Source organism: Acidovorax sp. (assembly GCF_034519795.1).
Classification (GTDB): domain Bacteria; phylum Pseudomonadota; class Gammaproteobacteria; order Burkholderiales; family Burkholderiaceae_C; genus Acidovorax.
Window position 1 is genome coordinate 58,158 of sequence record NZ_JAXHOB010000024.1, and the last position, 93,692, is coordinate 151,849.

Genomic DNA, 93,692 nt, shown 5'->3' on the forward strand with positions numbered 1-93,692 from the left:
CATGTGCCGGAGCCCGCCAACGCCCTTCCAAGGGATAGCAAGCCCCTCTACCAGGAGTAACAGATGACGATGAAAGCAAGCACAAGCCGCCTCGCGGCGGCCCTATTTCTCACTGCGATCAGCTTTGTGGCGGGCAGCAATGCCTGGGCCCAGAAGACGCCCCTTCTGGTCTACACGGCGCTGGAGACCGATGCCATGAAGCTCTACAAAGACGCCTTCGAGAAGGCCCACCCGGACATCGAAGTGAAGTGGGTGCGCGACTCCACCGGCATCGTCACTGCCAAGCTGCTGGCCGAAAAAGCCAACCCGCAGGCCGATGTCGTGGCCGGCCTGGCAGCCAGCAGCCTCGCCCTGCTGCAGCAGGAGGGCATGCTGCTGGCCTACGAGCCCAAGGGGTTCAAGGAGCTCAACCCCGCCTACTCCGATACCGCAAGGCCTCCTGCATGGGTCGGGATGGACGTGTGGGCGGCAACGATCTGCTTCAACCGGGTGGAGGCCCAGAAGCTCGGCCTGCCCAAGCCCGAAAGCTGGAAGGACCTGACCAAGCCGATCTACAAGGGGACCATCTCCATGCCCCATCCGGCTTCGAGCGGGACGGGCTACCTGGATGTGTCCTCCTGGCTGCAGATGTGGGGCGATGCAGAAGGCTGGAAGTTCATGGACGCCCTGCACCAGAACATCGCGCAGTACGTGCACTCAGGGTCCAAGCCCTGCAAGCAGGCCGGTGCCGGCGAGTTCCCGATCGGCATTTCCTTCGAGTTCCGGGCCCACCAGGTCAAGAAATCGGGCGCGCCGGTCGATCTCATCTTCCCCAAGGAAGGCCTGGGCTGGGACATCGAAGCCACCAGCCTGATGAAAACCAGTACCAAGCTGGAGCAGGGCAAGCGGTTCGCCGACTGGATGGCCAGCAAGGAGGCCAATCAGATCTCGGCGCGCTGGTGGGCCGTCGTGGCCTATCCCGGCCTGGTCTCAAAGCTGGAGGGCATCCCTGAGAACTACGAGAAGCTGCTTGCCAAGAACGACATCAACTGGGCTGCGAAGAACCGCGAACGCATCCTGGCCGAGTGGAGCAAGCGCTACGAAGGCAAGGCAGAGCCCAAGTAAGAAGCCCGGCAGCATCCCCTCAGAAGAACCCACGGGGGGCGCTGTCTGCAGCCCCACAACCACGAGTGCGAAACATGGACATGACCGATACCCGATTCATCGCCGGCCAGATACCGCCGGCCGCGCCCCCTGCCGCGCTCGAGATCGTGGGCGTTCGCAAGGATTTTGAAACCTTCAGCGCGCTGCGCGACGTGCACCTGCGTGTCAACAAGGGCGAGATGCTGTGCTTCCTGGGCCCCTCGGGCTGCGGCAAGACCACGCTGCTGCGCATCATCGCGGGCTTGGAAACGCAGACCTCCGGGCAAATCCTGCAGGACGGCAAGGACGTCTCCTGGCTGCCCCCGGATGGCCGGGACTATGGAATCGTCTTCCAGTCGTACGCCCTCTTTCCCAACCTTTCGATTGCCGAAAACGTGGGCTATGGCCTGGTCAACAGCCGCGCCAGGAAGGCGGAAATCAAGGCACGTGTCGAGGAGTTGCTGAAACTCGTGGGCCTGCCGACCTCTGGCCACAAGTACCCCAGCCAGCTCTCTGGCGGACAGCAGCAGCGCGTGGCGCTGGCCCGGGCCCTGGCCACGCGCCCCGGCCTGCTGTTGCTGGACGAGCCGCTGTCGGCACTTGACGCCCTGGAGCGCATCCGGCTGCGTGGAGAGATCCGCCGACTGCAAAAGCAGGTGGGCATCACCACCATCATGGTCACGCACGACCAGGAGGAAGCACTGTCCATGGCGGACCGCATCGTGGTCATGAACCATGGGGTGATCGAGCAGGTCGGCACACCGATGGACATCTACGAACGTCCCGCCACCCCCTTCGTGGCGGATTTCGTCGGCAAGGTCAACGTGTTGCGCTCCGTGGCGCTGGGGAACCAGCGTTTCCAGGTGGGGGACATGGAGCTGGAGTGCAGCGCCTGCGATGGCAGGTTCGAGCCGGGCGAAGACGTGAATCTCTATTTGCGCCCCGAGGACCGTGCGGTCGAGCACCTGGACCACACCACCGCCAACCGGCTGCAGGTGCTGGTCACCAAGGTCGAGTTCCTGGGTGGGCTGTGCATTGCCGAGGTCACGGCCGATGCGCTGCATGGGCAGACGCTGGGACTGCACTTTTCCCTCAACCAGCTCCATGACCTGGGCATCCGCGAAGGCAACACCATCGACATTGCCCTGCGTGCCAACCGCATCCGTGCCTTTTCTGCGCGCAGGCCCGGGCCATGACCGCACTGTCCCGCCCCTCCGCCGCCATGGCGGCACCCCACCGGCAGCCCCTGTTGCGCTGGAGCCGTGACGAGACCATCGCGCGGGCCGTCCTGCTGGCGGTGATGGCCATGCTGCTGGTCTTTCTGGTGGCCCCGCTGCTGACCATCCTGGCGCAGGCCGTGCAGGACAAGAGTGGCCGCTTCGTCGGCCTCGCCCACTTCATCACCTACTTCAAGACCCCCAGCCTTCTGAGCGCGGCGTGGAACTCGATCTGGGTGTCGGCCGCCGTGGTGGCGATCTCCGTGCCTCTGGCCTTCGTGTTCGCCTACGCGCTGACGCGCAGCAGCATCCCGGCGCCACTCAAGGCGGTCTTTCGGCTCATCGCGCTGATCCCTTTGCTGGCGCCTTCACTGCTCTCGGCCATATCGTTCGTGCAGTGGTTCGGAAACCAGGGCGCGCTCAAGTTCCTGCTCGGCGGCATGTCCATCTACGGAGCCCCGGGGATCATCCTCGCCGAGGTCTACAACACGTTTCCGCATGCCCTGATGATTCTGGTCACGGCCCTGTCGCTCGCCGATGGCCGGCTGTACGAGGCCGCCGCTGCGCTGCGTACCCGCCCCTTGCGCCAGTTCATGACCATCACCTTGCCCTCGTGCAAGTACGGTCTCATCAGTGCCGCCACCGTGGTCTTCACCTACGTGATCAGCGATTTCGGTGCGCCCAAGGTGATCGGTGGCAACTTCAACGTGCTGTCGGTGGACGTTTTCAAGCAGGTCGTGGGGCAGCACAACTTCTCCATCGGTGCGGTGGTCGGCATGCTGCTGCTGATTCCGTCGGTCATCTCCTTCGTCATCGACTACGTGGTGCGGCGCAAGCTCAAGGCGCAGCTCACGGCCCGCTCGGTGCCCTACAGCCCCAAGCGGCGCCGGCTGGCGGATGCGCTGCTGACCTTGTTCTGCACGGTAGTCTGCGTGCTGCTTCTGGCCACCATCGGCATGGCGATCTACACCTCGGTGATTTCGCTGTGGCCCTATGACCTTTCGTTCACGATGAAGCACTACCACTTCGTGCTGATCGAGAGCGACATGGCGGCCGCCTACGGCAACAGCCTGCTGGTTGCCATGGTCACCGCGGTGGCCGGCTCGCTGATCGTCTTCGTGGGCGCCTACCTGATCGAGAAGACGCGCGACCTCGGCCTGATGCGGCCCGCCATGCACCTGATGGCCGTGCTGTCCATGGCCGTGCCGGGCCTGGTGCTCGGGCTGGGCTATGTGATGTTCTTCAATCACCCCGCCAATCCGCTGAACTTTTTGTACCAGACGATGGCGATCCTGGTCATCTCGATGGTCGTCCACTACTACACCTCCAGCCACCTCACCGCCATCACGGCGCTCAAGCAGCTGGACAACGAGTTCGAGGCCGTGTCGGCGTCGCTCAAGGTCCCCTTCTTCAAGACCTTCATGCGCGTGACCGTGCCCGTGTGCCTGCCGGCCATTCTCGATATAGGGCGCTACTTCTTTGTGGTGTCGATGGCCAGCCTGTCGTGCGCGATCTTTCTCTACACGCCCGAGACCATCCTCGCCTCGGTGGCGATCATGCACCTGGACGATGCCGGCGACATCGGCCCCGCGTCGGCACTGGCCAGCCTGATCGTGATCACCTCGACGCTGGTGTGCATTGCCTATTCACTGCTCACGCGCGTGCTGTTGTCACGCACCCAGGCCTGGCGCAACCTGGCCCGCAGCTGACCCTCACCTCCCAACCCCGGTTCCCTTCCCCCGCCCTGGAGACAAACCATGAGCCCCACCACCGCCCCCATCCTGCTGACCCCCGGCCCTCTCACCACCTCTGACCGCACGCGCCAGGCCATGCTGCGCGACTGGGGGTCGTGGGATGCGGACTTCAACCAGATCACCGCGCGCATCCGCAAGAACGTTCTGGAGATCGTGCATGGCACGGGCACGCACGAGTGCGTGCCCTTGCAGGGAAGCGGAACCTTCTCCGTGGAGGCCGCTATCGGTACCGTCGTTCCGCGCGACGGCCATGTGCTCGTGCCGAACAACGGCGCGTACTGCCAGCGCCTGGCCAAGATCTGCAAGGTGATCGGCCGCAAGGTCAGCACCATCGACTACACGGAAGACAGGCAGGTATCCCCCGCCGATGTGGACCGTGCCCTGGCTGCCGACCCAAGCATCACCCACGTCGCCGTGGTGCATTGCGAAACCGGAACCGGCGTTCTCAACCCCCTGCATGAAATCGCCATGGTCGTGGCCAAGCATGGGCGTGGCTTGATCATCGATGCGATGAGCTCCTTTGGCGCACTGGAGATCGATGCCCGCCAGACGCCCTTCGACGCAGTCGTCGCCGCATCCGGCAAATGCCTCGAAGGCGTTCCCGGCATGGGCTTCGTCATCGTCAAGCGCAGTGTTCTGGAGCGATGCGAGGGCAACTGCCACTCCCTGAGCATGGACCTCTATGACCAATGGGTCTACATGGAAAAGACCACGCAATGGCGCTTTACGCCACCGACCCATGTCGTGGCCGCGCTGGACGCGGCGATCACCCAGTACCTGGAAGAGGGTGGGCTCTCGGCGCGCGGCGGACGCTACGCGCGCAACTGCAAGGCGCTGATCGATGGAATGGCGGAATTGGGTTTTCGCCCGTTTCTCGACCCGGCCATCCAGGCGCCGATCATCGTCACTTTCCATGCGCCGGCCGACCCGGCCTACGAGTTCAAGGCGTTCTACCAGGAGGTCAAAAAGCGTGGCTACATCCTCTATCCCGGCAAACTCACGCAGCTCGAGACGTTCCGCGTAGGCTGCATTGGTCACTTCGGCGAAGCTGGCATTCCCGGTGCCGTGGAGGCGGTGGCCGATGCCCTGGAATCCATGGGCGTGCGCCAGGTCGCTGTCCTGGAGAAAGCCTGAAATCCGGGCTGAATCTCCCCGCTGCCTGCATGGGGGCGAAGCCCATGCAGGCAACGCAAGCATCCGTCCATCCCGATGGCGAAGTGCGAAGCAATGTCCGGCAGCCGCTGCCCTTAGACCACCACCGGCCCGCTCGGTGAACGCGAAGCCATCGTTGTCGAACTCGACCCGCTTGCCTGCGCCGTCCCCTTGAGGGCCGGTGAGTGCTATTTTCGGGATCGCGCCGCCTTGCCTGGGGCTGGATGGCCGCTTGCCACGGCTGGCCGTCCCTCACCCCGGCGTTGAAATTCGCTGGGCCTTCTCAAGGGGGGATGTGCCGCCGTTCCATTGCGACAGTCCCTGGCGTCAATGCGGCGCCGCCAAGGTCGGCAGAAACTCCACCCCCGTCCGCTTTACCAACTCCTGGTAGCTGATGGGCGGGCCCGCGCGCTCGCCCTCGCGGTTGGCCTGCCAGTGCGCCCAGGCGCGCTGCGTGCTGGCGTCGTACACCAGCTTGAACAGGTAGGCCGGCACGCGCACCTTGTTGACCCCGATGGCGGGGCTGCCCTGCGTAAAGACCGGGCCGGTGATCACGTACACATCGCCCCGGGCGCGCAGCACGTAGCGCCGCGTGTCCTGCTCGATGCGGGCCCAGGGGCCGCCGTTCTGCCTGGGGTCCTGCGGCACCATGTTGGCCAGCGAGAAGCTTTGCGCCATGGCCGTGGGGGTGGACATGTCCGCCGCCGGTGCCATGTGCCCGCGGCTGTAGCCCGAGCGCTTGTAGTCGTCGAGCTCGGCGCGTTCGCCCCGGGGCAGGCGGGCATCGGCGAAGAACTTGTTCGAGCGCTTTTCGTCGGCGCCTTCCAGCACCTGGCGGTTCAGGCGCTGGGCCACGTAGACGGGGGTGCGCGTTTCGCCACTGTGCAGCACGGCAAAGGCCTCGTAGCACAGCTCGCGCTGCTGGGCGCGGCGCGGCACCGGCGGCGGCTTGCCGCCCACGAAGAACTGCGGGCAATGCACGAAGCCGCTGGGCTGCGCGCTGCGCAGGCCGGGGATGCTGTCGAGAAAGGTGGAGGGAGTGCGGGCGAGGGAGGGAGCGGCGGCGCCAAGGACCAGCGCCAGGGCCGTGGCCCCACGCGCGGCGCGGGGCCAGGAAGAAAGCAGATTCAAAACAGGGTGTCAAAGCAGCGAAAAGGGCGCTGATTGGACCACTGCGGCGGACCTGTTTTGGCCTTACGGGCCGTATTGCTGCAAGGTTTTTCCGGCGCTTGCAGCGCTTACGTTTGGAGGCAAGAACCAGGGTGCGTCAAAGCTCTTTCGCGTAGACGATGAACCCGTGGTGTCTGGCCACCTTGTCGTACAGCAAGCGACCTGCCGCATTGCCCTCATGCGTCTGCCAATACACGCGCGAGGAGCCGGCTGTGCGGGCCTGTTCGTACACCGCTTCGATCAGCAGGCGGCCGACGCCACGCCCGCGCGCGGCCTCGCGGGTGAACAGGTCGCTCAGGTAGCAGACGGGCTCGATGCGCGTCATGCTGCGGTGGTACACGCAGTGGGCCAGGCCCAGCAGCGCACCGCTGCCTTCCTCTTGCGCCACCAGGCAGTGCATCGGCTCGACGGGATCGAGGAAGCGCTGCCAGGTGCTCGCCGTGATGTGCTCGGGCAGGGCCGTGGCGCCAAAGCGCCCATAGAAGGCGTTGTAGCCGTCCCAGAGCGGGCGCCAGGCGGCGTAGTCGTCTTCCGTGACGGAGCGGACGGACGCCGGGGCAGCAGTCATGCGGGGCTCCTGCAAGGGGATGGGCACTCAGCGGTTGAGCACGCGCCCAGGGTTCATGATGCCCTGCGGATCGAGCGCCTGCTTGACGGCGCGCATCATCGACAGGGCCACGGGCGACTGGTACTTCTCGAGCTTGTCGGCCTTGAGCTCGCCGATGCCGTGCTCGGCCGAGAAGGATCCGCCGAACTCGGCCACCGCGTCGTACACCAGCTGGTGCACATGCTCCTCATGGTCGCGCAGGAAGGCCTTGGGGTCGCCTTCCACGGGGGCCTGCACGTTGTAGTGCAGGTTGCCGTCGCCCAGGTGGCCGAAGTTCACCAGGCGCACGCCGGGGATCTCGCGGCGCAGCACGGCGTCGGTGTGGGCCACGAAGGCGGGGATGCGCGAAATCTGGATGGAGATGTCGTGCTTGATGTTCAGCCCCTCTTCGGCCTGCGCCAGGGGAATGTTCTCGCGGATGTGCCACAGCTGCTGCGCCTGCGTGAGGTTCTCGGCGACCACTGCGTCGGTCACGCAGCTGGCCTCGAAGGCCGTCTCCAGCAGCGCCTCGAAGCGGCTGCGCGCGTGTTCTTCGGATTCGCTGTCGGAGTTTTCGAGCAGCACGCACCAGGGCGCGTTCTCGTCGCCCAGGAAGGGCACGCGCAGCTGCGGCATGTGCTTGCCCACCAGGCTCAGCGCGAACTGGCCCATGACCTCGAAGCCCGTGAGGCCTGCGCCCAGGTGCTTGTGCGCCAGGCCGAGCAGGGCCACGGCATGCTCCATGGAAGGCACGGCAGCCCAGGCCGTCAGGCGCGCCGCAGGCTCGGGGTAGAGCTTGAGCGTGGCGGCGGTGATGATGCCCAGCGTGCCTTCGCTGCCGATGAACAGGTCGCGCAGGTCGTAGCCGGTGTTGTCCTTGCGCAGGCCCTTGAGGCCGTCCCACACCTCGCCCTGCGCGGTGACGACTTCCAGGCCCAGGCACAGGTCGCGCGCATTGCCGTAGCGCACCACCTGCGTGCCACCGGCGTTGGTGCCCAGGTTGCCGCCGATGGTGCAGCTGCCCTCGGCTGCGAGCGACAGCGGGAACAGCACGCCCGCGTTCTGCGCCACGTCCTGCAGGTTCTGCAGGATGCAGCCGGCCTCCACCGTCATGGTCAGGTTGTCGGTGTCGATGCTGCGCACGGCGTTCATGCGCGTGAGGCTCAGCACCACCTGCGTGCCGCTGTCGTCGGGCGTGGAGCCCACCGCCAGGCCGGTGTTGCCACCCTGTGGCACGATGGCCGTGCCGGCCGCGGCGCAGGCCTTGACCACGGCGGCCACCTCCTGCGTGCTGGCGGGGCGCACCACCGCCAAGGCCTTGCCGCGCACGCGGCGGCGCCAGTCCTGCTCCCAGGCGGTCAGATCGCCATCGGTCAGCACGTGGGCCGGGCCGACGAGGGTGCGCAGGGTGTCGAGGAGGGGGGTGGTCATGTCGTTGGCCTTTCGTCTACGGCGGTCAGGGCTGCTGCCCGGCGCAGGCGCCAGGGCATTGCAGCGTGATGGGGGGATTGTCGGTTGGGGCTGGCATCGTGTCAGGCGGCGAGCGACGGCGCCTGCCCTTCCTGCAGTTCTTTGGCGGCCGCCATGGCCTTGGCATTGCGCTGGCGCAGCCGCACGTGCAGCGTGCAGGCCGTGAAGAGCACCAGGCACAGCAGCACCTCGGCCCAGGCCAGCCACTGCGACGGCGGCTGGTCGCCCCAGCCGCGCACCACGCCCTCGGTGAAGTACAGCCAGATCACCAGGCTCACCCAGCGGTAGGTGTACATGCGGTTCTTGAGCAGGCCGGCCAGCGGAATGCACAGCGGCAGCGCCTTCAGCGCGATCCACGAGCCGCCGGGGCGCAGGGGGGCCAGCACCAGCTCCCAGGCCAGGCACAGCGCGATCAGCGCCATCACGCTGCCGGTGGCCACCCAGCGGGTGGCGGCAATGGCGTGGTCGGAGACGGGGAGGGGAGCAGTCATCGGTGGCGGCGCAGCAGTTGGCAGTCGGTGGGTGGCGCAGAGGCCAAAAAATCGGTTGGGTCGGTTCGGTGCGGCGGGCGGGCTCGGTGGGCGTTCCATTGCCATTGTGCTTGCGGCCCGCCGCGCGCTTGGGCCCACAATGCGCGGTGTATGTCGCCTGCCCGCATTCATGCGGTGCAGCGTTTTCACACCCCCTGGGGTCCCTTGCCGGGCCTAGGATCATATCGGCCATGCCCTTGACCTTGCAGACTGTAGCCTCGCGCATCGAAGCGCTGATCACGCAGCTGTCGCATTTCCCCTGGAAAACGACGGCCCTGACCCTGCGCGAGCGCTTTCGCGAGGACCACCTGGGCCTGACGGCCAGCAGCCTGACCTTCACCACCACACTGGCGCTGGTGCCCTTCTTCGTGGTGGCGCTGGCGGTGTTCACCGCGTTTCCCATCTTCGGCAAGGTGCAGGACGTGCTGCAGCGCTGGCTAGTGGACAGCCTGGTGCCCGACAGCATCTCGCGCCAGGTGCTGGGCTACCTCACGCAGTTTGCCGCCAAGGCCAGCAGCCTGGGCGTGGCGGGCTTCAGCATTTTGCTGGCCACGGCGCTGGCCCTGATCCTCACCATGGACCGCACGCTCAACGACATCTGGCGCGTGCGCCGCCTGCGCCCCCTGGGCCAGCGGGTGCTGATCTACTGGGCCGTGATCACCCTGGGCCCGCTGCTGCTGGGTGTGAGCCTGGCGCTCACCTCGTACGTCATGTCGGCATCGGGCGGGCTGGTGAAGGCGCTGCCCAGCGGCGTGCAGTTGCTGTTCGATTCGATCCAGTTCTTCGTGCTCGCCGGCTGCATGGCGGCGCTGTACCACTACGTGCCCAACACCCCGGTCAAGTGGCGCCACGCCTGGGCCGGCGGGCTGTTCGTCGCCGTCTGCATCGAGCTGGCCAAGCGCGTGCTGGCGATCTACCTGAGCAATGTGCCGACCTACTCGGTGGTGTACGGCGCCTTCGCGACCTTGCCGATCCTGCTGGTGTGGATCTATGTGGCCTGGGTCATCGTGCTGCTGGGCGCGGTGGTCACGGCGTACCTGCCCAGCCTGCTGGCCGGGGTGGCCCGGCGCGGCACGGTGGCGGGGTGGACCTTCCAGCTGGCGGTGGAGGTGCTGCAGGAGCTGTACCTGGCGCGCCGCCATGTGCAGAAGGGGCTGCGCGCGAGCGAACTGGCACTGCTGCTGCGGCTTGATGTGCTGCAGCTTGAGCCGGTGCTCGATGCGCTGCTGTCTCTCGATTGGGTCGGGCAGATCAACGATGCCACGAGCGACCCCGATGCGGCGGATGTGGCCGAGCCGCGGTATTTGCTGCTGGTGGATCCTTTGGCTACTTCGGCTGAGCCGTTGGTGGAGAAGTTGCTGTTGGAGCGGGTGGAGAGTTTGGGGTCGTTTTGGAATAGTGCGGGGTTGGAGAGGATGAAGGTGGCGGATTTGTTGCGGGGTGCTGTGCGGGGGTGAGCTTGCTTCGTTGATTGTGTTTGCTGCGTGCTTTGGTTGAGGGCGGAGGCCGGGATGTGCGCCCGGCGGCGCAGTAACTTTCTCTTGAGTCGCCAAGAGAAAGTCACCAAAGAGAAGGCGACCCCGCTGCCCGTGTCCCCCTCGCCCGGTGGGCGAGGGGGGCAGCCTGCGATGCTCGGTCCTGGGGTGACGCCGAAGAACTCCCTGCGCTGCCTCTGCGAGGCAGCTGCGGTCAAACAGCTTCGGCGAGCCAGATGACGATGCGCGTGTCCTTCGGCACGCGCTCACCCCAGGCCCTGCGCTTCTCGGCACGGTCAGAAGGGGGTGGGAGCGGGCTCCATACGGGCCATTGCTTCGCTCGGCCCCAACTGCCTCGCTGCGCTTGGCCTGGGTGGAACGATCGCGCCAGTCTCGTCGGCAGCGCGCACCGCGCGCGTCCCCGACCCCAGGCGTAGCTGCGAAGCAGCAGCCGTGCGGACCCCGCTCCCCACCCCTTCTGGCTGCGCCGAGAAGCGCAGGGCCTGGGGTGGGTGCGTGTGCCGAAGGACACACGCACTTCGTGATCTGACTCGTCGCAGCTGTTTGAGCGGAGTTCGAAGAACGCAGCGAGTTCTGCGACGCCACCCCAGGAACGAGCATCGCAGGTTGCCCGCAGCGAAGCGAAGGGACGCAGACTGGGGGTCGCCTTTTCTTGGCCCACCTTCTTTTGGCGACGCAAAAGAAGGTGGGTGCGCCGCCGGGCGCACATCCCGGCCTCCGCCCTCAACACACGCCCGCAGCTGAAAAGAAACCTGAAACCTCAACGCGCGGGCGCAGCCACCGAAGCAGCCGGCGCCGACGCAGGTGCACCAGCCGGTGCATCCATCGGTGGCGTCACCGTCATCTGCGGCACCCACCGATCCAGCCAATGCGCCCGCCACGCCACAAACCCCACTACAACCACGGCAACCAACACGCCCAAAGCCACCCACACAGGGCTCTTGGACTCCGCAAACGGATCATCGAGCATGCGCCGTGCATTGGCCGGCACCCTGGCCACCTGCGACAGGGATCCCCCCAACCGGGTGTTCACCCGCATGCGCCCATTGATCGCCCAGCCACTGGCATCCAGGATCGGCCCCAGGCTGCGCTGGCGCAGCTTGAGCCACGCGATCAGCATGCTCGGCCCCGAGATCGCCAGCACGATGCCGATCAGGGCCAGCGGTATCCACACCCCCAGGTCCACGAACTTGCCGAAGATGCCCACCAGCACCGCGCTGATGCTCCCCAGCGCCACGCCGATGGCCGCCACCGTGCCCACGTCGGTGCGGCGCGGGGTGCCGGGCACGGTCACGCTGCTGGCGTTGGTGCCCACCGTCTTGAGATCGGTGCTGGCCAGGGTGCTGGCGGCCGTGCCCAATGACTTCTGTGCGCGCGCATCGCTGGCCGATGCGCGCTTGGCCACCTGTTCTTCGATCATGCGCACGAACTTCTTGTACGGTGAGAAGAAGGCCTGGCGGATGCTCGTGGGGTTCTCGATGGTGCGGGTGATGGTGGCATCCCAGTCGTTGCCGTCGCGGTCGTAGAACACGCCGTTGCGGCCCACGAAGAGGAAATCCACGTCGCCCGCGGTGAATGCCGCGACGATGCCCATCTTCTGGCCTTTGCGCGTGCAGTCGCAGTAGGCCAGGTAGGTCTTGGCCAAGCCGGCGAGCTTGGCGTGGCGCGCGGCGTCGGGCACCTGCACCACCAGGTCGCAGCTGCGCGCATCCAGGTACAGGGTGCCGGCCTGGAAGATGGCGCCCCGGCGCTGGTAGAAGGCCGAGAACGAGACGAAATTGTTGAGCAGCTCCAGCAGGTCGCGCTTGAAACGCAAGAGCTTCTCCAGCCCCTGTGCCTGCTCGTTGTGGGCCTGCTCGGCCTCGTCTTCGCCGATCAGGGCCATCACGCGCTGCTCGGCGTCGCCTGCCAGCAGGGCCTCGCGCACGTCTTCGTCCAGCGCATCGAGGCGCGTGGCGGGGCGGTCGGCCAACCACTGCTGGCAGGGCGCCAGCGACTTCTGGATCAACTGCCATTCGTCCTGCGTCAGGCTTTCGGCCTGGCTGCGCTCCAGCAGGGGCTCCACCGTGCGCTCGCGGAAGTTGCGCAGGGCCTTGGCCCAGGCCGGGTTCACGCCGTGCCGAAGGGGCAGGGCGCCGCCAGGGCTGATGGGGGCCAGGGGCAGCGTGGTGATGGCCGGCGAGGCCAGGCCCAGGTCCTGGCCGGCCATGGCGCTGTACCCGTCGAGCGAGGGGTTCAGTGCCGTGGCGGCGCGCGGGTCGTAGGCCGCCAGGCGGGTGCGGGCAAAGAAGTCCTCCACCTTGGCCGCCACGGCATTCATGGCCTCGGTGGCGGCCAGCGTGCGGTCCCCCAGGGCCAGGCCGGTGGTGGCATCGCGCGCCTGGGCGGCCCAGGCCCTGAGCTTGTTCAGCTCTGCAAAGAAGGCCTCGGCGCGTTGGCGGTCGATGCCGGGCAATTGCTTGTCGGTGGTGGGCGCGATGCTGCCGTGCGTGGTGATGATGTGCGCGATGGCCTCGCGCGCCACGCTGTCGTCCTTGCCTGCGGTGTCCACCGTGATGATGCCGTCGCCATTGAAGCGCAGGGCACTCAACTGCTGGCTGCGTTCGAGTACGTCGGCCAGCGCGATCTCCGTGGCCTCGGGCCGGCCGGCCATGGCCAGCAGGCGCCGGGCCTCTGCGGCCAGCGCGGCGCCTTCTTCGGTGCGGTCGTCGATGGCGCTGATCTCCAGCCTATCGCCGGGGCGGGCCAGCTCGTCCGGGCTGCGCAGCTGTGCGCAGGCCCAGGCGCAGGCGGCCAGCAGTTCGGGCGGGCGGATGCGGCCGTCCTTGTCGGTATCGATCAGGTCCAGCGTGCGCTCGTCGAACTCGATGCCGCGCGTGGGGCAGGCCAGGGCCACCCAGAGCTTCTGGTCGAGTTCTGCGAGGTGGGCGATGTCTGCGCCGCTCTGGATGATGACCTGGTCCACGCCGCCGGCACGAAAGAACTGCCAGGCGTGCTGGGGTGGGGGCTGCTCGGGCTGCAGCGGGGCGCGGTGGGTGGGAAGGGATGTGGCGACGGTCGGCTGCGGCTGCGGGTCCATGCCGCCATTGTCGGCAGCCCGGGCCTTTCGCCGCCACGGACCTGGGCGAACAGGCCTGTAGGCGATATCCTACGAGCGCGATCCGGCGCCCAGCCAGCGCAGCGGGTTGAACCCGGTCACCAGGCCCGTGGCCACCAGCACCAGCAGGCCGCCCCAGAGCATGCCCGGGCCCAGGGCTTCGCCCAGGAACAGATGGCCCCAGGCCACGCCGAACAGCGGGATCATGAAGGCGCTGCTCATGGCCGCCACGGGCGAGACCTGGCTGAGCACGCGCAGGTTGAGCCAGTAGGCCAGGCCCGAGGTGACGATGCCCATGACCGCCACGGCGGCCAGGGCCGTGGGTGTGAACCGCGCCTCCGGCAGGCTCCAGGCCGCGCCGGGCAGCAGCATGACCAGGGCCGTGCCGTGGATGCCGGCCGCAATCGCCAGGGGCGGCATGCGCGTGGTGGCGCGCTTCATCCACGGGGTGGAAACACCGTAGCAGGCCGATGCCGTCATGCACGCCAGCGCCGCGATGACCAGGGCCGGCGTGGGCGCCACAGGCCCGAGCTGCACGATGAGCGCCACGCCCGCGAAACCGCAGATGCAACCGATCCACTTGCGTGCGCTCAGCGTGTCTTCCTTGAGCCAGGCCGCAGCGATCACGCTGAAGGGCACGGCCATGGTGTTGAGCAGCGAGCTGTAGCCTGCAGGCAGGTACAGCGCCGCCCAGGAGTACAGCAGGAAGGGGATGGCGACCGTGAGGGCACCCAGCCCCACCAGCTCGCGCCAGTGGCGCCAGGGCCAGCGCTCGCCGGCCACGCGCATGATGAAGATCAGCGTGAGGGTGGCCAGGCCAATGCGCAAGGCGGCCATGACATTGGGTCCGAGCACGGGGCTCGCGACACGGATGAAAAGGAAGGAGGCGCCCCACAGGGCAGACAGCAGCACGAGCTGCAGGAAATGGCGGGTCTTCACCCGTGCATTGTCGGCCAGCCGCGCAAAGTCTGCTGGCGACCGAGCACCGCAGGTGCTACTTGCGCACCTCGTCGACCATGGCGCGAAAGTCGTCGATGTCCTCGAAGCTGCGGTAGACGCTTGCAAAGCGGATGTAGGCGATCTTGTCGAGTTTCTTGAGCTCGCGCATCACCAGTTCGCCGATGCGGCTGGAGAGCACTTCGCGCTGGCCCAGGTTGAGCAGCTTTTCCTCGATGCGCTCGATGGCGCTGTCGATCTGCGTGGTGCTCACGGGGCGCTTGCGCAGTGCCAGGTTGAAGGAGCCGAGCAGCTTGCCGCGTTCGTACTCGATGCGCCGGCCGTCCTTCTTGACGATGGCCGGGAAGTTCACTTCCGGCCGTTCGTAGGTGGTAAAGCGCTTGTCGCAGGCACCGCACTGGCGCCTGCGGCGGATGAAGTCCCCTTCTTCAGACACCCGGGTTTCGACGACCTGCGTTTCCTGGTGGCTGCAAAAAGGGCACTTCATGGCGGCGCCGGATCAGCCGTAGACCGGGAAGCGCGCGGTCAGCGCATTCACCTTGGCGCGCACGGCGGCGATGTTGGCCTCGTCGCGCGGGTTGTCCAGCACGTCGGCGATCAGGTTGGCGGTGATGCGCGCTTCTTCTTCCTTGAAGCCGCGCGTGGTCATCGCGGGGGTGCCGATGCGCACGCCGCTGGTCACCATCGGCTTTTCAGGGTCGTTGGGGATGGCGTTCTTGTTGATCGTCATGTGGGCGGCGCCCAGCACCGCCTCGGCTTCCTTGCCGGTGATGCCCTTGGCGCGCAGGTCGACCAGCATCACGTGGCTTTGCGTGCCGCCGGAGACGATGCGCAGGCCGCGCGCGGTCAGCGTTTCGGCCACGACCTGGGCGTTCTTGATCACCTGCTCCTGGTAGGCTTTGAAGCCGGGCTGCAGTGCTTCCTTGAAGGCCACGGCCTTGGCCGCGATGACGTGCATCAGCGGGCCGCCTTGCAGGCCGGGGAAGATGGCGCTGTTGATGGCCTTCTCGTGCTCGGCCTTCATCAGGATGATGCCGCCGCGCGGGCCGCGCAGGCTCTTGTGGGTAGTGCTGGTGACCACGTCGGCATGGGGCACGGGGTTGGGGTACACGCCCGCGGCGATCAGGCCGGCGTAGTGGGCCATGTCCACCATGAAGATCGCGCCCACGTCCTTGGCCACCTTGGCAAAGCGCGCGAAGTCGATGTGCAGGCTGTAGGCAGAAGCGCCGGCGATGATGAGCTTGGGGCGGGTCTCGTGCGCCTTCTTCTCCATGGCGTCGTAGTCCAGCACTTCGTTGGCGTCGAGGCCGTAGGAGACCACGTTGAACCACTTGCCCGACATGTTCAGCGGCATGCCGTGCGTCAGGTGGCCGCCTTCGGCCAAGCTCATGCCCATGATGGTGTCGCCGGGCTTGAGGAAGGCCAGGAACACGGCCTCGTTGGCGGAGGCGCCGCAGTGCGGCTGCACGTTGGCGGCGTCGGCGCCGAAGATCTTCTTGACGCGGTCGATGGCCAGTTGCTCGGCCACGTCCACGTGCTCGCAGCCACCGTAGTAGCGCTTGCCGGGGTAGCCTTCGGCGTACTTGTTGGTCAGCTGGGTGCCCTGGGCCCACATCACGGCGGGCGAGGCGTAGTTCTCGCTCGCGATCAGCTCGATGTGGTGTTCCTGGCGGGCGTTCTCGGCCGTGATGGCGGCAAACAACTCGGGGTCGGCTTGTTCGACAAGAATATTGCGGTCGTACATGTGTGGCAGTCCTATGAACTTGTGTCCCTTGAAACAAGGGCTGCCCAGGCGAACGGCTGAACGCGGCGGGCATGACACCCGTGCGGCACGCTCCCCAGTGGTTCACAAGAGGCAAGCCCTTGTCGGTTTCCACGTCAGCGGCAGCCCGGTTGCGGGGCTGCGCCTATCGCCAGTTGCGTACCTGCGTAGTGTATCCCAGGCAGCGCGGCCGCCCCACGAATGTCGATCTCAGGAGGCTTGAGAGAGCAAGGCCACCTTCTCGCTGCTGCCATTGGCAGGAGGCGAGGCGGGTTCCGGCAGCTTGACCGACGCGGGGACCGATTGCACCGGCGCCTGCGTGGACAGGGTGGCGGGCGGGTTGGTCGGCATGCCGCGGCCGCCGGCCACCTGGCGCAGGCGGAAATGCTCGGCCAGCACCTTGGCGGTGTAGCCGCCGTCGTCGGGCAGGTTGGCTGCGCCCACGTAGTAGCGCAGGCCGCCTTCGAGCGAGCCGGCGCGGGCGATGCATTCCTGCAGCACTTTCACGCCCACGCGCAGGTTGGTCACCGGGTCGAAGGCCGCGAAGTGCCCGCCGAAGTTCTGGTACTTCTCGGTGTGCACGGTGGTCATCACCTGCATCAGGCCCTGGGCACCCACGGAGCTTTGGGCAAAGGGGTTGAAGTTGGACTCGATGGCCATGATGGCCAGGATCAGGGTCGGGTCGAGCTTGTTGCGGGCGCCGAGCTCATAAGCCTCGGCCACCAGCACGCTCAGCGGCTCGGGGGCCACGCGGTACTTCTTGCTCAGCCAGAACGCCACGGCAGCCTGCTCCTTGGGCAGGTCCTTGGGGTTGCCGGCCGTGGCGCGCTCGCTCGCTTCGGGCTCGATGGGCATGCCCAGCACGGCGACCTGGCGCGCCTGCAGCCAGTTCATGAGCTTTTCTTCTCCGGCCTGGCGCAGGTCGGGCCGGGCGCTCAAGGCGATAACGACGAATGCAACGGTCAGCCCGATGAGGGCGAAGCTGCTGTGGGTGATTTCAAGAAAACCTTCGGTCACGTCGGCTGCGAAGGTTCGCACGCCGGAGACAATTTTTCCTGACGCTGTCATAGCTCTTCCTTTCTGGGGCGCTTCCCTGAGGCCCTGCCACCACGGGTGGTTGGCAGGATCAGGCGTATCACCTGGATTGGTACGCCATCAATTTCAGGGCCTGCAACAAGCAAGAGGGCCGTGAGTTGACTTAGCCGGGTTCGGCAGCGGGTTGGGGTTTTTACTAGCCATTTTTGAGGCTGGCGGATTCTAGGAGGTCACCAAATACCTAGTCAATACTAACAAATAGAATTGTTAGATTAAAAAAGCATGATAAATCTGGTAGAAAACACAGGGTTTTGCCCTTTTTCACCCGAAGCGGTTACCCGGCCGAGCACAGCCCGGTGACGGCCATGTGTCAAATTCAATCGGCTTTTACCGCACCATTGCAAAACCGGGTTGAGGTCGGCGGCCGACTTTGGTAAGGTTCGTCTGCCTGTTGATTTCAGGCATCGCCAGACGAAGCGAACTCTCCCGCCGATGGGCATTCAGTGCCGCGGTGCAGCAGATGAAACTTCCACGGCACCCCCTGGAGGCAATACCTTGCCTCCTCGCATGGTGGACCCTCATCTCCGCCTTGCGAAACGATGGCAAAGACCGTTGTGTCAGCCGTCAAGCCCGGGAGACTGTCCACTTCGGAAAGTCCCCCGGGCTTTCTTGTTTGTGGGCCGCGCCGCGGGGTCCTCGGCGGGTCTTCATGGGCCCCTGTCGAACTGCCTTGAGGCATTGAATGGGCCCTTGCCGCATATATATAGATAATGGGGGCAATTCCCAGAGCGGGCACAGGCCCCTCTGAGACACCGCAACCCTGCGAAGCAGGGTGCAGATGCCCGCACACCGGGTGGCCCTGGACAGGACATCCCCGAGGGATTCCTTGCCAGGACGGCTGGTGGCCCGCCTGCACGAACCCGGTGAAAATAGCCCGTTTTCTGCCATGTACCTGCTCTGGCTGGCGCAAGCCCTGGTGGCCTTGCGCACCCATCCAGAGCAGGGATGGCCGTTCGTAATCCATTGGATCCATGTTTCCATTTTTTTCCCGCAGCAAAATGTCCGACGCACCTGAAGTGAATCCGGCCCCGGCCAAAACCCAAGAGGCGCATCCCCTGGATGCGCTGACCGGCGGCGCCTTCTCTGCCGCTACCTCGGGCGAGCGCGCCTCCCGCATCCGCGACTGGCTGGCCACGCAGCCTGCGCAGGAGCAACTGCAGGAAGTGTTCAAGGAGCTGAGCGGCCGCGACAAGGGCGCTGCCCGTGCCGTGCGCGAGCGCCTCGACGAGATCCGCCGCGCCAAGGGCCAGGAAGTGATTGCCGCCGAATGGGCCGAGAAGGCCCAGGCGCTGCTGTCCGCGCCCAAGCTGAACATCGCCGATGCCCTGGCATGGCAGCGCGACGCGGCCAAGGCCGGCGCGCCGCTGTCGCGCGAACCGCTGTCCCTGCTCAAGGTGCAGGTGGCCGACCGCGTGAAGGTCATCGAAGACCTGCAGCACCGCGTGCAGGTGCAGCGCGAAGCTGCCGTGCTGCTCGCGCAGCGCATCGAAGTGCTGTCCACCAAGCCCTGGCGCGACGCGCATGGCGCGCTGGAGTTGCTGCGCGCCGACGTGGCCCGCTGGCAGGAGCAGGCCCAGGAACTGACGGGCGACGCCAGTTGGCCCAGCGTGGAAGCGCGCTTCCCTCCGCTGCTCGATGCCTCGCGGACCCAACTGCTGGTGGTGTGGGATGCCTTCCAGCCCGCCGTGGCCCAGGCGGCCGCTGCCGCTGAAGACGCCAGCGCCCCCCTGCCACCCGTGCCCGTGTGGGCCGATGAACTGCGCTCCGCCCGTGGTCTGCCCACCGAAGCCGCCGCGGCAGCGGCTGCCGCAGGCGCGGCTGCGGGCGCGGCCAAGCCTGCCCGCACGCCGAACAAACCCAAGGTCGATCCCGAAGTGCGCGACAAGGCTGTGCAGGCCGTGCGCGACGCCCTGGTGGTGCTCGAGAAGGAAACCGCCGAAGGCCATGGCAAGGCCAGTGCCGGCGCTGCCGCCGCACTGCGCGCCGTGCTCAAGAACCACGGCAAGCACATCGATGCCGCGCTGGAGCAGCAGGTGCACACCGCCCTGGTGGCTGCCGGCGAGCTCGAAGGCTGGCAGCGCTGGGGTGCCGACCAGGTGCGCGAAGACCTCGTGGCCAAGGCCGAAGGCCTGCTCAACCGCCCCGAGGGCCAGGCCCTGGGTGGCCGCAAGATGCAGGAAACCCTGCGCGCCCTGCGCGAGCAGTGGAAGCAGGCCGACCAGGGCGGTGCGCCCAACCACGGCCTGTGGAAGAAATTCGACGAGGCCTGCAACGCCGCGCACAAGGTCGTGGAAGCCTGGCTCGACAAGATCCGCGCCGATGCCGCCGAGCACAAGGCCCAGCGCCTGGCCCTGATCGAAGAGGTCAAGGCCTGGACGCAGGAACATGCCGCCTCGGGCGACTGGAAGGGCATCAACCGCGCGCTGTACCAGTTCGGTGACCGCTGGCGCGAAGGCGGCCACGTGGGCGAGAAGATCTTTGCCGAGCTGCAGCCGCTTTGGAAGCAGGCCATCGCCGGCGCCGCCGCGCCGCTGGAAGCCGCGCAAAAGGAAAGCCTGGCCCGCCGCCACGCCATGATCGACGAGGCCGTGGCCCTGGGTGCCGCGCCCATGCTGCGCATCGACGCCGTCAAGGCGCTGCAGCAGCGCTGGCAGGCCGAGGCACAGACCGTGCCGCTGGACCGCAAGCACGAGCAAAAGCTCTGGGATGCCTTCCGCAAGCCCATCGACGAAGCCTTCAACCGCAAGTCGGCCGACCGCGAAAAGGCCGTGACCGAACTGAGTGCGCGCGACCGCGTGGTGCTCGACGCCTCCAAGGCCCTGGAAGCCGCCAACGCCACGGGCGATGCGCAGCAGATCCGTGCTGCGGTGCAGGCCCTGGAGGCTGCACTGCGCGGCCAGGCACAGGCCGCCGAGGCAGCCGCTTCGGCCCAGAAGAGCGAGCAAAGCGCTGCCGCATCGGTGGCGCAGGCCGACGAAACCGCTGCTGCAGCCGGTGAGGGCGAAGCGCCTGCGGCCGAGGCGGGTGCTGACGGCGAAGCTGCGGCCCCGGCCGCCGCGCCCGTGGCGCCGCCCAAGCCCGCCCGCCCCGTGGTGGCCGTGCGTGGCGACGACCGCCCCGGCATGAAGAAGGACGCACCCGCAGCCCCTGGCCGCGGCGCGCGCCCTGGCGAGCGCCGCGATGGCGGCCGTGGCGACGCAGGCCGTGGCGGCCCGCGCGATGGCCGTCCTGGCGACCGGGGTGGTGACCGTGGTGGCCGCTTCGGCGACCGCCCGGCCTATGAAGACCGCGGCCCGCGCCTGGGCGACACGGCCTTCCGTGCCCAGCGCGACGCCATGGAGCACGCCCAGATGGCGTTGAAGAAGCTGGCCGCGCAGGCCCACGGCGAGGCGCTCACGCAGCTGCTCACCGCCTGGGAAAAGCGCGACGCGGCACAGGTGCCGAGCACGCAGGACCTGGGTGGTCGCGTGACCCCGGCCGTGCGCACGTCCTGGACGCAGGCCCTGTCGACCGCGCCCAAGGGCGATGCGGCCGAAGCGCTGCTGCGCCTGGAGATGGCGGCCGAGGTGCCCACGCCGGCCGAGCATATCTCCGCGCGCCGCCTGCTTCAGTTGCAGTTGCTCACGCGCCGCAACGACCCTGCGCCCGAGCAGACCTGGGGTCAGGATGCTGCCCGCGTGCTGGCCAGCCCGAGCGACGCCGCCACGGCCCGTCGCCTGCAGAACGTGCTCAAGAACCTGCTGCGCAAATAAGCAAGGGGTAAATGCAGGGCCTGTGGGGCCTGCACTGCCTTCGAAGCGCCTTCGTGTGCATGCCCTGGGGCATGGATGCGAAGGCGCTTTGTATTTGGTGAGATGGGAGGGTGGGTGTGGGCGCGTGCCGGGGCCCTGGGCGCATCGGCCATGCACCGGTGGGAACTGCGCTGCTGTGAGTGCAGCCGCAAAACAAAAAAGCCGTTGCGAATGCAACGGCTTTTTCTTTGTTTGGTGCCCAGGAGAGGACTCGAACCTCCACGATGTTACTCGCTAGTACCTGAAACTAGTGCGTCTACCAATTCCGCCACCTGGGCTTTCAGATCAGCTTTGAATTATAGAACGTTTTTTGGGGTCGCCAGCAAAGTTGCCCACTTTTTTGAAAATTGTTCGCCGCGTGCTGCTTTTTTGCGGCGTGCGAGCGACCGCGCACGGGGCATGTCCTCATGCGGCCGATGGCGTTCGGTCGTGCAGGCACGGGACCGTGCGCATTGCCCATCTTTTGGTCGTCGCCTGGCTTGTGCGTGGCGCGAGATGCATGGGTTGCGGAAAATAAAAAAGCCGCTGTGGGTACAGCGGCTTCGATATTTTGAAAACCATCACCGGTTCTCGTTAAACTTGGTGCCCAGGAGAGGACTCGAACCTCCACGATGTTACTCGCTAGTACCTGAAACTAGTGCGTCTACCAATTCCGCCACCTGGGCATTTCAGGAAAGACTCAGATTGTATATCAAAAAAACCACCCCCGGCGCGCAGTCCGCGCATTTGTCGGACGAAATCGAAGGAAGCGTACAGGGGCACCGTGATGGCCATGGTTTTGTCATCCGTGACGATGGCGAAGGCGACATCTACATCCCCCCCAATGAAATGCGCGCCGTGCTGCACAAGGACCGTGTGCGCGTGCGCATCGTGCGCCAGGACCGCCGCGGCCGTCCCGAAGGCCGCGTGGTCGAGATCATCGAACGCCCGCCCCAGCCCATCATCGGCCGCCTGCTGCAGGAGAGCGGCGTGTGGCTGGTGGCGCCCGAAGACAAGCGCTATGGCCAGGACGTACTGATCCCTAAGGGCGCCACCGGCGCCGCCAAGCCCGGCCAGGTGGTCGTGGTCGAACTCACCGAGCCGCCGGCCCTGTTTGGCCAGCCCGTGGGCCGCATCACCGAAGTGCTCGGCGAGGTGGATGACCCGGGCATGGAGATCGAGATCGCGGTGCGCAAGTACGGCGTGCCGCACGAGTTCTCGGCCGAGTGCCTGGCGCAGGCCAAGGAGCTGCCCGACAAGGTGCGCCCGCAGGACAAGAAGCGCCGCGTGGACCTGACCGACGTGCCCCTGGTCACCATCGACGGCGAAGACGCGCGCGACTTCGACGATGCCGTGTACTGCGAGCCCGCGCGCGTGGGCCGCGGCAAGGGCTGGCGCCTGCTGGTGGCCATCGCCGATGTGAGCAACTATGTGGAGACCGGCAGCGCCATCGACATCGATGCCTACGACCGCGCCACCAGCGTGTACTTCCCGCGCCGCGTGATCCCCATGCTGCCCGAGAAGCTGTCCAACGGCCTGTGCTCGCTCAACCCCGATGTCGAGCGCCTGTGCATGGTCTGCGACATGCTGGTCAACGCCAAGGGCGAGGTGCATGCCTACCAGTTCTACCCGGCGGTGATGCACAGCCATGCGCGCTTCACGTACACCGAGGTGGCGGCCATCCTGGCCAACACGCGCGGGCCCGAGGCCAGCAAGCGCAAGGAGCGCGTGCCCGATCTGCTCAACCTGCATGACGTGTACCGTGCGCTGCTGATTGCGCGGCGCCAGCGCGGCGCGGTGGACTTCGAGACCACCGAGACGCAGATCATCTGCGACGAGAACGGCCGCATCGAGAAGATCGTGCCGCGCACGCGCAACGACGCGCACAAGCTCATCGAGGAGGCCATGCTGGCCGCCAACGTCTGCAGCGCCGACTTCATCGCCCAGGGCGGCCAGCCCGGCCTGTTCCGCGTGCATGAAGGCCCCACGCCCGAGAAGCAGGAGATCCTGCGCAACTACCTCAAGGCCATGGCCGTGGGCATGACCATCGGGGACGATCCCAAGCCTTCGGAGTTCCAGGCCATCGCCGAAGCCACCAAGGACCGGCCCGACGCCCAGCAGATCCACACCATGCTGCTGCGCTCCATGCAGCAGGCGATCTATACGCCCGTCAACAGCGGCCACTTCGGCCTGGCGTTCGAGGCGTATACCCACTTCACCAGCCCCATCCGGCGCTACCCCGACCTGCTGGTGCACCGCGTGATCAAGGCCATCCTGGCCAAGACGCAGTACAAGCTGCCCTCGCTCCCCACGCCGGGCGAGGCCCATGCCAAGCTGGCCAAGCGCCTGGCCTCGCGCGTGGCGGCGCCCGGCACCAAGCCGCGCAAGGACGTCAAGCCGCCCAGCCGCGAGGTCCAGGCCTGGGAGGCCGCGGGCCTGCACTGCAGCGCCAACGAGCGCCGTGCCGACGAGGCCAGCCGCGACGTGGAAGCCTGGCTCAAGTGCAAGTACATGCGCGAGCACCTGGGCGAGGAGTACAGCGGCGTGGTCAGCGCGGCGACGAGCTTCGGCATCTTCGTGACGCTGGACGCGATGTACGTCGAGGGCCTGGTGCACATCACCGAGCTCGGTGGCGAGTACTTCAAGTTCGACGAGGCGCGCCAGGAACTGCGCGGCGAGCGCACCGGCATCCGCTACGCCATCGGCGCGCGCGTGCGCGTGCAGGTCAGCCGCGTGGACCTCGATGGCCGCAAGATCGATTTCCGCCTGGTGCGCGAAGGCGAGGAGCTGGTGGGCCGCGCGCTCAAGGACAAGGGCGTGTCGCAGGACGGGCCTGGCGGTTCCGGCAAGGGCCCGCGCAAAGGCGGCAGCGGCGGGCGCTCCAAGGCCAAGGCCGCCGATCCCTCGGCCACCGAGATGGCCTCGCTCACCCGTGAGCGTGCCGCGCGTTCACCGATCCAGGAGCTCAAGGCCTCGGTGAAGAAGGCGGCCGCCAAGGGCAAGCCCGGCAGCAAGGGGCGCAAGCCGCGCCGTGGCTGAATCTGGAGCATTCCGACGAACCGAACAGCCCGCGCTTGCGCGGGCTGTTTTTTTTCAGGGCATTGCTGAGCGCCGGTCCGGGCCCTGCGGTGTTGCCTGTTGCAGGAACGCGAGGTAGCGCTGCGCCGTTTCGCCCGGGGCTTCCATCATGGGCAGGTGGCCGATGCCCGGCAACGGCTCGATGCGCGCGCGGGGCAGCAATGCGGCCAGTGTCTGGGTGCCCGAAATGTCGAAAACCCGGTCCTGCTCGCCCCAGAGGGCCAGCGTGGGCTGCGGCAGGCCGGTCGCCAGCCGCTCGCCCAGCAAGTACCGGTCCTTGAGCTGTGCGTCCCACAGCCGTGTGTTGGATGCCGTGTTGCGCAGGGCATCCTGCTCGCTGGCGTGCAGGATGGGGTAGGGCAGGAACGGGCGCTTTTCGAACACCAGCGCCATCATGGCCTCGAACGCGGCGGCATCGGCGGCCACCAGCGGGCGCTGCCCGGCCTCGATGAGCTGGTCCATGCGGCTCGGTTGCGGCGAGCGCAGCCCGTGCGGTGCGCCGATGAAGGCCACGCTCGCCACGCGCTGCGGGTGCTCCATCGCCAGCAGCGCCGCAATGGTGCCGCCCATCGAGTTGCCGGCCAGGTGGGCCCGGTCGATGCCCCAGGCATCCATCAGCTCGCGCAGGCGCCTGGTGTGGGCCGCGTAGTCGTAGGGCAGGGCCTCGTCGCGCGTGCTCTGGCCAAAGCCTGGCAGGTCGGGGGCGATCACGCGGTGCGTGGCGGTGATGGGGCGCGCAAAATCCGCCCAGTGGTCCTTCTCTGCAAAAATGCCGTGCAGCAGGATGATGGGCAGGTCGCCATGGCCTTGCGGCGTGCCGGGCGGGGTCGGGCCGCTGTCCAGGTAGTGCACTTCGTGCCCTGCGATGCGGACGGTCTTGGCCGATAGGCCCGAAAGCTGGCGGTTGAGGTCCAGCAACGGTTGCTTGAACAGGCTGGGGGTGCCGTAATAGAGCGCGGTGGTGGCCAGTGCCAGTGCCGCTGCGGTAGAAATGAGGATGCGCTTCAAGAACAGGTCTCCGTGGTGGGGGATGGATTGCGCTTGAAGGCTACCGGGAGTGCCGTTTGAAAACTTGCATGTTTGGGCTATGCCAGCGCACAACACCTTGACCTTGGGCCCGGACCGGGCCCTGTATGTCGGCGACCTGCCGCCCACGGGTTGGCATTGCCATGCGGCGCCGGTGCTGCTGGTCGGCCTCTCGGGCCGCTTTGCGCTGCACCTGGGGCTCGGCGTTGTCGAGTCCTGCCACAGCGCGCTGGTCGATGCGGGGGTGGAGCATCTGCTGGACCCCTGCGGCGAGCAGGTGGCGCTGATGTACCTGGAGCCCGACTCGCGCGAGGCCCGTGGCCTGCGCCGCCAGTTCGAGGCAAGGGGTGGCGTGATTCCCGATGTCGCTGTTCCCGTTGGTGCGCGCAGCGCCATGGATGCCCATCTGCGCCACTTCGACCTGCATTCCCTGCTGCGGTTGCCGTGGGCGCCGGCGGCACCGCTCGATGCGCGCGTACGGCACAGCCTGCAGGCCCTGCGCACGCCGGGGGACGGCCGGCTCCTGCGCGATGGACTGGCGGCCGAAGTGCAGCTGTCGGCCTCGCGCTTCAACCACCTGTTCCGTGCCGAGATGGGCGTCAGCCTGCGCAGCTACCGGGTGTGGTCGCAGGTGCGCCTGGCCATGGCGGGCCTCGCGACCAGCCCGCGCCTGACCGATGCAGCCCTGCACGGCGCATTTTCCGACTCGGCGCATTTCAGCCGCATGTTCCGCCAGACCTTCGGCATGACGCCGTCGAGCGTGCTCAAGCCCCTGAAAGAGGTGCTGCTGGTGCCGTGACGCCCGGGGCGTGGTGGGAGGGGGCGGTCAGCGGCCGATCCGCCGGGCCAGTGCGCTGGCCGTCAAGGCCTGGCCCTCGGGCCAGAGGTCGGCCGCCAGGCCATGGGCGTAGACGGCTTCGCTGGCCGCGCGCAGCGCGCTCGCGCCCGCCGCCAGGCGTGCGCCCACCATGCCGGCCAGCACGTCGCCCGTGCCGGCGGTGGCCAGCCGGCCATTGCCGGTGGGGTTGATGGCGGGCACGCGGTCGGCCGCGCTCACCACCGTGCCCGAGCCCTTGAGCACGGCCACGCAGTTGAACTGCGCTGCCAGTTGCTGCGCCGCATCCAGCCGGTCGGCCTGCACCTCGGTGGTGGTCAGGCCCAGCAGGCGCGCGGCCTCCAGCGGGTGCGGGGTGAGCACGGTGGGCTGGCCATGCTGGCCGCGCGCCACCACCAGGGCATGCAGCGCTGCGTCGCGCGCGATGAGGTTCAGCGCATCGGCATCGAGCACCAGGCGTGCCGCATGTACGATCACCTCGCGCAGCACGCTGCCCACCGCCTCGCCACCGCCGCAGCCGCAGACCACGGTGAGCTGCTTCAGCTCCAGCGCGCTGAAGCGGCGCAGCATCAGCTCGGGCTGCTGAAGGTCAACCTCCTGGTGGCCCGCATCCAGCAGCGCCACCAGCACGCGGCCCGCGCCCTGGTGCAGGGCCGCCGATGCCGCCAGCAAGGCCGCGCCGGCCATGCCCATGCCGCGCTGGGCCAGGCCTTCGCCGCCCACCACGGCCACATCGCCATGGCTGCCCTTGTGGCTGGCATGCGCGCGGGGTTCGGGCAGCGGTGGGCCCGTGAGCCAGGCATTGGGAGGCTCGTGGCCGGGTGCCACGCCCAGGTCGTCGAGCCATACGCTGCCCGCTGCATCGCGCCCGGCAGCGGTGAACAGGCCTGGCTTGAGCGTGAGCAGGCTCAGCGTGTGGCGTGGCGAGGGGGCGTGGTGCAGGAGTGCTTCGGGCGCCAGGCCCGCGCCGAACTGGCCGGTGTCTGCAGCGAGGCCCGAGGGCAGGTCCACCGATAGCACGGGGGCCGGACTGGCCTGCAGTTGCCGCAGGCAGGCCAGCAGGCGCTCATGGGGTGGGCGGGGTGCGGCACCCGGTGCCGGCGCGGTGATGCCGATGCCCAGCAGGGCATCGATGCACAGGTCGGCCCCGGTCAGGTCGGTGGGGGATGCATCGGCCCATTCCACCCCGGCGGCCAGGGCCCGCTCCCAGGATTGGCGCGCGTCGGGCGGGGCGGTCTCGGGCGTGCCCAGCCAGGTCACCACCACCCGGCGCCCGGCCAGGCGCAGGTGCATGGCGGCCTCCAGTCCATCGCCGCCGTTGTTGCCCGCACCGCAGGCGATCCACACCGTGCGTGCATGGGGTGCCAGGGCCTGGGCGAGTTGCGCCACGGCCAGGCCAGCGCGCTGCATCAGCGTGTGGGGTGGCAAGCCGGCGGCGGCTGCGCGCTCGATGCGGCGCGTGGCAGCGGTGTGGTGCAGGGCATGGGGCTGGTGGGGGGTGATGCGGTGCATGGCAGGCGGGCAATGGGGCCGCTGCATTGTGCGCCGACCTGCTCCCTGCAGGCTCAAAACCGCCGCATGCCCAGTCCGTCGAGGTTGATCTCGGGGCTGCGCTGGGCCACCAGGTCGGCGATGGCGCGGGCGCTGCCGCTGGCCAGGGCAAAGCCGCCCGTGCCGTGGCCGGTGTTCAGCCACAGGCCGGGTATGCCGCTGGCGCCGATCACAGGGGCGCCGTCGGGCAGCATGGTGCGTGCGCCGCGCCAGGTCTGCACGCCCCCCGAGAGCTGTGCGCCGCCTGGGAACCAGTCGTTGAGCGCGCGGTACAGGCGCGCGACGGAGGGGGCGTGGTGCTCTGCGTCGGCGCTGCCCAGCTCGGCCCCTCCAGCCACGCGCACGCGCAACCCCAGGCGGGTAATGCTGATCTGCTGCTGCACGTCGACCACGCTGGCCTGCGGGGCGTGCGTGTCTTCACGCAGCGGCGCACTGACGGAGTAGCCGTACACGGGCGTCATCGGCAGTGGCAGGCCGAGCGCCGGCAGCAGGGCGGCCGAGGCCATGCCGGCGCACAGCACCACGGCGTCGAAGCGGCGCGGCGTGGCCTCGCCCTGCACCGCCACGCCCATGGGGTGGGTCGACAGGCGGTCCACGCGCGTGCCGAAGGCGAATTGCACGCCCCCAGCCTGCGTGCCCTGGCGCAGCAACTGGGCGAACAGCCGGCAGTTGCCTGCGGCGGCGCCGGGCAGCGAGATGGCGCCGGCCAGCGGTGTTTCGGGCGACAGGCCGGGTTCCAGCTTCTGGGCCGCGGCGGCATCGATCTCCTGCACCGCCACGCCCGCTTCGCGCAGGCACTGCAAGGCGGGTTGCAAATGGGCGCGGTCCTGTTCGGTGCGCAGCAGCAGCAGGCGGCCAGGGCTGGCCTCGAAGTCGAGTTCGTGTTCGGTGGCGATTTCCAGCGTGCGCGCCAGGCTGTACTGGGCCAGGCGCTCGAGCGCAATTGCCGGCCCGGGGCCGCGCCTGGCCAGGCGCTTCCAGTGCCACAGCCAGGACACGTCGGCGCGGCCGAAGCCCTGGGCCAGGCGCACGTTCGATTGCGCTCCCAGGAGCCGCGCGGCAGGCGCCATGCCTGGCAAGGACCAGGGGGTGGGCAGCACCGGGGCCAGCAGGCCGGCGGCGGCAAAGCTGGCATCTTCGGCGGCGGCGTTGCGCTGCTCGAACACGGTGACCTCATGGCCGTCGCGCGCCAGTTCGTATGCGGTGGTGACGCCGATGATGCCGGCGCCCACGATGGCAATCTTCATGAATGGGAAGTATGGCTGCCGTTTGCTGCTTTGCAGCAAACGGCAATTGTTATTTTTCTTGCAGTGCTTCTTCGATGCGCAGGCCGGTATTGAGGATGCCGTCGTCGCGCAGCGCCCCATGCCAGACCATGAGGCCGACCGGGAGTTCCCCCTGCACATGGCAGGGCAGCGACAGGGCGCAGCCGTCCAGCAGGTTCACGAGGCTGGTGTTGCGCAGCAGCAGGGTGTTCACGCGAAAGAACTCCTCGTCGCGCTCGGCGCCCGGCGCCACGCTGGCGATGCTGGGGGCGGTGATGGGCACGGTGGGCGAGAGCAGGGCATCGTAGCCATCGATGGCAGCGTGCATGCGCTGCTGCCAGTGGCGGCGGGCATCGATGAGGGCAATGTATTCCCAGGCCGCGAGCGTGGCACCTTTTTCGATGCGGGCGCGCACCCGGGGGTCGTACTGGCCGCCCTTGGCGGCCAGCAACTCGCGGTGCCAGGCATACGCCTCGGGTGGCGAGAAGCCGTACGCGGGCTGCTGGGCCGACTCGGGCAGGGCGATGGTGTCGATGCGCGCGCCGGCGCGGCGCAGGGTGGCGAGCGTGCGCTCGAAGGCCTGGGCCACCGTGGCGTCCAGGCCGTCCAGGAAGAGGGTGGTGGGCACGGCCAGGCGGTAGCCGGCCAGCGGGGCCGGGCTGCGCGTGACGCGGGTGGCCGACAGCAGTTCGTGCACCACGATGGCATCGCGCACGCTGCGTGTCATGGCGCAGGCCGTGTCCAGCGTGGTCGACAGCGGCACTGCGCCCGTGGTGGGCACCAGGCGTTGCGTGTTCTTGAAGCCGACGATGCCGTTGAGCGCGGCCGGGATGCGGATCGAGCCGCCTGTGTCCGAGCCCAGGCCCACGAAGGCTGCGCCCGTGGCCACGGATACCGCTGCTCCCGACGACGAGCCGCCGGGCACGCGCGCCTCGCCGGGCAGGGCGCCAAAGCGCGCATCCCAGGCGGCGGGCGTGCCGAAGTGGGGGTTCACCCCCACGCCGGAAAAGGCGAACTCGACCATGTTCGTGCGGCCGATGAAGCTCGCGCCCGCGGCGCGCAGCCGTGCCACGGCCGGGCTGTCCAGCTGTGCCGGGGGGCTGCCGGCGAGCGCCGTGGAGCCCGCTGCCGTGGGCTGGGCGGCGATGTCGAACAGGTCCTTGATCGATACCGCCAGGCCGGCCAGGGGCTTTTGCGCCATGCCCGGCTGCACCACGGTGGTGCGCGCGGTGTCGAAATGGGTTTGCAGGAAGGTATGGGCATTGGCCGGTGCCCCTGCCGCAGCGATGCAGCGTTCGAGTTCGGCGGCCGGGGTGCTGGTGCCGGCCCGCAGGGCCGAGCGGGTGGCAAGAAGGTCGGGGAGCATGGGTGTGCTAGAATCCTTGGGTTTTGCTGGGAGCAGCAGCGCTTTGCGCGTGGCAGCTTTCGCAAGACCAATCGCAAACCAGCCCTGTCAAGGTGTTGCAGCGTTCGTGGGAAACACGGCGTGGCAAATATTGGGGCTGATTTTAGACCTAACCTTTGGAGTATTTTTATGTCCGTTACCATGCGCGAAATGCTGGAAGCCGGTGTCCACTTCGGTCACCAAACCCGCTTCTGGAACCCCAAGATGGCCCCCTACATCTTCGGCCACCGCAACAAGATCCACATCATCAACCTGGAAAAGTCGCTGCCACTGTTCCAGGAAGCACAGAAGTTCGCCAAGCAACTGGCTGCCAACCGTGGCACGATCCTGATGGTCGGCACGAAGCGCCAGGCCCGCGAAATCCTGTCCACCGAAGCCCTGCGCGCCGGTGTTCCTTTCGTTGACCAGCGCTGGCTGGGCGGCATGCTGACGAACTTCAAGACGGTGAAGACCTCGATCAAGCGCCTGAAGGACATGAAGGCCCAGCTGGAAACCGGCCTGGACAGCCTGAGCAAGAAGGAACAGCTCACGTTCACCCGTGAGATCGAGAAGCTCGAGAAGGACATCGGCGGCATCCAGGACATGGCTGCGCTGCCCGACGCCATCTTCATCATCGACGTGGGCTTCCACAAGATCGCCGTGGCCGAAGCCAAGAAGCTCGGTATCCCGCTGATCGGCGTGGTCGACACCAACCACTCGCCAGAAGGCATCGACTACGTGATCCCCGGCAACGACGACTCGGCAAAGGCCGTGACGCTGTACGCCCGCGGCATCGCCGACGCGATCATCGAAGGCCGTGCCAACGCAGTGAACGAAGTCGTCAAGGCCGCTACCTCCGAGAGCAGCGACGAATTCGTGGAAGTGCAAGAAGCCGCTGCCTGATAGCCCGGCTGCGCGATCCGTCGCGAACAAAAGCGGGGCTCCTGGTTAGCCCCCTTTTTTTTAGCCCGAATCTGAAGACTCACTGAACTGAACACCGAAGGAACAAAGATGGCTGCAATTACCGCAAGCATGGTTGCCGAACTGCGTGGCAAGACCGATGCCCCGATGATGGAATGCAAGAAGGCCCTGACGGAAGCCGATGGCGACATGGCCAAGGCCGAAGAGCTGCTGCGCGTCAAGCTGGGCACCAAGGCCGGCAAGGCCGCCTCGCGCATCACCGCCGAAGGCGTGGTCGCCAGCTACATCAGCGGCACCACCGGCGCCCTGGTCGAGGTGAACAGCGAAACCGACTTCGTGAGCAAGAACGACAGCTTCATCGCACTGGCCAACGCCGCTGCCGAACTGATCGCCAAGCACAACCCCGCCGACGTGGCAGCCCTGGGCGCACTGGCCTATGAGCAAGACAGCTTCGGCCCCACGCTGGAAGACGTGCGCAAGGGCCTGATCGGCAAGATCGGCGAGAACATGTCGTTCCGCCGCTTCAAGCAGTTCAGCGGCGCCAGCAAGCTGGCCTCGTACCTGCACGGCACGCGCATCGGCGTGGTCGTCGAGTTCGAAGGGGACGAAACGGCAGCCAAGGACGTTGCCATGCACGTCGCTGCCATGAAGCCCGTGGCCCTGACCAGCGCCGACGTGCCTGCCGACCTGATCGAAAAAGAGCGCTCGGTGGCTGCTGCCAAGGCCGCTGAGGACAAGGCCAAGGCCGAAGCCGAAGGCAAGCCCGTGCAGTCCGACGAAATCGTCGCCAAGCGCATCGAAGGCGGCGTGCAGAAGTACCTCAAGGAAGTCTCGCTGTTCAACCAGGTCTTCGTGAAGGCTGCGGACGGCAAGCAGACCGTCGAGCAGATGCTCAAGGCCACCAACACCACCGTCAAGGGCTTCACCCTGTACGTGGTGGGCGAAGGCATCGAGAAGAAGGTCGACGACTTCGCAGCCGAAGTGGCCGCCCAGGTGGCTGCCGCCAAGGCCGCTGCCTGATCGTTCCCCGCAACAACCCCACCAAAGCCCTGCACCACCTACCGGAGAAATTTCCCATGTCCAACGCTGCACCAGCCCACAAGCGCATCCTGCTCAAGCTGTCTGGTGAGGCGCTGATGGGGGATGACGCCTTCGGTATCAACCGCGCCACCATCGTGCGCATGGTGGAGGAGATCGCCGAGGTCACCCGCCTGGGCGTGCAGGTGGCGGTGGTGATCGGTGGGGGCAATATTTTCCGTGGCGTCGCGGGCGGCTCGGTCGGCATGGACCGGGCCACCGCCGACTACATGGGCATGCTGGCCACCGTGATGAACGCGCTGGCCCTGGCCGATGCGATGGACAAGCAGGGCCTGATCGCCCGCGTGATGTCCGCCATCGCCATCGAACAGGTGGTCGAGCCCTACGTGCGCCCCAAGGCGCTGCAGTACCTCGAAGAGGGCAAGGTCGTGGTCTTCGCGGCCGGCACGGGCAACCCCTTCTTCACCACCGACACGGCTGCAGCCCTGCGCGGTGCCGAAATCGGCGCCGAGCTGGTGCTCAAGGCCACCAAGGTGGACGGCGTTTATACTGCCGACCCCCAGAAGGATCCCACGGCCACGCGCTACACGAAGCTCAGCTTCGACGAGGCCATGTCCCGCAACCTGGGCATCATGGATGCGACCGCCTTCGCCCTGTGCCGCGACCAGAAGCTGCCGGTGCGGGTGTTCTCGATCATCAAGCACGGCGCACTCAAGCGCGTGGTGATGGGCGAGGACGAAGGCACGCTGGTCTACGCCTGATGACGATGCACGGGCTGGCTGCGTGCCGGCCCGTCTCTGGTCCGCCCCGAGGAGAAAAACATGACGATTGCCGACATCAAGAAGAACGCAGAAACCAAGATGGACCAGTCCATCTCGGCCTTCAAGAACAACCTGCAGAAGATCCGCACGGGTCGCGCCAACCCCTCGCTGCTCGATAGCGTGCAGGTCGAGTACTACGGCTCCTTCGTGCCCCTCTCCCAGGTGGCCAACGTGGCGCTGATCGACTCGCGCACCATCAGCGTGCAGCCCTGGGAAAAGGGCATGGGCGCCAAGATCGAGAAGGCCATCCGCGAAAGCGACCTGGGCCTGAACCCGGCCTCCATGGGCGACCTGATCCGCGTGCCCATGCCGCCGATGAGCGAAGAGCGCCGCAAGGAAATGACCAAGCTGGCGCGCACCGAGGGCGAGAGCGCCAAGATCGCCATCCGCAACCTGCGCCGCGACGCCAACGAAGCCGTCAAGAAACTGGTCAAGGACAAGCTGGCCTCCGAAGACGACCAGAAGCGCGCCGAAGCCGACGTGCAGAAGTTCACCGACCGGCACATCGCCGAAGTCGATGCGCTGGTGGCGGCCAAGGAACAGGAAATCATGGCGGTCTGAGCCCCGGTTCACGGGCCCGATCGTTCTACATGTCTGTACCGCAGGTGGTGCCGCACCACATCGCCATCGTCATGGATGGCAACGGCCGCTGGGCCACGCGCCGCTTTCTGCCGCGCCTGGCCGGCCACAAGCAAGGGGTCGATTCACTGCGCCGCTGTGCACGTGCCTGCGTGCAGCGCGGCGTGGGCGTGCTGACCGTCTTCGCCTTCTCCTCCGAAAACTGGAACCGGCCGGCCGAAGAGGTCTCCGGCCTCATGGAACTGCTGGCCATGGCGCTGGCGCGCGAGGTGCCCCAGCTCATGAAGGATGGCGTGCGCCTGTACTTCGTGGGTGCGCGCGCCGGCCTCTCGGCCAAGGTGCAGGACGGCCTGGCCCAGGCCGAGGCTGCCACGGCCCACAACACGCGCCTGGTGCTCAACGTCTGCTTCAACTATGGCGGGCGCTGGGACATTGCCCAGGCCGCTGCGGCGCTCGCCGACAAAGGCGAGCCGATCACCGAAGCCAGCCTGAATGCGGCCATGGGCATGTCCCATGTGCCCGACCCGGACCTCGTGGTCCGCACCGGCGGGGAAATGCGCATCAGCAACTTCCTGCTCTGGCAGGTGGCCTATTCGGAGCTGTTCTTCAGCGACCGGTTGTGGCCGGATTTCGACGAATCCGCACTCGACGAAGCCATTGCGGCTTACAGTGCGCGGGAACGCCGCTTCGGCAAAACCTCTGAACAGCTCCTGTCCGCGCATCCCGATCCGATGCCGGGCTGAAAGGCCCCATGCTCCAACAGCGCGTCATCACTGCCCTCGTCCTGCTGGCCATCCTGCTGCCAGCGCTGTTCTACAGCTCGCCCCTGCCGTTTACCGTGGTGGTGCTGGTGCTCATGGCCGCCGGTGCCTGGGAATGGGGCCGCCTGTGCGGCTTTGGCCAGGCGGGTTCGCTGGCCGTGGGGGCCGCCTGCGTGGCGCTGTGCCTGGGCTCCTGGTGGCTGGGCTGGCTCGCGCAGCCGCTGACGGTGCTGTGGATCGTGGGCGGCGCCCTGTGGGTGCTGGGGACGGCCTGGCTGCTGCGTGCCGGCGTACCCGGCTGGCCGCGCATCCCGGCGGCCGTGCGCCTGGTGGCCGGCGTGCTGGCCCTTTGGCTGGCCTGGCTCGCGGTGGTGCAGGCGCGCCATGTGGGCATCAACTTTCTGCTGTCGGTGCTGGTCCTCGTCTGGGTGGCCGACATCTTTGCCTATTTTGCGGGCCGCGCCTTCGGCCTGCGCTTCACCAAGGGCAAGCTGGCCCCCGCCATCAGCCCCGGCAAGAGCTGGGAAGGCGTGTGGGGTGGTTTGGCCGGCGTGCTGGTGCTGTCTTTCGCCTGGGTGGCGGCCGATGCCCACTGGCAGGCCGAGGTGCTCAGTTTCTACAGCCGCATGGCCCGCCAGGGCTGGTGGCTGCTGGTAGTGGCGGCGCTGTTCATGACGGCGATGAGTGTTTCCGGTGACCTGGTGGAGTCGCTCATCAAGCGCAGCGCCGGCGTCAAGGACAGCAGCGGGCTGCTGCCCGGCCACGGCGGTGTGCTCGACCGCGTCGATGCCCTGCTGCCCACCCTTCCCCTGGCGATGATGCTCACGAGCCTGACGACCCCTCTATGAAACAACGGCTTACCGTCCTCGGTTCCACCGGCTCCATCGGGACCAGCACCCTTGATGTGGTGGCGCGCCACCCCGGGCGCTTCGAGATCTTTGCGCTGAGCGCGGCCACCCAGGTGGACCTGATGCTGGCGCAGTGTGCGCAGTTCAACCCGCGCTTCGCGGTGATGGCCAGTGCCCCCCATGCGCGCGAGCTCGAGGAAAAGCTGCGCCAGAACCACCTGGCCACGCGCGTGCTCTACGAGGCCGATGCGCTGGAGACCATCGCCTCGCACCCCGATGTGGATGCCGTGATGGCGGCCATCGTCGGTGCCGCGGGTCTGGCGCCCTGCCTGGCGGCGGCCCGCACGGGCAAGCGCCTGCTGCTGGCCAACAAGGAAGCCCTGGTGGTGGGCGGTGGCCTGTTCATGCAGACCGTGAAGGAGGGTGGCGCCACCTTGCTGCCCATCGACAGCGAGCACTCGGCCATCTTCCAGTGCCTGCCCGAGGATGCCACCACCTGGCCGGACCGGGTGGACAGCATTTTGCTGACCGCATCGGGCGGGCCGTTTCGCCAGCGCGACCCGGCCACGCTGTCGCAGATCACACCCGAGCAGGCCTGTGCGCACCCCAATTTCTCGATGGGGCGCAAGATATCGGTCGACTCGGCCACCATGATGAACAAGGCGCTCGAGGTGATCGAGGCGCGCTGGCTGTTCGACCTGGCGCCCGACCAGATCAAGGTGGTGATCCACCCGCAGCAGATCATCCACTCGATGGTGCAGTTCAAGGACTCCTCCATCCTCGCGCAGTTGGGTACGCCCGACATGCGCGTGCCCATTGCCGTGGGCCTGGCCTGGCCCGAGCGCATCGCCAGTGGCGCCAGCCGTCTCGACTTTTCGGCCCTGAGCGCGCTGGCCTTCGAGGATGCCGACGCCATCCGCTTCCCCGGCCTGCACCTGTCCTGGCAGGCGCTCAAGGCCGCCGAGGGCACGACGGCGGTGCTCAACGCGGCCAACGAGGTGGCGGTGGGGCGGTTTTTGTCGGGCAGATTGCGTTTCGACCACATCCACGCCGTCAACCTTGCAACTTTGGATGCGGTTTCGCCCTCCAAGCCGGATTCCCTGGCAGCGCTGCTCGATCTGGACGCCCAGTCGCGCAGGGCGGCAGAGCAGGCCGCCGGCCTGCTGGCCGCCTGACCGACCCCATTCGATGGCCGCCGCTGCTGTCCCTGTTGACCCACGGAGCCTTCCATGCTGCTGACCCTTGTTGCGTTCATTGTTGCCCTGGGGCTGCTGATTGCCGTGCACGAGTACGGCCACTACCGCGTGGCTGTGGCCTGCGGTGTCAAGGTGTTGCGCTTTTCGGTGGGCTTCGGCAAGCCGCTGTTCACCTGGCGGCCAAAGGGCTCGCCGACCGAGTTCGTGCTCGGTGCCTTCCCGCTGGGCGGTTATGTGCGCATGCTCGACGAGCGCGAGGCGCCCGTGGCGCCCGAAGAGCGCCACCTGGCCTTCAACACCCAGCCGCTGCGCTCGCGCGCGGCCATCGTGGTCGCCGGCCCGCTTGCCAACCTGTTGCTGGCGGTGCTGCTTTACTCCATCGTCAACTGGAATGGCGTCGAGGAGCCCAAGGCCGTGCTGGCCAGCCCCGTGGCTGGCTCGGTGGCACAGGCGGCCGGCTTGCGTGGCGGCGAGCTGGTGCAGCGCGCGGCCCTGGGTTCGGACGAGCTGGAGCCCGTGCGCTCGTTCGAAGACCTGCGCTGGCTGCTGACCCGTGGCGCGCTGGAGGGTGAACCCGTGCGCCTGGACGTGCAGCCGCAGACCGGCGCGCACCGCGAGCTGGTGCTGGACATGTCCAGGATCGACGCACGCGAGGCCGATGCCCAGCTGTTCCGCAAGATCGGCATCCTCGGCCCCTGGACCCGCCCGGTGCTGGGCGAGGTGATGGCCAAGGGCGCGGCAGAGCGCGCGGGCCTGCAGCAGGGGGATGTGGTGCTCAAGATCGGCGCCACCGAGGTGGTCGACGGCCAGCAGCTGCGCGAGCTGATCCGCCAGTCCATGCGTGGCACGGAGCCGCTGGCGCAACCCTGGCTGGTCAACCGCGGCGGTAGTTCGCTCACGCTGGAGGTGTTGCCCGATGCCCATCCCGAGCTCGGCGCAACGGTCGGCCGCATCGGTGCCTACGTGGGGGCATCGCCCGAATTTGTAACCGTTGAATACGGCGTGATCGAGGGTTTCTGGACCGGCGTGGTCAAGACCTGGGATGTCTCGCTGCTCACCTTGAAGATGATGGGGCGCATGGTGATCGGCGAGGCTTCGCTCAAGAACCTCAGCGGGCCCTTGACCATTGCGGATTACGCCGGCCGTTCGGCGAGCCTGGGCCTCACGCAGTACCTGGTGTTCCTGGCGCTGATCAGCGTGAGCCTGGGGGTGCTGAACCTGCTGCCGCTGCCTGTTTTGGACGGTGGGCACCTGATGTATTATCTTTGGGAGGGCGTGACGGGCAAGCAAGTGTCGGACGCATGGCTGGAGCGGCTGCAGCGCGGTGGTGTCGCGGTGCTGCTCCTGATGATGTCCATTGCCCTGTTCAACGATATCACCCGGCTTTTTGGCTAACCATTTTTCTGCCCTTGCCTTGCAAGGGCGGCTCCAGCTTCATTCATGAAAAATCCAATCAATCGCCTGGGCGTGCGTACCGCATCGGCCATTGCAGCCATGGTCTTTGTCGCCAACGCGGCGTGGGCACTGGAGCCTTTCAAGGTGCAGGACATCCGCGTGGAGGGCCTGCAGCGCGTGGAGCCCGGCACCATCTTCGCATCCATGCCCCTGCGCGTGGGCGATGACTACAACGACGAAAAGGGCGCTGCGGCCATCCGCGCGCTGTTCGGCCTGGGCCTGTTCAAGGACGTGCGCCTGGAAGCCTCGGGCAATGTGCTGGTGGTGGTGGTCGAGGAGCGCCCCACCATCGCCGACGTGGACTTCGCGGGCACGCGCGAGTTCGACAAGGATGCCCTCAAGAAGAGCATGCGCGAAGTCGGCCTGACCGAAGGCCGTCCCTACGACAAGGCGCTGACCGACCGCGCCGAGCAGGAGCTCAAGCGCCAGTACATCAACAAGAGCCTGTACGGCGCCGAGGTGGTGACCACGGTGACGCCCATCGAGCGCAACCGCGTGAACCTCACGTTCTCGGTCGTCGAGGGCGAGCCTGCGCGCATCAACGAGGTGCGCATCGTCGGCAACAAGGCCTTCAGCGAATCCACGCTCAAGGGCCTGTTCGACCAGGACACGGGTGGCTGGCTCAGCTGGTACACCAAGTCCGACCGCTACTCGCGTGCCAAGCTCAATGCCGACCTGGAAACCCTGCGCACCTACTACCTGCAGCGCGGCTACCTGGAGTTCCGCGTGGAGTCCACCCAGGTCGCGATCTCGCCCGACAAACAGGGCATCTCGATCACCGTGAACGTGGTCGAAGGCGAGCGCTTCGTGGTCTCGGGTGTCAAGCTCGAAGGCAACTACCTGGAGCGCGAGGATGAATTCAAGTCGTTGATCACCATTCGCCCCGGTGAGCCCTACAACGCCGACCAGGTGACCGAGACGACCAAGGCCTTCTCCGAGTACTTCGGCCGCTTCGGCTTCGCCTTTGCGCGCGTGGAGGCCGTGCCCGAGATCGACCGCGAGAACAACCGCGTGGCCCTGGTGCTGCAGGTCGAGCCTTCGCGCCGCGCCTATGTGCGCCGCATCAACGTGAGCGGCAACAACCGCACGCGCGATGAAGTGATCCGCCGCGAATTCCGCCAGTACGAGGCCTCCTGGTACGACGGCGAACGCATCCGCCTCTCGCGCGACCGCGTCGACCGCCTGGGCTTCTTCACCGAAGTCAACGTCGAGACGCAGGAGGTGCCCGGCTCGCCCGACCAGGTGGACCTGGTGATCAACGTGGCCGAAAAGCCCACGGGCTCGCTGCAGATGGGCGTGGGCTTCTCGAGCGCCGAGAAGGTGTCCCTGTCCTTCGGCATCAAGCAGGAAAACTTCTTCGGCTCGGGCAACTACCTAGGCGTGGACGTCAACACCAGCAAGTACCGCCGCACGCTGGTGTTCAGCACCACCAACCCCTACTTCACCGACGAAGGCATCTCGCGCACGGTGGACCTGTACTACCGCACCGACAAGCCTTACGAGGACCAGGGCGGCAACTACCAACTGGTGACCACCGGTGGTTCGATGCGCTTTGGCGTGCCCTTCAGCGAGACGGATACGGTGTTCTTCGGGGCCGGCCTGGAGCAGACCACCATCAAGCCCGGCACCAACATCCCGGCCACCTACCTGTCCTATGCCGACAACTTCGGCTACAAGAGCACCTCGATCCCGCTGACCATTGGCTGGTCGCGCGATGACCGCGACAGCGCGCTGGCCCCCAACTCGGGCCGCTACCAGCGCCTGAACTCCGAATGGTCGGTGGCGGGCGACGCCCGCTACGTGCGCGCCAACTACCAGTACCAGCAGTATGTTCCGCTGAACAAGCGCTTCACGCTGGCCTTCAACGGTGAACTGGGCATCGGCAAGGGCCTCAATGGCCGGCCGTTCCCCGTGTTCAAGAACTTCTACTCGGGCGGTCTCGGCTCGGTGCGTGGTTTCGACCAGGGCACCCTGGGCCCGCGCGACGTGACGGGCTCCTCCCTGGGTGGCCCGAAGAAGGTCACCCTCAATGCCGAGTTGATCGCGCCCTTCCCGGGTGCGGGCAACGACCGTACGCTGCGCGTCTTTACCTTCCTGGATGTAGGCAATGTGTATGGCGAGCATGAAAAAGTAACCGCCAACGACATGCGAGCCTCCGTGGGGCTGGGCCTGAGCTGGATTTCCCCACTGGGCCCGTTGCGTCTTGCCTTTGCACAACCGGTGCGCAAGTTTGCTGGCGATAGAATCCAGAAACTGCAATTCCAGATTGGAACGTCTTTCTAATGAACTCCCTTTCCCGCCATTTCGCCCTGGTCATGTTGCTTGGCAGCCTTGCCATGGCGGTTCCCGCGCAAGCCCAAGAGTCCTTCAGGGCCGGTTTCATCAATACCGACCGCATCCTGCGCGAGGCCAACTCGGCCAAGGCGGCGTCGGCCAAGCTCGAGCAGGAATTCACGCGCCGCGAAAAGGATCTCGTGGAGATGGGCAATGCCCTGAAGACCGCCTCCGAAAAATTCGAGCGCGAAGCCCCTACGCTGGCCGAAAGCCAGCGCGCCATCCGCCAGCGCCAACTGGTGGACCAGGACCGTGACTTCCAGCGCAAGCGCCGCGAGATCCAGGAAGACCTGAATGCGCGCCGCAACGAAGAGTACGCAGCCTTGCAGGAGCGCGCCAACAAGGTCGTCAAGCAGGTCGCCGAGGCCGAGAAGTACGACGTGATCCTGCAGGAAGTCGCCTACATCAATCCCAAGCACGACATCACCGACAAGGTGATCAAGGCGCTCAATGCAGCGCCTGCCAAGTAAGCAGCGGCTCCAGCGCTGGGCAGGTGGCGTGTGAGCTTGCGTCTCGGGCACATCGTCGATGCGCTGGGGGGCACGCTGGAGGGGGGGGCGGGTGATACCGTCATCTCCCGCATCGCACCCCTGGAGGTTGCGGGGCCGGGTGACCTCAGCTTCCTGAGCAACCCCCGCTACCAGCAGCAACTGGCCGCCTCCCGGGCGGCCTGTGTCATTGTGGCCCCGGCGATGCGCGAGGCCGCCGTCGCACGCGGCGCCTGCATCGTGGCGGACAACCCCTATGTCTACTTCGCCCGCGCCACGCAGTTGTGGCGCCAGCACACGGCACCTGCAGGGCAGGGTGGGGTGCATGCCAGCGCGGTGGTCGATGCGTCGGCGCAGGTGCATCCCAGTGCCACCATCGGCCCCTTGTGCGTGGTCGAGCGCGGTGCGCACATCGGTGCGGGCACGGTGCTCAAATCCCGCGTCACGGTCGGTGAGGATTGCCGCATCGGCGAGCGCTGCATCGTCCACGCGGGCGTGGTGATCGGTGCTGACGGATTCGGCTTTGCGCCCGAGAAGGGCCAGTGGGTCAAAATCGAGCAGCTGGGCGCGGTGCGCATCGGCAACGATGTCGAGATCGGTGCCAACACCTGCATCGACCGCGGGGCGCTGGACGACACCGTCATCGAGGATGGTGTCAAGCTCGACAACCTGATCCAGATCGGCCACAACGTGCACATCGGCAAGCATGCGGCCATGGCCGGTTGCGTCGGCGTGGCCGGCAGCGCGACCATCGGCGCGCACTGCACCGTGGGTGGTGGCGCCATCGTGCTGGGCCACCTGGAACTGGCGGACAACGTGCACATTTCGGCGGCCACGGTCGTCACCCGCTCGCTGACCCGGCCTGGCCAGTACACCGGCATGTTCCCCATCGACGACAATGCGCGGTGGGAAAAAAACGCTGCAACACTCAAACAACTGCACAGCTTGCGAGAGCGCATCAAGGCGCTGGAGCAGGCTCTCAAGGCAGCATGAACGGAAGAACAACTCGATGATGGATATTCACGCGATTCTCAAGCAACTGCCGCACCGCTACCCCTTCCTGCTGGTGGACAAGGTGATCGAGTTGGAGAGCAACACCCGCATCAAGGCGATCAAGAACGTCACCTTCAACGAGCCGTACTTCATGGGGCACTTCCCGGGCCGTCCGGTGATGCCCGGTGTGCTGATCCTCGAAGCCCTGGCCCAGGCCGCCGGGCTGCTGGCCTTCGATGCCATGGGCAAGGTGCCGGACGAGAACAATATCTACTACTTCGTCGGCATCGACGGTGCGCGCTTCAAGCGGCCGGTGGAGCCGGGCGATCAACTGATCCTCACGATCACCATCGACCGCGTGCGCGGCGGCATCTGGAAGTTCAAGGGCCTGGCCAGTGTGGGCGACGAGGTGGCCTGCGAGGCCGAACTCATGTGCACCATGCGCCAGGTGGGTTGATTCCTTCCAGTCGGTGTCGAACGTGAGCAATATCCATCCCACCGCCGTGGTCGCCGAGGGCGCCCGCCTGGACCCTTCGGTGCTGGTCGGGCCGTATGCCGTGATCGGGCCCAACGTGGTGATCGGTGCCGGCACCACGCTGGGTGCGCACTGCGTCGTCGAGGGGCACACCACCATCGGCCAGGACAACCGCATTTTCCAGTTCGCCTCGCTGGGTGCCGCTCCGCAGGACAAGAAGTACGCCGGTGAAGCCACCCGCCTGGTGATCGGCGACCGCAACACCATCCGCGAGTTCTGCACGCTGAACACCGGCACGGTGCAGGACTGCGGCGAGACCACGGTGGGCGACGACAACTGGATCATGGCCTACGTGCACGTGGCGCACGACTGCACCATCGGCCACCAGACCACCCTGGCCAACAACACCACGCTGGCCGGCCACGTGGAGGTGGGCGACTGGGCCACCGTGGGCGGTCTCACGGGCGTGCTGCAGCGCATGCGTGTCGGTGCACACACCATGGTCGGTTTTTCCAGCCACGTCAACAAGGACGTGCCGCCCTACATGGTGGTGGACGGCAGTCCGCTGGCCGTGCGCGGCGTGAACCTGGTGGGCCTGCGCCGGCGCGATTTCTCGGCCCAGCGCATCGCTGCCATCCGCGAGATGCACAAGCTGCTGTACCGCCAGGGCCTGACCCTGGACGAGGCGCGCAAGCAGATTCTCGCCCTGGCGCAGGACATGCCCGAGGCGGCTGGCGACGTGGCGCTGATGGATGCTTTCCTCGGCAGCGCGGCCCACGGCATCGCGCGCTGATCCCCCACCAAGAGACTGCTGCATGAAGGACAAGGCGCCCCGCGTGGCGATGGTCGCTGGCGAAGCCTCGGGCGACCTGCTGGCCGGCCTGCTGCTCGATGGTGTGCAGGCCCGCTGGCCGGCCACCACCGCCCATGGCATCGGCGGGCCGCAGATGGCCCGGCGCGGCTTCACGGCCTGGTGGCCCAGCGACAAGCTGGCCGTGCACGGCTACAGCATGGAGGTGTTTCGCCGCCTGCGCGAGCTGCTGGGCATCCGCAAGCAACTGCGCACACGCCTGCTGGCCGAGCGGCCCGACATCTTCATCGGCGTGGATGCGCCCGATTTCAACCTGGGGCTGGAGGCCGACCTGCGCGCCGCCGGCATCCCCACGGTGCACTTCGTCTGCCCCTCCATCTGGGCCTGGCGGGCCGACCGCGTCGAGAAGATCCGCAAGAGCGCCGGCCATGTGCTGTGCATCTTCCCGTTCGAGCCCGAACTGCTCGCGCGCCATGGCATTGCTGCCACCTACGTCGGCCACCCGCTGGCCAGCGTGATCCCCGAGGTGCCGGACCGCAGCGCTGCGCGTGCGCGCCTGGGCCTGGCGGATGCCGATGAGGTGCTGGCCATCCTGCCCGGCAGCCGCTCTGCCGAGGTGCAGTACATCGCCCCCGCTTTTTTCCAGGCTGCCGCGTTGCTGCGCCAAGCACGCCCGAAGCTGCGCATGGTGGTGCCGGCCGTGCCCGCGCTGCAATCGCGCATCGAAGAAGCCGCGCGCGCACACGGCGTGGCCGATGTGCTGCAGATCGTCACCGGCCAGTCGCACGCCGTGCTGGCGGCGTGCGATGTGACGCTGATCGCCAGCGGCACGGCCACCCTGGAGGCGGCCTTGTTCAAGCGCCCCATGGTCATCGGCTACCACATGCACCCCTTGAGCTGGTGGCTCATGAAGCGCAAGCAGCTGCAGCCGTGGGTGGGCTTGCCCAACATCCTGTGCGGCGAGTTCGTCGTGCCTGAACTGATCCAGGATGCCGCCACGCCGCAGGCGCTGTGCGATGCGACGCTGCAATGGTTTGACGCAAAAGTGCAGCATCCCGCTACCATCACGGCTTTGGAACAGCGTTTTTCCGCGCTGCATGCAAGCTTGCGGCGCGACACTTCCCAATTGGCTGCCGATGCGATCGAGAAAATCCTTGCCACCGCCGCTGCTGTCTGAACAGGTGAGCCTGGACTGGCACCCGCCCGGCCTGGTGGCCGGCGTGGACGAGGCCGGCCGCGGCCCGCTGGCCGGGCCCGTGGTCGCGGCTGCCGTCATCCTCGACGACCTGCGCCCCATCGCCGGGCTCGATGACTCCAAGAAGCTCACGGCGCTGCGCCGGGAGGCCCTGTTCGACGAGATCCGCGCCAAGGCCTTGTGCTTTGCCATTGCCGAGGCCAGCGTGGAGGAAATCGATCGATTGAACATCCTGCAGGCCACGCTGCTGGCCATGCGCCGTGCCGTCATGGGCCTGCGCCTGAAACCCGTGCGCGTGCTGGTGGACGGCAACCAGCTGCCCCGGCTCGATGTGCCCTCCGAGGCCATCGTCAAGGGCGATGCGCTGGTCAAGTCCATCTCCGCCGCTTCCATCCTCGCCAAGGTCCACCGCGACCGCTGGTGCGAGGAGGTGCACGCGCATTTTCCGCACTATGGCTTCTCGGCCCACAAGGGCTATGGCACGGTGGTGCACATGCAAGCCCTGCGTGCCCATGGCGCCTGCATCCACCACCGGCGCTCGTTCGCGCCCGTGGCGCAGGTGCTGGTGCAGCCCGCCTTCGAAGGCATCAGCGCATGATGCCCGGCGGCCTGCGGCCGCTTTTTTCCGCCCCATGACATCATCTTCCATCACCACCATCCACTCGCGCGACAACGCCTGGGTCAAGGACCTGCGCCGCCTGGCGCAGGACAACGGCGCCTACCGCAAGCAGGGCCGTGTCTGGCTCGAAGGCGATCACCTGTGCCGCGCGGCGCTGGAGCGCGGCGTGGCGCCTGCCGTGGCGGTGTTCGCCGAATCGCTGTGGCCCGCGGCCCAGCCCGAGTGGGGCCAGGCGGCGCCCAGGGTGGTGGTGCTGGCCGACGCGCTGTTTGCCGACATCAGCGGCCTGGAGTCGCCAGCGAAGATGGGTTTCGTGCTCGACCTGCCCGAAGGCAAGGCCCCCCGGCCCGGCGTGGCCGCCGTGGTGCTCGACCGTGTGCAGGATGCGGGCAACGTGGGCTCCATCCTGCGGAGTGCCTCGGCCTTTGGCTTTCGGCAGGTGCTGGCGCTCAAGGGCAGCGCCGCGCTGTGGTCGCCCAAGGTGCTGCGCGCTGGCATGGGGGCGCATTTTGCGCTCGAACTGGTCGAGGGCCTGGCCAACGAGGACCTGGCGGGCCTGCAGCTGCCCATGCTCGTCACCAGTTCGCACCAGGGTGACTACCTGCACCGTGCCGACCTGCCCTGGCCCTGCGCCTGGGTCATGGGCCATGAAGGGCAGGGCGTGGGCCCGGTGCTGCAGGAGCGTGCCGCGCAACACATCCGCATCGCCCAGCCCGGCGGAGAGGAGTCGCTCAACGTGGGCGCCGCGGCGGCCATCTGCCTGCACGCGAGCGCAGCGCAACGCGCGCTGGCGGCGGGGCGCTGAGCGGCGCTCCTGCCGGCTTATTGGTTGCGCAGGAACTGCTGCACGAAGTCGCCCTGGTTGGGCGCATCCTGGTGCGTGGTGAATACCAGCTTCTGGCCCTCCACACGCAGCTTCATCTCGGCGCCGAACTGGCACTGGACCTGGCCCAGCGACGCGGCCTTGGCCTTGAATCCGGCATGGCCCTTGCACATGCTGTCCATCTGCGAGGCCACCTCGCCGCAGAAGCTGGCAATGCTGAGCTTCTTGAGCTTGTCATCGTCGATGGACTTCCAGTCCACTGCCGTCTTCACCGGGCTGCCGCAGGCGGCGCTGGCCGAGGTGTCGGTGTTGGCCAGATCCGCCTGCGCCGAGGCCAGGTGCTTGTCGCGGTCGAAGCGGGCCAGCTTCTCCTGCACGCCGTCCTTTTGCTGGCGCGCGTAGGCAGCCTTGAACTCGGCGGTGTTCAGGGCCTTGCTCTTCTTTTCGTCGAAGGCCAGGTCCACCGCGCCCTGGCGGCCCGGCAGGTAGGTGACATGGCGCTCACCGCCGCCATAGCGGTTGGCCTGCTTGTGCACCAGGCCCCAGTCACGGCCGTCGAGAGTGGTCACGTAGGCCTCGCCGCCGCTGCCACGCTGCTCCAGCTTGCCCAGAAAGATCACCTTGTCGATGGGGTGGTTGACGCCGCTCACGCGCATCAGTGCGGCCTTGCCGTCCGTGGTCGGTGCCAGCACCACTTCCAGGCCCTGCGGTCCCGAGAACACCTGCGGGTAGGCCGCCAGGTCCTGCGCGCTTGCCAGTGTGGAAATCAGTGCGCACGCCAGCGCGATCGAAGTCTTGGTCATCCCGTCTCTCTTGGTGGTGTCAAACGATGCCGGAAAGTCTAGCGGAGGGTCCTGTCGCGGCCCGCCCGGCGCGCCGACAAGTTGTGTCGGTTCGTGAAAAGCGTCTCGGATCCCGTGTCGGCGTCGGGGGAGGGCCATTGCCCCGTGCGGTGCAGTGCCGTCGCAAACAGCAGCGCAGACACAGGCACCAGCTGTCGCCGCTTGTTACAATCAAAATTGCTATGCAAGTGATAGCGCAGCGCAGAGCCTGGGTGACCATTGGGCTGCGGCCCGGCAGCCCGCAAGTGGCGCCAAATGAGGGGCAATAGGGCGGGTCAATCCGGCAAGATGGGCCTCTCAGGCTACAATTGGAGGCTTTCCCGCAAACACGTCGCCCGGCCGCACCCAAAGCAAACCTCCCACAAACAGCAGTCCCAGGACCTCTTCCTGCGACTCCGGGCGACCGTAACCATTCGGAGAACCCAGTGCTTTTGTCTCTCAAGGGAACCTTCCCGCCCGCCATCCTGGCGCTCGCAGACGGCACGGTCTTTATCGGCAATTCGATCGGTGCCACCGGCACCACCGTCGGCGAGGTGGTGTTCAACACCTCCATCACCGGCTACCAGGAAATCCTTACCGACCCGAGCTACTGCCAGCAGATCGTCACCCTGACGTATCCGCACATCGGCAACTACGGCGTCAGCCCCGAGGATATCGAAGCCGACAAGGTCCATGCCGCAGGCCTGATCATCAAGGATCTGCCGCTCCTGGCCAGCAACTTCCGCTCCACCGAAACGCTGTCGCAGTACCTGGTGCGCGAACGCACCGTGGCCATCTCCAACATCGACACCCGCAAGCTCACCCGCCTGCTGCGCGAAAAGGGCGCACAGAACGGCGCCATCGTTGGTCTGGCCGAAGGCCAGGAAGTGACGCAGGCGCTGATCGACGAAGCCCTGGCCGCTGCCAAGGCCGCACCCAACATGGCCGGGCTGGACCTGGCCAAGGTGGTCTCGACCAAGACCGCCTACGAGTGGACCGAGACCGAATGGGCGCTGGGCAAGGGCTACGGCAGGCTCGATGCACCGCAGTTCCACGTGGTGGCCTACGACTACGGCGTCAAGAAGAACATCCTGCGCATGCTCGCCCAGCGCGGCTGCAAGGTCACCGTGGTGCCGGCGCAGACGCCTGCCGCCGAAGTGCTGGCCATGAAACCCGATGGCGTGTTCCTCTCCAACGGCCCTGGCGACCCGCAGCCCTGCGACTATGCCATCGAGGCCACGCGCACCATCGTCGAGAGCGGCATGCCCACTTTCGGCATCTGCCTGGGCCACCAGATCATGGCCCTGGCCGCCGGTGCCAAGACCTTCAAGATGACGCACAGCCACCACGGTGCCAACCACCCCGTGAAGGATCTCGATACCGGCCGCGTGAGCATTACCAGCCAGAACCACGGCTTCGCGGTGGAGATGGACTCATTGCCCGCCAACCTGCGCGCCACGCACGTGAGCCTGTTCGACGGCACGCTGCAGGGACTGGTGCGCACGGACAAGCCGGCGTTCTGCTTCCAGGGCCACCCCGAGGCATCGCCCGGCCCGCACGACATCGCCTACCTGTTCGACCGCTTCACCGACGCGATGCGGAGCGCGCGCACCCAATAAGCCCACCCAAGGAACTGCGCCATGAAACTCTTCAGCTTCCCACAGGCTTCGCTCGAAAAAGCCATCCACAAGCGCGTGCTGACCCTGCCGTCGCCGCACCGCGAATGGTTCATCGAGCGCTGGGCGCAAAAGCCCTACAAGAAGTCCTTCATCGAGAACAAGGCCATGCCGCTGGTCACGCTGGTGGCCAAGGGCAAGACCTGGGACGACGAGACCTTCGCCGAAGCCATGGCCGAGTGGGACGCGACGTTCTATGACGCGGAAACCGAAGTGCTGCTGCCCCTGGTGCAGGGCGATGGACTGCTGCAGCTGATGCAGAAGAACCTGCCGCCCGAGCGCGCGCAGGCACTCATCGCCAAGATCAACACGCGCCGCGACGCTGCTGCAGCCGCCACGCCCGCCAGCCCCCAGGCAGCCGAACCCACGATCGACTGATCGACGCAACATGCCAAAACGTACAGACATCAAAAGCATCCTCATCATCGGCGCTGGCCCGATCATCATCGGCCAGGCCTGCGAGTTCGACTACTCCGGCGTGCAGGCCTGCAAGGCCCTGCGCGAAGAGGGCTACAAGGTCATCCTGATCAACAGCAACCCCGCGACGATCATGACCGACCCGGCCACGGCCGACGTGACCTACATCGAGCCCATCACCTGGCAGACGGTCGAGAAGATCATCGCCAAGGAGCGCCCCGACGCCATCCTGCCCACCATGGGAGGGCAGACGGCGCTCAACTGCGCCCTGGACCTGTGGCACCACGGCGTGCTCGACAAGTACAAGGTCGAGCTGATCGGCGCCACGCCCGAGGCCATCGACAAGGCCGAAGACCGCCTGAAGTTCAAGGACGCGATGACCAAGATCGGCCTGGGCTCGGCACGCTCGGGCATCGCCCACAGCATGGAAGAGGCCTGGGGCGTGCAAAAGCAGGTGGGCTTTCCCACCGTGATCCGCCCCAGCTTCACGCTGGGCGGCACGGGCGGCGGCATTGCCTACAACCCCGAAGAGTTCGAGACCATCTGCAAGCGCGGCCTGGAAGCCTCTCCCACCAACGAGCTCTTGATCGAAGAGTCGCTGCTCGGCTGGAAAGAGTACGAGATGGAAGTGGTGCGCGACAAGGCGGACAACTGCATCATCATCTGCTCCATCGAGAACCTGGACCCGATGGGCGTGCACACCGGCGACTCGATCACCGTGGCCCCCGCGCAGACGCTGACCGACAAGGAATACCAGATCATGCGCAACGCCTCGCTGGCGGTGCTGCGCGAGATCGGCGTGGACACGGGCGGCTCCAACGTGCAGTTCTCGATCAACCCCAAGGACGGCCGCATGGTCGTGATCGAGATGAACCCGCGCGTCTCGCGCTCCTCGGCGCTGGCCTCCAAGGCCACGGGTTTCCCGATCGCCAAGGTGGCCGCCAAGCTGGCGGTGGGCTACACGCTCGATGAGCTGCGCAACGAGATCACGGCCGGCGTCACGCCCGCTTCGTTCGAGCCCTCCATCGACTACGTGGTCACCAAGATCCCGCGCTTCGCGTTCGAGAAGTTCCCCACGGCCGACAGCCGCCTGACCACGCAGATGAAGTCCGTGGGCGAGGTCATGGCCATGGGCCGCACCTTCCAGGAATCCTTCCAGAAGGCCCTGCGCGGCCTGGAGGTGGGCGTGGACGGCATGAACGAGAAGACCCAGGACCGCGAAGTGCTCGAAAAGGAGCTGGGCGAGCCCGGCCCCGAGCGCATCTGGTATGTGGGCGATGCCTTCGCCATGGGCCTGTCGGTCGACGAGGTGTTCGAGCTGACCAAGATCGACCGCTGGTTCCTGGTGCAGATCGAGCAGATCGTGAAGATCGAGCTCGATATCGACCAGCTCGCGGCCGAGAAGGGCGAGGGCGCACTGGCCGCGATCGATGCGAGCACGCTGCGCACGCTCAAGCAAAAGGGCTTTTCCGACCGCCGCCTGGCCAAGCTGCTCAAGACCACCGAGAAGGCCGTGCGCGAAGCGCGCCGTGCGCTCAACGTGCGCCCGGTGTACAAGCGCGTGGACACCTGCGCGGCCGAGTTCGCCACCAACACCGCCTACCTGTACTCCACGTACGAGGACGAGTGCGAGGCCGAGCCGACCAACAACAAGAAGATCATGGTGCTTGGCGGCGGTCCCAACCGCATCGGCCAGGGCATCGAGTTCGACTACTGCTGCGTGCACGCGGCGTTGGCGATGCGCGAGGACGGCTACGAGACCATCATGGTCAACTGCAATCCCGAGACCGTCTCCACCGACTACGACACCTCCGACCGCCTGTACTTCGAGCCCGTGACGCTGGAAGACGTGCTGGAGATCGTGGACAAGGAAAAGCCGGTCGGCGTGATCGTGCAGTACGGCGGCCAGACGCCCCTGAAGCTGGCCCTGGGCCTGGAAGCCGAAGGCGTGCCGATCATCGGCACCAGCCCCGACATGATCGATGCGGCCGAAGACCGCGAGCGCTTCCAGAAGCTGCTCGGTGAGCTCGGCCTGCGCCAGCCGCCCAACGCCACGGCCCGCACCGAGCCCGAAGCCCTGGAAAAGGCCGCCGCCCTGGGCTACCCCCTGGTGGTGCGCCCCAGCTACGTGCTGGGCGGCCGCGCGATGGAAATCGTGCACGAGCAGCGCGACCTTGAGCGCTACATGCGCGAAGCCGTGAAGGTGAGCAACGACTCGCCGGTGCTGCTCGACCGCTTCCTGAGCAATGCCATCGAGTGCGACGTGGACTGCGTGCGCGACTCCGCCGGTGTCACCTTCATCGGCGGCGTGATGGAGCACATCGAGCAGGCCGGCGTGCACAGCGGCGACTCCGCCTGCTCGCTGCCCCCGTACTACCTGTCGCAGCCTACCATCGACGAGATCAAGCGCCAGACGGCCGCCATGGCCGAAGGCCTGAGCGTGGTGGGCCTGATGAACGTGCAGTTCGCCATCCAGGAAGTCGATGGCAAGGACGTGATCTACGTGCTCGAAGTGAACCCGCGCGCCTCGCGCACGGTGCCATTCGTGAGCAAGGCCACCGGCATCCAACTGGCCAAGGTGGCCGCGCGCTGCATGGCCGGCCAGACGCTGGCCTCGCAGGGCATCACCAAGGAAGTGACGCCGCCGTACTTCAGCGTGAAGGAGGCCGTGTTCCCCTTCGTGAAGTTCCCCGGCGTGGACACCATCCTCGGCCCCGAGATGAAGTCCACCGGCGAAGTCATGGGCGTGGGCAAGACCTTCGGCGAAGCCTTCGTGAAGAGCCAGCTCGGCGCGGGCACCAAGCTGCCCACCTCGGGCAAGGTGTTCCTCACCGTGAAGAACGCCGACAAGCCGCGTGCCGTCGACATTGCGCGCCAGCTCGTGGCCCTGGGCTTCGAGCTCGTGGCCACCAAGGGCACGGCCGCCGCCATCGATGCGGCCGGCGTGGCGGTGCAGGTGGTCAACAAGGTGACCGAGGGCCGCCCGCACATCGTGGACATGATCAAGAACAACGAGATCGTGATGGTCATCAACACCGTGGAAGAGCGCCGCAACGCGATCGCCGATTCGCGCACCATCCGCACCTCCTCGCTGCTGGCGCGCGTGACCACCTTCACCACCATCTTCGGTGCCGAGGCGGCCGTGGAAGGCATGAAGTACCTGGACAACCTGGACGTGTATTCGGTGCAGGAGCTGCACGCGCAGTTGGCTGCCGCCTGATCCGGCGCCGGCAACGGCACCAAGGCCCCGTGGAGCGCAGCCCTGGCTGCCTCCACGGGGCTTTTTTCATGGCGCAGCGGGGCGGGCAAGCCCTGTTGCCTGCCCGTGGCGCTTGCCGTTAGATTGGCACCATGCCCGCAGTCCATGCTTTCGCCCCGTCGCCATTGCGCCAGTGGACGACCGATGTGGTCGCGCCCGCGGCGCGCCTGGATTACTGGGTGGGCGCCATCTGCGAAGCCTTTCTGGAGATGGACTGCAGCTCGCGCGAGGCCCCTGTGTTTGGCGGGGTGCTGCAGAGCCTGGCGGTGCAGGCCCTGTCGGTCAACCAGGTGCGCGCCTCCACGCAGGACGTGTACCGCACGCCAGCGGGCATTGCACGCAGCCGTAACCTGCCGTTCTACCTGATTGCCCAGGCCGAGAGCGCGTGGCATGTGCGCCAGGACGGGCAGGTGGCCCACCTGCGCGCGGGTGACGTGGTGCTGGTGGACTCGGCCCGGCCTTACGAACTGCACTTTCCCGAAGGCGTGGGCTGCGTCTCGCTGCAGCTGCCACGCGCCTGGTTGGGCCAGTGGCTGGCGCAGGCCGAGGCGCGCGGCCCCCGTGTGGCCTGGCGCGACCAGGGCTGGGGCCAGAGCCTCGGCGCCCTGGCCGTGCAGCTCGCGCGCGATCCGGCCTCGGCCAAGGCCCTGCCGCCCGCGCTGCTGTCGGACCACCTGGGGGCCTTGCTGGGCGCTGCGCTGGAGCCGCCTGCGATGCCGACGACCTCGACGCAGCAGGGCCTGCATGCCCACCTGTGCGCGCTGCTGCGCAGGTGCATCGACCAGCCAGGCGTGTCGGCCCAGGCGCTTGCGCAGGAGGCCGGTGTCTCCCTGCGCACCCTGCACCGTGCCTTTGCGGCCCAGGGAGGCACTTTTGCGGGCACGCTGCGCCAGATGCGCCTCGTGCGTGCGGGCGAGCTGCTGCGCAGGCCCCAACTGGCCCATGTAGCGGTGGCCGAGATCGGGCGGCGCTGCGGTTTTGCCGATGCATCGCACTTCGCGCGCGCCTTCCAGCGCGCCATGGGGGTGCCACCCGCCCAGTGGCGGCGCGGCGGCTGATTTGCTGGCACGCATGGCACAGCACGCTGGCACATACAGGCCATCCAGCCCCGCGTCTTCTGCATAAGGTTATCGCCAGGGCCGGGCATGTCGCCCGGCCTGGCAAATCCGATGAAGGAGACAACGATGGCAGATACCTATGTCCTGGTCCATGGCGCATGGCACACCGGCGCCGAGATGGAGGCCACTGCGGGCCATTTGCGCACACGCGGCCACACCGTGCACTGCCCCACGCTGGCCGGCAACCGGCCGGGCGATGATCGCGCGGCCACGGGTCTGGCCGACGCGGTGGATTCGCTCGCGGCCTTCATCGAAGGGCAGAACCTGGATCAGGTACGCCTGGTCGGCCACAGCTATGGCGGCATGGTCATCAGCCACATGCCTGCACGGCTGCCGGGGCGCATCCGCCGGCTGGTGTACTGGAACGCCTTCGTGCCGCAGGACGGCGAATGCCTCAACGACCTGGTGCCGCCCCACTACCGCGCGCTGTTCGACCAGGTGGCGGCGGCCAACGGCAATGCGGTGATGCTGCCGTACCCCATCTGGCGCGAGGCCTTCATCAACGATGCCGATGAGGCCCTGGCGAAAAGCAGCTATGCGCTGCTCAACCCGCACCCCTACCGCACCTTCACCGAACCGGCCCGCCTGCCGGTGCCCCTGGCCGCACTGGAGATCGGCAAGAGCTACCTCAATGCCCAGCAGGACGTGGCGCTGCCCCACAGCCTGCCCTGGCACCCGAGGCTGTCGGAGCGGCTGGGCCTGTTCCGCCTGGTGGAGTGCCAGGGCAGCCACGAGATCTGCTTTTCCGACCCGGCGCTGGCAGCCGCCAGCATCGAGCGCGCCGGGCGGGACTGAAAAACGGCCCTCTTCCTGCGGGTGTTTTGGGGTGCTTGGACCCGCGCCCAACACGCGGCATAATCATGTCCATGACACCGCCCGGCCTGCGCCCGGCGGTGTCGTTTTTTTGACAACCCGGAACAACGACGGACATGACCACCATTCCCATCACCAAGCGCGGCGCGGAGAAGCTGCGCGAAGAGTTGCACCGCTTGAAGACCGTGGACCGCCCCTGGGTGATCACGGCCATTTCCGACGCCCGCGCCCAGGGCGACCTGAGCGAAAACGCCGAGTACGAAGCCGCCAAGGACCGCCAGGGCTTCATCGAAGGCCGCATCCAGGAAGTGGAGGGCAAGCTGTCCGCCGCGCAGATCATCGACCCGACCGCCGTGGACGCGGGCGGCAAGGTGGTGTTCGGCGCGACGGTGGAGCTGGAAGACGAAGAGTCCGGCGACACGGTGACCTACCAGATCGTGGGCGAGGACGAGGCCGACCTCAAGCAGGGCCTGATCAACGTCTCCAGCCCCATTGCGCGCGCGCTGATCGGCAAGGAAGAGGGCGATACCGCCGAAGTGCAGGCGCCCGGTGGCATCCGCCGCTACGAGGTCGTCGCCGTCAGCTATATCTGAGGCCAAGGCCTTTTTTGATTTCATGATCGCTGCGCGCCTTCCGGCCCTGGCCGCCGCCCTGTGGTGGGGCAGCCTGACCACCGTGGGTTTCCTGGTGGTGCCCCTGCTGTTCGCCCACCTGCCCTCGGCCGCGATCGCCGGACAGATGGCGGCGAAGCTGTTCGCCGCGCAGACCTGGGTCACCGTGGCCTGCTGCATGCTGCTGCTGCTCATCTCCCGGCGCCGGCACGAGGAGTTCCAGGAGCCCTGGGCCAAGGCTGTCCTGGGCTTCGTGCTCGGCGGCCTGCTCCTCGCGCTGCTGGTGCAGTTCGGTGTGTCGCCGCGCATCGTGGCGCGGCAGGACCTGCGCCTGTGGCATTCCGTGGGCACCGGCATGTACGTGCTGCAGTGGGTGTGCGCGCTGGTGGTGCTGTGGCGTACCGTGCAGGTTGCGGTCGCTCCCGCCGAAGACGGGGCCGGGCCGGCGCAGCCCGGTCGTTGAATCCGCCTACTCGTGCCAGTGCTCCGCCACCCAGGTGGCGGGGCGAATGTAGCGAAAACGCCGGTTGCGCCGGCCGGCCAGCGCGTCGGGGGGGTTGCACTCGCCGTGGAAGATCACGATGCGCGCATCCTGTGGCACGAAGGGCGCCTTCCAGTAGTTGCTGGGCCAGGCAGGGATGCCGTGGTACTTGAAGCTCGGGCACCAGGCCGCAGGCCAGTAGGCGAGCTTGCCCTGGCGGTGCAGAAAGTCCGACAGGTAGGCCTGCTCGTTGCGGAACTGCTCGCGGATCTCGGCAAAATGCCCGCGAAAGTAGGCGAGCACGTCCGGATGGGCGCCCAGCTCGAAGCGGTACACGGACGAATTGCCCGTGACGCGCCAAGGGCGCTTGTAATCGTGGATGATGAGGAATTCGCCCGGCTGGGTGAAGAAATCATCGAGCGGGCCGGTGACGACCACGTCCACGTCGAGGAACAGGGCCGTGCCGCGCAGGCCATGGAGGTCCGCGCTGAAGGTGACGAGCTTGGTCCAGCCGCGCTCGGGGATGCCAGCGGGCAGGTCGAGTGGCGGGATGGGCAGGCACTGCACCTCGCTGCGGATGCCGGCGCTGTCGTCGGTGAGGCAGATGAACCGGAAGTCGCCCGACAGGTGCCTGCGCACCATGGCATAGAGCCGGTTGACGTATTCGGGGCCGTATTTCGTGCCCCATTTCATGCAGAGGATGTGGCGCTGGCCCCCGGGGGCCGCAGCGCTGCCTGCAGGCGTGGCGGCGACCATGCGGATCAGTCGGCCTGGCGTTTCTTGACGGATTTCAGCTTGGGCTTCTTGGCCCGCTTGATCTGGCCGCCGGGCGTCAGGCGCTGGTTGCCCAGCACGCGCAGCTGCTTGACTTCGGGGCGCTGGCCAGCGCGCTTGCTGTACTTGAGGACCTTCACGTCGCGCGGGCCGGGCATGCGGTCCTCGTCGATGGTGCGCTCCTTGGCAGGCTGGGGGCGCCACAGCACCAGGAGCTTGCCGATGTGCTGGATGGGCGCGGCGTTCAGGTCGGCCGTGAGCTGCTGGTACATCAGCTCGCGCGCGGCGCGGTCGTCGTTGAAGACGCGTACCTTGATCAGCCCGTGGGCGTTCAGGGCGGCGTCGATTTCCTTTTGCACGGCGGGGGTCAGGCCATCGCCGCCCACGAGCACCACGGGGTTGAGGTGGTGGGCATCGGCGCGGTATTCCCGGCGCTCGGCGGGAGTCAATTGAATTTGGGGCATGGGCCGTATTATCGAGGCTGAAAGAAAAACGCAATGAAAGTTAAAACCCAAAGCAAAAAGGTCAACAAGGCGTGGCTCAACGACCACGTCAACGACACCTACGTCAAGTTGGCCCAGAAAGAGGGTTTTCGGGCCCGCGCGGCCTACAAGCTCAAGGAGATCGACGAGCAGCTGCACCTCATCAAGCCCGGCAATACCGTGGTGGACCTGGGCTCCACGCCCGGCGCCTGGAGCCAGTACGTGCGCCGGCGCCTGTCGCCGGGCGGCGCGGCCACGGGGCAGCTCAACGGCACCATCATCGCCCTGGACATCCTGCCCATGGAGCCCGTCGAGGGCGTGACCTTCCTGAACGGGGATTTTCGTGAAGAGGCGGTGCTGGCACAGCTGGAGGCGGCGCTGGACGGCCGGGTGGTGGATGTGGTGGTCTCGGACATGGCGCCCAACCTCTCGGGCATTGAATCGGCCGACGCGGCCCGCATTTCCCATCTGGTGGAGCTGGCGGTGGAATTTGCCACCACCCACCTCAAGCCCGATGGGGCGCTGGTGGTCAAGCTCTTTCACGGCAGCGGCTACAGCGACCTGGTCACGCTGTTCAAGCAGACCTTCAAGGTGGTTAAACCCGTGAAGCCCAAGGCATCGCGCGATAAATCGTCAGAAACCTTCCTGGTCGGCATGGGGTTGAAATAAACACCCTCTGAGTCGCTTCGCGCCTTCCCCCTCTCTCCTGCATTGCTGCGCAATGCGGGGAGGGGGACGCTCCCAGCGCGGCGGGGCGGCCCTTGCGCGGGAGCACTGGCTTGGTTTGCGCCAGTTTCGTGGGCCGTCGGCAGCAGGTAGTTCAAAATACAAAGGGTGTGCCGAGGAGGTGAATCGGTTGAAAAGAGCGCCGATTTGTGACAAACCCCCGCAAATCCCGCGCGGTGCCCATGGCCGCTAGGGGGAATAGCCATGGCGCCTTGGCTTGAAAGACCTAAAATGGGCCACATATAGGCCGTGACGGCTTTGTGACCGTCGCCCTCTCTCCCTTGCAACTGGAGCCCCGCTTGAACAATCAGTGGTTTTCAAAAATTGCCGTATGGCTGGTCATTGCCATGGTGCTGTTCACGGTATTCAAGCAGTTTGACACCCGTGGCGGCGCCAGCGCAGGACATATCGGGTACTCCGAATTCCTCGAAGAAGTTCGTAACAACCGTATCAAGAGCGCCACCATCCCCGAGGGGCTGAGCGGCGGCGAGATCGTGGCCGTCACCAACGACGACCGCAAGATCCGCACGAACGCATCGGTGCTGGACCGCGGCCTCGTGGGCGACCTGATCAGCCACAACGTCAAGTTCGACGTCAAGCCCCGTGAAGAAGGCTCCCTGCTCATGACCTTGCTGGTCAGCTGGGGCCCCATGCTGCTGCTCATCGGCGTGTGGGTGTACTTCATGCGCCAGATGCAGGGCGGCGGCAAGGGCGGCGCCTTCAGCTTCGGCAAGAGCAAGGCGCGCATGCTCGACGAGAACAACAACCAGGTCACGTTCGCGGACGTGGCCGGTTGCGACGAGGCCAAGGAAGAAGTCAAGGAAGTCGTGGACTTCCTGAAAGACCCGCAGAAGTTCCAGAAGCTCGGCGGCCGCATTCCGCGCGGCCTGCTGCTGGTCGGTCCGCCCGGCACCGGCAAGACCTTGCTGGCCAAGTCCATCGCGGGCGAAGCCAAGGTGCCGTTCTTCAGCATCTCGGGCTCCGATTTCGTGGAAATGTTCGTCGGCGTGGGCGCGGCCCGTGTGCGCGACATGTTCGACAACGCCAAGAAGAACGCCCCCTGCATCATCTTCATCGATGAAATCGACGCCGTGGGCCGCCAGCGCGGTGCCGGCCTCGGCGGTGGCAACGACGAGCGCGAGCAGACCCTGAACCAGATGCTGGTCGAGATGGATGGTTTCGAGACCAACCTGGGCGTGATCGTGGTGGCTGCCACCAACCGCCCCGACATCCTGGACGCGGCCCTGCTGCGCCCCGGCCGTTTCGACCGCCAGGTGTATGTGACTCTGCCGGACATCCGTGGCCGCGAGCAGATCCTGAACGTGCACATGCGCAAGATCCCGATCGGCCAGGACGTGGCCCCGAGCATCATCGCCCGCGGCACGCCCGGCATGAGCGGTGCCGACCTGGCCAACCTGTGCAACGAGGCCGCCCTGATGGCGGCGCGCCGCAACGCCCGCACCGTGGAGATGCAGGATTTCGAGAAGGCCAAGGACAAGATCCTCATGGGCCCCGAGCGCAAGAGCATGGTCATGCCCGAGGAAGAGCGCCGCAACACGGCCTACCACGAGTCCGGCCACGCCCTGATCGGCAAGCTGCTGCCCAAGTGCGACCCGGTGCACAAGGTCACCATCATCCCCCGCGGCCGTGCCCTGGGCGTGACGATGAGCCTGCCCGCACAGGACCGCTACAGCTACGACCGCGAGTACATGCTCAACCAGATCAGCATGCTGTTCGGTGGCCGCATCGCCGAAGAAGTGTTCATGAACCAGATGACCACCGGCGCCAGCAACGACTTCGAACGTGCCACGCACATCGCGCGCGACATGGTCACCCGCTACGGCATGACCACGGCCCTGGGCCCCATGGTCTACGCCGAGAACGAGGGCGAAGTGTTCCTGGGCCGCTCGGTCACCAAGACCACCAACATGAGCGAGCAGACCATGGAAAAGGTCGACAGCGAAGTGCGCCGCATCATCGACGAGCAGTACGACCTGGCGCGCCGCCTGATCGAAGAGAACAGCGACAAGATGCACGCCATGGCCAAGGCCCTGCTCGAATGGGAAACCATCGATACCGAGCAGCTCGACGACATCATGGCCGGCAAGCCGCCCCGTCCTCCCAAAGACTGGACGCCGCGCACGCCATCGTCGGGTGGCGACACCCCGGGCGGCGGCACACCTGCCGTGGCCACCGACGCTGCACCAGCAGCACCATCGGCCGCCTGATCCAGGCACGGCCGGCGAACCAGCGGTTTGACTGACCGCACCAACGGGGCCCAGTGCCCCGTTTTTCGTGGCCGGGCCCGTTAGAGTCTGTTGCTCCTTTCTTCGTCCCACCCGCACCAAGCCTTCCCGGTCCTCCCTGGCTGTGCGTCCCTGGCGGCGCACCTTCTCCCTTCCATGTTCTGGCAGACCTCCCGCTTCGCCATCGACCTTGCCCAGCCGCAGGTCATGGGCATCGTCAACGTCACCCCCGACTCCTTCTCGGACGGCGGGCAGCACGCCAGCGCGGCGGCCGCGCTGCGCCATTGCGAACAGCTGGTACGCGACGGGGCCCACATCCTGGATATCGGTGGTGAATCCACGCGCCCCGGCAGCCCGGCCGTGCCGCTGGACGAGGAACTGGCCCGGGTGGTGCCGGTGGTCCAGGGGGCGGTGTCGCTGGGCGTGCCGGTCTCGGTGGACACCTACAAGCCCCAGGTGATGCAGGCCGTGCTCGACCTGGGGGCCGACATCGTCAACGACGTGTGGGCACTGCGCCAGCCCGGTGCGGCGGCCGTGGTGGCAGCCCATCCGCTGTGCGGGGTTTGCCTGATGCACATGCACCGCGATCCGCAGACCATGCAGGTGGCGCCCATGGCCGGTGACGTGGTGCCCCAGGTGCTCACGTTCCTGCTGCAGGCAGCGCAGGCCCTGCAAACCCTGGGCGTAGCCCGGGAGCGCATGGCGCTGGATCCCGGTATCGGCTTCGGCAAGACGGTGGCGCAGAACTTTGCCTTGCTGGCGCGCCAGCAGGAGCTGGTGGCCACAGGCTACGCGGTTCTGGCCGGCTGGTCGCGCAAGTCGTCCCTGGGCGCGGTGACAGGGCTGGCTGTGGCCGGCGAACGCATGGTGCCCAGCGTGGCGGCAGCGCTGCTGGCTGTGGTGAACGGTGCACGCATCGTGCGCGTGCACGATGTGGCCGATACCGTGGCGGCGCTGGCCGTTTGGCAAGCGATGCAGGCGATGGAGCGGCAGCAGCAACCGCCGTGATGGCCATGCGCCCGATGGCGGGCGCGAGGCAAAACCAACAAGCGACAGAACCCGAGGAGATTCCACCCATGACACGCCAGTATTTCGGCACCGACGGCATCCGCGGTACCGTGGGCCAGGCCCCCATCACCCCCGACTTCGTGCTGCGCCTGGCCCATGCCGTGGGGCGCGTGCTGCGCCGCACCGAAGAGCGCCCCACCGTCCTCATCGGCAAGGACACGCGCATCTCGGGCTACATGCTCGAAAGTGCGCTCGAATCGGGCTTCAATTCCGCCGGGGTGGACGTGGTGTTGCTCGGCCCGCTGCCCACGCCGGGCGTGGCCTACCTCACGCGCGCGCAGCGTGCCAGCCTGGGCGTGGTGATCAGCGCCAGCCACAACGCGTTTCCCGACAACGGCATCAAGTTCTTCAGTGCCCAGGGCACCAAGCTGCCCGACGCCTGGGAGCTGGCGGTGGAGGCGGCCCTGGCCGAAGCCCCCGTCTGGGCCGACTCGGCCAGCCTGGGCAAGGCGCGCCGGCTCGATGACGCGGCGGGCCGCTACATCGAGTTCTGCAAGAGCACCTTCCCGCAGGACCTCACGCTCAAGGGCCTGAAGATCGTGGTGGACGGTGCCCATGGCGCGGCCTACCAGGTGGCGCCCAAGGTGTTCCACGAACTGGGCGCCGAAGTGCTGTCCATCGGCTGCGCACCCGACGGCCTGAACATCAACCACGAAGTGGGTGCCACGCACCCCGAGGCGCTGGTGCGCTCGGTGCGCGCCAACCGCGCCGACTACGGCATCGCGCTCGACGGCGATGCCGACCGCCTGCAGATGGTGGACGCCACGGGCCGTCTGTACAACGGCGACGAGCTGCTGTACCTCATGGCGGCCGACCGCCTGGGCCGCGGCGAGGAGGTGCCCGGCGTGGTCGGCACCCTCATGACCAACATGGCGGTGGAGGTGGCGCTGCAGCAGCGCGGCGTGCAGTTCGTGCGCGCCAAGGTGGGCGACCGCTATGTGCTCGAAGAGCTGGCGCGCCACGGCTGGACGCTGGGCGGCGAGGGCTCGGGCCACCTGCTGGCGCTGGATCGCCACACCACGGGCGATGGCCTGGTCAGCGCCCTGCAGGTGCTGCAGGCCTGCGTGCGCAGCGGCAGGAAGCTGCCCGAACTGCTCAGCGATGTCATCCTGTACCCCCAGGTGCTGCTCAACGTGCGCCTGGCGCCCGGGCAGGACTGGAAGTCCAACCCGGTGCTGGCCCGCGAAACCGAGGCCGTGAAGCAGGAGCTGGGCAGCACCGGCCGCGTGCTCATCCGCGCCAGCGGTACCGAGCCCCTGCTGCGCGTGATGGTCGAGGCGCGCGAAGCCCAACTGGCCAGCCGCAGCGCCCAGCGCCTGGCCGATGCCGCGCGGGCCGGCTGATTGCATGACCGCCGTACCGATTGAAGTGCGCCGCGTGGACTATGCCGTGCCGGGCGACGCCCAGGCACTGGTGCAGTTGCTCGACGCTTATGCGCGCGACCCCGCCGGTGGTGGCCAGCCGCTGGCCGAGCAGGTGCTGCAGGGCCTGCCCGCTGCACTGCAGCAGCGCCCGCAGGCCTTCAGCGTGATCGCCTGGGCACAGCAGGAGGGCGCAGCGCCCGTGCCCGTGGGCCTGGTCAACTGCTTCGAGGGCTTTTCCACCTTTGCCTGCCAGCCCCTGGTCAACGTGCACGACGTGGTGGTGGCGCCGGGCTGGCGTGGCCAGCGCATTGCGCAGCGCATGCTGGCACTCGTCGAATCCATCGCGCGCGAGCGCGGGGCCTGCAAGCTCACGCTCGAAGTGCTCTCGGGCAACACCAGTGCCATGGCGCTGTACCTGCGCGAGGGCTTCGCGCCGTATGCGCTCGACCCGGCGATGGGGCAGGCGCAGTTTCTGCAGAAGAAGCTGGCCTGACCGCCACGCCATCCGCCGCCCCGGTCGGTGTAAGCAGCTGTTTACTTTTCGACGGGGGATTGCGAACCGTGTAGCCTGTCGGCTTCCCCTCGTAAATCCCGATGCAGGCGCACAGCAGCTATCGTCCAGAATCTCGCACCCACAAGGTGGCGGCAGGCGGGGCACACACCATGCATGCACTGCACCCGTATTTTCCAAGGAGCACGCCTTTCATGACCCATTTCCCCCTGCGCACTGCCGCTGCCCGCCTGCTCCTTGCCGCCGCCTGCGCTGCAGCCCCCTGGTCGGCCCATGCCGGCAAGACGCTGGACGGCATCAAGGCCCGGGGCCTGGTGGTCTGCGGTGTCAACACGGCGCTGGCCGGCTTCTCGGTGGCCGATGCGGGGGGCAAGTGGTCGGGCCTGGATGTGGACATCTGCCGCGCGGTGGCGGCGGCGGTGCTGGGCGATGGCGAGAAGGTCAAGTACGTGCCACTCAACACCCAACAGCGCTTCACGGCCCTGCAGTCGGGCGAGATCGACGTGCTCTCGCGCAACACCACCTTTTCGCTCACCCGCGATGCCTCGATGGGACTGCACCAGACCGCTGTCACCTACTACGACGGCCAGGGCGTGATGGTGCTCAAGAAGAGCAACATCAAGGGCATGAAGCAGCTCAAGGGTCAGACCGTGTGCGTGCAGTCGGGCACCACCACCGAGAAGAACCTTCTCGACTATTCGAAGACCCACGACCTGAGCATCAAGCCCGCCGTGTTCGAGAAGGTCGAGGCAGCCACTGCGGCCTATTTCGCAGGCCGTTGCGTGGGCTACACCACCGATGCCTCGGGTCTGGCCTCGGTGCGCAACAAGGAGGCCAGGAACCCTGCCGAGCATGTCGTGCTGCCCGAGCTGATCTCCAAGGAGCCCCTGGGCCCCATGGTGCGCCGTGGCGACGACGAATGGTTTGCCATCGTCAAGTGGGTGGTCTACGGCCTCATCGAGGCCGAGGAATATGGCGTCACGCAGGCCACGGTGGACCGCCAGAAGGCCGGCAGCACCGACCCCGTGGTGCAGCGCCTGCTGGGGGTCTCGGAGGACACCGGCAAGCTCCTGGGGCTGGACCGCGACTGGCTGGCCCGCGCGGTCAAGGCCACGGGTAATTACGGCGAGATCTTCGAGCGCAACGTCGGCCCCAGGTCTGGCCTGGGCCTGCCGCGCGGTCTCAACAGCCAGTGGAACAAGGGCGGGCTGATGTACGCCATGCCCATCCGCTGAAAGGCGCTGCGGCCGCTACGGGGGAATCGCGGCGCACAGGTCGTCCACGTGGACCATCAGCCTGCGCACACGTTGCAAGGTGGGGTACTGCTGGAGCACGGGTGTCCACTCCGGTGATTGCAGCAACTGCTGCCACACGCCTTGCAGACCGTGGGCGTTCGCCTCGTCCCCCTGCGCGAGGGCGGTCGCGAATGCCATGCTGCGGGGCGCGCCCAGCAACTGCATGCGGCTGGCGGCACCCAGCAAGTGGGGCACAGGGGGCGCGGGCGCGTCGGTGCAGTAGAGCACCAGGCCTGCGAGGCCGGCGTCACCCGGCATGGCCAGGGCGTTGAGCGGCCCGCCGCGCAGCAGCACGTCGCCTTGGCGGGTGGAGAAGGAATAGGTGGCGCCGCTGTCGGCGCTGGCAAGCAACCGGATCCCACGCTGCAGGCGTGCGAAATCGGTCGTCGCGGCATCCACCGACGCCTTGGCTTCCAGCAGCAGGCACAGGTCCCAGGTCGGCTCTGCCGAGCCACCAGGATGGGCGGCACGCCGCAGCAGCACGGCATCCCACTCGCTCTTGGCGCGCTCGGCGCTGCCAGGGATGGAGGAGGGCACGCGCATTGAGGTCACGACACGGTAGGCGCCGGGCTCCCCCTGTGCGGCGTCCAGCCGCCGCGCCAGGGCCTCCAGGGCCTTGGTGGCCGATGCCTCCATGGCGGCACCGCGGCGTTGTGCCGTATCGCCGTAGACGGCGGCATCGGCGGTGCCCGGGCGCGGCCCTTGCCGATCGCGCAGGGCCTGGACCACCTGCACTTGGGGGTCGCTTTCCAGGGCGGCGGCACGCTGCAGGCGTGCCAGCGGGGCGCCTTCCAGCAGCCGTGCGAGATCGCGCTGCAGCGGCGATCCCTCCCCGGCTGGCGCCAGGGCCTGCAACTGCCGTGCGGTACCGGCAAGCCCCTGCCAGTCACCTGCTAGCGCCTGGGTGTGCAACCGGGTCAGGGCGTCGTGCCCGGGGCCCGCAGCGCATGGCGGGCGCCTGGCCGGGTGCGCAATGGCATTGGCACCGGCGCGCACCATGCGGTGATCGCGCTCGCGGTGGGTTTGCAGCGTGGCGTATTCCTGTACCGCCGGCGCGCTGCGGGTGAGCACGGCGGCCTGGTAGGCCGGGTCTCCGTGCTCGCGGTGCATGGCTTCCCGGATCAACTGGGCGAGTGCATCGATGAAGCGCTGCTGCAGGGCTGCATCGGGCGCCTGGGCGTGCTCCAGGGCATTGCGCGCATGCTCGATGGTGACCGCCAGCGCCGCCGCAGGGGATGTGGCAGAACCTGCCACATCCTGCATCGCGGGCAGGCGATAGCGGCGCGCAACGGCCTGCAGCACCTGGTCGAGCAGGGGTGGGCGGGGAGACGGGGGCATGGGGGGTGATGCGCGTTCAGGCGTCTCCGCTGCCGCTGGGGCGCTCGGGTCCGGCACCCCGGTGCGACTTGGTCCAGTCATAGGGTGTGCCGTCGGGCAGAAGCCTGGCCTGCACCGTACTCACACCGGCACGCCCCACGCTTTCTGCCAGTTCGCTGGACAGGCTGACATGGCGCTTGCCGGCGCGGCGCCTGTCCTCGCAGAACTGCAGCGCGGGCACCAGTTGGCCGGGCTCGAACGCCTGCATGGCAGGCATGCCGGGTGCTTCCAGCCAGTAGACGACGATGCTCATGGGGTGGGGCTTTCTCTGTGTTGTCGGCCCCGATTTTCACCTGCGGCGGGTCGTCTCCCTATTTGCCCAGGGCCAGCGTGCCCTTCATCAGGCTGGAATGCCCCGGGAAAGAGCAGAACCAGGCATAGGTCTCCCCGGCCTTGAGCCTGGCCACGTCAAAGCCCACCGCATCGGCTTCTCCGCCACCGATGACCTTGGTGTGTGCGATCACGCGGGTATCACCGGCCTTGACATAGGCTTTGTCCACACCGGCGGCGATCCCGTCCGCAGCCGCGCCCTGGGCGTCGGCCGCCTTGGTCAGCACCCAGTTGTGGCCCATGGCCGTCTTGGGCAGCTTGCCCATGTGTTTGAGCTTCACGGTGAACCGCTTGCAACTGGCGGGGACGGTGATGCTCTGCTTGTTGAACTGCATGGCATCGTTGCCTTCGATCTCCACGTCGCAGGTGGCGGCCAACGCCGGGCCGGCAAGCAGGGCGGTCAACAGCACGGCGGCGGCATTCTTCTTCATCATCATCCTGGTCGTCATCTGGCATTGCTCCATCGGTAAAAAAGTGGTGTCGTGCCCCCCGCGGTAGCGGGGGTGTCTGGCGATGAGTGGACCATCGGTGGCCGCCGGGCCCCATGACGTGCGTCAAAGCGCGTGCGTTCTCGTTTTGCAACATTTCCGTGAGGGCAGGGCAGAGCCCGATATTTCGGGGCCCTGGCTTGAGCTAGCATGGGCCATGGCCGAGAATTCCGCACCCACGCCCGGGCGCGCCGAGCACCCCGGCCGCCGGCTGGGGGCATTGCTGACGGGGGCCAACGCCTTGCTCGCGGCGCTGCTGTGCGGCCTGGTGCTGTGGGTGCTGTCCTCGTCGCGGCAGAACCACGAAGAGCGTGCCCGCACCACGGCGGAAAGCCTGGTGGCGATCACCGGGGCCAACGTGGGCTCCGAACTGGGCCTGATCGATGCGGTGCTCAGGATGACGCTGGACGACCTCCTGCGCAGCGGGTTCGGCGCCCGTGCGACCGACGACGACATCCAGCGCCTGCTCGGCGAGCGGCGCAGCCTGCTCGTGGGCGCCGAGGGCTTTCGCCTGGCGGATGAGAAGGGGGCGGTGCGGTGGGGCAACCTGGAGGCCGGGGCGCCGGTGGCCGACATCTCGCACCGCGGCTTCTTCCAGCAGGCCCGGCAGGCCACTTCGGGCGATCCCATCGTCTCCCGGCCCGTGGTTTCGCAGATCTCGGGCAACTGGGTGATCGTCATCGCGCGGCCCCTGGTCATGGACGGCAGGTTCGCCGGGGTCCTGTACGCGTCCATCCGGGTGGACCACTTCGCGCAGCTGTTCCACCGCTACGACCTGGGTGACCGCGACGCCATCACGCTCAGGATGCGCGATCTTCGCTTCGTGGCCTGGCTGTCGCCCGGGAACGAGGTGCGTGTCGAGATAGGATCGACCCAGGTTTCCGACGAGCTGCGTGCCGTGCTGGCAACCAAGCCCTCCTCCGGGGTCTACACGGCCGTTTCCGCGGCCGATGGCGTCGAGCGCACGGTCGCCTACCGGGAGGTGCAGGGCTGGCCGTTCATTGTCTTTGCAGGGCTCAACAACCAGCGTTTCTTCCAGCCCCTGGCCCAGGAGGCACGCGCGCTGTCGCTAATGGCGGGCCTCACGTGGCTGCTGAGCTGCGCTGCCGGCATCGTGGTCTACCGGCTGGGGCTGCGCGAGCTGGGCACCCTGCGCGCCCTGGGGGCGCAGAGCCGGCGCACGCAGATCCTTTTGCGCGTGGCCGGTGACGGCATCCACATCATCGACCGGCAGGGCCATCTGGTCGAGATGAGCGATTCTTTCGCGCAGATGCACCGATCCTCCCGGGAGGGGCTGCAGGGCACGCATGTGTCCACCTGGGACGCCAACCAGAACGAGGCGGCCATCCGCACCTGGCTGGCCAAGGTCGGTGATGGCGACCGGCAGCGCGTGGAAGTTCAGCACCGGCGCGCCGATGGCCAGGTCATCGACGTCGATTTGCACTGGCATGCGGTGGACATCGACGGGCAGTTGCTGATCTTCGGCTCCGCCCGGGACATCACCGACAGAAAACGCCTGCTGCAGAGCCTGGAAGAGTCTGCGGCGCGCATCCGCGACCTGTATGACCACACCCCCTGCGGGTATTTCTCGCTCGATGCCGAGGGCTGTGTCGTGCACATCAATGCCACCTTGCAGCAGTGGCTGGGCAGCATGCCTCTGGACTCCCATACCCGCTTCGGCGAGCTGCTGCAGGGGGAGCACCGCCAGCGCTTCCACAACCACTTTCTCATGCTGACCCTGCAGGAGCGTGCGCCCGAGATCGAGGTCGAGCTGGCGCCGCCGGGCGCCGCGCGCCGCTTCGTGCGCATCAACGCCACGGCCGTGCGCGACGGGCAGGGCAACTTCCTGATGAGCCGCACCGTGGCGGTCGATGTGACGGCGCAGCACGAAGCGCTGCGCCAGGTCCAGGCCCTGCTGCACGAGCAGTCGGCCATGCTCAACAGCGACATCGTGGGCATGCTCAAGCTGCGTGGCCGCACCATCACCTGGAAGAATGCCGCCATGGAGCGCATGCTGGGACGCAGACCCGACGAGCTCGAGGGGGTCGACGTGCAGACCCTGTACGCCCGGGGCGAAGACTACCGCCATGTGGAGGAGGCTGCGGCGCTGCGCCTGGGCCAGGGCCAGAACTTCCGCACCGACGTGCGCCTGCAGCACGGCAGCGGCGATGCCATCTGGGTGGACCTCAGCGGGGTGCGCCTGTCCGACAGCGAAACCTTCTGGATGGCGGTGGACATCTCTGCCGCCAAGCGGGCGCATGCGCAGATCACCCACGTGGCCTTCCACGATGCGCTCACGCAGTTGCCCAACCGCCTGCTGCTCCTGGACCGCCTGCGCCAGGCCCTGGCGGCGGCGCAGCGGGCTGGCCACGGGGTGGCGGTGTGCTTTGCCGACCTGGACGGATTCAAGGCCGTCAACGACCAACTGGGGCACGACGCGGGCGACCAACTGCTGGTCGAACTGGCCCGGCGCATCTCCGGCAGCATCCGCGCATCGGACACGGCGGCGCGCATCGGGGGGGACGAGTTCGTGCTGGTCCTCACGCCCGTGGCCGGGGACGAATGGCGTGCCGTGCTCGAGCGCCTGATGCAGGCCGCGTGCGAGCCCGTGCACCTGCCGGCCTCCGTGGCGCCCGTGCGGGTCGGCATGAGCATTGGCGTCGCGCTGTCCCGTGGCCGGCTCGACGCGCAGGAACTGCTGGCGGAGGCGGACGAAGCCATGCTGCAGGCCAAGCGCTCAGGAAAACACCGCGTGCAGTTGGCGCAGGTGGCGCATCCGCTGTCTTGAAGGCGGGAGGGCGCAAAGCCCCCAGGGGTACTACGCCGGCAGGTACTGGCGCAGGAACAGCTCCAGCTCATCGGCCGGCAACGGCCGGCTGAACAGGTAGCCCTGCGCCTCGTCGCAGCCCTGCTCGCGCAGGAAGGCCAGTTGCTCCGGGGTCTCCACGCCCTCGGCCGTGGTGCGCATGCCCAGGGCCTGGGCCATGCGGATGATGGCGCTCACGATGGCGCGGTCGTTGCCGTCGTCGCCCAGGTCGCGCACGAAGGACTGGTCGATCTTGAGCTTGAAGATCTGGAAGCGCTTGAGCTGGCTCAGCGATGAGTAGCCAGTGCCGAAGTCGTCCATGGACATGCGCACCCCGCGCGAGTGCAGGCTGTCCATGGTGGCCACGGCCGAGTGCGGGTCGTCCACGGCCACGCCCTCGGTGAGCTCCAGCTCCAGGCAGTCGGGTGGCAGCTCGAAGATGGTCAGGATGCGGCTCACCAGCTCGGGCAATTGGGGCTGGCGGAACTGGATCGCCGAGAGGTTGACCGCCATGGTCAGCCCCGGAAAGCCATTGGCATGCCAGTCCTTGAGCTGGGTGAGGGCGGTGCGCAGCACCCATTCGCCGATCTGCAGGATCTGGCCGCTGTCCTCCGCGATCGGGATGAACTCGGTGGGTGAGATGCTGCCCATCTGCGGATGGTCCCAGCGCAGCAGGGCCTCCACGCTGTGCACCTGGCCGGTGGCCAGGTGGATCTGGGGCTGGTAGTGCAGGTGCAGCTGGCCGCGCTCCAGCGCGCGGCGCAGGGCGTTCTCGACCTGCAGCGCACGCACCGACTGGGCCTGCATCTCGGGCGTGAAGAAGCGAAAGGTGTTGCGCCCGTCGAGCTTGGCGCGGTACATGGCCACGTCGGCCGACTGGGTCAGCGTGTCGAAGTCGGCGCCGTCCTGCGGGAACAGGGCCACCCCCATCGACGGCGCCATGGTCAGCTCGTGGTGGTCGATCTGGTAGTGCTGGCGCGAGGCTTCCTGCAGCTTGCCGGCCACGCGCGCGGCCCCATGGGCGTTGGCGCCCGGCAGCAGCAGGATGAACTCGTCACCACCCAGGCGCGAGACCGTGTCCTTGTCGCGCACCACGGCGCGCAGCCGCTTGGCGATCTCCACCAGCAGGGCGTCGCCCACGCGGTGGCCCAGCGAATCGTTGACATGCTTGAAGTGGTCCAGGTCCAGGAAGATCAGCGCCAGCGGCGTATGGCCCTCTTGCGCCACGCGGATGGCCTCCTGGGCGCGCTCGGACAGCAGGGCGCGGTTGGGCAGGCCGGTGAGCGGGTCGTAGTGGGCCAGCCAGTAGATGCGGTCCTGGTCGGCCTTGCGGTCGCTGATCTCGCGGTGCAGGTTGTCCACCGTGTCGCGCAGTTCGCGCGTGCGGTCCTGGACCTGCTGCTCCAGTTCCTCGTGCACGCGGGCCAGGGCCTCCTGGGCCTGCTTGCGCTCGGAGATGTCCATGGTGATCCAGATCGATCCCTGGTCCGGGTCGTCGGGGTCGATGAACTTGGCGCGCACCTCGCAGGTAAGCGGAGTGCCGTCCCGGCGGCGCATGACCACCTCGCCCTCGTACGACTGGCCGGCAGCGAGCACGGGGTAGCAGCGGTGGCCCACTTCCTCCCAGTCCTCGTCGCTCGCATACCAGCGGCGCGAGGGGCTGCCCGCCAGCTCGCCGGGGCCATAGCCCAGCATGTGCTCGAAGTGGCGGTTGCAGCGCGTCAGGTGCCGGTCGCGCAGGAACACGATGCCCACCATGGCCTGGTCGAACAGCACCTGCTTTTCGCGCACGGCAGCGCTCAGCAGGGCCTGGGCCTGCTTGTGCTCGTCGATGTCGTCCAGGATCCAGATCGAGCCTTCGCTCGTGTCGGCCGGGTTGATCAGCCGGCCGGTGAGGCTGCCCCAGAACAGCCGCCCGTTGCGCCGGCGCATCTGGCGCTCCACGCGGTAGGCCTGGCCCTTGGCAAGCACGGGGTAGGCCTCGCGCCCCAGGGCGCGGAAGGCCTCGCGGTCGGGGTAGAAGGCCTCGCTGCTCAGGCCCGCCAGGCGCTGCGCCGATTCGTAGCCGAAGATTTCCGCATAGCGCTGGTTGCAGCGCACCACCACGCGCTGGCGGATGAACACGATGCCCACGCCCGCGCTCTCCAGCAGCATCTGCTGCTCGCGCAGCGTGCGCTCCAAAGACGCGTCGGAAGAGTCCCCAGACGGCAGGCGTTCTGGGGCAATGGACAGCAAGGACATGGCGGCCGGACCCGGAGGGAGAGGCGCGATGCCCCCAAAAAAATGTACCAAAGTGTAGCAGTCCAGGCTTACAGCGGTAACCGCCTGGTAACCAGCCCTCCTGCCTGCGCAGGTACCGGTGCGCGCGGGGTGCGATCCGCGTGCTGCACCTCGTCTGTCACGCCACTGACATCCCGTGGACATGCCGGCGTCACCTGCGGCTTTCAAACTCCAGCGCATTGAAGCACACCACCCGGTGATCCGGGGCACCAGCGGCCATGGGGCCGCCTTGTACGAAGGAGTTGATCCATGAGCGATTTGCCCAACCCCACCCTGCCGCTGTCCCCGGTCGCATCGCCCAGGGGCACCGTCCACCGCGCTGAATCTGCGGTGGGCGCGGTCGCTGCGGTGGCCGGCATGCCGGTGCGCGGTGGTGTGGAAGTAGCATGGGCTCGGCACCTCGATGAGGTGCGCCAGGCGCAGAAGCTGAGGTTCGACGTGTTTGCCGGGGAAATGGGCGCTCGATTGACGACCCCCGTTCCGGGCCACGACGTGGATTTGTTCGACGACTACTGCGAGCACCTGCTGGTGCGGGATGCGGCCAGCCGGCAGGTGATTGGCACCTACCGGGTGCTGACCCCAGCGCAGGCACGTCGCGTGGGCAGCACCTACAGCGATACCGAGTTCGACCTGACCCGCCTGCGCACCCTGCGCCCGCGCATGGTGGAACTGGGCCGCAGCTGCGTGCACCCCGAGCACCGCCATGGCGGCGTGATCATGGCGCTGTGGAGCGCGCTGGCCGACTTCATGGTGCGCAACCAGCTCGACACCATGATCGGCTGCGCCAGCATCCCCATGCTGCACAACGGCGTGATCAGCGGCGATGCGGCCGCCAGCATCTGGAACCAGGTGCGCCAGACGCACCTGGCCCCCATCGAATACCATGTGCTGCCGCGCCTGCCGCTGCCGGTCGAGCAGCTCGACGGTTCCATCTTCGTGGAGCCGCCGGCCCTTATCAAGGGCTATCTGCGCCTGGGTGCCCGGGTGCTCGGTGCCCCGGCCTGGGATCCGGATTTCAATTCTGCAGACCTGCCCATGCTGATGCGCCTGGCAGACCTGCACCCCCGCTACCGCAAGCACTTCCTGGGGGCCTGATGCGCGCCGCGTTCGACGCGCTCGGCGACTGGACTGCACACGTGGGAGGTGGGCAGGACACTGCCGCCGACGCCGACGACGCGCATCCACCGGGCCACCGCCAACTGCGCGCGGTGTTCATCTCCGACCTGCACCTGGGCACCCCCGGCTGCCAGGCCGAGGGCCTGCTCGACTTTCTCAAGCACCACCCGAGCGAGCACCTGTACCTGGTGGGCGACATCGTGGACGGCTGGCAGCTGCGCCGCCGCTGGTTCTGGCCCCAGGCCCACAACGATGTGGTGCAAAAGCTGCTGCGCCGCGCGCGCAAGGGCTGCCGCGTGGTGTTCGTGCCCGGCAACCACGACGAGTTCGCCCGGGCCTTCATCGGCCATTCGTTCGGCGGCATCGAGGTCGCCGAGGACACGGTGCACACCACGGCCGATGGCCGCACCCTGTGGGTGACGCACGGCGACTACTTCGACGGCGTGATCCAGTGCGCCAAGTGGCTGGCCTATGTGGGTGACAACCTCTACGAGTTCACGCTCAAGCTCAACCGCTACCTGAACACCCTGCGCGCGCGCATGGGGCTGCCGTACTGGTCGCTCTCGGCCTACCTCAAGGGCAAGGTCAAGAAGGCGCTGAACTACGTGACGGACTTCGAGGTGGCCGTGGCCGCCGAAGCCCGCCGCCGCGGCCACGACGGCGTGGTGTGCGGCCACATCCACCGCGCCGAGATGCGCATGATCGACGGCATCCTGTACTGCAACGACGGCGACTGGGTGGAAAGCCACACCGCGCTGGTCGAGCACATGGATGGCCGCCTGGAGCTGGTGCAATGGCACACCTTGCCGGGGCGCCAGGCGAGCACGCAAACCCGCAGCAGTGAGATGGCCGTATGAAAATCGCCTTGTTGTCCGACGCCTGGGCCCCGCAGATCAATGGCGTGGTCACCACCCTGGTGGAACTGGTGCACCACATGGAGCGTGCCGGGCACCAGGTGCATGTGATCCAGCCCGGCATGTTCACCACGCGGCCCTGCCCGGGCTACCCAGGGATCGACCTGGCCGTCCGGCCCGGCCGCGAGATAGAGCGCATCCTGGATGAACTGCAGCCCGATGCCATCCACCTGGCGACCGAAGGCCCCATCGGCTGGGCCGGGCGCCGCTACTGCCTGCGCAGAAAGCTGGCCTTCACCACCGCCTTCCACACCCGCTTTCCCGAGATCCTGCAAGCGGCTTTGCGGATTCCGCTCTCGCTGGGCTATGCGCTGTTCCGGCATTTCCACCGCCCCTCGTCGGGTGTGATGGTGCCCACGGTGGGGGTTTTGAAGATGTTGGAGCGCCGCGGTTTTCGCAACCTGCGCCAGTGGACGCACGGGGTGGACACCACGGCCTTCCCCTACCAGGGCGAGACCACGCCGCACCCGCTGGTCGGTGCGCTGGCCCATCCGGTGGCCCTGTACGTGGGGCGCGTCTCGTACGAGAAGAACATCGAGGCCTTTCTGCAACTGGACATGCCGGGCAGCAAGGTGATCTGCGGCGTGGGCCCGCTCGAAGAGCGCCTGAAGGCCCGCTACCCCCAGGCGCGCTGGCTCGGCATACTGGACCGGGCCACCCTGGCCGGGGTGTACGCGGCGGCCGACGTGTTCGTGTTCCCCAGCCGCTCGGAGACCTTCGGCCTGGTGATGCTGGAGGCCATGGCCTGTGGCACGCCCGTGGCCGCCTACTTCGAGGACGGCCCGATGGAGGTGCTGGGCGCCCATGCCGGGGGTCAGGCGCGCGGCGGCGTCCTCGACACCGACCTGATGGTCGCTGCCCAGAATGCGCTGGCCGTGCCGCGCCACGAGGCGCGCAACCGGGCGCTGGAGTTCACCTGGGCCCATGCTTCCCGCCTGTTCCAGCAATTCCTGGTTCCGGCGCGCAAACGGGGTGATGACGAAGCGATTCCTGTCACAAAGTCTGTCACACCACTGTCATCAAATCGTTGATCCCCGGGCATACACTCGATTCGCTTGCCATACCGGTATCGGTCCTGTGCCCATGCCGCCTTTTTTGTCAGAACTACCGTGACCCAGCAAAGTGACAGTCCCGATGACCGCCCCATGGACCACCCGCATGCTTCCCAGGGCCTGACGGAGTCTCCCAAGCCGCCCGCGATGCCGCAGGAACCGGCGGGCGCGGCGATGTTTCTGGACCGCGATCACAGCATCCTGGATTTCAACGAGCGTGTTTTCGACTGGGCGATGCGCGCCGATGTGCCCCTGCTCGAGCGCCTGCGCTACCTGTGCATCGTCTCGTCCAACCTCGACGAGTTCTTCGAGGTCCGCGCCGCCGCCCACCTGACCGCTGCCAAGAGCGGCGAGGGCAAGGGGGTCTATACCGCAGCCTCCTTCGTGGCGCTGGCGTCCAAGGCCCATGACCTGGTGGCGCGCCAGTACTCGCTGTACAACGACTCCCTGGTGCCAGAGTTTGCCCGGCACGGAATCCGCATCGTCTCGCACGGGGACCGCTCGTCCGCGCAACGGGCCTGGGTGCATGAATACTTCATGCGCGAGGTGCGCCCGCTCCTGATCCCGGTGGGGCTGGACCCGGCCCATCCGTTCCCGCAGGTGGCCAACAAGTCGCTCAACTTCATCGTGCGGCTGCACGGGCACGATGCCTTTGGCCGCAAGAACGAGGTGGCCATCGTCAAGGTGCCGCGTGCGCTGCCGCGCCTGGTGCGCATGCCGTCGCGCCTGGCCGCCAAGGGTGAATCGCTGTTCGTGAGCCTGTCGAGCATCATCCGCGCGCACCTGGCGGACCTGTTTCCCGGGCGCGAGGTCACGGAGTTCTCGCAGTTCCGCGTCACGCGCCACTCCGACCTGGCACTCGACGAGGAAGACGTGCGCAACCTGCGCACCGCCCTGCGCCAGGGCCTGCAGCACCGCCACTACGGCCAGGCCGTGCGGCTGGAGGTCTCGGCCGGGTGCTCGCAGTTCCTCTCGCGCTTTCTGCTCGAACAGTTCGACCTGCCCGAGCCCGCGCTGTACCGCGTGCATGGCCCCGTGAACCTGGTGCGCCTGACGCAACTGGTGGACCTGGTGAACGACCCCGCGCTGCTGTTCCCCGCCTGGCGCTCGGCCTGGCCGCACCAGTTGGTGCCGGGGGTCTCGATCATGGAGCAATTGCAAAAGCGCGACGTGCTCATGCACCAGCCTTTCGAGAGCTTCGATGGGGTGCTGGCCTTTCTGCGCGAGGCGGTGAACGATCCGCAGGTGCTGGTCATCAAGCAGACCATCTACCGCACGGGCGCCGATTCCGAGCTCATGGACTTGCTCACCGAGGCCGTGCGCCGCGGCAAGGAGGTCATGGCTGTGGTGGAGCTCAAGGCGCGATTCGACGAAGAGGCCAACATCAACTGGGCCGAGGCGCTCGAATCCATCGGCGCGCAGGTGGTGTATGGCGTGGTGGGGCTCAAGACGCATGCCAAGATGCTGCTGGTGACGCGCCGCGAGGGGCGCCAGCTGCGCCGCTACGGGCACCTGTCGACCGGCAACTACAACGTGCGCACGGCGCGCCTGTACACCGACCTGAGCTACCTCACGGCCGACGAGGACACCACCGCCGACATGGACGGCGTGTTCAACCACCTGGCCAGCCAGAACCGGCCGCCCAAGCTGCGCAAGCTGCTGCTCGCGCCCTTTCACCTGCAGCGCCGCATGATCGAGAAGATCGAGCAGGTAGGCCTGGCGGCCAGCCGGGGGGAAGATGCGCGCATCGTCGCCAAGATGAATGCGCTCACCGACGAGGCCCTGATCCGTGCCCTGATTGCGGCTGGCCAGCGTGGTGCCCGCATCGACCTGATCGTACGCGGCGCCTGCATGCTCGCAGCCCAGGTGCCGGGCGTGACCGACAACATCCGCGTGCGCTCGGTGATCGGGCGCTTTCTGGAGCACACGCGCGTCTTCTACTTCCGCGCAGGCAGCGAGGAAGACCTGTACCTGTCGAGTGCCGACTGGATGAACCGCAACATGATGCGCCGCGTGGAGTTGGCCTGGCCCGTGACCGAGCCGCGCCTGCGCCGCCAGATCGTGGACGAATGCCTGGTGGCCTACCTGCACGATGACCGCGATGCGTGGACGCTCAACCCCGATGGCACCTATGCCCGTGCGCCGCATCCCGAAGACGGGCAGGGCGCGCAGGCGGCGCTGATGGTGCGCTATGGACCGCCTGCGCCGGTGGCGCGGGTGGAGCAGCAAGGAACGTGATGATGGATTTGATCCTGTGGCGCCATGCCGAGGCCGAAGAGGCCCAGGATGGCTCGGACGACCTGACCCGTGCGCTCACGCCGCGCGGCGAAAAGCAGGCGGCCCGCATGGCCGCCTGGCTGGACCGCCAGTTGCCCGAGGGGCTGCGCGTGCTGGCCAGCCCCTCCCGGCGCACCGAGCAGACGGCCGACGCGCTGGGCCGCAAGTTCAAGATGCGCGCCGAGCTGCTGCCCGGCGGCACCACCGAGGACCTGCTGGAGTTGGCCCAGTGGCCGCGCGCACGCGGCGCGGTGCTGATCGTCGGGCACCAGCCCGTGCTGGGACAGACCATTGCCCAGTTGCTGGGCTTTCAGTCGCAGGAGTGCGCGGTGCGCAAGGGCGCCGTCTGGTGGCTGCGCCAGCGTCAGCGCCTGGACGAAAGCCAGACGGTGCTGATGGCGGTGCAATCACCCGAGTTCATCTGACCCGGCCTGCGGCACCCGCAGGCACGAACCATGCAGCGGCCCGAGGGCCGCTTTTTATTTGCGGCCGTTCTTGGCGGCAGGGGCCTCGGCCTTCGGGCGGCCGGTCTTGATCGAAGGCACGGCCTGCAGCGCGCTGCGCAGTGCGGTGTCGGACAGGCCGGCCAGCAGCTTGAGGCCGGCGCGCAGCAGCTCGCTCTTCTTGGCGGGCTGGGCCAGGGCTGCGGCACGCTGCTTGAGCGTCTCGACCACGGCGTACTCGTCCTTCGGGATGGTGAAGCTGTCGCGCACGAGCTTGGGCTTCTTGGCCTTGGCTTCCTTGGCGGGTGCCACGGGGGCGGCGGACTTGGCCACTGCCTTGCTGGCGGCAGGCGCTGCTGCCTTGGGCTTGGCGGCGGGCTTGGCGCTGGCAGGCTTGGCTGCCGGTGCCTTGGCGGCCGCCTTCGGGGCTGCGGCAGCGGGCTTGGCGGCTGCAGGTTTCTTGGAGACCTTGGCGGCAACGGCGGCCTTGGGGGCGGCTGCGCTCTTTGCGGCGGCAGGGGCTGGGGCCGGGGTGGCTGCAGCGGTAGGGGTGGCGGGTGCGGTTGCTGGTGCAGTGGTGGTCATGGCTTCAAAAAGTAAAACGGTATAAACAGTTTATACGGTTTTTATTTTCAAGTCACGGCAGTTCTGCCACCAGCTCCCATGGGGTCTTCTGCCAGGCCAGCATTTCTTCGCGCAGCAGGTGGGCCGATTGGGGGTAGCCCGCCGCCCAGCCTCGGCGTGCGGCCAGCAGAAAGCGGTTGCCCTTGACCTGCAGCTGCAGGCCTTCGGTGTCCGGGTCGCGGCGCGCATGGCACAGGGCCACGGCCAGGCGAAGGCACAGCAATTGCAGTGCGAATCCCGGGTCTTCGAGGTCGACATCGAGCTTGCGCACCTTGCCGCGCTGGCCCAGCACCAGCTGGCCCAGGCGGTGCAGCTCGGGCATGGCAAAGCCGGCGGCGTCGGTGTGGTCCAGGATGTAGGCGCCGTGTCGGTGGTAGTCGCTGTGCGAGATGCGGCAGCCGATCTCGTGCAGGCGCGCCGCCCAGTCGAGCTTGCGCGAAGCGCGCTCGCTGCCGACAGGGGCCGCCTGGTCGAACAGCTGGCAGGCGATGCGGGCCACGCGCTCGGCATGCTCCATGTCCACGCCAAAGCGCTGCATGAGGCCATTGACCGTGGTGCTGCGCAGGTCGGTACCGGGCTGTTCGCGGTCCAGCAGGTCGTACAGCGCGCCCTGGCGAAGCGCGCCCTGGGCCACCTGCATCTGCTCGATGTGCAGCAGGTCGAACACGGCGCGCAGCACGCTGATGCCGCCGCCGATCACGGCGCGGCGCTCGTCCTTCAGGCCATCGAGCCGCACGCGGTCGGCGCTTTGCGCGCGCAGCAGGCGCTCGTGCAGCCAGTCCAGGCCTTCGCGCGTGATCAGGCCTTCGGGCGCACCTGCGGCGGTGAGGATGTCACCGACCGCGCCGGCCGTGCCCGAGGAGCCATAGGCCACGTCCCAGCCATCGGGGCGAAAGGTGGCCAGTGCCTCGTCGAGCACCGCCTTGGCGGCGATCTCAGCGGCCATGAAGGCCTGGGGGGTGAACAGGCCACCCGCGAAGTAGCGCGAGGACCAGGCCACGCTGCCCACGCGAAAGGAGGCCACGGCGTGCGGCGTGAACTGCTGGCCCAGGATGAGCTCGGTCGAGCGCCCGCCGATGTCCACCACCAGGCGCCGCTCGTCGGATTGGGGCAGCAGGCGTGCCACGCCCTGGTAGATCAGCCGCGCTTCCTCGGGCCCTGAGACCACGTCGATGGGGTAGCCCAGCACCTGGCTGCCACGGGCGATGAATTCTTCGCGGTTGCGTGCCTCGCGCAGGGTCTGGGTGGCCACGGCGCGCACCTGCGTGCGCGAAAAGCCCGCCAGGCGCTCGCCAAAGCGGGCCAGGCAGTCCCAGCCGCGCTGCATGGCCTCGGGGGTGAGGTTGCGGTTCTCATCCAGACCGTTGCCCTGGCGCACGGTTTCCTTGAGGTATTCGACGCGCTGGACATGGCCGTGCTCGTAGCGGCCGATTTCAAGGCGAAAGCTGTTGGATCCCAGATCCACAGCTGCGAGCAGTGTTCCGTTGTGCATGGTGGTGCGCGGGGTGCGCGTTTTTCCTTTCGGCCCAGCATAGCACCCGGGCCGGCGCGCAAGAGCGATTTCAGCCAATGATGCGCCCTGCGTTGGTGAGCATGCTCTGCGTCACGTAGGCATTGGTGCGCTGGCGCCCCTGGTAGCCGATGGCATAGCCGCCGATGTTCACGCTGGCGCGCTTTTGCAGGGCGGCCAGCATGCTGGCGCGGGTGACCGGGCCGGTGATGCCGCCCATCACCTCGGCGGTGTAGCGCGCGGCGATGTAGCCGGCCAGGCCCAGAGGGGAGGGGGGTTCGTCGTAGAAGCGCGCCAGGGCGTCGCGGTAGCTGCGCACCACCGGCAGGCTGGCGTTCACCAGGGGCACGGCCTGGGTGACGATGACCGAGGCCTTGGCGGCGGTGGGGCCCATCTGCGCCAGCACCTGCAGGTTCACGTCGGCCAGGGCCACCACATAGCATTGGCGGCCCTGGGGCAGCGCAAGCTGGTCCAGGAACGAAAAAAGCTCGGGCGTGCCGCCGATGAACAGAATGATGGTTTGCTCCACGCGCGCTCCGGCGCCGGCCTTGGCGGCGGCGCCCGGTGGCGAAATGGCCTGCACCTTGAGTGCCATCGATTGGGCCGCATGGGCCACCATGGCCTCGGACTGGCGCCGCACGGCCGCGTTGGCATAGGCCACGCCTACCGTCTGCACGCCCATGCTGGCCAGGTTTCTGATGGCGTGGGTGATCTGCGCCTCGTGCCCGGCGAACACGTCGAACACCGTGTCGCCCGCGCCGGTGGCCGTGGCTGCGCCTGCGGTGTCATGCAGCCAGGGGGCGACGAAAGCCAGCGGCGACTCGGTGGCGGCCTTGGCCTGCAGGGCGATGAGCCCGCTGGCGGCCGTATTGCCCACGCAGCCCGACAAGGCGATGCAACGGGTCTGGCGCTGCGCGCTCTCCCAGGCGGACTGCAGGCTGGCAGGGCTGCCATCGGTCTCCAGCGTCTGGTGCTGCACCGGGCGGCCCTGCACGCCGCCCTTGGCGTTGATCTCCTGCCAGGCGGTGCGCGAGCCAACGAGAAAGTCGCGGCTCACGTCCTGCTGGTCGGGGGACAGGTCGGCCACCTGGGCCACGACATGGGAGCGTTCAGCATCCGCCTTTTTGGCGGATGGCTCGCTGCCCTGGGCCCAGGTCTGGCCCGCCAGGCCCATGGCAGCCACCCCCTGCAGCCAGTGGCGGCGCTGAAGGCCGTATCGGCTTGGACGGGGCGTGCTGTGCATGGGTTGGCCGGGCCTGGGTGGTCACTTCTTCTTGGGGGGCATCAGCACGGTGTCGACCACGTGCACGACGCCGTTGGTGGCCATCACGTCGGCCTGGGTCACCATGGCTTCCTCCACCGTGACGAAAGCGCCAGCGCGGGCCAGTGCCACGTTCGATCCATTCAGGGTCTTGGCGTTGCCGACCTTCACATCGGCGGCGGCCACGCGGCCCGCCACGATATGGTGGTTGAGCACGGCCTTGAGCTGGGCGGGGTTGGCCTGCAGTTCTGCCAGGGTCTTGGCGGGCACGGCCTTGAAGGCGTCGTCCGACGGAGCGAACACGGTGTAGGGGCCGGCGGCCTTGAGCGTGTCGGTCAGGCCGGCCTGCACGGCCAGCTTGTTGAAGGTGCTCAGCGAGGGCGTCTTAGCAATCGTGCCATCAAGGGTGGTGGGGGCGGAGCCGGTGCTGGCGCAGCCGGCCAGTGTGGCGGCTGCGGCCAGGGCGAGAACGGATTGCAGTGCGTAACGGCGGAACATGTGATTCTCCAGGTAGATAGCCGATTCATCTCGGTGGCGGGAGACTAAGCAGCTGTCGTGACAGCCGGATGACAAACGTAAACAGCTGTACGAGGGGGGGTGGGCGTGTGACAACCATCCTGCGTGTCACGACAATGTCACATACGGATCCTAGAGTCGCCTCATCCCAACCTATTCATCCCAAGAGGTATCTTCATGAAAATGTCCGCGATTCGGATTCTCGTAGCTGGTGTTGTCGCTGCTGGTTCTTTCTCCCAAGCCATTGCTCAGCAGGAAGCCACTGGCGCGGGAGCCACGTTTCCTGCGCCTCTGTACGCCAAATGGGCGGCTGACTACAACAAGGCGACGGGCATCAAGATCAACTACCAATCGGTGGGCTCCGGTGCTGGCTTGCGCCAGATCGATGCAAAGACGGTCGATTTCGGTGCATCCGACATGCCCTTGAAGGAAGAAGAACTGGAAAAGAAGGGTCTGGTGCAGTTCCCCACCGTGATCGGTGGCGTGGTGCCCGTGATCAATATCAAGGGCATCTCTCCTGGCCAGATGAAGCTGAACGGCCAAGTTCTGGGTGATATCTATCTGGGCAAGATCACCAAGTGGAACGACGATGCCATCAAGGCGCTGAATCCAGGCTTGCCGCTGCCTGACGCCACCATCGCTCCTGTGCGCCGTGCCGACGGTTCTGGCACCACCTTCGTGTTCACCAACTACCTGAGCAAAGTGAACGCCGAATGGAAGTCCAAGGTGGGTGAAGGCACCGCAGTGAACTGGCCTGCTGGCGCTGGCGGCAAGGGCAATGAAGGCGTGGCCGCCTTCGTGGGCCGCCTGCCCAATTCCATCGGCTACGTCGAGTACGCCTATGTGAAGCAAAACAAGATGAACTACACGCTGATGCAAAACGCCGCAGGCAATTTTGTGTCGCCAGATGACGTTGCATTCAAGGCCGCAGCAGCCGGCGCCGTGTGGCCCAAGAGCTTTTACCTGATCCTGACCAATCAGCCTGGTGCAGCGACTTGGCCCATCACCAACCCCACGTTCATCCTGATGCACAAGAATCAGGAAAAGCCAGCGTATGCCACCACGACGCTGAAGTTCTTTGACTGGGTGTACCAGAATGGCGACAAGACAGCTTCGGACCTGGATTACGTTCCTATGCCTGATAGTGTGAAGGCCATCATCCGCACGTCGTGGGGTGACATAAAGGACGCTTCCGGCAAGGCAGTAGCGTTCAAGTAATCTCACAGGGCCGGCGACACGCCGGCCTTTCGATTTCACTTCACTGAATCCAAGGCTACCAACGTGTCCACTACGATGCCGGTCCGCGACAATCCGTCCCTTGAGACGGCCCCTCTGCGCACCAAAAACATGCCTCCACCTCCCTCCCGCCCCCTGATTTCCGGCATGCTGGCCGACCGGCTCTTTGGCTGGCTGGCGCGCGGCGCCGCCATCCTGACCCTGCTGCTGCTGGTCGGCATCCTGGGTTCCCTGGTCGTGGGTGCCTGGCCTTCCATCGCCAAGTACGGCCTGGGTTTCCTCACCAACAGTGTGTGGGATCCAGTTCAGGACGAGTACGGCGGTCTGGTCATGATCTATGGCACGGTGACCACTTCCATCATCGCGCTGCTCATCGCTGTGCCGGTCAGCTTCGGCATTGCGCTCTTCTTGACCGAACTTTCCCCCTCCTGGCTCAGGCGCCCCCTGGGCACGGCCATCGAACTGCTGGCCGCAGTGCCCTCCATCGTCTACGGCATGTGGGGCCTGATGGTCTTCGGCCCCATTCTGTCGCGCTTCGTGCAGCAGCCGCTGCAGGCGCTGTTCGAGGGCGTGCCCTACCTGGGCGCCTTCGTGTCGGGCCCGCCGGTGGGCATCGGCATCCTGTCGGCCGGCATCATCCTGGCCATCATGATCATCCCGTTCATCGCCTCGGTGATGCGCGACGTGTTCGAGGTCACGCCCGCCCTGCTCAAGGAGTCGGCCTACGGCCTGGGCTCCACGACCTGGGAAGTGATGTGGAAGGTGGTTCTGCCTTACACCAAGACCGGTGTGCTCGGCGGCATCATGCTCGGCCTGGGCCGGGCGCTGGGTGAAACCATGGCCGTGACCTTCGTCATCGGCAACATGAACCAGCTGTCCTCCCTGTCGATGTTCGAGGCGGCCAACAGCATCACCTCGGCGCTGGCCAACGAGTTTGCCGAAGCCGGCGAGGGCCTGCACCAGGCCTCGCTGATCTACCTGGGCCTGGTCCTGTTCTTCATCACCTTCGTGGTGCTGACGCTGTCCAAGATCCTGCTGTCCCGCCTGCAAAAGAACGAAGGAACCCGCACATGAGCAGCGTCACCAGCACCTCGCAACGCCTCATCTCGGCGGCCGAGCTCGACCAGCAGCGCCAGGCGCGCTACAACGGCCGCAAGCGCGTCAACCAGATTGCCCTGGTCCTGTCGCTCGCCGCCATGGTCTTTGGCGTGTTCTGGCTGGTCTGGATTCTCTGGGAAACCGTGCGCCTGGGCGTGGGCGGGCTGAGCATTGCCCTGTTCACCCAGATGACGCCACCGCCGAACGAAGTCGGCGGCATTTCCAATGCCATCTACGGCTCGTTCGTGATGGTGGTGCTGGCCACCTTCGTGGGCACGCCCATCGGCATCATGGCCGGCATTTACCTGGCCGAGTACGAGACCAAGAGCCTGCTGGCTTCGGTCACGCGCTTCGTCAACGACATCCTGCTGTCGGCGCCCAGCATCGTCATCGGCCTGTTCGTGTATGCCGTGGTGGTGGCGCGCTTCAAGAGCTTCTCGGCCTACGCCGGCATTCTGGCGCTGGCGCTGATCGTGATCCCGGTGGTCATCCGCACCACCGAGAACATGCTCATCCTGGTGCCTGCCAGCCTGCGCGAGGCCGCCTACGCCCTGGGCACGCCCAAGTGGAAGGTGATCCTGATGGTGACGCTGCGCGCTGCCCGCGCCGGTGTGATCACCGGTGTGCTGCTGGCCGTGGCCCGCATCGCCGGTGAAACCGCTCCGCTGCTGTTCACTGCGCTGAACAACCAGTTCTGGAACGGCGACCTGTCCAAGCCCATGGCCAGCCTGCCGGTGACCATCTTCAAGTTCGCCATGAGCCCCTACGAGAACTGGCAGCAACTGGCCTGGGCCGGCGTCTTCCTGATCACCGTCGCAGTTCTCGGCCTGAACATCCTGGCGCGGGTCCTGACCCGCCAAAAGTAAGCCCCAGCAGCAAGAAAGACACCCTCATGTCCGCTATTCTCAAGAACGACGCACCCAACAAGTCCAAGATCACGGTGCGCGACCTGAACTTCTACTACGGCAAGTTCCATGCCCTCAAGGGCATCAACCTCGACATCCCCGAGAACAAGGTCACGGCCTTCATCGGTCCTTCGGGCTGCGGCAAGTCCACGCTGCTGCGCACCTTCAACCGCATGTTCGAGCTGTACCCCGAGCAACGCGCCGAAGGCCAGATCGTGCTGGACGGCGAGAACCTGCTCAAGAGCAAGCAGGACGTGGCCCTGGTGCGCGCCAAGGTCGGCATGGTGTTCCAGAAGCCCACGCCGTTCCCCATGTCGATCTACGACAACATCGCCTTCGGCGTGAAGCTCTTCGAGAGCCTGAACGCCACCGACATGGACGACCGTGTGGAATGGGCGCTGCGCAAGGCCGCGCTGTGGAACGAGGTCAAGGACAAGCTCAACCAGAGCGGTTCCAGCCTCTCCGGCGGGCAGCAGCAGCGCCTGTGCATTGCCCGCGGCATCGCCATCAAGCCCGAAGTGCTGCTGCTGGACGAGCCCTGCTCGGCCCTGGACCCGATCTCGACCGCCAAGGTGGAAGAGCTGATCGCCGAGCTCAAGAACGACTACACCGTGGTCATCGTGACCCACAACATGCAGCAGGCCGCGCGCTGCAGCGACTACACCGCCTACATGTACCTGGGCGATCTGGTCGAGTTCGGCGAGACGGAACAGATGTTCTTCAAGCCGCAGCGCAAGGAAACCGAAGACTACATTACCGGCCGTTTCGGCTAAGGAGACAGCAATGCCCGACAAGCACCTTTCGTCGCAGTTCGACTCCGAACTCAACAGCGTCTCCGCCCGCGTCATGGAAATGGGCGGCCTCGTGGAGTCGCAGATCCGCCAGGCCGTGTACGCCCTGTCGCAGTTCAGCCTGGAGGCCGTGGAGCAGGTCGCCGCCATCGAAGTGCGCGTGAACGCCATGGAAGTGGAGATCGATCAGGAGCTGTCTTCCATCATCGCCCGCCGCCAGCCGACGGCGCGCGACCTGCGCCTGCTGATCGCGTTTTCCAAGGCGACGGCCAACCTGGAGCGCATGGGCGACGAGGCCAACAAGATGGCGCGCATGGTGCGCTCCATCATCGAGAGCGGCGCAGCGCGCTCGCTGCCGTCGAGCGACCTGCGCGTGGCCGCCGAGCTGGCCTCGGGCCTGCTGCGCAAGGCGCTCGATGCCTTCGCCCGTCTGGACACCAAGATGGCTGTCGATATCCTCAAGGAGGATGACCTCATCGACAAGGAGTTCGACGGCTTCGTGCGCAAGCTGGTCACCTACATGATGGAAGACCCCCGCACCATCTCGCCGAGCCTGGACCTTCTGTTTCTGGCCAAGGCCATCGAGCGCATCGGCGACCATTCGAAGAATGTGGCCGAACTCATCATCTACCTGGTCAAGGGCAAGGACGTGCGCCACACGGCCCTCGATGAGATCGAATCGGCCGTACTGTAGGCCCGTGAAAGCTGTATGAGAAAGCTACCCCGTGTTCTGATTGTCGAAGACGAACCTGCGATCGCCGAGTTGATCGCGGTCAATCTGCGGCACAACGGATTCCAGCCCTTCTGGGCCGAAGATGGCGATTCGGCCCAGCGTGAGCTCGATGCCGTGCTGCCCGACGTCATCCTGCTCGACTGGATGCTGCCGGGCCAGAGTGGCCTGTCGCTGGCGCGCAAGTGGCGCGCCGACGCGCGCACCAAGCCCATCCCCATCCTCATGCTCACGGCCCGCGGCGACGAGCCGGACAAGGTGGCGGGCCTGGACGCCGGTGCCGACGATTACATCACCAAGCCGTTCTCCACGCAGGAGCTGCTGGCACGCATCCGCGCCGTGCTGCGCCGCCGCGCGCCCGAGCAGGTCAGCGACAGCGTGACCATCGGCGAACTGGCGCTGGATGCGGGCACCTACCGGGTAACGTTTCAGGGGCAACAGCTCAAGGTCGGCCCCACCGAGTTCAAGCTGCTGCACTACCTCATGAAGCATGCCGAGCGCGTGCACAGCCGCTCGCAGCTCCTGGACAAGGTCTGGGGCGACCATGTCTTCATCGAAGAGCGTACAGTGGACGTGCACGTCAAGCGCCTGCGCGAAGCGCTGGGCGCCGCATCGGTGATGGTGGAGACGGTGCGCGGCGCCGGCTACCGCCTGACGGCGCAATCGCAACCCCAGGCCCAGCAACTGCAGGCCTGATGGTTCACGGGGTGCCGCTTGGCACCCCTGGTTTTCTGAGAAGGCTTTGCACGCTGCATGCTCTGGCGATTCACGTATTTCCTGCTCTGGCAAATCGCCGGTGGCGGACTCGGTTGGTGGCAGGGTGGGCCCTGGGGGGTGGCGCTGGGAGCGGCGATTGCGGCCTGGGCGTGGTTCATCTGGGATCTGCTGCGCGGCGCGCGCGTGCTGCGCTGGCTGCGCACGGGCGACCTGTCGAATGCGCCGGTCATGCGCGGCATGTGGGGCGAGGCGGCCGATCGGGCGCGGCGCCTGCTGCGCCTGCAGGCCCAGGAGGTGCAGGGCAGCCAGAACCGCCTGCAGGAGATCCTGGCCGCGCTGCAGGCCACGCCCAACGGCGTGGTGCTGCTGGATGCGCAGGGCCACATCGAGTGGTGCAACCAGATGGCGGCCAGCCAGTTCGGCTTCGACGCGCAGCGCGACGTCATGCAGTCGATTGGCAACCTGGTGCGCGACCCGGATTTCACCGCCTACTACACAACCCAGGATTTCACGCACGATGTGGTGCTGGAAGGGCGCTTCAGCACCCCGTCGCGCCCGGTGCGCATCTCGGTGCAGCTGCATCCCTATGGCGACGGCCGCACGCTGCTGCTGTCGCGCGATGTCACCGCGCTGGAGCAGGCCGAGGCCATGCGCCGTGACTTCGTGGCCAACGTCTCGCACGAGATCCGCACGCCGCTCACCGTGCTCATGGGTTTTGTCGAGACGCTGCAGACCCTGCCGCTGGCGCAGGAGGAGCGCGCCCGCTACCTGGGCATGATGTCCCAGCAGGCCGCACGCATGCAGAGCGTGGTGCAGGATTTGCTCACGCTGTCGCGCCTGGAGGGCAGCCCGCCGCCCGGCATGGCCGAATGGATGCCCGTGCAGGGCCTGGTGCAGCGCTGCGAAGAGGAAAGCCGCGCCCTGTCGGCCCTGCTCACGCAGACCCAGCAGCGCCACCACACACTCATCTTCCCGTCGGCGCAAGAGCTGCGGGCCCAGGGGGACATTGCCGGTGTGCCGGCGGAGCTGCAGAGCGCGCTGTCCAACATCATCAACAACGCCGTGCGTTATACGCCTGCGGGCGGCACGATCACGGTGAGCTGGGTGCGCAAGGACGATGGCTCGGCCGCGTTCTCGGTCAAGGACACGGGCCCTGGCATCGCGCCCGAGCACATTCCGCGGCTGACCGAGCGCTTTTACCGGGTGGACCGCAGCCGCTCGCGCGAAACCGGCGGCACGGGCCTGGGCCTGGCCATCGTCAAGCATGTGCTGCAGCGCCATGGGGCCACGCTCAGCATCCAGAGCGCCCTGGGCAAGGGCTCGACCTTCTGCGTCACCTTTCCGGTCAGCCGGCTGCGCGCGCCAGTGCCGCAGGCGCTGGCCGCCTGATCGCGCGCCAGAGCATGGCCGCAAACAGGGCGGCCGTCACAGCCAGGGCTGCGGCGCTGGCGGCCCAGAAGGTGGCTGGCGTGGCCACCGCGCCCCAGGGCCCCAGGCCCTGGTAGGCCAGCAGGTAGCCGCCACCCAGGCCGGCGCCCCACAGCAGCGTGCAGTACACCACCAGCGGCGCCACCGTGATGCGGTAGCAGCGCAGCACGAACACGCACAGGGTCTGCAGCGCGTCGGCCACATGGTAGGCGGCCACCCAGGCCAGCAGCCCGCCCGTCACCACCACCACCTGCGCGTTCGATGAGTACAGCCCACCCAGGTGGTTGCGCGCCAGGAACATCAGGGCCGCCAGGCCCAGGCCGATGGCGCAGGCCAGGCGCAGGCCCAGCAGGGCGACCTGGCGCGCGCGCTCCGGCTCACCTGCGCCCAGCCAGTAGCTCACCCGCGCACTGGTGGCAATGGAGAGCGACAGCGGCACCATGTACAGCACGGCCGCGAGGTTGGACGCGATCTGGTGCGCCGCCGAGGCAATCGTGCCCTGGCGCGCGATGAACAGGGCCATCAGCGTGAACGAGGTCACCTCCACCATCACCGCCAGGCCCGCCGGCACGCCCAGGCGCGCAAAGCCTGCGATGGTGGGCCAGTGCGGGCGCTCCAGCGGCCGCCAGATGGCCAGTGGCCCATACAGCGCCTGCGTGCGCAGCAGCCAGAGCGCCAGCGCGAGCATGCTGCAGTTGACCACGAGCGTGGCCCAGGCGCAGCCCACGGCGCCCTGTGCCGGCAGGCCGGCGCCGCCAAAGGTGAACCAGATGGACAGCGGCACCTTGATGAGCAGCGAGCCCACCTGCAGCCAGGTGACCAGCTGCGGGCGCCCGAGGGCCTGGTTGAGCGTGCTGTAGATGCGGAACAGCAGGGCCGGCGGCAGTGCCAGCGCAAGCACGGCCAAGTAGTTTTCGACCTCGCTGCGCAGTGCATCGGGCACCTCGGTCCAGCGCAGCACGGCGCCGGGCGAGAGCAGCACCGCCATGCCCAGGGCGCTGGCCACGGCACACAGGTACAGCGACTGGCGCAGCGAGGCGCCCAACTGCTGCCGGTGCCCTGCGCCACGCTGCTCGGCCCATACCGGCAGCAGGGCGCTGAGCACCCCGATCAGCGCCACGTAGACGCTGATGAAGATGGCCGAGCCCACCGACAGCGCGGCCAGCGAGGCCTCGCTGTAGCGGCCCGCGACGATGGTGTCGGCCACGCCGAAGGCCATCACGGCCAGTTGCCCGGCCAGCACCGTCACGGCATGGCGGGAAATGGTCGACAGCTCGCGCATCAGTTGTTGGTTTCGGTTTCGATGCGCCGGAACACGAGCAGAAAATCGGTCTTGTCCGTGGGGCGCGCCACCGTGGCCATGCGTTCCCATTGCAGTGCGTCCACCGCGGAGGCGGGTGCGGGCCAGGACGCGATGTCCGAGACCAGCCACTCGCAGCCGGTCACCGAGAGGCTGGCCGGGTGCAGCGTGAAGCCGGCGTGGTACTGCAAGGCGGCCACCTGGGCGCGGCTCAGGCCCACGGTCTGCACGCAGCCCGGGCTCGCGCCCATGACGGCGGTGATGGCGCGCATCTGCGGTACGTAGCTGCGCGCGAAGTCCAGCAGCGGCAGCCAGATGCTCATGAGCAGCAGCCAGCTCAGCGCAGCGCCGCTGGCGGGCAGCACCAGGCTCTTCCAGATCGGGGCGCGGTTGCGCGAGGCGCGCCACCACACCAGTGCGCACCAGCCCACCGAGGCCGCCAGCGCCACCACCAGGGCCAGCAGCGAAAACTCGGGCACGAAGCCGGGCGCCAGCTTGGCCACGTTGGCAGCCGGCTTGGCGGGCACGCCAGTCTGCATGGCGATCCAGATCACCCAGATGGCCAGCGCCGAGACGCTGAAGAAGATCAGCGTGAACCAGTCGATCAGCGCGCCCATGCTGCGGCTGAGCGTGGGCAGGGCGAAGGCGGCGAGCGCCGCCAGCGCGGGCAGGCCCAGCAGCAGGGCCCGGTCGGCCGGCTGGGTGGTGATGGTGGCGCCGATGGAGATGGCCGTGAACCACAGCGGCAGCAGCAGGTGGCGGTGCCACTGGCGGCTGGCGATCTGCTTGCGCCAGCGCCACAGCGTCCACAGTGCCAGGGGCCAGGCGGGCCAGCCGAACCAGACCAGCAACCGGGCCAGGCTCGCCCATTCCTTGCCGCCTTCCTCCGTGCCCACGATGCGCCAGCGCCACAGGTCGAGTTGCCAGGCCAGCGCGGCGGCTGCCACGATGACCAGCGCCGTGGCCACCGCCCAGGCCTTGCACTGGCGCTCGTCCTTGTCGGGCAGGCGCAAGGCCAGCAGCACGCCGCTGGCACCCAGCAGCACCGTGAGCGCAGGCGCCCCGGCCAGCGTGAGCCCGAAGGCGCCCCCCAGCATGGCGCCCAGCGCCTTGCTGGCATGGTAGGGCAGCACGGCAAACGCAAAGAACAGGAAGGAGGTGCAACTGAGCTGCACCAGGTAACTCGTCACCTCGTGCGAGAGCTGGGCCAGGCCCAGGCAGGCGATCAGCGCGAGCAGGGCACCGTCGGCAATGGCGCGGGCGTAGTCGAGCGGGGTGGCCTCGCCGCCGAAGGCGAAGGCCACCGGCTGCGCGCCCGGGCTGCGCGCCAGGTAGTACACGCCATACCAGGTGGCCATGAAGGTGAGTGCCAGCAGTGCGGCAAATGGAAGGCGCACGGCCATTTCGGGCGACAGCCAGGCGGGGGCCCACTGGATGGCCAGGGCCCCGATCCAGTAGGGCAGCAGGCCCTCGGTTTCGGGCGCCATGCCGCCCAGCAGCGGGTTGAGCCAGTGGGTGCGCCCCTGCGCCAGCTCCAGCATGTAGCCGTAGGCGGTGATGTCGGCGCTCTTCCACGGAGCGCGCCCCACGAAACCGGGGACCACGTAGGCAATGCACAGCAGCATCAGGGCCCAGCGCGGCAGGGGCCGCACGGCATTCTGGGTGACGATGGCTGGGGTCGGTGGATTCACGCGGTGGTCAGTGGCTTGGGGAGCCGCCAAGAATAAGGGATAAGCGCCCGGGTTCCGTCAGCAGGCGGGGCCGGTCGGGATAAATTGGGTAACTGGACCCAGGGCACGGCGCGCCCAAGAAAAAAGGCAGCACGGTTGCCCGGGCTGCCTCTTGGCGCATTGCGTGCAGATTACTTGTCGGCAGCAGCAGGCGCAGCGCTCGTCGAAGTGGTCTTGCCGAAACGGTTGCGGAACTTCTCCACGCGGCCGCCCATGTTGTCCACGGACTTTTGCGTGCCCGTGTAGAAGGGGTGCGATTCGCTGGAGGTATCGAGCTTGAACAGGGGCAGCTCACGGCCGTCGTCGGTCTTGCCCATTTCCTTGGTGTTCACGCACGAACGGGTGACGAACTTGAAACCGTTGGACAGGTCCACGAACAGAACTTCGCGGTAGTTGGGGTGAATGCCTTCTTTCATGATCAATCCTTGTCAAGTGCGGGAGCCGTGCGGGACCCGGAGCAACCTTTGCGCCGTGGAGCATCCAGCGTACTTTCCGCAGAAAAAGCCCTCCATTATAACCCGAGCGCCCAAACTTCCAAAGTCAAGGCCTTGGGCCCGTGTAGGCCGCCCGGGGGCGTATCAGGGCGTCGCCGCTGCGCTGCTCCAGCGCGTGCGCGATCCAGCCCAGGGAGCGGCCCAGGGCAAACAGCCCGAAGGCGGCCCCCTGCGGCAGGCCCAGGTGGCGGCGCACGGCGACCAGTGCGAAGTCGAGTGAAGGGGGCTGGCCCACCAGGGCCTGGGCTTCGCCGATCCAGGGCGCCCACGCGGGGCGTTGGGGCAGGATGCGCGCCAGCAGCAGCCGCGCGCGCACGTCGCCCGCAGGGTACAGGTGGTGGCCAAAGCCAGGCAGGGCCTCGCCGCGGGCCAGCCGCTGGCGCAGGCCGGCAGCGGGGGAGGAATCGCCCAATTCGTCCCACAGTGCTTCCACCCGGGCCGTGGCTCCGCCGTGGCGCGCGCCGGTCAGGGCCGCCAGGCCGCCCACCACGGCCGCGCGCAGGCTGGCGCCGGTGGAGGCCACGCAGCGCGCGGTGAAGCTGGAGGCATTGAGCTCGTGGTCGGCACACAGCACCAGCGCCATGCGCACCAGATCGGCACCCTCGCCATCGAGCTGCCAGGCCTGGGCGCATTGCCGGTGAATGGGCTCGGCGCTGGGCGCGCTGCCCAGCAGGCAGGCGGCCAACAGGCGTACCAGGGCGCCGCAGCCCTCGGCCAGGCGCTCGGGCGCAGCCTGCCACTGGGCGGTGGGGGCGTCTTCGGAGGCGATGGTGAACAGGGTCAGCAGCGATTCTTCGGGCCGTTGGCGGGCCATGTGGGTCTGCACGGGCGCCAACACGGCAGGGGAAGTCGGTGCCACGGGGCCAAACGCGACGGATTGCGCGCACTGCCAGAGCCGGGCGGCCACATCCTCCACGCTGCTGGCCAGCGCCAGGCCCTCGATGCTGGCACCGCGCAGGTACAGCCGGCCGTCCTCGATCAAGGTGATCGCCGATTCGAGCACCGGCAGCCCCCAGTTGAGCGTGGCCTTGGCCACCTCGCGCGGCTTGCGGCCGCGCTTGCGCTGGCCAGCCAACAGGTCCACATCGGCCAGTGCATAGCGGCTCTCGCGGTGCGTGGGGCCGGGGTGGGCACGCAGCAGGCCCCGGCTCACGTAAGCGTACAGCGTGGCGCGCGCAACGCCCAGGCGCTCGGCAGTCTCGGCGGCGGTGAGGTAGCTGGACATGGGGTGGATCAAGAAAGCAGGTTGAAAATATAAATCAATATTGACAATAAATGCCGCCAACCTATTCTGGGAAGCCTCTTTCCAGGAGGTTTCGATGTCCGCCCACCCGATTTCCATTGGCACAGGCGCCCTGGCGCTGGCAGGCCAGGCATGGAGCGCGTTGAAGGGCCCCGTATCGGCACTGGACCACCTGTCCGTTGCAGGCCGGGGCGATCTGCCCGCGGTGTTTCCGGTCACGGACCTGGCTACCGCCTCGGTCGGCGTGGCGGGATTGGCGGTGGCCGAGTTCCTTGCGCAGGCGGGTGGCGCCTGGCCTGCCGTGCAGGTGGACCGGCGCCTCGCGTCCTTCTGGTTTGGCATGTCGCTGCGCCCGCAGGGCTGGGCCCTGCCGCCGCTGTGGGATGCCGTGGCCGGGGACTACCCGGCGGCCGATGGCTGGGTGCGCTTGCACACCAACGCGCCGCAGCACCGGGCTGCGGCCCTGGCAGTGCTGGGGGTGGAGGCCGAGAGGGAGGCTGTCGCGCGCGCCGTGGCCGGTTGGAATGCCGACGCGCTGGAGGCTGCCGTGGTGGCGCGGGGCGGTTGTGCTGCCGCCATGCGCAGCGTGGCGGATTGGGCTGCCCACCCCCAGGGCCTGGCGGTGCAGGCCGAACCCCTGGTGCATTGGGCTATTGAAAACCCGGTGGCCAGGCCCGGCTGGCGCATCGATCCCGCGCGGCCCCTGCGCGGTGTGCGGGTGCTCGACCTCACGCGCATCCTGGCCGGGCCCACGGCCACGCGCTTCATGGCGGGCTTCGGGGCCGAGGTGCTGCGCATCGACCCGCCCGGTTGGGAGGAGCCCGTCACCGTGCCCGAGGTGGTGCTGGGCAAGCGCTGTGCGCGGCTGGACCTGCGGGTGCTTGCCGATCATGCAGTGTTCGAGAGCCTGCTGCGCCAGGCCGATGTGCTGGTGCATGGCCTGCGGCCCGGCGCGCTGGAGCGGCTGGGGCTTGGTGGGCAAAGGCGGCGCGAACTGAACCCGGGCCTGGTGGACGTATCGCTCAGTGCCTATGGCTGGAGCGGCCCGTGGCAGGGCCGGCGCGGCTTCGACAGCCTGGTGCAGATGGGCGCCGGCATCGCCGAGGCGGGCATGCGGCTCTCGGGCCAGGGCCGGCCTGTCCCGCTGCCCGTGCAGGCCATCGACCATGCCACGGGCTACCTGATGGCGGCGGCTGCCGTGCGCGGGCTGGTGCGCCGCAGGGCCACCGGCGCGGGCTGCACGGCGCGGCTGTCCCTGGCGCGCACGGCGCACTGGCTGGTGTCCGCCGAGAGGGACCCCGTGGAGCCTCTGGCGCCCGAGCAGCAAGATGATTTGCATGGCGCGCTGGAGCCCACGTCCTGGGGCCCGGCCCGGCGGGTGCTGGCGCCGCTGCAGGTGCAGGGCGCAGCCATGCACTGGGACCGGCCGGCGCTGGCTCTGGGATCTGCGCAGGCGAGCTGGTAAACGGCCCTCAAGCAACAACGCCCCGCAGGCTTCGCGACCTGCAGGGCGTTGTATCCGTGGTGCCAAAAGCAGGCTTGTACGGGTTGGAATTCGGCCGGATAACTAGGCGGGGAGCCGCAGACAGTGCTTTGGCACGGCAAGGCTCTCCAACGACGTTAGCCGGTTGAATTCCAAGCCGTCAACCGCCCCGGCGCATCATGTCGAAGAAGTCGACGTTGGTCTTCG

80 protein-coding genes, 2 tRNA genes and 1 riboswitch are annotated in these 93,692 nt (G+C 67.4%); of the genes, 52 read left to right on the forward strand and 30 right to left on the reverse strand.

Going from position 1 to position 93,692, the window contains the following annotated elements; translation table 11 throughout:
• Positions 1-69 precede the first annotated feature (69 nt).
• From U5N23_RS26630 to U5N23_RS26645, 4 genes are all read left to right on the forward strand, one after another.
• Entirely contained in the window at positions 70-1,104 is a 1,035-nt protein-coding gene (locus U5N23_RS26630) for a putative 2-aminoethylphosphonate ABC transporter substrate-binding protein (RefSeq protein WP_416208673.1), read from the forward strand.
• Positions 1,105-1,178: 74 nt separating this feature from the next.
• Complete coding sequence (locus U5N23_RS26635; RefSeq protein WP_322595722.1) at positions 1,179-2,318, forward strand: putative 2-aminoethylphosphonate ABC transporter ATP-binding protein; 1,140 nt, start codon at positions 1,179-1,181, stop codon at positions 2,316-2,318.
• Positions 2,315-4,048, forward strand: coding sequence for a putative 2-aminoethylphosphonate ABC transporter permease subunit (locus U5N23_RS26640; protein ID WP_322595723.1), 1,734 nt, complete (start codon positions 2,315-2,317; stop codon positions 4,046-4,048). Before U5N23_RS26635 ends, U5N23_RS26640 begins: the two co-directional genes overlap by 4 nt.
• A 48-nt stretch (positions 4,049-4,096) precedes the next feature.
• On the forward strand, positions 4,097-5,227 hold the full coding sequence (locus U5N23_RS26645; RefSeq protein WP_322595724.1) for a 2-aminoethylphosphonate--pyruvate transaminase: 1,131 nt from the start codon (positions 4,097-4,099) through the stop codon (positions 5,225-5,227).
• A 345-nt stretch (positions 5,228-5,572) separates the two neighbouring features.
• Here the strand turns inward: U5N23_RS26645 and U5N23_RS26650 are convergent, their stop codons facing one another.
• From U5N23_RS26650 to U5N23_RS26665, 4 genes are all read right to left on the reverse strand, one after another.
• Positions 5,573-6,262: a DNA/RNA non-specific endonuclease gene (locus tag U5N23_RS26650; protein WP_322595802.1), complete on the reverse strand. Its 690-nt coding sequence runs from the start codon at positions 6,260-6,262 to the stop codon at positions 5,573-5,575.
• A gap of 250 nt (positions 6,263-6,512) precedes the next feature.
• Complete coding sequence (locus tag U5N23_RS26655; RefSeq protein WP_322595725.1) at positions 6,513-6,983, reverse strand: GNAT family N-acetyltransferase; 471 nt, start codon at positions 6,981-6,983, stop codon at positions 6,513-6,515.
• Between the two features lie 27 nt (positions 6,984-7,010).
• Entirely contained in the window at positions 7,011-8,432 is a 1,422-nt protein-coding gene (locus tag U5N23_RS26660; protein WP_322595726.1) for an FAD-binding oxidoreductase, read from the reverse strand.
• Positions 8,433-8,533: 101 nt separating this feature from the next.
• Positions 8,534-8,962, reverse strand: coding sequence for a DUF2069 domain-containing protein (locus U5N23_RS26665; RefSeq protein ID WP_322595727.1), 429 nt, complete (start codon positions 8,960-8,962; stop codon positions 8,534-8,536).
• Between the two features lie 230 nt (positions 8,963-9,192).
• On the opposite strand from U5N23_RS26665, the gene U5N23_RS26670 reads away from it, so the two are divergent.
• Complete coding sequence (locus U5N23_RS26670) at positions 9,193-10,458, forward strand: YihY family inner membrane protein (protein WP_322595728.1); 1,266 nt, start codon at positions 9,193-9,195, stop codon at positions 10,456-10,458.
• Between the two features lie 799 nt (positions 10,459-11,257).
• Here U5N23_RS26670 and U5N23_RS26675 read toward each other — a convergent pair.
• From U5N23_RS26675 to U5N23_RS26695, 5 genes are all read right to left on the reverse strand, one after another.
• Positions 11,258-13,576 carry a hypothetical protein gene (locus U5N23_RS26675; RefSeq protein ID WP_322595729.1) on the reverse strand — a complete coding sequence of 773 codons (2,319 nt, stop codon included), beginning with the start codon at positions 13,574-13,576 and terminating at the stop codon, positions 11,258-11,260.
• A 69-nt stretch (positions 13,577-13,645) separates the two neighbouring features.
• A complete protein-coding gene (locus U5N23_RS26680; protein WP_322595730.1) occupies positions 13,646-14,533 on the reverse strand; it encodes a DMT family transporter in 888 nt (295 codons plus the stop codon).
• Positions 14,534-14,588: 55 nt separating this feature from the next.
• The gene (nrdR, locus tag U5N23_RS26685) at positions 14,589-15,038 is read right to left on the reverse strand and encodes a transcriptional regulator NrdR (RefSeq protein ID WP_007856647.1); all 450 of its coding nucleotides are present in this window, start codon (positions 15,036-15,038) and stop codon (positions 14,589-14,591) included.
• 12 nt (positions 15,039-15,050) lie between these two features.
• Positions 15,051-16,295, reverse strand: a complete 1,245-nt coding sequence (gene glyA, locus U5N23_RS26690; RefSeq protein WP_322595731.1) for a serine hydroxymethyltransferase — start codon at positions 16,293-16,295, stop codon at positions 15,051-15,053.
• 35 nt (positions 16,296-16,330) lie between these two features.
• A riboswitch (ZMP/ZTP riboswitch) is annotated at positions 16,331-16,482 on the reverse strand.
• Between the two features lie 41 nt (positions 16,483-16,523).
• Positions 16,524-17,381 (reverse strand): lytic transglycosylase domain-containing protein, encoded by an 858-nt coding sequence (locus U5N23_RS26695; RefSeq protein WP_322595732.1) that lies wholly within the window; start codon positions 17,379-17,381, stop codon positions 16,524-16,526.
• Positions 17,382-18,249: 868 nt separating this feature from the next.
• Here U5N23_RS26695 and U5N23_RS26700 point away from each other — a divergent pair.
• Positions 18,250-18,423, forward strand: a complete 174-nt coding sequence (locus U5N23_RS26700; RefSeq protein WP_322595733.1) for a hypothetical protein — start codon at positions 18,250-18,252, stop codon at positions 18,421-18,423.
• Positions 18,380-21,160 carry a DUF349 domain-containing protein gene (locus tag U5N23_RS26705; RefSeq protein ID WP_322595734.1) on the forward strand — a complete coding sequence of 927 codons (2,781 nt, stop codon included), beginning with the start codon at positions 18,380-18,382 and terminating at the stop codon, positions 21,158-21,160. Before U5N23_RS26700 ends, U5N23_RS26705 begins: the two co-directional genes overlap by 44 nt.
• A 232-nt stretch (positions 21,161-21,392) precedes the next feature.
• Here U5N23_RS26705 and U5N23_RS26710 read toward each other — a convergent pair.
• Positions 21,393-21,477, reverse strand: a tRNA-Leu gene (locus tag U5N23_RS26710).
• Positions 21,478-21,779: 302 nt separating this feature from the next.
• A tRNA-Leu gene (locus U5N23_RS26715) sits at positions 21,780-21,864 on the reverse strand.
• A gap of 19 nt (positions 21,865-21,883) precedes the next feature.
• On the opposite strand from U5N23_RS26715, the gene rnr reads away from it, so the two are divergent.
• Positions 21,884-24,217 (forward strand): ribonuclease R, encoded by a 2,334-nt coding sequence (rnr, locus tag U5N23_RS26720; RefSeq protein WP_322595735.1) that lies wholly within the window; start codon positions 21,884-21,886, stop codon positions 24,215-24,217.
• 54 nt (positions 24,218-24,271) lie between these two features.
• Here the strand turns inward: rnr and U5N23_RS26725 are convergent, their stop codons facing one another.
• Positions 24,272-25,264, reverse strand: coding sequence for an alpha/beta fold hydrolase (locus tag U5N23_RS26725; protein ID WP_322595736.1), 993 nt, complete (start codon positions 25,262-25,264; stop codon positions 24,272-24,274).
• A 97-nt stretch (positions 25,265-25,361) separates the two neighbouring features.
• Here U5N23_RS26725 and U5N23_RS26730 point away from each other — a divergent pair, with 97 nt between their 5' ends.
• Positions 25,362-26,081 carry an AraC family transcriptional regulator gene (locus tag U5N23_RS26730; RefSeq protein WP_322595737.1) on the forward strand — a complete coding sequence of 240 codons (720 nt, stop codon included), beginning with the start codon at positions 25,362-25,364 and terminating at the stop codon, positions 26,079-26,081.
• Positions 26,082-26,108: 27 nt separating this feature from the next.
• On the opposite strand, the gene U5N23_RS26735 is transcribed toward U5N23_RS26730, so the two are convergent.
• Genes U5N23_RS26735 through U5N23_RS26745 form a run of 3 tightly spaced genes read right to left on the reverse strand, consistent with a single transcriptional unit; the run spans position 26,109 to position 30,299 of the window.
• Positions 26,109-27,629: an NAD(P)H-hydrate dehydratase gene (locus U5N23_RS26735; RefSeq protein ID WP_322595738.1), complete on the reverse strand. Its 1,521-nt coding sequence runs from the start codon at positions 27,627-27,629 to the stop codon at positions 26,109-26,111.
• A 53-nt stretch (positions 27,630-27,682) separates the two neighbouring features.
• A complete protein-coding gene (locus U5N23_RS26740; RefSeq protein ID WP_322595739.1) occupies positions 27,683-28,915 on the reverse strand; it encodes an FAD-dependent oxidoreductase in 1,233 nt (410 codons plus the stop codon).
• Positions 28,916-28,964: 49 nt separating this feature from the next.
• A complete protein-coding gene (locus U5N23_RS26745) occupies positions 28,965-30,299 on the reverse strand; it encodes an amidase (protein WP_322595740.1) in 1,335 nt (444 codons plus the stop codon).
• Positions 30,300-30,467: 168 nt separating this feature from the next.
• Here U5N23_RS26745 and rpsB point away from each other — a divergent pair, with 168 nt between their 5' ends.
• From rpsB to U5N23_RS26825, 16 genes are all read left to right on the forward strand, one after another.
• On the forward strand, positions 30,468-31,220 hold the full coding sequence (gene rpsB, locus U5N23_RS26750; RefSeq protein WP_322595741.1) for a 30S ribosomal protein S2: 753 nt from the start codon (positions 30,468-30,470) through the stop codon (positions 31,218-31,220).
• A 108-nt stretch (positions 31,221-31,328) separates the two neighbouring features.
• Complete coding sequence (gene tsf / locus U5N23_RS26755; protein WP_322595742.1) at positions 31,329-32,258, forward strand: translation elongation factor Ts; 930 nt, start codon at positions 31,329-31,331, stop codon at positions 32,256-32,258.
• Positions 32,259-32,314: 56 nt separating this feature from the next.
• Positions 32,315-33,037 carry a UMP kinase gene (pyrH, locus tag U5N23_RS26760; RefSeq protein WP_007852283.1) on the forward strand — a complete coding sequence of 241 codons (723 nt, stop codon included), beginning with the start codon at positions 32,315-32,317 and terminating at the stop codon, positions 33,035-33,037.
• Positions 33,038-33,097: 60 nt separating this feature from the next.
• The gene (gene frr / locus U5N23_RS26765) at positions 33,098-33,658 is read left to right on the forward strand and encodes a ribosome recycling factor (protein ID WP_322595743.1); all 561 of its coding nucleotides are present in this window, start codon (positions 33,098-33,100) and stop codon (positions 33,656-33,658) included.
• Positions 33,659-33,687: 29 nt separating this feature from the next.
• On the forward strand, positions 33,688-34,419 hold the full coding sequence (gene uppS / locus U5N23_RS26770) for a polyprenyl diphosphate synthase (RefSeq protein WP_322595744.1): 732 nt from the start codon (positions 33,688-33,690) through the stop codon (positions 34,417-34,419).
• An 8-nt stretch (positions 34,420-34,427) separates the two neighbouring features.
• Positions 34,428-35,285: a phosphatidate cytidylyltransferase gene (locus tag U5N23_RS26775; protein ID WP_322595745.1), complete on the forward strand. Its 858-nt coding sequence runs from the start codon at positions 34,428-34,430 to the stop codon at positions 35,283-35,285.
• Complete coding sequence (gene ispC / locus U5N23_RS26780) at positions 35,282-36,460, forward strand: 1-deoxy-D-xylulose-5-phosphate reductoisomerase (RefSeq protein ID WP_322595746.1); 1,179 nt, start codon at positions 35,282-35,284, stop codon at positions 36,458-36,460. Before U5N23_RS26775 ends, ispC begins: the two co-directional genes overlap by 4 nt.
• 54 nt (positions 36,461-36,514) lie before the next feature.
• Positions 36,515-37,876, forward strand: coding sequence for an RIP metalloprotease RseP (rseP, locus tag U5N23_RS26785; protein ID WP_322595747.1), 1,362 nt, complete (start codon positions 36,515-36,517; stop codon positions 37,874-37,876).
• A 45-nt stretch (positions 37,877-37,921) separates the two neighbouring features.
• Positions 37,922-40,219, forward strand: a complete 2,298-nt coding sequence (gene bamA, locus U5N23_RS26790; protein WP_322595748.1) for an outer membrane protein assembly factor BamA — start codon at positions 37,922-37,924, stop codon at positions 40,217-40,219.
• Complete coding sequence (locus U5N23_RS26795) at positions 40,219-40,740, forward strand: OmpH family outer membrane protein (RefSeq protein ID WP_322595749.1); 522 nt, start codon at positions 40,219-40,221, stop codon at positions 40,738-40,740. The genes bamA and U5N23_RS26795 overlap by 1 nt, the downstream gene beginning before the upstream one ends.
• 30 nt (positions 40,741-40,770) lie before the next feature.
• Complete coding sequence (lpxD, locus tag U5N23_RS26800) at positions 40,771-41,751, forward strand: UDP-3-O-(3-hydroxymyristoyl)glucosamine N-acyltransferase (protein ID WP_322595750.1); 981 nt, start codon at positions 40,771-40,773, stop codon at positions 41,749-41,751.
• A gap of 16 nt (positions 41,752-41,767) precedes the next feature.
• A complete protein-coding gene (gene fabZ, locus U5N23_RS26805) occupies positions 41,768-42,208 on the forward strand; it encodes a 3-hydroxyacyl-ACP dehydratase FabZ (protein ID WP_322595751.1) in 441 nt (146 codons plus the stop codon).
• Positions 42,209-42,221: 13 nt separating this feature from the next.
• Positions 42,222-43,019: an acyl-ACP--UDP-N-acetylglucosamine O-acyltransferase gene (gene lpxA, locus U5N23_RS26810; RefSeq protein ID WP_322595752.1), complete on the forward strand. Its 798-nt coding sequence runs from the start codon at positions 42,222-42,224 to the stop codon at positions 43,017-43,019.
• 22 nt (positions 43,020-43,041) lie between these two features.
• A complete protein-coding gene (gene lpxB, locus U5N23_RS26815) occupies positions 43,042-44,214 on the forward strand; it encodes a lipid-A-disaccharide synthase (RefSeq protein WP_322595753.1) in 1,173 nt (390 codons plus the stop codon).
• Positions 44,174-44,830, forward strand: a complete 657-nt coding sequence (rnhB, locus tag U5N23_RS26820) for a ribonuclease HII (protein ID WP_322595754.1) — start codon at positions 44,174-44,176, stop codon at positions 44,828-44,830. The genes lpxB and rnhB overlap by 41 nt, the downstream gene beginning before the upstream one ends.
• Positions 44,831-44,864: 34 nt before the next feature.
• A complete protein-coding gene (locus tag U5N23_RS26825; RefSeq protein WP_322595755.1) occupies positions 44,865-45,656 on the forward strand; it encodes an RNA methyltransferase in 792 nt (263 codons plus the stop codon).
• 17 nt (positions 45,657-45,673) lie between these two features.
• Here the strand turns inward: U5N23_RS26825 and U5N23_RS26830 are convergent, their stop codons facing one another.
• Entirely contained in the window at positions 45,674-46,477 is an 804-nt protein-coding gene (locus tag U5N23_RS26830; protein WP_322595756.1) for a hypothetical protein, read from the reverse strand.
• Positions 46,478-46,941: 464 nt separating this feature from the next.
• On the opposite strand from U5N23_RS26830, the gene carA reads away from it, so the two are divergent.
• The 7 genes from carA (at position 46,942) to U5N23_RS26865 (ending at position 54,852) form a co-directional block, all read left to right on the forward strand.
• Entirely contained in the window at positions 46,942-48,114 is a 1,173-nt protein-coding gene (gene carA / locus U5N23_RS26835) for a glutamine-hydrolyzing carbamoyl-phosphate synthase small subunit (protein WP_322595757.1), read from the forward strand.
• 21 nt (positions 48,115-48,135) lie between these two features.
• The gene (locus U5N23_RS26840) at positions 48,136-48,549 is read left to right on the forward strand and encodes a hypothetical protein (protein ID WP_322595758.1); all 414 of its coding nucleotides are present in this window, start codon (positions 48,136-48,138) and stop codon (positions 48,547-48,549) included.
• 10 nt (positions 48,550-48,559) lie between these two features.
• Positions 48,560-51,808: a carbamoyl-phosphate synthase large subunit gene (gene carB / locus U5N23_RS26845; protein WP_322595759.1), complete on the forward strand. Its 3,249-nt coding sequence runs from the start codon at positions 48,560-48,562 to the stop codon at positions 51,806-51,808.
• A gap of 131 nt (positions 51,809-51,939) precedes the next feature.
• A complete protein-coding gene (locus tag U5N23_RS26850; protein ID WP_322595760.1) occupies positions 51,940-52,905 on the forward strand; it encodes a helix-turn-helix domain-containing protein in 966 nt (321 codons plus the stop codon).
• A gap of 126 nt (positions 52,906-53,031) precedes the next feature.
• The gene (locus tag U5N23_RS26855; RefSeq protein ID WP_322595761.1) at positions 53,032-53,760 is read left to right on the forward strand and encodes an alpha/beta hydrolase; all 729 of its coding nucleotides are present in this window, start codon (positions 53,032-53,034) and stop codon (positions 53,758-53,760) included.
• Between the two features lie 134 nt (positions 53,761-53,894).
• Positions 53,895-54,371, forward strand: a complete 477-nt coding sequence (gene greA / locus U5N23_RS26860; protein ID WP_322595762.1) for a transcription elongation factor GreA — start codon at positions 53,895-53,897, stop codon at positions 54,369-54,371.
• Positions 54,372-54,393: 22 nt separating this feature from the next.
• Positions 54,394-54,852: a DUF4149 domain-containing protein gene (locus tag U5N23_RS26865; RefSeq protein WP_322595763.1), complete on the forward strand. Its 459-nt coding sequence runs from the start codon at positions 54,394-54,396 to the stop codon at positions 54,850-54,852.
• 6 nt (positions 54,853-54,858) lie between these two features.
• Here U5N23_RS26865 and U5N23_RS26870 read toward each other — a convergent pair whose 3' ends face one another.
• Both U5N23_RS26870 and U5N23_RS26875 read right to left on the reverse strand, forming a co-directional pair.
• A complete protein-coding gene (locus U5N23_RS26870; RefSeq protein WP_322595764.1) occupies positions 54,859-55,626 on the reverse strand; it encodes a glycosyltransferase in 768 nt (255 codons plus the stop codon).
• 5 nt (positions 55,627-55,631) lie between these two features.
• On the reverse strand, positions 55,632-56,108 hold the full coding sequence (locus tag U5N23_RS26875; RefSeq protein ID WP_322595765.1) for a YhbY family RNA-binding protein: 477 nt from the start codon (positions 56,106-56,108) through the stop codon (positions 55,632-55,634).
• A gap of 33 nt (positions 56,109-56,141) precedes the next feature.
• Here U5N23_RS26875 and U5N23_RS26880 point away from each other — a divergent pair, with 33 nt between their 5' ends.
• The 6 genes from U5N23_RS26880 (at position 56,142) to U5N23_RS26905 (ending at position 63,276) form a co-directional block, all read left to right on the forward strand.
• Complete coding sequence (locus U5N23_RS26880; RefSeq protein ID WP_322595766.1) at positions 56,142-56,795, forward strand: RlmE family RNA methyltransferase; 654 nt, start codon at positions 56,142-56,144, stop codon at positions 56,793-56,795.
• Positions 56,796-57,151: 356 nt separating this feature from the next.
• Entirely contained in the window at positions 57,152-59,080 is a 1,929-nt protein-coding gene (gene ftsH, locus U5N23_RS26885) for an ATP-dependent zinc metalloprotease FtsH (RefSeq protein ID WP_322595767.1), read from the forward strand.
• Between the two features lie 174 nt (positions 59,081-59,254).
• Positions 59,255-60,106, forward strand: a complete 852-nt coding sequence (gene folP / locus U5N23_RS26890; protein ID WP_322595768.1) for a dihydropteroate synthase — start codon at positions 59,255-59,257, stop codon at positions 60,104-60,106.
• A 68-nt stretch (positions 60,107-60,174) separates the two neighbouring features.
• Positions 60,175-61,509, forward strand: a complete 1,335-nt coding sequence (gene glmM / locus U5N23_RS26895) for a phosphoglucosamine mutase (RefSeq protein ID WP_322595769.1) — start codon at positions 60,175-60,177, stop codon at positions 61,507-61,509.
• A gap of 4 nt (positions 61,510-61,513) precedes the next feature.
• Complete coding sequence (locus U5N23_RS26900) at positions 61,514-62,023, forward strand: GNAT family N-acetyltransferase (RefSeq protein WP_322595770.1); 510 nt, start codon at positions 61,514-61,516, stop codon at positions 62,021-62,023.
• A 212-nt stretch (positions 62,024-62,235) separates the two neighbouring features.
• On the forward strand, positions 62,236-63,276 hold the full coding sequence (locus tag U5N23_RS26905) for an amino acid ABC transporter substrate-binding protein (RefSeq protein WP_322595771.1): 1,041 nt from the start codon (positions 62,236-62,238) through the stop codon (positions 63,274-63,276).
• Positions 63,277-63,291: 15 nt separating this feature from the next.
• Here U5N23_RS26905 and U5N23_RS26910 read toward each other — a convergent pair whose 3' ends face one another.
• The 3 genes from U5N23_RS26910 to azu are packed head-to-tail and all read right to left on the reverse strand — an operon-like array spanning position 63,292 to position 65,492.
• A complete protein-coding gene (locus U5N23_RS26910; protein WP_322595772.1) occupies positions 63,292-64,674 on the reverse strand; it encodes a 3-deoxy-D-arabino-heptulosonate 7-phosphate synthase in 1,383 nt (460 codons plus the stop codon).
• Between the two features lie 16 nt (positions 64,675-64,690).
• The gene (locus U5N23_RS26915) at positions 64,691-64,966 is read right to left on the reverse strand and encodes a hypothetical protein (protein ID WP_322595773.1); all 276 of its coding nucleotides are present in this window, start codon (positions 64,964-64,966) and stop codon (positions 64,691-64,693) included.
• Between the two features lie 58 nt (positions 64,967-65,024).
• Positions 65,025-65,492, reverse strand: a complete 468-nt coding sequence (gene azu, locus U5N23_RS26920; protein WP_322595774.1) for an azurin — start codon at positions 65,490-65,492, stop codon at positions 65,025-65,027.
• Between the two features lie 196 nt (positions 65,493-65,688).
• Between azu and U5N23_RS26925 the strand changes: the two genes are divergently transcribed.
• Positions 65,689-68,319 (forward strand): diguanylate cyclase domain-containing protein, encoded by a 2,631-nt coding sequence (locus tag U5N23_RS26925; protein WP_322595775.1) that lies wholly within the window; start codon positions 65,689-65,691, stop codon positions 68,317-68,319.
• A gap of 30 nt (positions 68,320-68,349) precedes the next feature.
• Here U5N23_RS26925 and U5N23_RS26930 read toward each other — a convergent pair whose 3' ends face one another.
• Positions 68,350-70,578 (reverse strand): EAL domain-containing protein, encoded by a 2,229-nt coding sequence (locus U5N23_RS26930; RefSeq protein WP_322595776.1) that lies wholly within the window; start codon positions 70,576-70,578, stop codon positions 68,350-68,352.
• A gap of 288 nt (positions 70,579-70,866) precedes the next feature.
• Between U5N23_RS26930 and U5N23_RS26935 the strand changes: the two genes are divergently transcribed.
• From U5N23_RS26935 to U5N23_RS26955, 5 genes are all read left to right on the forward strand, one after another.
• Positions 70,867-71,712 carry a GNAT family N-acetyltransferase gene (locus U5N23_RS26935; RefSeq protein WP_322595777.1) on the forward strand — a complete coding sequence of 282 codons (846 nt, stop codon included), beginning with the start codon at positions 70,867-70,869 and terminating at the stop codon, positions 71,710-71,712.
• Positions 71,712-72,590, forward strand: coding sequence for a UDP-2,3-diacylglucosamine diphosphatase (locus U5N23_RS26940; RefSeq protein WP_322595778.1), 879 nt, complete (start codon positions 71,712-71,714; stop codon positions 72,588-72,590). Before U5N23_RS26935 ends, U5N23_RS26940 begins: the two co-directional genes overlap by 1 nt.
• Positions 72,587-73,678, forward strand: a complete 1,092-nt coding sequence (locus U5N23_RS26945) for a glycosyltransferase family 1 protein (RefSeq protein WP_322595779.1) — start codon at positions 72,587-72,589, stop codon at positions 73,676-73,678. Before U5N23_RS26940 ends, U5N23_RS26945 begins: the two co-directional genes overlap by 4 nt.
• A 168-nt stretch (positions 73,679-73,846) precedes the next feature.
• Positions 73,847-75,937: a polyphosphate kinase 1 gene (ppk1, locus tag U5N23_RS26950; RefSeq protein WP_416208674.1), complete on the forward strand. Its 2,091-nt coding sequence runs from the start codon at positions 73,847-73,849 to the stop codon at positions 75,935-75,937.
• Complete coding sequence (locus U5N23_RS26955; RefSeq protein WP_322595781.1) at positions 75,937-76,401, forward strand: SixA phosphatase family protein; 465 nt, start codon at positions 75,937-75,939, stop codon at positions 76,399-76,401. Before ppk1 ends, U5N23_RS26955 begins: the two co-directional genes overlap by 1 nt.
• Before the next feature lie 54 nt (positions 76,402-76,455).
• On the opposite strand, the gene U5N23_RS26960 is transcribed toward U5N23_RS26955, so the two are convergent.
• The 4 genes from U5N23_RS26960 to U5N23_RS26975 all read right to left on the reverse strand — a co-directional run bounded on the left by U5N23_RS26960 (position 76,456) and on the right by U5N23_RS26975 (position 80,312).
• The gene (locus tag U5N23_RS26960) at positions 76,456-77,004 is read right to left on the reverse strand and encodes a hypothetical protein (protein WP_322595782.1); all 549 of its coding nucleotides are present in this window, start codon (positions 77,002-77,004) and stop codon (positions 76,456-76,458) included.
• Between the two features lie 52 nt (positions 77,005-77,056).
• Complete coding sequence (locus tag U5N23_RS26965) at positions 77,057-78,535, reverse strand: Ppx/GppA phosphatase family protein (RefSeq protein ID WP_322595783.1); 1,479 nt, start codon at positions 78,533-78,535, stop codon at positions 77,057-77,059.
• A 70-nt stretch (positions 78,536-78,605) separates the two neighbouring features.
• Positions 78,606-79,796, reverse strand: coding sequence for an ABC transporter substrate-binding protein (locus U5N23_RS26970; protein WP_322595784.1), 1,191 nt, complete (start codon positions 79,794-79,796; stop codon positions 78,606-78,608).
• 21 nt (positions 79,797-79,817) lie between these two features.
• Positions 79,818-80,312 (reverse strand): fasciclin domain-containing protein, encoded by a 495-nt coding sequence (locus tag U5N23_RS26975; RefSeq protein WP_322595785.1) that lies wholly within the window; start codon positions 80,310-80,312, stop codon positions 79,818-79,820.
• Between the two features lie 195 nt (positions 80,313-80,507).
• Here U5N23_RS26975 and pstS point away from each other — a divergent pair, with 195 nt between their 5' ends.
• The 7 genes from pstS to phoR all read left to right on the forward strand — a co-directional run bounded on the left by pstS (position 80,508) and on the right by phoR (position 87,196).
• Entirely contained in the window at positions 80,508-81,548 is a 1,041-nt protein-coding gene (pstS, locus tag U5N23_RS26980; protein ID WP_322595786.1) for a phosphate ABC transporter substrate-binding protein PstS, read from the forward strand.
• Positions 81,549-81,623: 75 nt separating this feature from the next.
• Positions 81,624-82,640 (forward strand): phosphate ABC transporter permease subunit PstC, encoded by a 1,017-nt coding sequence (pstC, locus tag U5N23_RS26985; protein ID WP_416208675.1) that lies wholly within the window; start codon positions 81,624-81,626, stop codon positions 82,638-82,640.
• The gene (gene pstA / locus U5N23_RS26990) at positions 82,637-83,530 is read left to right on the forward strand and encodes a phosphate ABC transporter permease PstA (RefSeq protein WP_322595788.1); all 894 of its coding nucleotides are present in this window, start codon (positions 82,637-82,639) and stop codon (positions 83,528-83,530) included. Before pstC ends, pstA begins: the two co-directional genes overlap by 4 nt.
• A gap of 26 nt (positions 83,531-83,556) precedes the next feature.
• Positions 83,557-84,342: a phosphate ABC transporter ATP-binding protein PstB gene (gene pstB, locus U5N23_RS26995; RefSeq protein WP_322595789.1), complete on the forward strand. Its 786-nt coding sequence runs from the start codon at positions 83,557-83,559 to the stop codon at positions 84,340-84,342.
• A gap of 10 nt (positions 84,343-84,352) precedes the next feature.
• Positions 84,353-85,054 carry a phosphate signaling complex protein PhoU gene (phoU, locus tag U5N23_RS27000; RefSeq protein ID WP_322595790.1) on the forward strand — a complete coding sequence of 234 codons (702 nt, stop codon included), beginning with the start codon at positions 84,353-84,355 and terminating at the stop codon, positions 85,052-85,054.
• Positions 85,055-85,069: 15 nt separating this feature from the next.
• A complete protein-coding gene (phoB, locus tag U5N23_RS27005; protein WP_322595791.1) occupies positions 85,070-85,786 on the forward strand; it encodes a phosphate regulon transcriptional regulator PhoB in 717 nt (238 codons plus the stop codon).
• A 57-nt stretch (positions 85,787-85,843) separates the two neighbouring features.
• Positions 85,844-87,196: a phosphate regulon sensor histidine kinase PhoR gene (gene phoR / locus U5N23_RS27010; RefSeq protein WP_322595792.1), complete on the forward strand. Its 1,353-nt coding sequence runs from the start codon at positions 85,844-85,846 to the stop codon at positions 87,194-87,196.
• On the opposite strand, the gene U5N23_RS27015 is transcribed toward phoR, so the two are convergent.
• The 4 genes from U5N23_RS27015 to U5N23_RS27030 all read right to left on the reverse strand — a co-directional run bounded on the left by U5N23_RS27015 (position 87,153) and on the right by U5N23_RS27030 (position 91,984).
• Positions 87,153-88,517: an MATE family efflux transporter gene (locus tag U5N23_RS27015; RefSeq protein ID WP_322595793.1), complete on the reverse strand. Its 1,365-nt coding sequence runs from the start codon at positions 88,515-88,517 to the stop codon at positions 87,153-87,155. The two genes, phoR and U5N23_RS27015, sit on opposite strands and share 44 nt — an antisense overlap.
• Complete coding sequence (locus U5N23_RS27020; protein ID WP_322595794.1) at positions 88,517-90,226, reverse strand: hypothetical protein; 1,710 nt, start codon at positions 90,224-90,226, stop codon at positions 88,517-88,519. Before U5N23_RS27020 ends, U5N23_RS27015 begins: the two co-directional genes overlap by 1 nt.
• Before the next feature lie 170 nt (positions 90,227-90,396).
• A complete protein-coding gene (locus U5N23_RS27025) occupies positions 90,397-90,681 on the reverse strand; it encodes a type B 50S ribosomal protein L31 (protein WP_322595795.1) in 285 nt (94 codons plus the stop codon).
• A 124-nt stretch (positions 90,682-90,805) separates the two neighbouring features.
• A complete protein-coding gene (locus U5N23_RS27030; RefSeq protein ID WP_322595796.1) occupies positions 90,806-91,984 on the reverse strand; it encodes a citrate synthase family protein in 1,179 nt (392 codons plus the stop codon).
• Positions 91,985-92,078: 94 nt separating this feature from the next.
• On the opposite strand from U5N23_RS27030, the gene U5N23_RS27035 reads away from it, so the two are divergent.
• The gene (locus U5N23_RS27035) at positions 92,079-93,467 is read left to right on the forward strand and encodes a CoA transferase (RefSeq protein WP_322595797.1); all 1,389 of its coding nucleotides are present in this window, start codon (positions 92,079-92,081) and stop codon (positions 93,465-93,467) included.
• Positions 93,468-93,692: the final 225 nt, after the last annotated feature.

Bases quoted from the DNA above. Each gene is read 5' to 3' on its own strand.
- U5N23_RS26630 (WP_416208673.1), top strand. From the start codon at position 70: ATGAAAGCAAGCACAAGCCGCCTCGCGGCGGCCCTATTTCTCACTGCG.
- U5N23_RS27035 (WP_322595797.1), top strand. From the start codon at position 92,079: ATGTCCGCCCACCCGATTTCCATTGGCACAGGCGCCCTGGCGCTGGCA.
- azu (WP_322595774.1), bottom strand. From the start codon at position 65,492: ATGACGACCAGGATGATGATGAAGAAGAATGCCGCCGCCGTGCTGTTG.
- glmM (WP_322595769.1), top strand. From the start codon at position 60,175: ATGACACGCCAGTATTTCGGCACCGACGGCATCCGCGGTACCGTGGGC.
- U5N23_RS26645 (WP_322595724.1), top strand. From the start codon at position 4,097: ATGAGCCCCACCACCGCCCCCATCCTGCTGACCCCCGGCCCTCTCACC.
- carB (WP_322595759.1), top strand. From the start codon at position 48,560: ATGCCAAAACGTACAGACATCAAAAGCATCCTCATCATCGGCGCTGGC.
- rnhB (WP_322595754.1), top strand. From the start codon at position 44,174: ATGCGATCGAGAAAATCCTTGCCACCGCCGCTGCTGTCTGAACAGGTG.
- glyA (WP_322595731.1), bottom strand. From the start codon at position 16,295: ATGTACGACCGCAATATTCTTGTCGAACAAGCCGACCCCGAGTTGTTT.
- rseP (WP_322595747.1), top strand. From the start codon at position 36,515: ATGCTGCTGACCCTTGTTGCGTTCATTGTTGCCCTGGGGCTGCTGATT.
- pstS (WP_322595786.1), top strand. From the start codon at position 80,508: ATGAAAATGTCCGCGATTCGGATTCTCGTAGCTGGTGTTGTCGCTGCT.
- lpxB (WP_322595753.1), top strand. From the start codon at position 43,042: ATGAAGGACAAGGCGCCCCGCGTGGCGATGGTCGCTGGCGAAGCCTCG.
- frr (WP_322595743.1), top strand. From the start codon at position 33,098: ATGACGATTGCCGACATCAAGAAGAACGCAGAAACCAAGATGGACCAG.
- U5N23_RS27030 (WP_322595796.1), bottom strand. From the start codon at position 91,984: ATGTCCAGCTACCTCACCGCCGCCGAGACTGCCGAGCGCCTGGGCGTT.
- tsf (WP_322595742.1), top strand. From the start codon at position 31,329: ATGGCTGCAATTACCGCAAGCATGGTTGCCGAACTGCGTGGCAAGACC.
- U5N23_RS26905 (WP_322595771.1), top strand. From the start codon at position 62,236: ATGACCCATTTCCCCCTGCGCACTGCCGCTGCCCGCCTGCTCCTTGCC.
- U5N23_RS26665 (WP_322595727.1), bottom strand. From the start codon at position 8,962: ATGACTGCTCCCCTCCCCGTCTCCGACCACGCCATTGCCGCCACCCGC.
- U5N23_RS26840 (WP_322595758.1), top strand. From the start codon at position 48,136: ATGAAACTCTTCAGCTTCCCACAGGCTTCGCTCGAAAAAGCCATCCAC.
- fabZ (WP_322595751.1), top strand. From the start codon at position 41,768: ATGATGGATATTCACGCGATTCTCAAGCAACTGCCGCACCGCTACCCC.
- U5N23_RS26870 (WP_322595764.1), bottom strand. From the start codon at position 55,626: ATGGTCGCCGCCACGCCTGCAGGCAGCGCTGCGGCCCCCGGGGGCCAG.
- U5N23_RS26865 (WP_322595763.1), top strand. From the start codon at position 54,394: ATGATCGCTGCGCGCCTTCCGGCCCTGGCCGCCGCCCTGTGGTGGGGC.
- U5N23_RS26940 (WP_322595778.1), top strand. From the start codon at position 71,712: ATGCGCGCCGCGTTCGACGCGCTCGGCGACTGGACTGCACACGTGGGA.
- U5N23_RS26635 (WP_322595722.1), top strand. From the start codon at position 1,179: ATGGACATGACCGATACCCGATTCATCGCCGGCCAGATACCGCCGGCC.
- ppk1 (WP_416208674.1), top strand. From the start codon at position 73,847: ATGCCGCAGGAACCGGCGGGCGCGGCGATGTTTCTGGACCGCGATCAC.
- U5N23_RS26965 (WP_322595783.1), bottom strand. From the start codon at position 78,535: ATGCACAACGGAACACTGCTCGCAGCTGTGGATCTGGGATCCAACAGC.
- phoR (WP_322595792.1), top strand. From the start codon at position 85,844: ATGCTCTGGCGATTCACGTATTTCCTGCTCTGGCAAATCGCCGGTGGC.
- U5N23_RS26955 (WP_322595781.1), top strand. From the start codon at position 75,937: ATGATGGATTTGATCCTGTGGCGCCATGCCGAGGCCGAAGAGGCCCAG.
- bamA (WP_322595748.1), top strand. From the start codon at position 37,922: ATGAAAAATCCAATCAATCGCCTGGGCGTGCGTACCGCATCGGCCATT.
- folP (WP_322595768.1), top strand. From the start codon at position 59,255: ATGTTCTGGCAGACCTCCCGCTTCGCCATCGACCTTGCCCAGCCGCAG.
- U5N23_RS26915 (WP_322595773.1), bottom strand. From the start codon at position 64,966: ATGAGCATCGTCGTCTACTGGCTGGAAGCACCCGGCATGCCTGCCATG.
- ispC (WP_322595746.1), top strand. From the start codon at position 35,282: ATGAAACAACGGCTTACCGTCCTCGGTTCCACCGGCTCCATCGGGACC.
- U5N23_RS26695 (WP_322595732.1), bottom strand. From the start codon at position 17,381: ATGACAGCGTCAGGAAAAATTGTCTCCGGCGTGCGAACCTTCGCAGCC.
- U5N23_RS26775 (WP_322595745.1), top strand. From the start codon at position 34,428: ATGCTCCAACAGCGCGTCATCACTGCCCTCGTCCTGCTGGCCATCCTG.
- U5N23_RS26850 (WP_322595760.1), top strand. From the start codon at position 51,940: ATGCCCGCAGTCCATGCTTTCGCCCCGTCGCCATTGCGCCAGTGGACG.
- U5N23_RS26830 (WP_322595756.1), bottom strand. From the start codon at position 46,477: ATGACCAAGACTTCGATCGCGCTGGCGTGCGCACTGATTTCCACACTG.
- U5N23_RS26930 (WP_322595776.1), bottom strand. From the start codon at position 70,578: ATGTCCTTGCTGTCCATTGCCCCAGAACGCCTGCCGTCTGGGGACTCT.
- greA (WP_322595762.1), top strand. From the start codon at position 53,895: ATGACCACCATTCCCATCACCAAGCGCGGCGCGGAGAAGCTGCGCGAA.
- U5N23_RS26875 (WP_322595765.1), bottom strand. From the start codon at position 56,108: ATGCCCCAAATTCAATTGACTCCCGCCGAGCGCCGGGAATACCGCGCC.
- phoB (WP_322595791.1), top strand. From the start codon at position 85,070: ATGAGAAAGCTACCCCGTGTTCTGATTGTCGAAGACGAACCTGCGATC.
- U5N23_RS27015 (WP_322595793.1), bottom strand. From the start codon at position 88,517: ATGCGCGAGCTGTCGACCATTTCCCGCCATGCCGTGACGGTGCTGGCC.
- U5N23_RS26945 (WP_322595779.1), top strand. From the start codon at position 72,587: ATGAAAATCGCCTTGTTGTCCGACGCCTGGGCCCCGCAGATCAATGGC.
- uppS (WP_322595744.1), top strand. From the start codon at position 33,688: ATGTCTGTACCGCAGGTGGTGCCGCACCACATCGCCATCGTCATGGAT.
- U5N23_RS26925 (WP_322595775.1), top strand. From the start codon at position 65,689: ATGGCCGAGAATTCCGCACCCACGCCCGGGCGCGCCGAGCACCCCGGC.
- U5N23_RS26880 (WP_322595766.1), top strand. From the start codon at position 56,142: ATGAAAGTTAAAACCCAAAGCAAAAAGGTCAACAAGGCGTGGCTCAAC.
- pyrH (WP_007852283.1), top strand. From the start codon at position 32,315: ATGTCCAACGCTGCACCAGCCCACAAGCGCATCCTGCTCAAGCTGTCT.
- U5N23_RS26900 (WP_322595770.1), top strand. From the start codon at position 61,514: ATGACCGCCGTACCGATTGAAGTGCGCCGCGTGGACTATGCCGTGCCG.
- U5N23_RS26970 (WP_322595784.1), bottom strand. From the start codon at position 79,796: ATGCACAGCACGCCCCGTCCAAGCCGATACGGCCTTCAGCGCCGCCAC.
- U5N23_RS26655 (WP_322595725.1), bottom strand. From the start codon at position 6,983: ATGACTGCTGCCCCGGCGTCCGTCCGCTCCGTCACGGAAGACGACTAC.
- pstC (WP_416208675.1), top strand. From the start codon at position 81,624: ATGCCGGTCCGCGACAATCCGTCCCTTGAGACGGCCCCTCTGCGCACC.
- U5N23_RS26740 (WP_322595739.1), bottom strand. From the start codon at position 28,915: ATGAAGATTGCCATCGTGGGCGCCGGCATCATCGGCGTCACCACCGCA.
- U5N23_RS26745 (WP_322595740.1), bottom strand. From the start codon at position 30,299: ATGCTCCCCGACCTTCTTGCCACCCGCTCGGCCCTGCGGGCCGGCACC.
- U5N23_RS26855 (WP_322595761.1), top strand. From the start codon at position 53,032: ATGGCAGATACCTATGTCCTGGTCCATGGCGCATGGCACACCGGCGCC.
- pstB (WP_322595789.1), top strand. From the start codon at position 83,557: ATGTCCGCTATTCTCAAGAACGACGCACCCAACAAGTCCAAGATCACG.
- U5N23_RS26675 (WP_322595729.1), bottom strand. From the start codon at position 13,576: ATGGACCCGCAGCCGCAGCCGACCGTCGCCACATCCCTTCCCACCCAC.
- U5N23_RS26670 (WP_322595728.1), top strand. From the start codon at position 9,193: ATGCCCTTGACCTTGCAGACTGTAGCCTCGCGCATCGAAGCGCTGATC.
- U5N23_RS26910 (WP_322595772.1), bottom strand. From the start codon at position 64,674: ATGCCCCCGTCTCCCCGCCCACCCCTGCTCGACCAGGTGCTGCAGGCC.
- pstA (WP_322595788.1), top strand. From the start codon at position 82,637: ATGAGCAGCGTCACCAGCACCTCGCAACGCCTCATCTCGGCGGCCGAG.
- phoU (WP_322595790.1), top strand. From the start codon at position 84,353: ATGCCCGACAAGCACCTTTCGTCGCAGTTCGACTCCGAACTCAACAGC.
- U5N23_RS26935 (WP_322595777.1), top strand. From the start codon at position 70,867: ATGAGCGATTTGCCCAACCCCACCCTGCCGCTGTCCCCGGTCGCATCG.
- nrdR (WP_007856647.1), bottom strand. From the start codon at position 15,038: ATGAAGTGCCCTTTTTGCAGCCACCAGGAAACGCAGGTCGTCGAAACC.
- U5N23_RS26705 (WP_322595734.1), top strand. From the start codon at position 18,380: ATGTTTCCATTTTTTTCCCGCAGCAAAATGTCCGACGCACCTGAAGTG.
- U5N23_RS26640 (WP_322595723.1), top strand. From the start codon at position 2,315: ATGACCGCACTGTCCCGCCCCTCCGCCGCCATGGCGGCACCCCACCGG.
- U5N23_RS26660 (WP_322595726.1), bottom strand. From the start codon at position 8,432: ATGACCACCCCCCTCCTCGACACCCTGCGCACCCTCGTCGGCCCGGCC.
- U5N23_RS26825 (WP_322595755.1), top strand. From the start codon at position 44,865: ATGACATCATCTTCCATCACCACCATCCACTCGCGCGACAACGCCTGG.
- U5N23_RS26735 (WP_322595738.1), bottom strand. From the start codon at position 27,629: ATGCACCGCATCACCCCCCACCAGCCCCATGCCCTGCACCACACCGCT.
- U5N23_RS27025 (WP_322595795.1), bottom strand. From the start codon at position 90,681: ATGAAAGAAGGCATTCACCCCAACTACCGCGAAGTTCTGTTCGTGGAC.
- U5N23_RS26960 (WP_322595782.1), bottom strand. From the start codon at position 77,004: ATGACCACCACTGCACCAGCAACCGCACCCGCCACCCCTACCGCTGCA.
- U5N23_RS26975 (WP_322595785.1), bottom strand. From the start codon at position 80,312: ATGTTCCGCCGTTACGCACTGCAATCCGTTCTCGCCCTGGCCGCAGCC.
- U5N23_RS26795 (WP_322595749.1), top strand. From the start codon at position 40,219: ATGAACTCCCTTTCCCGCCATTTCGCCCTGGTCATGTTGCTTGGCAGC.
- rpsB (WP_322595741.1), top strand. From the start codon at position 30,468: ATGTCCGTTACCATGCGCGAAATGCTGGAAGCCGGTGTCCACTTCGGT.